Raw genomic sequence first — 112,040 nt, forward strand, 5'->3', positions numbered from 1 at the left:
AGCGAGGTGGTGAAGCTGACCTCGTTGGCCGCCCGGTCCGCGAGCCCTACCGGTGAGACGCTGGTGACCACCGCGCCTCCGGCCGGGGTGAGGTAGGCGGCAGCGACGACCAGGTCGCCCTTGAACGCCTCGTGAGCCGTGTCCGGCCATGGGAGCCGAGTGGGTGTCACGAGCCGTCGCCTCGCAGGACTCGCAGGTCAGCGGCGGCTTGGCTGCGCAGGGCAGGCAGCACCGACTTCACCGGGGACGGCACGTTCACGAGCATCGACTCCACCTCGGCCGGCGTGCCGGTTTCATCGAGGAAACCGATCATCAGATGCCCCGCCACCGGGGGTGTGCCGGCGATAACTCGCTGGGCGAACTCCTCCCACTGCGCGGGCGTGATGCGCTGCAGAGCGGGGAACAACATCGGTTCCTCGTGGGCCAGGTGGTCATGCACGCTGTCGCGCACCGCGACGGCCGCCTCGCGCAGTGCGTGCCGGCTGTCGCTGCTCATGCTCTCGCCGCCAGGGTCTTCCGTGCCGGTCAGGTCGACGGAGGCGAGGCGATCGAGCGCGCTGTCCAGACGGTCGTGTTCTTCGCTGAGTTCGTGGAGTGCGCCCTTCGTGTCGGGCGCCGCTGCCACGATGAGCGGCCACAGCCATGCGTCTTCGGTCTCGTGGTGGTGACGCAGGTTCGCCACGATGAAGTCCCGTAGCTGCGCGAGTGCTTGGCGCGGGACGGTGGATCGGCCGGTGGCGTCGACGAGCAGCCCGGTAGCCAGTCTGTGTGTCTCATGGGCGAGCCGCGTTTCCACGATGGCTTGCGCGTCGGACTCGGTTTGCATGGTCATGTGTGCGGAACCTTCGCGTAGGAGTGCACGGCCTTCCGGGCAGGCCCCAAGACTCTGAACCGCTCCGGCGAGTACGAGGGGAAGAGGCTTCGGTGTGCCCGATCTCCAATTCACGTTACACACTATGCAATGAAGTTATCCACTCTGGCGTCCGGTATGGTGCCGACATGCCCGAACGGACTCGGAGGTATCGGTCAGCACGGCGCGAGCAGAGCGCGGCTCAGACCCGACAGGACATCCTGGAGACCGCGCGTGACCTTTTCACCACGCATGGCTATGCGCAGGTGACGATGGGGCACATCGCTCGCTCGGCCGGTGTCGCGACCAAGACGCTCTATGCGAGCGTGGGCACCAAGACTCAACTCCTGCACGCTCTTCTGGCCGTGGACGTGGCGGACTCGAAGACCACCGGGCTGCACGACGAGGTACTCCGAAGCAAGGACCTCGCCTCCGCGGTCACCTGCCTTACGCACGGAATCCGCAGCAACACCGAACGCTTTGCCGCATCCATAGACCTGCTCCACTCCTCCATGGCCAGCGACGACAAAGCGCGCCAGGTATGGGAGTACGTCGTCGCGCAGTACCGCCAAGCGCTGCGCGAAGTCGCGCAGCACCTGGTCGCCATCGGTGTGGTGGCTCCCCATCTCGACGTGGACGGTACGGCGGACCGCCTGTGGCTCTGCCTCGGGCTGGCGGCATGGCGATCGCTTGTCGTCGACTGCGGCTGGAGCTATGACGACGCGGAGCGCCTGCTAGCCCGCCAGGCCGTGAACATGCTCGAAGACCCCGGCCCGGCCTAGGTTCTGTCGTCAAATGTCACGCCCACATCAGGAGTGACGCGAGGGTGACGGCCGCTTTGCAGGACTCGGCGGTCTTGTCGTACCGGGTCGCGATTCCACGCCACTGCTTCAGGCGGTTGAAGCACCGTTCCACGACGTTGCGGTGTTTGTAGGTCTCGCGGTCAAAGACCGGCGGGTGGCCTCCGCGGCTGCCTCGTCGGGCTCGGTCGCGGACCTGATCGGCCCGCTCGGGAATCGTGTGTGCGATGCCCTTGCGGCGGAGCCAGGTGCGGATCGCCTTCGAGCTGTAGCCCTTGTCGCCCAGGACGTGATCGGGCCGGACCCTGGGCCGCCCCGGTCCGGTCCGAGGCACCCGGATCGCCTCCATCACGGCGGTGAACCGGGTGCAGTCGTTGGTGTTGCCGCCCGTCACGACGAAAGCGAGCGGACGGCCCCGCCCGTCACAGACCAGATGGATTTTGCTGGTCAGACCGCCTCGGGACCGGCCGAGGGCCGGGTCGGGGAGCCCCCTTTTCGAGCCGCGGCCGCATGCTGGTGAGCCCGCACGACGGTGGAGTCGACCGACACCAGCCACTCGATGTCTCCCGCCGCGTCCGCCCTCGCCTGGGCGGCCCGCAGCATCCGGTCGAACGTCCCGTCCGCCGCCCGCCTGCGAAAACGCGTGTGCAGCGTCGCCCACGGACCATATCGGTCGGGCACATCCCGCCAAGCCGTCCCGGTCCGGAACTTCCACACGATCCCGTTCATGACCCTGCGGTCGTCCAGCCGCTTGCGTCCCCGCAACGACTCGGGCAGCAGCGGCCGGACGAACTCCCACTCGGCGTCGGACAGTTCAAGACGACGTATCACCGCACCATGATCCACCACATAGTGATCATTTGACGACAGAGCCTAGGGCACGGGGTCCGGTCGGCGCAGTCCCGCGACGAGGAGGCCGACCAGCAGGCGCGCGTCGTAGTCGGGGTCGCGGTCGGCGCCGATGCAGAGGTTGCCGATGCCGTGCATGAGCTGGAGCGCTTCGATGCCGGGGCGGATCTCGCCGGAGTCGACGGCGGCGTTCAGGAGGTGCGCGCACACCGGTACGAGGCGGTCCAGGAAGTGGGCGTGCAGCGTCTGGAAGCGGGCGTTGTCGGCCTGGAGCGCCGCCGCGAGGCCGTGCTTGGTGACCAGGAAGTCCACGAAGAGGTCGACCCACCGCCCCAGGGCGGCGTGCGGGGTCGGCCCTTCCGCCAGCAGGGCGGGCCCCGCCTCGGCGCAGGCGTCGATCTGGTGGTGGTAGACGGCGATGACCAGGTCGGCCCGGGTGGGGAAGTGCCGGTAGATGGTGCCCATGCCGACCCCGGCCGCGGTGGCGATGTCGCGCACGGGTGCCTCCACGCCCGAGGTGACGAAGACCGTGGCGGCCGCCTCCAGCAGGGTCTGGCGGTTGCGCCGGGCGTCCTTGCGCCGTGCTCCGGGCGCGCCGTCCGCGCCCTGGCCGCTGTCGTTCACCACGAGGTCCTTCCACGAGATTGCAAAGCGGAACAGCGTTCCGTATCGTCGGGAACGGAGCACGGTTCCGTTTTCCCATGATGACAGACCGCCGGGCCCTCCCCTGCCCTGATCAGGCCGGGAGCGCACGGCGGCAGACAGCGGAAGGCACATCCATGACCGACCCGACCACCACCACAACCCCGACCCACGCGCCCGCCGCGGTGATATCCGCGCAGCCCGTCGTCCTCCCCGCCCCCGGCCGGGGAACGGACCTGCGGGTACGGGTGTCGGCCCCCGCCACCGGCGGCGAACTGCCCGTCATCGTCCTCTCGCACGGTCACGGGTCCTCACTGCACGGCTACGGCCCGCTCGCCGACCACTGGGCGGCCCACGGATTCGTCGTCCTCCAGCCCACCCACCTGGACTCCCGCACGCTCGCCCTGCCCGCCGACGATCCCCGCACACCCAGGATCTGGCGCTACCGCGTCGAGGACCTGTTCCGTGTGCTGGACCGGCTCGACGTGCTGGAGGCCGCCGTACCGGGCCTCGCCGGGCGCGTCGACCACGAGCGGATCGCCGTCGCCGGCCACTCCTGGGGCGCCCAGAGCGCGAGCATGCTGCTGGGCGCGCGTGTCCTGGACGCCGACGGCGCGCCGGGCGACGACCTGTCCGATCCCCGGGTCGGCGCGGGTGTGCTGTTCGCGGTGACCGGCCTGGGCGATGACCTGAGCCCCTTCGCGCGGGAGCATCTGCCCTTCATGCGGCCGTCCTTCGCCACCATGACGACACCGGCGCTCGTCGTCGCCGGCGACCGGGATCAGTCCGCGCTCTCCACCCGGGGCCCCGACTGGTTCACCGACGCCCACACCCACAGCCCCGGGACCACGTCCCTGCTCACCCTGTTCGGCGCGGAGCACTCGCTCGGCGGCATCAGCGGGTACGAGGCCGCCGAGACGACGGACGAGAGCCCCGCCCGGGTGGCGCTGGTCCAGCGGCTGAGCACCGCCTTCCTGCACAGCGCCCTGCGTCCCGGTGACACGGGCTGGAAGGCGGCGGCCACCGCGCTGGAGGCGGACCCCGAGCCGCTGGGCGCGCTGCGCACGCCGTGAGCGCACGCCGGTGCGCCGGAACGGGTACCGGGGAAACACACGAGGGTGCCCTCCGCCGTGCGGCGGAGGGCACCCTCGTGCGGTACTACGGAACGGTCAGCTCGCGGCCAGCAGCTCGCGGGCCAGCAGCGCCGTCTCGGACGGGGTCTTGCCGACCTTCACGCCCGCGGCCTCCAGGGCCTCCTTCTTGGCCTGCGCCGTGCCGGAGGAGCCGGAGACGATGGCGCCGGCGTGGCCCATGGTCTTGCCCTCGGGCGCGGTGAAGCCCGCCACGTAGCCGACGACTGGCTTGGTGACGTTGGCCTTGATGAAGTCCGCGGCCCGCTCCTCGGCGTCGCCGCCGATCTCGCCGATCATCACGATCAGGTCGGTGTCGGGGTCGGCCTCGAACGCCGCGAGGGCGTCGATGTGGGTGGTGCCGATGATCGGGTCACCGCCGATGCCGACCGCCGAGCTGAAGCCGATGTCGCGCAGCTCGTACATCATCTGGTAGGTCAGGGTGCCGGACTTCGACACCAGACCGATCCGGCCGGGCTTGGTGATGTCGGCCGGGATGATGCCCGCGTTGGACTGGCCGGGGGTGATCAGGCCGGGGCAGTTGGGACCGATGATGCGGGTCTTGTTGCCCTTCTTGCCGGCGTACGCCCAGAACGCGGCGGTGTCGTGCACCGCGATGCCCTCGGTGATCACGACGGCCAGCGGGATCTCGGCGTCGATCGCCTCGATGACCGCGTCCTTGGTGAACTTCTCCGGCACGAAGATGACGGTCACGTCGGCGCCGGTCGCCTCGATGGCGTCCTTGACGCCACCGAAGACCGGGATCTCGGTGCCGTCGAAGTCAACGGTGGTGCCCGCCTTGCGCGGGTTGACACCGCCGACGATGTTGGTGCCGGCGGCGAGCATCCGCCGGGTGTGCTTCTGGCCCTCGGAGCCGGTCATCCCCTGGACGATGACCTTGCTTTCCTTGGTGAGAAAGATAGCCATGGTGTGTTCGGTGTCCTCGTCCGTCGTTACTTGGCGGCCAGCTCGGCGGCACGGTCGGCCGCGCCGTCCATGGTGTCGACCTGCTCCACCAGCGGGTGGTTGGCGTCGGTCAGGATCTGCCGGCCCAGCTCGGCGTTGTTGCCGTCCAGACGGACGACCAGCGGCTTGGTGACCTCTTCGCCCTTGCCGGCGAGCAGGTCCAGCGCCTGGACGATGCCGTTGGCGACCGCGTCACACGCGGTGATGCCGCCGAAGACGTTCACGAAGACCGACTTGACGTCGGGGTCGCCCAGGATGATCTCCAGACCGTTGGCCATCACCTCGGCCGAGGCGCCGCCACCGATGTCGAGGAAGTTGGCCGGCTTGGCGCCACCGTGGGCCTCGCCCGCGTACGCCACGACGTCCAGGGTGCTCATGACGAGCCCGGCGCCGTTGCCGATGATGCCGACGTTGCCGTCGTCCAGCTTGACGTAGTTCAGGCCCTTGGCCTTGGCCGCCGCCTCCAGCGGATTGGCCGCGGCCTTGTCCTCCAGCTCGGCGTGGCCGGGCTGACGGAACTCGGCGTTCGCGTCCAGGGAGACCTTGCCGTCCAGGGCGATGATCTTGCCGTCGCCGGTCTTCACCAGCGGGTTGACCTCGACCAGCAGGGCGTCTTCCTTGATGAAGACGTCCCACAGCTTCTGGAGGGTGAAGACGACCTGGTCGGCGATGTCGGCCGGGAACTTCGCCGCCTCGACGATCTCGCGCGCCTTGGCCTCGGTCACGCCGTCGATCGGGTCGACCGCGATCTTGGCCAGGGCCTCGGGGTTGGTGGCCGCGACCTCTTCGATCTCGACACCGCCCTCGACGGACGCCATGGCGAGGAAGGTGCGGTTGGTGCGGTCCAGCAGGAAGGAGACGTAGTACTCCTCCGCGATGTCCGCGGTCTGGGCCAGCATCACCTTGTGAACGGTGTGGCCCTTGATGTCCATGCCCAGGATGGCGCCGGCCTTGTCGACCGCGTCCTGCGGGTCGGAAGCCAGCTTCACGCCGCCGGCCTTGCCGCGGCCACCGACCTTGACCTGCGCCTTGACGACCGCACGGCCGCCCAGTCGCTCGGTCACCGCGCGCGCCGCCTCCGGCGTGTCGATGACTTCACCGGCCAGCACCGGTACGTCATGCTTGGCGAAGATGTCCCTCGCCTGATACTCGAACAGGTCCACGCGCGTCCGTCCCTCAATCAGTGGTCTCGCGGTTCGTCGATTCAGCGTGGGCGTGCCGGGTGGCCGCAGCGCATGCGAGCACGCGGCAGGTCCGCAGAGCAGCGTACCGGGGGGCAATTTGCCTATCTGAAATCCAGGTCACACCTGGGTGGTGACAAGGGTCACAAAACCGTACGGCACGGGTCGCCGCGGCTCCCTCAGGCGGCCCTGATGTGGTCGCGGACCCAGGTCACGACATCGCCGGTGGGCGCCCCCGGGGTGAAGATCGCCGAGACCCCGGCGGCTTTCAGCGGCGGAATGTCCGCCTCCGGGATGATCCCTCCCCCGAAGACCTTGATATCGGCGGCGCCCCTCTCCTTCAGAAGTTCGATCACCCGGGCGAAGAGTGTGTTGTGCGCGCCGGAGAGGACGGAAAGGCCGATCGCGTCGGCGTCCTCCTGAATGGCGGTGTCCACGATCTGCTCGGGGGTCTGGTGCAGGCCGGTGTAGATGACCTCCATCCCCGCATCCCGCAGGGCGCGCGCGATGACCTTCGCGCCGCGGTCGTGACCGTCGAGCCCTGGCTTGGCGATCACGACACGGATCGGTCCGGAAACACCCATCAGAAGCCTCCCGAGGAGCTCCGGCACCGATGCCGGAGTGAACGGACATTAACCTCAGCATCCCGCAACGGGCCAGGCTTACGCACGCGCCGCGAGACAGATCACAGGGGAGGAGGAAAAGAGAGGGCACGGGGCACCGGCGGGACCTTTTGCTCGAACAGATATCGAACACATCGTGTGGCACCGATGGTGCCGGTCCCGAATGACGACTGATTGCCCGATTCTTGAACCCGCGAAACCCCGGGAAAGATTGTCGCGGCCCGGAAACGACAGGTACAGTCGCGCTGCCGTACGCAGCCGCCGGGTCCCCACCCCAGCTCCTGTAGTCGAGCCGAAAGGCGTAGTCAGTGAGCGATCGTCACCCGTCGGGAGTCTTCTCTCCGACTGGCCACACTGACGAGATCGGAAACCCCTCCTACGGGACGCTCTCGTACGACGGTTACGCGACGTACGACGGGTACCAGGCACCGGGCCACGCACCGGAGCAGACCTACACGCAGGCCCACGGGCAGCCCCAGACGCACGCACCGGCCCACGGGTACGACGGCTACGAGGCGTACCAGGGCGGCTGGGACAGCGCCTACGGCTGGGAGCAGCAGCAGACCCCCGCAGCCGGCACCGCCACCCTGGCGCCGGAGCACGAGGCCACCGCCACCGCCGACGGGCAGCAGACGTACGCCGGTTACGACGCGTACGAGACCTACGGCTCCCCTGTCGCGGACCCGTACGACACCCCCGTGCACGGAACTCCCCTGTACGAACAGGAGTATCAGCCGGAGTCCGAACAGGAACCGGGCACGGCCCCGGGGATGGGCACGGAGGCGCACGGCGATCCGGACGCCACGACAGCGGCCGGCCCGGACACCGAAGCACCCTACGAGCGGGAGACCGCCGAGGACGCCGACGGTGACCCGTCCACGGCCGACGCCTGGACACCGGAGCCCTGGCAGCCCTCGGAGGGCCCGCAGGACGACCTCCAGGACGAGTGCGCCCCCGAACGCCCGGCGGGCCGCGGCCGGCGCCGCTGCGTCAAGCCCAAGCGCTCCGCCTTCCTCTCGGTCGCCGCACCCTCCCTCGCCGTCCTGGGCATGACCGCCGTGGCCACCGCCGCCACCGTCTCCACCTCCGACAGCGTCGAGGACGAGCCCCCGGTGGCCGCCCCCGACCCCGGCGAGGCCAAGACGGTCGAGGCAAACAAGGAGTTCGACACCCAGCTGGAGAGCCTGTCGGCCGCCGTCGACGACTACGCCGACCGCGCCAACCGCACCCAGGGCCGTATCGACCTGGAGGAACGGCTGGAGCAGGAACGGCTGGACGCCGAGGCCGAGGCCGCGCGGATCGAGGCGGAGCGCCCCAAGTTCGCGCTCCCGGTCGACCAGCGCGGCCTCAGCTCGTACTACGGCCAGGCCGGCATCAACTGGCTGTCGCTGCACACCGGCATCGACTTCCCGGTCAGCTACGGCACCCCGGTGAAGGCCGCCACCGACGGCACCATCCGCACCCAGTGGCACATCAGCTACGGCAACCTGCTGATCCTCACCGCGGCCGACGGCACCGAGACCTGGTACGCGCATCTGAGCAGCACCACCTACCAGTCCGGCTACGTCCAGGCCGGCACGGTCATCGCCTACTCCGGCAACTCCGGCAACTCCACCGGGCCGCACCTGCACTTCGAGGTACGGCCGGCTTCCGGCGGCACCATCGACCCGCTCACCTGGCTGCGCAACAAGGGTCTTGAGCCCAACTGACGCACGGCTGATCACACGCAACGCGGAACGGCCCGCCTCCCTTCGGGGAGGCGGGCCGTTCCGCGTGCGGGCCGGGGGTGCCGGTCAGCTGTTCTGGCTCTGACCCACCCGGTAGGCGACACCGAGGGCGGCCAGCGGGGCCACGAAGACGAAGATCCAGTTGATCGCCTCGGCCGACTCCTTCCAGGAGTCGAAGATGTCCCCGAAGTCACCGAAGAGGTAACCGAAGGCGCTCTTCTGCTCGATCCCGTACATGGCCGCCTCACTGGCGGAGATGCTGTCGGCCTGGTCGGCGATGATCGCCGAGAGCGCGAACAGTTCACCGAGGAACATCGCGACCAGGGCGATCGCCGCGCCCGCCGCGTACAGGCCCCAGTTGCGCGGGACCAGCTTGCCGATCGGCAGCCCGATCAGCGCGCCGATGACCACCGCGGCATACGTGAACTGCGGGTACTCGCCGGACTCCTCGTCGAACATCCCGGCCACGATGTAGCCGTACGCGATGAACAGCACGATGCCGATGCCCAGCGCCGCCAGGATCGCCAGCAGGACCTTGTTGCCGCCGGCGGCGGCCGGCGGCGGCGGGGGCGGCGGGAAGCCGCCCTGCGGCGCGCCACCGTACGGCTGCTGCGGCGGCTGCCCGTAGGCGCCGGGGCCACCGGCCGGGGGCTGCTGCGGGTAGCCGTAACCGGGCTGCGGCGGCTGCTGGGGCTGCTGGGGCTGGCCGTAGCCACCGCCGGGCGGAGGCTGGTTCGGCGGCGGCTGCTGGCCGTACCCGCCCGGCTGTTGCGGCTGCTGCCACGGCTGGCTCATGAAGTCCCCCTGGGTGGAGAGTGATCCGTACTCCGTGGTCGGTGAAGAAGAGGAGTACGTGCGAAACGACGAAGGCAATGACGAAAGCAATGCCGAGTCATCTCATCTCGTCCGGGGTGACTTCACAAGGTTTTTATCCTGTCTGTGACAGGACAGCGACATGCCTCAGAGCTTTTCCACCGGAGCGTAACGCAGCAGCAACCGCTTGGGTTTTTCCCCGCCGAAGTCGATCGTCGCCTCCGCCCGGTCCCCGCTGCCCTGCACCGAGACCACCCGGCCCAGGCCGAACGAGTCGTGGCTGACCCGGTCGCCGGCCGTCAGCGCCACCACCTCCCGCTGCGTACCGCCCCTGGCGGGCGCCCGGTTGGTCGCGAAGCCGCCGGTCGCCGTCCCGGAGGAGGCGGGGCGGCGGCCGATCGGGGCGGGCGGGGGCGGCGCGAGCGGGCCGGTGCGGCGCCACTCCAGGTGCTGTTCGGGGATCTCCTCCAGGAACCTGGAGGGCGGGTTGTGCTGCGGCTGCCCCCAGGCGCTGCGCAGCGCCGCCCGGGTGACGTACAGCCGCTCGCGCGCCCGCGTGATGCCGACGTACGCGAGCCGGCGCTCCTCCTCCAGCTCCTTGGTCTTGCCGAGCGAGCGCATGTGCGGGAAGACGCCGTCCTCCATGCCGCTGAGGAAGACCACCGGGAACTCCAGGCCCTTGGCGGTGTGCAGGGTCATGAGGGTGATCACCCCCTTGTCCTCGCCCTCCGCCTCGTCCGGGATCTGGTCGGAGTCGGCGACCAGCGCGACCCGTTCGAGGAATTCGGCGAGGGTGCCGGAGGTTTCCTCCTCCTCGCCTTCGCGCTCCTGCTCGAATTCCAGGGCGACGGAGGCCAGCTCCTGGAGGTTCTCCACCCGGGTCTCGTCCTGCGGGTCGGTGGAGGACTGCAACTCCGCCAGATAGCCGGTCTGTTCGAGCACCGCCTCCAGTACGGTGGCGGGCCCGGCGCCGGATTCGGCGATCGTGCGCAGCTCCTCCATGAGGACGTTGAAGCGTTTGACGGCGTTCATGGAACGCGCCGCCATGCCGTACGCCTCCTCCACCCGTACGAGCGCCTGCGCGAAGGAGATCTTCTCGCGCTGGGCGAGCGCGTCGATCATCGCCTCGGCGCGGTCGCCGATGCCGCGCTTGGGGACGTTGAGGATGCGGCGCAGCGGCACGGTGTCCTCGGGGTTGGCCAGCACCCGCAGATAGGCGAGGACGTCGCGGACCTCTCGCCGCTCGTAGAAGCGGACGCCGCCGACGACCTTGTAGGGCAGGCCGACCCGGATGAAGACCTCTTCGAAGACCCGGGACTGGGCGTTGGTGCGGTAGAAGACGGCGACATCGCCCGGCTTCGCGTCGCCCGCGTCCGTGAGCCGGTCGATCTCGTCGGCCGCGAACTGGGCCTCGTCGTGCTCGGTGTCCGCGACGTAGCCGATGATGCGGGCGCCGGCGCCGGCCTGGGTCCACAGGTTCTTGGGACGGCGGCTCTCGTTGCGCTCGATGACGGCGTTGGCGGCGGAGAGGATGGTCTGGGTGGAGCGGTAGTTCTGCTCCAGGAGCAGGGTGGTGGCCTGCGGGTAGTCCTCCTCGAACTGGAGGATGTTGCGGATGGTGGCGCCGCGGAAGGCGTAGATGGACTGGTCGGCGTCACCGACCACGCACAGTTCACCCGGCTCCTCGGTGCCCACCAGCTCGCGGATGAGGGTGTACTGGGCGATGTTGGTGTCCTGGTACTCGTCCACCAGGATGTGCCGGAAGCGCCGCCGGTAGTGCTCGGCGATGTCGGGGAACGCCTGGAGCAGGTGGACGGTGGTCATGATGATGTCGTCGAAGTCCAGCGCGTTGGCCTCGCGCAGCCGGGACTGGTAGAGCGCGTACGCCTCGGCGAGGGTCTTCTCAAAACCGTCGGTGGCCTGTCCGGCGAAGGTCTCCTCGTCGATCAGCTCGTTCTTGAGGTTGGAGACCTTGGCGCTGAACGACTTGGGCGGGAACCGCTTGGGGTCCAGGTCCAGGTCGCGGCAGACCAGCGCCATCAGCCGCTTGGAGTCGGCGGCGTCGTAGATGGAGAAACTGGAGGTGAAGCCGAGGTGCTTGCTCTCGCGGCGCAGGATGCGCACGCAGGCGCTGTGGAAGGTCATCACCCACATCGCGGCGGCGCGCGGGCCGACCAGTTCCTCGACGCGCTCCTTCATCTCACCGGCGGCCTTGTTGGTGAAGGTGATGGCGAGGATCTGCCCGGGGTGGGCGCCGCGGGCGGCCAGCAGGTACGCGATGCGGTGGGTGAGGACCCGGGTCTTGCCGGAGCCGGCACCGGCCACGATGAGCAGCGGCGTGTCGCTGTGGGTGACGGCGGCGCGCTGCTGCTCGTTCAGTCCTTCGAGCAGCTGTGCCGGGTCCATGACGGGCTTGGGGGCACCGTTGCGGTACCAGAGGTCGCGTTCGGCCACCTCGGAGGACGCGGCGAAGAGGGCATGCGGGACCTCCTCCTCGCGGTGGTCGTCCTCGGGAGGGGGCGGCGGTGGCTCCGCACCGGGGGGTACGAGATCCGCCAGAACACTGTCGTCAAAGAGGCCGCTCATCGTCTCCCGAGTCTAGGACCCTGCGCCGGGTGGCTGCCCCGCCGTGCGTCCGGCCCGGGCCCGGCCGGGCCGAGGGTCCACGGAACCGCCGTCCGCTCCTACAATCAGGTCTCATGACCGAGCGCCGATCGCAGGACGAACTGCGTGCCTCGCACGCCGACCGGGACATCGTGGTCGAACGGCTGCGCGAGGCAGCCGGGGAGGGCCGGCTCGATCTCGACGAGCTGGAAGAGCGGCTGGAACGGGCGCTGACCGCCAGGACCTACGGCGAGCTGGCGGCGCTGACCACCGACCTGCCCGGCCCCGCCGGGCCCACGCCCGCGACGGCCCCCGCTCCGCTCGCACCCCGGCCCGCGGCGCGCCCCGTCCCGGCCGAACTCACCGTCAAGGGCGGGATGGGCGGCGCGGAGCGGACCGGCCACTGGCGGGCACCGGCCAGGATCATCGCCCGCGGCGGCATGGGCGGCGTCAAGCTCGACTTCACGCAGGCCGAACTGAGCGCCCTGGAGACCGAGGTGGAGATCCACGGCGGCATGTCCGGGGTGACCCTGGTGGTTCCGGCGGGCTGGGCGATCGACGCCACCGACTTCGAGGAAGACCTCGGCGGGCTCAAGAACAAGACCGAGCACGTGGTGCCCGACGAGCGCACGCCCGGGCTGCGGCTGACCGGGAACGGCGGCATGGGCGGCGTCGTCGTCCGCCACCCGAACCTGTGGGAACGGCGCCGGCTGCGGGAAAACCCGTCCTAGGTCACAAATTGATTTCGGTCATATCGCACATCAGCCTTCACAAGAGCCCCTCATGATGGCTACCGTGCGACGGCAGGTGGCTCGCTCCCCCGCCCGCCGGTCCCGGCGGCACGAGCCGCCGACCGCTGACTCCGGGTGCGCCGTGGGGGCCACCATCCCCCGGTAGGCGGCAGAGGAAGTGGACACAGAAGGAGACCTCCGGCCTTGGGTACTCACCGCAAGCCGCGTACCGGAATCCTGGAATCCCCCGCCGGCCGCCGGGGCGCCCTGGGCATGGGCGCCGCCGCGCTCGCCTCGGCCACCCTGCTGTCGTCGCAGACCGCGTACGCCGACGACATCGACGACCAGCGCGAACGCGCCGAGGCCGCGGCCGGCCGCGCCGCCGACGTCAAGGACCGGGTGGACGCGCTCTACCGGGAGGCCGGCACCGCCACCCAGCACTACAACGCGGCACAGGAGGACGTGACCGCGCAGCAGGAGCTGGTCGAACAGCTGCTGGACGAGGCGGCCCAGGCCACCGACCGGGTCAACGAGGCCCGCCGCACGCTCGGCAGTTACGCCGCCGCCCAGTACCGTACGGGCGCCGGCTCCGCGATGCCGTCCACCATCACCTTCATGCTGTCAGCCGATCCGCAGAGCTACTTCGACCAGCGGTACGCGCTGGACCGGCTCGGCGAACAGCAGCAGCAGGCGCTCACCGACTTCACCGCACGGCAGTCGCAGGCCACCGAGCAGCGCGACGCCGCGACGGAGGCGCTGGACGAACTGGTGGTGCGCGAGGACGAACTCCAGGAGCAGAAGGAGACCGTCCAGGGCAAGCTCGCGGAGGCGCGGCAGCTGCTGGAGCAGCTGACCGAGGAGGAGCAGGACGAACTGGCCGAGCTGGAGCGGCTGGAGCGGGAAGAGGCCGAGCGGGTCGCCGAGCAGGAGCGCCTGGAGCGCGAGGCGGCGGAACGGGCCGCGGCCGAGGAGGCCGCCCGCGCGCAGGAGGAGGCGGACGCGGCGGCCGGGCAGGGCTCGGGCGGCTCCGGGTCGGGCTCCGGCTCCGGGTCCGGGTCGGGCTCGGGTGGCTCGGACACGGGCGGCACGTACGCGACGAAGGCGGAGGCCGCGATCGCCTTCGCGGAGGCCCAGATCGGCAAGCCGTACGTGTGGGGCGCCACCGGACCGAACTCGTACGACTGCTCGGGGCTGACCCAGGCCGCCTGGCGCGAGGCCGGGGTGACCATCCCCCGCGTGACCTGGGACCAGGTGAACATCGGCACCAAGATCGCCAAGTCCGACCTGCAACCCGGCGACCTGGTCTTCTTCTACAGCGACATCAGCCACGTGGGCCTGTACATCGGCGGCGGCCAGATGATCCACGCGCCCAAGCCGGGCGATGTGATCAAGGTCGAGTCGATCGACTACATGCCCTGGCACAGCGCCGTCCGCCCGGCCTGACACGGGCCGGCCGCCCAGCCGGTGACGCACCCCGCGCGGTGCCCCGCATCCACCGATCGGTGGATGCGGGGATCAACCGAAGGCCGGGCGTTGTGGTCGATGTGGCGGGGTGGGGTGCGCTCGTAGCGTCGCCGCATGACCGCATTGGACGTGCGACATCTGCACAAACGTTATGGGCGGCACGTTGCCGTGGAGGATGTCTCCTTCACCGTCGAAGAGGGGGAGATCTTCGGCATCATCGGGCCCAACGGCGCCGGCAAGACGACCACCGTCGAGAGCATCGCCGGCCTGCGAACGCCCGACTCGGGCTCGATCTCGGTGCTGGGACTCGACCCGGTCAAGGACCGGGCGGAGGTGCGTGAGCTGCTCGGCGTGCAACTCCAGGAGAGCAGCTTCCCGGACGCGATCAAGGTCGCCGAGGCCCTCGACCTGTACAGCTCCTTCTACCGGAACCCCGCCGACTGGCGCGAGCTCATGGAGCTCCTCGATCTGACCGGGAAACGCGACACGCGGTACAAGGCGCTCTCGGGCGGGCAGAAACAGCGGCTGTCGATCGCGCTCGCGCTCGTCGGCAATCCGAGGATCGCGATTCTGGACGAGCTCACGACGGGCCTGGATCCGCAGGCGAGGCGCGACACCTGGAGCCTCGTCGAGCGGGTTCGCGACACGGGCGTCACGATCCTCCTCGTCACACACTTCATGGATGAGGCGGAGCGCCTGAGCGACCGGATCGCCGTCATCGACGGTGGCCGGGTCGCCGCCGTGGACACGCCCGAGGGGCTGATCGCGCGGTCGAGCCCGGTGCAGCAGGTCCGGTTCCGTGTGAGCCAACCGCTGGACATGGGTGTTCTGACCGATCTTCCCGACGTGAGCCGTGTCGAGATCACCGGGGGACGCTGGCTGGTCACCGGCAAGGGGCAGTTGCTGAGCAGCGTGGCGGGGGCCCTCGCCAGGGCGCAGGTCGTGGCGGAGGATCTCCGCGTCGACCAGCGCAGCCTCGACGACGCGTTCGTGGCCTTCACCGGACGCGCTCCGCAGACGCCGGGATCCTCCGGCACGAGGGTGGACTGATGCCTGCTCTGCTGAAGTTGGTCAAGGTCGAGACGGGACTCTTCCTGCGGGACTCCGCCACCGTCGTCTTCGGTGTGCTGTTCCCGGCGGGGCTCCTGCTCGGGCTGGGTTCCGTCCCGGCGCTCCGGGAGGTGTCGCCGGAGAACGGGGGGCTCCGGTCCATCGACATCTGGGCGCCGACGGCGCTGGTGTTCGGGATGGTGATGATCGCCGTGCAGCACATCCCGGCGGTGGTCGCGACGTATCGGGAGCGCGGCATCCTGCGCAGGCTCTCGACCACCCCGGTGCATCCGCGCAGTGTCCTGCTCGCGCAGATGATGGTCGCGTTCGCCTCGGTGGTCGTCTCCGCGGCACTCATGATCCTCCTCGCGTGGGCGGTGCTGGACATCGCGCCGCCCGAGCGGCCGCTGGCGTTCGTCGTCGCCTCCGTCGTCGGCTACGCGGCGCTGCTGGGGATCGGCATGATCTCCGCGGCCGTGGCCCCCACGAGCGGTGCCGCGAACCAGACCGGCACTCTCCTGTTCGTCGCACTCATGTTCTTCGGCGGGGCCTTCCTGCCGCGTGCCCTCATGCCCGATGTGCTGCGCACGGTCGGCGAGTTCATACCGCCGGGGTTGCAGGCTCTCACCACGGCGTGGTCCGCCGAGGCGGGCGAGGTCACGGCCACCGCCGGTGGCCAGCCGTTCTGGCTGCAAATTGCCATAATGGCGGGCATCGCCGTGACCGCGAGCGCGATCGCCGCGAAGCTCTTCCGGTGGGAGTAGGAGTCGATGATGCGGGATGCCGGGGCCGGTGAGCACCCGGGCTCCGGGACGCACGCATCCGCCATCGCGGAAGAGGTGGAGAGCGCGCACCGCTCCCGGCTGGCCTGGAAGGCGGAGCAACTGCGGGTCTGGGGTCTGCTGCAGCTGGTCACACCGTGGCTGCTGCTGACGATCTCGACGGCGGTCTACTTCTCGTGGACGCTGCCGGCCTCCGGTGAACGCTTCTGGCCCGAGGGCGCGTCCGTCCTCGGGCTGGTCGCGGCCTCGGTGCTGTGGGTGCTCTTCGGGCACACGCTGCCCCTCAGGAGGAGGACGCTGCGGCCCGTGCCGGCGGGCCTGTACTTCGTGGGACTGCTGGCCCTGTCCGTCACCCTCATGACGTACTCCGACATCTTCCTCGTCTTCACCGTCGCGGGCTTCTTCCACGCGTACATGCTCAAGCCGTGGCCGTTGGGGGTGCTCGGAGTCCTGACCACCTCCGTGGCCCTCAACGGCTCGGCGATGAGTGTGTGGGAGGACCCGACCCCGCAGACGCTCGCGGAGCTCATCCTGATCGTCACCGTGCAGACCGCGGCGATCGGGGTGGGCATCGTGCTGACCGCGCGCAGCGAACCGGAGGAACGCAAGCGGGAGGCGCTCGTCGAGCGGCTTGAGGCGGCCCTGCACGAGAACGCCGGACTGCACGCGCAACTGGTGGCCCAGGCCCGTGAAGCCGGGGCGCAGGATGAGCGGCAGCGACTGGCCGGAGAGATCCACGACACGCTGGCCCAGGGCCTCGCCGGCATCATCACGCAGCTCCAGGCGGCGGAGCGTTCGGCGCGGGTGCGGGGCGAGACGGAGGAGCACGTGGGGCGTGCGCTTCGGCTCGCGCGCAGCAGCCTGACCGAGGCCAGGCGGTCCGTACAGGCGCTCGCTCCCCGGGAGCTGGGGCGGGCGCACCTCCCCGACGCGCTGCGCACGCTGACCGAGCGGTGGTCGCGGGAGCAGGGGACCAGCGCGCACATGGAGGTCACCGGCACGCGGGAGCCGCTGAGCCCGGCGATCGAGGTGTCTCTGTTCCGGGTCGCGCAGGAGTCGCTGACCAACGTGGCGAAGCACGCGGACGCCTCACGCGTCGGTGTCACGCTCTCGTACACGGGCACCGAGGTGCTGTTGGACGTGCGCGATGACGGACGCGGGTTCGCGGACGAGGTCGGCACCGGCTTCGGCCTGACGAGCATGCGCCAGCGCATCAGAGGGGTCGGCGGTCACCTGGAGGTGCAGGGCGCGCCGGGTGACGGGGTGTCCGTCAGTGCGCGCGTTCCGGCGATCGCGCCCGGGGGCACGCGAGCGAAGGGGGAGCTCGACCGATGATTCGACTGGTCGTTGTCGACGATCATCCGATCGTGCGGGGTGGTCTTCGCGACACCTTCGCGGACGCCGAGGACATTGTCGTGGTCGGTGAGGCCGGGGACGGCGCCGAGGGTGTCGAACGCGCGCGGTCGCTGGCGGCGGATGTCGTGCTCATGGACCTGCGGATGCCCGTGATGGACGGCGTCGCCGCGACCGCGGCCCTGCGCGATCGGGCCCCGCGTGCCCGCGTGCTGATCCTGACCACCTTCGACAGCGAGAGCGATGTCCTGCCGGCGATCGAGGCGGGTGCGACCGGATATCTCCTGAAGGACGCGCTGCCCGAGGAACTGATGCGCGCCGTCCGCGCCGCCGCGCGGGGAGAGCCGGTACTCGCGCCGTCGGTGATGCAGCACCTGATGGGGCAGGTGCGCAGGCCCGGCGCCGGCACGCTGACCGACCGCGAGAGGGAAGTGCTGCAACTGGTCGCGAACGGCCGGTCGAATCGTGAGGCCGCCGCCGCGCTGTTCATCGGCGAGGCGAGCATCAAGACCCATCTGCAGCACATCTACGACAAGTTCGGCGTGCGCGACCGCGCCTCTGCGGTGGCCGAGGGCTACCGCCGGCGCCTGCTCACGTGATGCCCCGCGACAGGCCGCCCCGCCGCAGGCCGCCCCGGTGCAGGCCGCCTCGCCCCGGCGCCGTTCGGGGCGGGCCGGGGCGAGGCGTACAGCGGGCGAGGCGGTGCGGGGTGCCGGGCTACGCCTTGCGGAGCCGGCCGATGATGCCGTTGATGTCGTCGGCCAGCAGGTCCCGGCGGACGAAGTGCCCGCCCTCCACCTCGTGCCCTTCGTGCCCGATACCGGCCCCGGTCAGCAGCGACCGGAACTCCCGCTGGCCCGCCAGCACATGCACCTCGTTGAGGGTGTCGAACGGGTTGGTCGGATCGGGGCTGGTCCCGGCGACCAGGAAGATCCGCTTGTTGCGGTAACTCTCCAGCCGCTCCACCGGGTTGTCGGCGCTGACCCGGGCCTGGTCCCAGGGCACGCCGTAGACCGTGCCGGTGCCCAGTTCCACGGCGGCGGAGGACACGTTGGCCCAGTGCACCACCGCGCCGTCGTCGCGGCGCAGGCTGGCCGGTCCGGAGTGCGCGCTCACCGAGGCGAAGTGGCCGAAGTACTTGGCGGCGTACTTCAGCGCGCCGAAGCCCCCCATCGAGAAGCCGCCGACCGCGCGGCCGTCGTACTCGGCGTAGGTGCGGAAGTTCGCCTCGACCCACGGGAGGAGCTGGTTGATGTGGAAGTGCTCCCAGTTCCGGGGCCCGGTGAACGAGTTGACGGGGTTGCTGTACCAGCCGGCCGGGCCGCCGTCCGGCATCACGACGATGAGCGGTTTGCCGGCCGTCACGGCGCGGATGTCACGCCCGGGGTCGGTGTCGAAGGTCCTGAAGTCCTCCATGCCGCCGTGGAAGAGATAGAGGACGGGGTACGTGCGCCCGCTGGTGTGATAGTCGTCGGGCAGAAGCACGTTGACGGCCGGGTCCCACTGGATCGCGTCGGTCGCGAACCGGTAGTACTTCATCCGGGCGTTGGCCTCGTTGCGCTCCACGATCCGCAGCCCGAAGCCGTCACCGACCGCGTGCGCCGCCGACGCCGTGGCCAGGACGGCACCGCCGCCCAGCGCCATCGCGGCGGTGATCGAGCCGGCCGCCTTCAGTACCCCGCGCCGGTCCGGACGGTATGCGCTCATGGTGCCCCCTGGCGTTCGCGCGCTCACTGGGCCGCACCGCGCGGCCCTCGACCACGCTAGGAGCGGCCCGACCGGGAGAACCCGTATTTCCACGGCAACCGCGCATTCCGGGTGCCGGACCTCCCCACGGGGGGCGGGGAGGTCCGGCCGCACACCGGCGACGGCTCCGGGATCCGCGTCAGGAGACGGCCTTGGTGATCAGATCCCGGAGGGATGCCTCCGCCGCCTCGCTCAGCTCGTCGGTGATGGCGTAGGACGTCGGCCACAGGCCGCTGGCGTCATCGAGGTTCGCCGTCTCGTTGAAGCCGAAGACGGTGTACCGGACCTTGTCCATCCGCCCGCTGCGGAAGAAGCACACGACCTTGCCGTTCTTGGCGTACGCGGGCTGCCCGTACCAGAGCTTCGGCGCGAGCTCCGGGGCGGCCTCGGTGACCATGGCGTGCAGGCGTTCGCCCAGCGCCCGGTCCCCGTCCGGCATCTCGGCGATCTTGGCCAGGCACTCCTTTTCCTCCGCCGCGGCCTTGGCCGCGCCCCGGCCACGGCGCCCCTCGGCCTTCAGCTCCGCGGCGCGATCCTTCATCGCCGCACGCTCCTGCTCGGAGAACCCCTCCCCCGAGGACGCGGAGGACGTGGTCTTCTTCTTCCGATCGCTGGACTTCGGCGCGCTGCTCATGGGGCGTGCTCCTGTGGTCGCGGGTACACGGTGCCACTCACGGTAGCCGTCCGGAGCGGATCCGGGCTTCTCGAATCCTGATCGGCGCGGGGCGGCGCGCCACCGATGCCGCGCCGACGCCATGCCGAAACAGCATCACACCGCGCGATGGTGTCTTGGACCGCCGCGCGGCACCGGCCGATGCTGAGGCGCATGACCAACCGGACATATAAGAGGAGCGGGCTGATCGCGCTCGCGCTCGTACTCGTCCTCCTCGCGACAGCGGCCGTGATGCTGGTGCTGCGCCGGGACGACGGCGGGAGCCCGGCCGAACGGGCGAACGCCGGAGCCCAGCGGTTCCTGGACGCCTGGGCGGCCGGTGAGCTGGAGCGGGCCGCCGGATACACGGACGACCCGGAGGCGGCGCGGTCGCTGCTGGAGTCGGTGGAGAACAATCTGCGCGCCGAGGACCTGACGCTCGGCGCGCCGGGCGAAGCCGTCGCCGCCGACAGCGAGGAGGACGGCGGGGACGCGTGGGCCGTGCCCTTCACCGTCACCTTCACCCTGCCGGGCCTCGGCGCCTGGGCCTACGACACGCAGGCCGTGCTGCGCCCCGGCGGCGCGGACGACGGCTGGCAGGTGACGTGGGAGTCCGCCCTCGTCCACCCGCAGCTGGCCGAGGGCCAGACGCTGGTGCTCTCCCACGGAGAGGCCGAGCGGGCGCCGGTCCTCGCGGCGGACGGCAGCGAGCTGGCCGGCCCGTCCACCGTGTGGGAGGTGAGTGTCTGGCCGGCCCGGCTGACCGATCCGCCCGCCGCCTGGGCGGCCCTGGACGCGCTCGACGCCGGGATCGACACCGACGCGCTCGCCGACCGGGTCGCGGAGGCCGGTCCGGACGAGGCGGTGCCGGTGGTGACGCTGCGCGACAGCGTCTTCCAGGAACACGCGGAGGACCTGCGGGCCGCGGAAGGTCTCCAGTTCGCCGAGGGCAGCCGCCAACTGGCGCACGCGGCCCGGGCCGTGGTCGGCGGCGTGGACGGCAGCGGGGCCGGGGTGTCCGGACTCCAGGAACGCTACGACGAACAGCTCGCGGGTACGGCGTCGGCCGCCGTGGTCATCGCCGACCGGGAGTCGGGCGCCGCACTGGAGACCCTGTACGAGCGGGAGGGCGGTGAGCCCGGCGAGCCGGTGACCACGACCATCGATCCGGCGGCGCAGCGGGCTGCCGAGGCCGCGCTGGAGGACGCGGGGCGCGAGGGCGCGATCGTCGCCGTCCGGCCCTCGACGGGCGAGGTGCTGGCCGCCGCCGACTGGCCCGTCGACGGCTTCGCGCGTTCGCTGACCGGACAGCTGGCACCGGGCTCCACCTTCAAGGTGGTGACGGCGGCGGCACTGCTGGAGGGCGGCCTGACGCCCGGCGACGTGGTCGGCTGCCCGAAGTACGCGACCGTCGACGGGTTCCGCTACGAGAACCAGAACGAGTTCGAGCTGGGCCCGGACACCACCTTGCACGAGGCGTTCACGGCCTCCTGCAACACCGCGCTCATCGAGAACCGCGACCGGCTCGCGAACGACTCCCTGCACACGACGGCACAGGCGTTCGGCATCGGCACGGAGTGGAACGTGGGCGCGGCCACCTACGACGGCAACGTTCCGGTGGCGGAGAACGACAACGAGCTGGCCGCCTCCCTCATCGGCCAGGCCCGGGTGCAGACCAGCCCGCTGGTGATGGCGTCGGTGGCGGCGACGGTCGCGGACGGGACGTTCCGGCAGCCGGTCCTCGTCCCGGACGCCGTGCGGGAACGGCACGAGGCCACGGCCACGCTCGACCCGCAGACGGTGGAGGGCCTGCGCACGATGATGCGGGCGACGGTCACCGAGGGGTCGGCGTCGGCGCTGCGCGAGGTGCCCGGGGTGCCGCACGGCAAGACGGGGACGGCGGAGTTCGAGAACGCGGACGGCGAACTGTCCACCAACGCCTGGATCATCGGCTACCTCGGCGAGCGGGATCTGGCCTTCGCGGTGGTCCTGGAGGACGGCGGCTCGGGCGGCAGCGACGCCGGCCCGGTGGCGGCGGCCTTCCTCAACGCGCTGAACGGCTGAGCCGCGACACGAATCCCGACGCGCACAGACGCTCGAAGGCCGCCCGTACCTCTGGGGGTACGGGCGGCCCGACGAGGAACCCGAGCTCCGGGTAGGTGATCAGCCGCTGGAGCGTCCCCACCAGCATGTCGATGACCAGCCGTTCGTCACCGAGGGCGGATACGTACCCGTCGTAGTCCACGAGCGCGGAGGCACTGACCACCTCCACCTGGGGCCAGACCTTGCGCGCGGTGGCGTGCGCCCGGCGCTCCTCGTACGGCTTGCTGACCAGCAGCACGGAGGAGACGGAACGGCCGGCGTTGGCGAGGACGGTGCGGGAGAAGGCGATGTTCTCGCCGGTGTTCGACGCCCGGGGCTCCAGCAGGATGGCGTCCTCGGGCACCCCGAGCGCGATCGCCCGCTCCCGGTAGTGCACGGCCTCACCGCGCGGCATCCGCGCCCGGGTCGTCGGACTGTTCCCTCCGGTGAACAGCGCCACCGGCGCCAGCCCCCGCAGGTACAACCCGGCGGCGACATCGGCGACTCCGAGATCATGACTCCCCAGCCCGATCACCACGTCGCAGGGTCGCGCCTCGTGCTCCATGCGGTGGTACGCCCAGACCAGCCGGGCATCCGCCCGGGCCTGCTCGGTGATCAAGAGCTTCTCCGTCGAACTCAGAGCCGCCCGGCCCGCAGGGCCGCGACAAAGGCAGACCACGGGGCGGAAGCGAAGCGGACGACGGGCCCGTCGGGCCACTTGCTGTCCCGGACCGGCAGGACGCCGGGGTGGCCGTCGGCCACCTCGAGGCACTGACCGCCGTCCTGGTTGCTGTGGCTGGACCGCCGCCAATCCCTGACATCGTGTTCATCAATGCGCTGTGGTGTCGACATCCCACCGATTGTGGACCCCAGCAGCGCGGGAAGCCACGACGTCACAACCGACCGGCGCGAATCCGAGCCACGAACGACGCCCATTCGGCGTGACCGAAGCGGAGGATCGGCCCACCAGGATTCTTGCTGTCCCGGACGGGAAGCACACCGGGGCAACCGTCCGCCACCTCGACGCAGTCACCGCCGTCCTGGTTGCTGTAGCTGGACCTGCGCCACACAGCGTTGCTCATGTCGGTTCCGTAGGAACGCATGGAATGTCCTCCATCAGCTGCTCAATGAACGCCACAGATGCCGGTGGCGACAACGCTAGGTCGCGTAGCCGATCGTAAGCCAGCCGCAAGCGCTCAAAAGAGGGCGGATCTTCCGTCAGATCGCCCGAGTAGCCAGTCTCCACGTAGCCGATGGGACGCCCATTGGGCATCCACATCAACATGGTGTCCGTGTTGGTGAGACCGTGGATCCCAACAGAGAAGGTGAGCACCTGGATCGTGACGTTCGGGCGGCGCGCCATCTCCAGCAGATGCCCCAGCTGGGCATGCCAATCCCCCGGACTGCTGAGCTGCCGGTGGAGCACCGCCTCATCAAGAATGGCCCGGAAATCGGTGGGCTCCTTGCCGAAGAGCCGTTCTTGACGACCGAGCCTCGCCGCCACTTGGTCCTCAACGTCTCCACACATGGGCTGAGCGGCCAGAAGCAACTCCCGTGCGTACGCCTCGGTCTGAAGCAGACCGGGTACTACGCTCACCGAGTATTTGTGCATCACTCGAGCCTGACCCGAGAGCTGCATATAGCGCTGGTACTTATCCCGGAATGCACTGTCCCGGGCCAGCTCCCGCAGCTGCGACAGGTGCGGACCCGTGCCGTAGACCTCGTCCAGCGCCCGGATCACCTCCGGGCTGCCGAGTGTCTTGCCCGTCTCCATCTCGTGCAGGTACGTGTGGTCGAACCGCACCTTCTGGCTCAGCTCGCGATAGGACCACCCCCGCTCCGCGCGCAGTCGCGCCTGTTCCTCCGCCAGCATCCTGCTCGCCGACGGTTTGCCCTGATGACCTGAGAACGGCTTCCTCGGTGCCATGGAACTGCACACTCCCTCGTCGTCGATTGCCGACTCCCGACAGCGATTCCCTGGTCACGGTAGGTGTCGCGACGGCACGCTGATAGCCATCCGAACCAACCCCCCACGAAAGGGGCATCGTTCATGGCAGCGGAACCGGTCACCACAGGCACCATGAGCACGGCTGATCTCACAGCGTCACGGCAGGCCGCGCAGCGTGCTGTTGACGATCTCCGCGACGCGCTCAGGGCGCGAGGGGTGGTGCTGCCCTCGCTGGACGTCGACCTGCACACGTTCAGTGGGTCGTCCGTACGGCCCCTGGTGGAACTCGGGCGCTGCACGCCCGAGGTGGCGGGCGCGCTCGCCGCGCTGGTGCGGAAGGGCGGGCGGTGAGCCGCGAGGGGGAGCGGGTGGTGCGGCAGTTGCGGGATCTGCTGGCGTTGCTGGATGTTCCGCCCACCGCCGTGCAGGAGGTGAAGGTCGGGTCCGCGCCGCCGGTCATCAACATCCTGGGGATGCGCGTGCCCGTCGCGCGCCGCGTCGGGTCGCAGTTGCTCGCCGGGGCGCTGCGTCCGGCCGTGCTGCCGGGGATGGCGTTGTGGAGCGACCGGCAGAACCGGGTGGGCGAGGTGATGTTCGCCGCCACGTGCGGGCTGCCGCTGGACCTGCGGGCGCTCGACGATCCCGACGTCCACTGGCGGGCCACCGCCGCCGATCTGCGGCCGGCTCGGTTGCAGGAGATCGACCGAGCACGGGGGGCGTCGTGATCACTGCGCCGTGCCGGCATCAAGCGCTCGTGAAATGCGCGGAGGGCAGGCGGTGCACCGGCTGTGGGCGGCTGGTCTACATAAAGGGCGCGGCCACGCTGTGTTTCTGGCTCGCCGTGCTCGCCGGGGCGTTCGTGCTGCTGCTCGTCCGGACTGCCCGCGTCGAATAGCCGGCGGTCAGGGCCAGGCCGGGTGGTGCGTGTCGATCACGTAGTGATGGGTGTGGCGCCGGCCGCCGCTGGACAGGTGGGGGTGGCCGGGAGGCAGGTCGGGGTGGACGTGGGCGATGCGGGCGGGGTCGCGGGCCGGCCAGGCGGCCGTGGCCGTGAGGGCGGCGGCCAGGGACAGGGCCCCGAGCACCATCGCCGTGACGGGGATACCGGCACCCGCCGCCAGCCATCCGGCGAGCGGGTACGTCAGCAGCCAGCAGGCGTGCGAGAGCGAGAACCGGGTGGCGTACGCGGCCGGCAGGTCCGCCTCGGCGGCGGAGCGCCGCAGCACCCGGCCGCCCGGGGTCAGGACGGCGGCGGACGCCGCCCCGATCAGCGCCCACGCCGCGAGCAGCGCCGCCCAGGTCGGGGTGCCGGGGGCGGCGGCGGTCAGTGCGGCGACGGCGGCGAGGGCCGGGGGCAGGGTGAACGCGGCGGTCAGCATGACCGGGCGGTCGCCCCGGGTGGCCAGGATGCGGGGCAGCGCCAGTGCGACGGCCATGGACCCGGCTCCGTACGCGCCGAGCGCCAGCGACACCGCGCCGGCCGGGTGCTGGAAGTGATCGCGGACGATGACGACCGTGTTGACGTAGACGATCGCCCCGGCCGAGGCCACCGCGAGGTCGAGGGCGAGCAGCGCCCGCAGGCGCGGGGTGCGCCGGAACAGCCGCCCGCCGAATGTCACCGTCCCGCCACTGCGTTCCACCGGGACCGGCTTGGGCAGCACCGTGGACAGGACGAGGGCGGCGGAGGCGAGGAACCCGGCCGTGGTGCCCGCGAACAGCCAGTCGTAGGAGATGACGGTGAGCAGCGCCGCCGCGAGCGCCGGGCTGAGGAGGTTCTCCAGGTCGTAGGCGAGGCGGGAGAGGGACAGCGCCCGGGTGTAGTCCTCCTCGTCGGGCAGCAACTGGGGAATGGTGGCCTGGAAGACGGGGGTGAAGGCGGCGGATGCCGTCTGGAGGAGCGCAACCATGACGTAGACCTGCCAGATCTCGGTCACGAAGGGCAGCGCGAGCGCGACGCCGCCCCGGACGAGGTCCATCGCGGCCAGCAGGGCCCGGGGCCGTATCCGCCCGGCGAGCGCTCCGGCGAGCGGGGCGATCACGACGTACGCGACCATTTTGATCGCGAGCGCGGTGCCGAGTACGGCCGAGGCGTTCCGCCCGGCGAGGTCGTAGGCGAGCAGCGCCAGCGCGACCGTTGCCAGGCCGGTGCCGGCCAGGGCGACCAGCTGGGCGGTGAACAGGCGGCGGTAGGTGCGATGGCGCAGCACACTCAGCACGCGGGCCTCCTCCGGTCGGCGCGGGACGACCGGATCAGCATAGTCAATATGTGCACACGTATGCACGTGATGTTTTACTCGTGCGGCGGAAGCGCCCCGATCTGGTGATCGGCGACGTTCAGCGCCTCGTCCACCAGGCGCCGCAGGTGCCCGTGCCCCAGCCCGTACACCACGCGCCGCCCCTCCTTGCGGGTGACCACCAGACCGGCCAGCCGCAGCTTCGCCAGATGCTGGCTCACCGAGGTACGGGCCGCCCCGGTGGCCTCGGTGAGGGTGGTGACATCGGCCTCGCCCCGGCCGAGCCGTTCCATCAGGCCCAGCCGGGTGCGGTCCGCGAGCAGCGCCAGGACGGACACCGCGATATCCAGCCGCTCGCCGCCACCGGCACCACCGCCGCCGCGCTCCTGCGAACCGTGCGCATCTGCCATGACCTCGCCCCTTCCCTCACCCGGCATTCTAGGAGGACCGGGTGCGCACATGCGCACGCGTGAGCCTCAGGTGCCCGAGCCCGCGTAGTGCCGCAGCTGCCCGCGCCACAGCGCGTACGCCGCCGCGTACAGCAGTGGCCCCGCCAGCGGCGCACCGTAGGCCAGCCAGGCGGTGACGTGCAGGCCGTCCGTCCGGTCCAGCAGCACCCCGGCCGGCAGATAGGCGACGAACGCCACCGGTACGAGGTACGTCAGCGCCAGCCGGGCCGCGTCCGGGAACGCCTTCAGGGGGTAGCCGCCGAACGTGTTCATGAGGTCGTCGAGAAGGCCGCGCAGCGCCAGGTTGGAGAGCATCCGGAAGGAGAAGGAGGCGCAGGCGAGTTGCAGCGCACCCTCCACCATCGCGCCGCCGATCAGGGCCAGGACGAGATAGAGCAGCGCGGAGGGGGTGGGCGTGAAACCCGCCGGTCCGGCCGCCAGCACCAGGACGGTGATACCGGTGGCCAGGTCACCGAGGGTCGGCAGATGAACCTGGCGGCACAGCAGTTGAGTGAGCACGCCGGCCGGGCGCACCAGATAGCGGTCGAACTCTCCCGTACGGATGGCCACATCGAGATGGTGCAGCTGACTGGTGGGAACGACCAGCAGCCCATGGGAGGTGACCCGCATGCCGTACAGAAAGGCGATCTCGGCCATGCTCCAGCCACCGAGATCCCCGAACCGTGAGGTGATGACCCACAGGAAGAGCAGCCCCGTGCCCTGGTACGCGACGCCGCCCGCGAGGGTGAGCAGCAGATTGCTCCGGTACTGGAGCTGCGCCCGGTAGGCGGCCCCGGCGAGCAGCAGATACGTGCGGACGAAGGTCACGGCCCGCTCACCCGCCCTGCACGACGACCCGGCGGTGGGCGCGCGCCCACACCCACCGCAGCAGCAGCCACAGCGCCACCGTCCAGCCCAGTTGCACGGCCAGCGCTCCCAGTACCGGGCCCGTCCCCTCGATCCGGCCCAGATAGAGGGCGATCGGCGTGTAGGTGATGGTCTGGAACGGCAGCACGTGGGCCAGCCCCGCCAGCCAGGGCGGCATCAGCCACAGCGGCACCAGCGCGCCCGCGAAGAACTGTGCCACCACCCGGTGGATCATGAAGATGCCGGTCATCTCCAGCGTCCAGAAGCAGACCATCGAGACGAGCACCGCCAGCAGCAGCGCGTTGAGCAGCGCGGGCACCAGGCTGACCACGGACGCCAGGACGGCCACGGCCGAGGCGGGTGCCTGCGCGCCGCCGACGAGGATGGCGAAGGGCAGGGCGAGCAGCGCGAGGGGCAACAGGGCCGCGGTGACCCCGGCCTGGGCGGAGAGCATCTGGGCCGGGAAGCCGAGGGGCCGCGCCAGATCGAAAACCACGCTGCCCTCGCGCACCCGCTGCGGGATGGCGCTGGGAGCGAGCCCCGGCGGGGTGAACGCCCAGTTCTGCACGGCGGCGTAGGTGACGTACGCGAGCTGGGTCTCCAGGGAGACGGCCTCCCCCTCGGGGTAGATCGCGCGCCAGACGAGGGCGAGCAGGGCCACCTGGATCAGCAGGCCGAGCATGCGCAGCAGGAAGTCCCCGCGGTAGATCAGCTGGCCGCGCAGATGCAGGTGGGCCATGGCGCGGCAGGCGGCGAACTTCTGCCGCCGCGTCAGCACGGGTCGGCCTCGCGGGCTGCGTATATCCGGTGGACGACGCCCTCCAGGCCGGGCGCCGGAAGGGAGAGGTCGGTGACCTCGTGCCGGGCGAGTACCGCCGCGATGACCTCGGCGGCCGGGGTACGGGCGGGGTCGAAGCGCAGCGTGACGCGCCCGGGTTCGGCCTCCGTTCCGCCGCCCCCGCCAGCCTCGCCGTCCTCGCCGTCCTCGCCGTCCTCCCGGAGGACCCCGGGCAGCGTGACGCCGTGCCACCGTGTTCCCTCGCCCAACTGCACGACCAGCCGCCGTCCCACGGCGTACCGCCGGGTGAGCCGCGCGACATCGCCGTCGTACAGCACCCGGCCCCCGTCGATGAGGACGATGCGCCGGCACAGCCGTTCCACGTCGTCCAGGTCGTGGGTGGTGAGGACGATGGTCGTGCCGTCCTCGCGGTTGCGGGTGGCGAGGAAGGCGCGGATGCGTTCCCTGGCCACCACGTCCAGGCCGATGGTGGGTTCGTCGAGGAAGAGCACGCGCGGCTCGGGCAGCATGGCTGCGGCCAGATCGCCGCGCATGCGCTGGCCGAGGGAGAGCTGCCGGACCGGGGTGTCCAGGAACGGGCCGAGGCCCAGCAGTTCGGTGAACCGGGCGAGCACGGCACGGTGCCGGGCCCGGTCCACCCCGTACAGCCGGCCGATGAGATCGAGCGAGTCGCGCAGCGGCAGGTCCCACCACAGCTGGGTGCGCTGACCGAAGACGACGCCGATGGTGCGGGCGTGCCGTTCCCGGTCCTGCCAGGGGACGGTGCCGCCCACCCGCACCGTTCCGGCGGTGGGCCGCAGGATGCCCGTCATCATCTTGATCGTGGTGGACTTGCCCGCCCCATTGGGCCCGAGGTAGCCGACGAACTCGCCCTCGGCCAGGGCGAAGGAGACGCCGTCCACGGCGCGGGTGGTGACGTACTGCCGGGTGAGCAGCGTCCGCAGACCGCCCAGTGGCCCCTCTACGCGCCGTGGACGGCGGAACTCCTTGACCAGTCCTTCGACTTCGATCACGTCCGCCAGGTGTAGTGGCTCACCCGGCCCGGCCGCGAGCGAATTACGGCGGGCCCGCCGGATCAGGCCACCCACGCGTACTTCGCGCTGGGATGGCTGGGGCGCGGTTGCTCGCCGGGACGTTCATGCTGCTCGTCCGCACGGCGCGGGCCGGACAGGTCAGCGGCGACGGCCGGGTTGCGCCTCAAGCGGCTTGAGGTACGACAGTGGCGACGTGAACGAACACGAGCTGTATCTCATCGGCGATGCCGCGCGCCGCAGCGGCCTGAGCGTGAGCGCCGTCCGGTTCTACGCCGACACCGGCCTCGTCGAGCCCACCCATCTGAACGGCGCCGGCCAGCGGATGTACGACATCGACGCCATCGCCCGGCTGGAACTCGTGCGCACGCTGCGCGAACTGGACACCGAACTCCACGAGATCCGCCGCCTGCTCGACGGCGGCACGACCCTGCACGAGCTGCTCACCACCCACCTGGAGATCGTCGAGGGCCAGGCACGCACCCTGAGCGCCAGACGGGCGGTGCTGCGGGCCCTGATCACCCAGGGCGCCACCACCGCCCAGGCCGACCTGATGCGCAGGCTCGTCTCGATGACCGACGAGGAACGCGAGGAGGTCATCGACGACTTCTGGAACGACGTCGGCCGGGATCTGGACGTCCCCGAGAGCTTCGTGGACCGGCTGCGGGCGATGCGCCCCGTGCTGCCCGCCGATCCCACGCCCGCCCAGCTGGAGGCCTGGATCGAGCTCGCCGACCTGGTGCGGAAACCGGAGTTCCGCGCAGCGGTCCGCGCCTACCTCGAAGACACCTACAGCGCGCCGGAGACCCGCGCCATCACGACCGAGCCGTTCCAGGACTTCATGCACGGGGGCGGAGCCGCGGTCATGGAGGAGATCCTCGCCGCACACCGCGCCGGTCAGTCTCCCCGCTCACCGTGGGTCCAGGAGGCGGTCACCCGCTTCCTGGAGGCGGCCACCGCGCTCTCGGACACGCCGCTCACCCCCGAGGTACGGGACCGGCTGGCGAGCGCGTACGAGCGGGTGCCCGACATCCTGCGCCAGGTCGCCGACGAGGATGCCGCTTCCACGGGCCCCGTCTACGACACCACGCACGGCCGGTACGTGGCCCTGGTGGCCGCGATCAACGGGACCACCGCCGAGGAGGACCACGACTCCTTCCCCTACGCCTGGATCGCCGACGCCGTGCGCTCCGGGGAGACGCTCCGCCCCTGACGTCCGCGATGTCCCGGAGGTCGCCCGGCCCGGCGTCCCCGGTGTCCGCACTGCCGTCAGCGGGCCATGACGGCGGGACACGAGGGCCTCCCGGTGGACGGCGGTGGACGGCGCGATGCCCACCGAACCCGCAAGGCCCTCACCCGCTCACCCCACCCGGCTACGCGTACTGCGCGCTGGGGTAGCTGATGAACGCGGTGTCGTCCTGGTAGAAGGTCATGTGCTCGGGGGTGGGGGCCAGCGGGGCGCCGGTGCGGAAGCGTTCGACCAGGTCGGGGTTGGCCAGGTACTTGCGCCCGTAACTGATCAGATCGGCGCCCTTGGCCAGCCACTCCTCGCCGCCCTCCCGGGTGGCCTCGACCGGCCCGATCTGCTCGGAGGGGTTGACGAGGAAGGTGCCGGGCCACGCCTTGCGCAGCCCGATGAGGGTGTCGTCGTCGGTGGTGACCAGGGTGTGCAGGTAGGCGAGCCCGAGCGGCGCGAGCGCCTCGGTCAGCGCTCCGTACAGCTGCGGGATGTCCTCCTCCACGGTGTCCCAGGCGGTGCCGCCGGGCGAGATCCGCAGCCCGACCCGGTCGGCGCCGATGGCGTCGGCCGCCGCCTCCACCGCCTCGACGGCGAACCGGATCCGGCCGGTGATCGAGCCGCCGTACACGTCGGTACGGTGGTTCGCGCCGGAGGACAGGAACTGCTGGATGAGGTAGCCGTTGGCGCCGTGCAGCTCCACGCCGTCGAAACCGGCCTCCACGGCGCGCCGGGCGGCCTCCCCGTAGACCCGGGCCTCGGCTGCGGCCTCCCGGGTGGACAGGGCGTACGGCACCGGCGCCGGCTGGAAGCCGAGCGCGCTGCCCGCGTACACCTGGCCGTCCAGGGCGATGGCGGAGGGCCCGACCGGCTGGTGGCCCTGGACCGCCTCGTGGCCGACCCGCCCGCCGTGCATGATCTGGGCGAAGATCCGGCCGCCGTTGGTGTGCACGGCGTCGGTGACCGGGCGCCAGGCGGCGACCTGCTCGTCGGTGTACAGGCCGGGCGCCTTGACGTTGGACTGGCCGCGTTCGTTGGGGGCGACGCCTTCACTGACGATCAGCCCGGCGGTGGCGCGCTGCGCGTAGTAGGTGGCGATGGCGGGCGTCGTCAGACCGTCCGCGGTGGCGCGCGCCCGGGTCATCGGGGCCATCACGATGCGGTTGGGAAGCCGGAGGCCACCGAGCTGGTAGCTGTCGAACATGCTGGTCACAAGCTTGTCCTTGGCGTAGAGAAGGGTTTGGCTGACTGCTCCGCTACGCTAAAACCTGACGTTGACGTCAGAGGCAAGTTCTGTGACCGGGGTCACCCGGGCGGGCTGGGAGAGGCGGGCGAGAGCCGTGCGGATCGGCGAACTGGCGAAGCGGACCGGGGTGAGCGTCCGGGCGCTGCGCTACTACGAGGAGCAGCACCTGCTGTCCTCCGAGCGCAGCACCAGCGGGCAGCGTCACTACCTGGAGAGCGCGGTGGACCGGGTGGTCCTGATCCAGCAGCTGTACGCGGCCGGGCTGTCGAGCCGGGCCGTACTGGACCTGCTGCCGTGCGTGGTGGAGGGCAGGGCGAACCCGGGGACGCTGGACCGGCTGGCGGCCGAACGCGAGCGCATCGACGCGCAGATCACCTCCCTCCTGCGCACCCGGCAGCGGATGGATGAGGTCATCGGCTACGCCACCACCTCGGCCATGACCGGCCACGCGTGCCCGCGTCCGGCGAACCCGCGGATCCCGGTGGAGCGTTGATCCGGTCGGCGTCGAACGCGAGGGAGTCGTCCGGTCCGATGGCCGCCACCTCCAGGCCCGGCGCGCGCAGCAGCTCGCCGATCAGCGCCGTACTGCCCGCCACCAGGGTCGAGTCGAAGTCGATCTCGGAGGCCGCACACCAGGCCCTGTCCTGGGGCCAGCAGAGGTTGGGCGACTGCCCGTTGAACCAGTGCGGCCACGCCGCCTCCAGCGCGCCGCCGAGCAGCAGGTAGGCGCGGCCCGGCAGTTCGACGAGTGGCAGGGCCGCTGCCGCGGGCGGGATGTCCACGCCGCCGTAGCCCTCCCACAGCCCGAACCAGCACGCGTCCGCGGTGCCGGTGTGCCGGGCGAGTACGGTGCGCAGCCGCGCGAACGTGTCCGGTTCCAGCAGCCCCGGCTCCGGCCGGTCTCCGTCCCACAACGGGTCGCGCGAGGAGTACGGATCCGGCAGACCGACGAGGGCGTGCCACTGCATGAGGGGGTGCGCCCGCCGCCCGGTGGCGGCGGCGACCTCGGCCCAGGTGTGGTCACCGGCGGGGTGGAAGATCCGCGCGTAGGCGGCGAAACCGCCGGGCACCGTACGCCTGGCCGCCCCGAACTCCCCGCCCAGCCGGGGGCCGATCCAGCCTGCGGCCTCGGTGCGTGCGCTCGGGCGCAACTCCTCGCTCATGTCGGCCAGCCTGGCACGATGGAGTGCATGGCGATGATCCTGCGCGGGGAACAGGTGACCCTGCGACCGGTGACGGACGCGGACATCCCGGCGCTGGCCGCGATCCGGGACACCCCGGAGGTCTACGCGCGGTGGCGCGGCGGACAGGACCTGGTGGCGGCGGTGCACGAGGACCTGGCCGAGCCGGGCACCACCGTGCTGGTCATCGAGTACGCGGGGGCGGTGGCCGGGGCGGTCCAGTGGCACGAGGAGTCGGAGCCGGACTACCGGCACGCGGGCATCGACATCTATGTCGATCCGGCGGTGCACGGGCGCGGGGTGGGCACCGACGCGGTCCGCACCCTCGCCCGGCACCTCGTCACGGACCTCGGCCACCACCGGCTGGTGATCGACCCGGCGGCGGACAACGCGGCGGCCATCGCCTGTTACCGCAAGGTCGGGTTCCGGCCGGTGGGCATCATGCGGCAGTACGAGCGCGGCCCGGAGGGCGAGTGGCACGACGGGCTGCTGATGGATCTGCTGGCGGCGGAACTCAGCTAGCGGGGCCGCTTTCCTCCTCCTCACCCCACCGGCGGTACTGCCGGTGGGCGGGGCGCTGCATCAGGACGTGCCGCACGACGTGGATCGCGTCGACGACATCGGGGGCGTCGGAGGGGTGGATCCGCGGCAGCGCGAAGAACGCCGCGTCGCACGAGGCGTCGTTGGACATGTCAACCGGCACGCCGCCAGGCGCGTCACCCGGCGCGGCGCACCTTCCAGATCTCCTCGGTCGGCCACTGCCGCGCCCACTCGGGCTCCACCGTGCTGTCATCGCTGAACCACCGCGTCCCCGGGTCTCCCTCGGGCGCCGCCAGCTCCAGCAGCTCCTCCACCTCGAAGCCGGTCTTCCGCAGCAGCCCGATCAACTCCCCGTGCGGCAGGTTGAACTCGGTGGCACCCCGCTGCCACTCCAGCCGCCGCAGCCCGAACAGCGGGCGCAGCAACTCCGGCCCCACCTCGCCCCGTTCCGGCAGACACATCGCGAACAGCGGTGACGGCCGCACGAACACCAGCCGCCCGCCGGGCGCCAGCAGCCGCGCCGCCTCCGGGATCCAGTGCTGGGGGTCGCACCACAGGGAGGCCCCGTACTCGCTGATCGCGAAGTCGAACACGCCGTCCCGGCAGGGCACCCGCCCCGCGTCCGCCTGCACCAGCGCGAAGCCGAGGCCGAACTCGTCCCGCAGCGCCCGCGCCGTCTCCAGCTGCCGCGCCGAGACGTCGACCCCCACCACCCGGGCCCCGGCCCGCGCCAGCCAGGCCGAGACATAGCCCGTACCGCAGCCCAGCTCGATGGCGCGCTGCCCGGCGATGTCCGCCGGGATCACCCCCGCCCGCGCCTCCGGCGTCCCCCACAGGCCCCAGCTGGGCTCAGCGGCCTCCCAGTGCGCCCGCGCCACCGGTCCGTGCGCGTCGGCGCCGATCCCGTCCCAGTACCGCCGATTCCGGGTGACGTCCGCACTCTTGGCCATGGCACCGATCACACCGCCCGGGGCCCGCCCCGGGCAACCGGTTTGCGGCCGGGCGCCGGCTCACCACAGCGTGGCGATGAAGATGTTCGCCGTGGTCAGCAGGCCGATGGTGCCGAAGACGGGGGCGGAGAGCCTCTCCTCGTCGCGGTTGATGTAGGCCAGCACGCTCAGGACCAGCAGCAGGGCCAGCTTCACGGCGATCTTGGTGTTGTTGACCTCGTTGTCGTCGGCCTGGTTCAGGCCGACCAGCACCAGGCCCGTCACCAGCATCGTCGCCGCGCCGTGCAGCATGCCGGGAACGATCCGGGCCTCGCCCTTGCCCATCGCCTTCATCTGGGTGAGGAAACCACCCAGCAGGGCCGCGATACCGATGATGTGCAGGGCGACGAAAATGTGGATGAGTACGTCCATGCCGCGCAGCGTACGCACCCCCTTTTCCCGGAAAAACAGGCCCCCGCATTACGCTCGGCAGGAAGCGTGTGCACACTCTCCCCCAGCCTCAGAAGGTCCTGCGATGCCCTCGTCCCGGCCGTCCAAGCCCGCCCGGCGCCCCGCCGCCCAGCAGCAGCGCCCGTACGCGGTGCGCAAGCGCCCGCTGACCTTCGCGGTGCTGGCGGGGGTGCTCATCCTGGTGCTGGTCTTCGGGGCGATGGCCGCGCTGTTCAGCAGCGGCAACAGCACCGCCGACAACCAGCGGAACCCGATCCCCGAGGAGGGCACCGTCCTGCCGCTCCCCGAGGGGCACCCGGCCCTCGCCCTGGCCCGCCGCGACGCGGAGGACCCGCTCGCGATGGGCGACGCGGACGCGCCGGTGGTCATGATCGAGTACAGCGACTTCCAGTCGGCGTTCAGCGGCACCCACGCCCGCGGTGTGCACCACGAGCTGATCGCGGAGTACGTGGACGCCGGGGCGCTGCGCATCGAGTTCCGCAACTTCCCGGTCTACGGTCCCGAGTCGGACGCCGCCTCGCGCGCCGCCTGGGCGGCCGGGCAGCAGGGGCGGTTCTGGGAGTTCTACGACGCGGCGTTCGCGGACGAGTTCCACCGGGACACCGGCCGGTTCTCCGAGGAGGGCCTGCGGGAGCTGGCGGAGGCGGCGGGGGTGCCGGACGTGGAGCGGATGCTCACCGACATGGAGTCCCCGGAGGCGGACGAGGCGGTGGCCACGGACGCCGAGGAGGGGGTCGAGCTCGGCGCCACCACCACGCCGGCCTTTCTCGTCAACGGTCATCCGATCGTGGGGGCGCAGTCCATGGACACGTTCCGCGACACCATCGACCAGCTTCTCGACGCCGCGTGACGACCATCACACCCATCGTCAAGAGCGAACCGACCCGGCCAGATCACCCGGAGTGAAGCGGTCACCATCGATCACCGATCGAGCGTTTGCCGCCAATCCCGTTCTAGTGGCTCCGTAGCGGTACCCGGCCCGCCTAGCGTCCTCAGCCATGGCCCAGCATCGCAAGCCCGGCTCCCCCAGCTACCCGTGGCGCAGATCCCCCGTCACCGCCACCACCCCGGCCGCCGGCGCCGGGACCGGCACCCCGGCCGGCCACCGCAGGCCCCGCTCCGGCGGCGCCGTGCGCACCACCGCCACCCTCACGCTGGCCGGCGCGGCCTCGGCGGCGGTGGCCGGCGGCGGTACGGCGCTGGCCGACCCCGCCGCTCAGGGGCCGGGCACCGCGGAGGTACGCGAGCAGGTCGACACCCTGCACCACGAGGCCGAGCAGGCCACCGAGCGCCACCACGCCGCGAATGAGGCCGCCGAGCAGGCCGAACGCGACCTCGAACGGATCAGCCTGGCCGCCGACAGCAGCACCGACCGGCTCAACGGCTACCGCCGGGCCCTGGGCTCGCACGCCGCCGCCCAGTACCGGGCCGGCGGGCTGCCGCCCGAGGTCCAGCTGGCGCTCTCCTCCGACCCCGACGAGTACCTGGCCCGCGCCGCCACCATGGACCGCAGCGGCGACCGGCAGGCCGACGCCCTGTCCGGCGCCCGGCAGCAGCTGCTCGACCTCGAACGGCTGCGGGCCGAGGCCGCCGACGTACGGGACGAGCTGACCGGCGCCCGCGAGGAGGCCGAGGCCGAACGGGACACCGTGGAGGCCAAGCTCGCCGAGGCCGAGGACCTGCTGGCGACCCTCACCGAGCGGGAACAGCGGGAGCTGCTCGCCCGGGAGTCCCACGGCACCGGCGCACCGGGCGCCGCTACGGACGCGCGTACGACCGCCACCCCCGCCGGCACCACCCCGGCCCCGGCCGCCGGCCCCCGCGCACAGGCCGCCACGGCCTACGCCCTCGCCCAGCTCGGCAAGCCGTACGGCTGGGGCGCCACCGGACCCGACGCGTACGACTGCTCGGGGCTCACCCAGGCCGCCTGGTCCGCCGCCGGTGTCTCCCTCCCGCGCACCAGCCAGAGCCAGTCCGGCGCCGGCACCAAGGTCAGCCGCGACCAACTCGCCCCCGGTGATCTGGTGTTCTATTACTCCGGTCTCACCCATGTCGGCATGTACATCGGCAACGGCCAGATCGTGCACGCCTCACGCCCCGGAACCCCCGTCCGCACCGCCCCGGTGGACTCCATGCCCTTCGTCACCGCGACCCGGCCCGCGTGATGTGAACCGCCCCGGATAGGGCAGAATTTCCCTCCCACAGTGCAGGCGGGGGAGGGAACCCATCGTGTCCGTGCAGCCGGCTCCAGAAGGCGACTGCCCGCTGGCGGCCCGCGCCGACCACCGGCGCGCCGAGCGGGCGTTCCGCGCCGAGCGCGAACGCCTGGCCGCCGGCCACGGCATACCCGAAGCCCTCGCCTACTCCCCCGAGGCCACCCGGCAGTGGGTCTCCGACGAACTCACCGCCGCCGCCCACACCGTCGCCGACCGGGCCCGCGCCGCGGGCCCCGCCTGGCTGCGGCTGCGCGCCCGGCGCACCACCCTCGTGCTGTGGTCCGCGGTCCTCGCCCTCCTCCTGGGCCAGGCACTCACCGCGATGGGCTCCGGCTGGACCCTGCCGCGCACCGCCGCGCTGCTCGCCGCCGTGCTCCTCGCCGCGCCGCTCACCGCCGTGGCCTGGCTGCACCGCGACCGCGGCGGCGTGCTCGCGCCGCTGATCGGCCCGGACAACCGCGTCTCCACCTCCCGTACGGTCGCGGCCGGCTGGCTGCTGCTCGCCGCGTACGCCGTGCTCACGCTCGCCCTCACCCTCGCCGGCACCGACGACCCCGCACGCCGCGCCGAACTGCGCGCCGGACTCGACCTGCCGCACGGCGGCGGGCTGCTCACCGTGGTCGCGCTGGGCTGCGCCGTCGCCCTGTGGACCGGGCACGCCGTGGCGCACCGGGTACGGCACTTCCGCGCCCAGAAGGTGCGCGCCCTGCGCCCGCGCGCCCTGGACCCGCTCACCGACGACTCGGGCGGCATCAGCTTCACCGCGGCCCAGTACGTCCTGGTCAACACCGCCGCCCTCGTCTTCGCCGCCGTCCAGCTGACCCGCGACCCCTACCAACTGCCCAGCCCGCCCTGGGCACTCGCCGCCCTGGTGGCGATCTCCGCGCTCGGCTACGCCGCCGCCAAGCTCACCGAGGGCGGCCGTCCGGTCATCCAGTCGGTGGTCCGGGTCCGCGAGCCGGGCGCGCCGCACTCCCCCATCCGGTACGGCGACGAACTGGAGATCCGCGGCTCCGGCTTCGTGCCCCCCGGCGCCGAAGCCGCCGACCTGCTGGCCGGGACGACCGTACGCATCGGCGACGTGCTGGTCCCGGTGCCGCTCGTCCCGGTGCCCGGCGGCGGCTTCGCCAACCCCAGCGACACGGTGCTGCGGCTGCCGGTCCCCGCCGAACTCGACCCGGGCCCCGTCGACATCCAGGTCATCACCGCGGCGGGCACGGAGTCTGGCCGGTACCCGATCACGGTGGCAGACTGAACCACTCCGACCCACCGGAGGGGGCGCCCGCCATGGCACTGACACCCGACCCGCGCCCCGGCGGCCCGACCGCCGCCCGCTACGCCCTGCTGCCGCTGCGCCTGTTCCTGGGCGTGACGTTCCTCTACGCGGGCCTGGACAAGTACCTGAACGCGGGCCCGTTCTCCGCCTTCTCCCGGGAACACTCCCTCGCCCTGCTGGAGTTCTCCCGCGAGAGCACCCCCGTACCGTGGCTGGTGGATCTCGCCGCGGACCACCCCGCGCTCATCGGCCACGGCGCGGCGATCACCGAGATCCTCGTCGGACTCTGCGTGCTGACGGGCCTGTTGACCCGGGGCGCCGCCGTACTGGGCGCGCTCCTCACGTTCCTGATGTGGCTGACCGTCTCCTGGAGCACGTCCCCGTACTACTTCGGCGCCGACCTGCCCTACCTCTTCGGCTTCATCACGCTGGCGCTGACCGGCAGCGGCCCGTACGCGCTGGACGCCCACCTCGCCCACCGCGAACACCGCCGCGGCAGCCTCATCTTCGGCTGACGGCCACCCGGCCGACGGCGGACGGCGGACGGCGGACGGCGCTCAGGACAGCCGGTCCCCGTCCGGCCGGTCCCGCTCGCCGCGCTCCTCGCCCTTCTCCTTGCGCGAGCGCCGCACCGACTGCGTGACGATCGACACCACCCCGGCCAGCAGCAGCGAACCCGCCACCAGCGCCAGCAGCACCCCCACCGGCAGCCGCCCCTCGTGGTCACGCGCCTGAACGTAGGCCAGGACGCCGATGGCCAGCAGCGCCAGCCCCAGCACCAGCCGGGCCGGCTCGAACCGGTGCCGGTCGATCCCTCGGTACTGGCTCATGACGCCATCTCCGATTCCGCATCGAGTGCCGCGAGCGTGTCGAAGCGGACCACTTCCACATGCCCGATCCCCATGTCCAGGGTCAGCTCCACGGTGCCGACCGCGTCCACGTCGCCCGGCGGCGCGTACCGGTCCGTCTGGTCGCTGTTGATCCCGCCCCACACATGGTCGGGGCCGCCGGTGGAAGCGTAATCGGGCACCTCGTTGTAGGTGTACGCGCCGGCGGAGATCCTCGTGTGCACGACCACCTCGGCGTTCAGCGGCACGATCACCTTGATCTGCCCGGCGCCTGCCTCCACCGTGGTGCGGACGGTCTCGCCGTCCGCCAGGACCAGCCCGCCCAGATCCAGCGAGCCCCGCCCCGTCCCCAGCTCGTACCGGTCCGCCACCTGGTCGGCCGCCACCGCCTCCCAGGACGTGTCCGTCCAGCTCGTGGTGATGTTCTTCGGCAGCACCGACGCCCCGGCCAGCAGCACCGTGGTCAGCACGACCACCACCACGCTGCCCGCCCCGAGCCGCCCGAAGAACGCGCTGAGCAGCCAGCCGCCCCCGTACACCACCAGGACCGTGGCGAAGGTGCACACCAGCACCGTGCCCAGCGGATAGCGGAACCAGGTGGCCGCCATCGCCACCAGGCCCGCCACCACGGCGGTCAGGAAGACCAGCCCGCCCAGCCACGCGCCGCGGCGCGGCGGCGGCATCGGCGCCCGCCGCATCAGCGGGGTGCCCGGCGGCGGCGCCGCCCACGGCCCGCCCGGGCCCCCCGGATGCGCCGTGCCGGTGGGCGGCGGCCCGCCGTACGGCGCGTACTGCCCCGTCGCCGCGTCCGCCGGCCCCCACAGATAGTTCCCCTGCTGCCCGTGCACCGCCATCGTCCTTCCCCCGTTTCCCCCGGGCCCGCCCGCTTCCCGCCACCACGAGGCGACCGCCCTGGCCGGCGGCGCCTGCGCCTCCGGCGGCGCGGTCGCCACCGCCTCCGCGGCACCCGTGTGCCGCTCCCGCTCGTCCTCCCCCGCCAGCGCCCGGCGCCGCGACCAGTAGGCCGCCCCGCCGACCGAGGCCACCAGCATCGCGGAGAACCACATCGCCGGATGGCGTGTGCTCACCGACGCCACGTACAGCCCGCAGCCCACCAGCGTGCACAGCAGCGCGGTCAGCCCCGGGCCCTCCACCCGGCCCGACAGCAGCCGCCGGCCCTCGTTCTCCTCCTCGCCCTCGAACGGGATCAGCAGCCAGGCGACCCCGTACGCGATCAGGCCGAGGCCGCCGATGACCGACAGCACGGCCAGCGGCACCCGGAACAGCACCGGATCGAGATGGAAATACCGGCCCAGGCCACCGCACACCCCGCCGGCCACCTTGTGCCGGCGGCTGCGGGTCAGCCGCGCCGTCACCGGTGCGGCCGGTGACGCCGCCGCTGCCGGGGGTGCGGAGGGGCCCGCCTCGTCCACGCTCATGCCCTCCATGGTGCGGCCTGCCGCCGACAGCCGGGATCCGGGACCGCCCCCGAGGAATCCCTGAGATCCGCGGGGCGGTGTTCCGGGGGATTTCCCCACCTCCCCTGGGGGCACCCCTGATGTGCGCGAGGGGCCGGCCGTGTGACGATCGGAGCATGACCACCGCCACCACGCCCGCGGGCGGCACGCTGCCCTCGGCCGCGCCACCGCCCGAGGAGGTGCCCCCGCGCAAGCTGTACCGCAGCGCCGAGGGCCGCTGGCTGGGTGGCGTGGCACAGGGCCTGGCCGGGCATGTGGGCGTGCCGGTCTCCTGGGTACGGCTCGTGCTGGCCGTCCTGGTGATGGCCAACGGTCTGGGCTTGCTGGTGTACGGCGCGTTCTGGTTCGTGGTCCCGCTGGGCACACCGGGGCAGAAGGCCGCCGCCGCTGCCGCCGCCGCACAGCGCCCGCCGCGCCGGCGGCGACCCGCCAAGGGGCAACTGGTGGCGCTCGCGGTGCTGGCCGCCGCCCTGGGCGTCCTCGCCGCCAACCTCCAGTTCTCGGTCCGCGACGTCTACCTGTGGCCGATGCTGATCATCGCGGTCGGCGCCGCGATGGTGTGGCGGCAGGCCGACAACGCCCGCCGCGAACACTGGGCCGAGGTCACCCGCCGCACCCGCTGGCTGCCGCTGCTGCGCTCCGCGGCCGGCGCCGTACTCGTCACCCTCGGCGTCACCAGCTTCGTGTGGCTGCGCTCGGCGACCGAACCGGGCGAGACACTGAGCACCGCGCTCCAGGCGTCCGTGGCCGTACTGGTCGGGATCGCGCTGCTGGCCGGCCCGTACCTGGTGCGCATCATGCAGGACCTGTCCGAGGAGCGCACGATGCGCATCCGCGCCCAGGAACGCGCCGAGGTCGCCGCCCACGTCCACGACTCGGTGCTGCACACCCTGACCCTGATCCAGCGCAACGCCGAGAACCCGCGCGAGGTGGCCCGGCTCGCCCGCGCCCAGGAACGGGACCTGCGGACCTGGCTGTACAAGTCGGCGGAGAACCCCGGAGGGGCGGAGGCCGAGGACGACGCCGCACCGCAGACCTTCGCCGAGGGCGTACGGGCCACCGCCGCCGAGGTGGAGGACCACCACGGCGTGCAGATCGAGGTGGTGTGCGTCGGCGACTGCCCGGTGGAGGAGGCGCTGAACGCGCAGCTCCAGGCGGCCCGCGAGGCGATGGTCAACGCCGCCAAGTACGGTGGCGAGAGCGGTCCGGTACGGGTCTTCGCGGAGGTCGAAGGGCGTACGGTCTTCGTATCGGTCCGCGACCGCGGCCCCGGCTTCGACCCGGAGACGGTACCGGCCGACCGGATGGGCGTGCGCGAGTCCATCATCGGCCGGATGGGGCGGCACGGCGGCACGGCGCGGGTGAAGTCCACGGCGGGCGAGGGGACAGAAGTGGAACTGACGATGGAGCGATCGGCATGACGGCGGGAGCGGCGGCGGAGCGGCGGGCGCGGGTGGTCCTGGTGGACGACCACCGGATGTTCCGGGCCGGGGTACGGGCGGAGATCGGCCGCACCGAGGAGACGGGCGTCGAGGTCGTCGGCGAGGCGGGCGACGTCGACCAGGCGGTCACGGTCATCAAGGCGACCCGCCCCGACGTGGTGCTGCTGGACGTCCACCTCCCGGGCGGCGGCGGCGTGGAGGTGCTGCGCCGCAGCGCGGGCCTGCTGTCCTCGGTGCGCTTCCTGGCGCTGTCCGTCTCGGACGCGGCGGAGGACGTCATCGGCGTGATCCGCGGCGGGGCACGCGGCTACGTCACCAAGAACATCACCGGAACCGACCTGGTGGACGCGATCTTCCGCGTCTCGGACGGCGACGCGGTGTTCTCCCCGCGGCTGGCCGGCTTCGTCCTGGACGCCTTCGCCTCCTCGGACACCACCCCGGTCGACGAGGACCTGGACCGGCTGACCCAGCGCGAACGCGAGGTGCTGCGGCTGATCGCGCGCGGCTACGCGTACAAGGAGGTCGGCAAGGAGCTCTTCATCTCGGTCAAGACGGTCGAGAGCCACGTCTCGGCGGTGCTGCGCAAGCTCCAGCTCTCCAACCGCCACGAACTGACCCGCTGGGCCACGGCCCGCCGCCTGGTCTGAGTCGGTCTACCGGCGGGAGGCGGCGGAGAGGTCGATGTCGATGACGAACGGAACGGTCACCTTGAGCCGGTGGTGGTGGATACCGGTCAGGCCGTAGGCGCCCGTCGCCTTGTCGAGTGCGTAGGCGAACACCACGGGCAGGCCGTCGTCCCCGCGCTCCACCCGCCAGAAGTGCGGAATGCCGGCCCGGGCGTACTTGATCGGCTTGGTCTCACGGTCCCGGCCCTCGGACTCGGGTGACACGACCTCGATCACGAGCACCGCGTCCGCCGCGTGCACAGCGGTCTGCAGGTCGCCGGTGTCCGCGTCGGCGCGGGCCACCATCACATCCGGTTCCGGACGCTGCTGCTTTCCCAGGATGACGTTGAACTCGCGCAGCACCTCGAGATGATCCGGAACGGTGCGCAGCAGGCCCTGCTCGAACAGTCGCAGCACGCGCAGGTGGAATTTCGTCTGCGGGCTCATGAAGACCAGGCTCCCGTCGATCAGCTCCGTGTGCGGAGGCAGTCCAGGGAGTGTGTCGAGATCTTCTGCGGTGTAGCCGCCGGCCGGGGGGTGGGCCCAGTCGGGTGCGCTGTCAGGCGCGGCGCTCGTCATCGTTGCGGCTCCCATACGACGGGACAGTAGACCGTCTCATCAGCCTATCGACCGCAGAAAGGGTTCGCCCTCACCCACACGTGTGGGTGAGGGCGAACCCTTTGACGGTGCGGTGTGGGGTCACTCCCACTCGATGGTGCCCGGGGGCTTGCTCGTGATGTCGAGGGTGACCCGGTTGACGTCCGGGACCTCGTTCGTGATGCGGTTGGAGATCTTCGCCAGCAGGTCGTACGGAAGGCGCGACCAGTCCGCCGTCATCGCGTCCTCCGAGGAGACCGGACGCAGCACGATCGGGTGGCCGTAGGTGCGGCCGTCGCCCTGCACGCCGACGCTGCGGACGTCCGCCAGCAGCACGACCGGGCACTGCCAGATCTCCCGGTCCAGGCCGGCCGCCGTCAGTTCCTCGCGGACGATCGCGTCGGCCGCCCGCAGGACGGTCAGCCGCTCGCGGGTCACCTCGCCGACGATCCGGATGCCCAGGCCGGGGCCCGGGAACGGCTGCCGGTGCACGATCGAGTCCGGCAGGCCCAGCTCGGCGCCGACCATCCGGACCTCGTCCTTGAACAGCATCCGCAGCGGCTCGACCAGCTCGAACTCGATGTCCTCCGGCAGCCCGCCCACGTTGTGGTGGGACTTGATGTTCGCGGTGCCGGTGCCGCCGCCCGACTCCACCACGTCCGGGTAGAGCGTGCCCTGCACCAGGAACGCCACGTCCTCGCCGGCCGCGCCCGCCTCGGCGATCAGTTCGGCCTGGGCCTGCTCGAAGACCCGGATGAACTCCCGGCCGATGATCTTCCGCTTCTGCTCCGGGTCGCTGACCCCGGCCAGCGCGTCCAGGAACCGCTCGGAGGCGTCCACCACGCGCAGCTGGGCGCCGGTGGAGGCCACGAACTCCTTCTCGACCTGCTCGCTCTCGCCCTGCCGCATGAGTCCGTGGTCCACGTACACACAGGTGAGCTGGTCCCCGATGGCCTTGACCACCAGGGCGGCGGCCACCGCCGAGTCCACCCCGCCGGAGAGCGCGCAGATCGCCCGCTTCCCGCCGACCTGGGCCTTGATCGCGGCGACCTGCTCCTCCACGATGCTGCCGGTGGTCCAGCTGGGGTCGAGCCCGGCGCCCCGGTACAGGAAGTGCTCCAGCAGCTGCTGGCCGTGCGTGGAGTGCAGTACCTCGGGGTGGTGCTGGACGCCGTACAGCCGCCGCTCGTCGTTCTCGAACGCCGCCACCGTGACCGTGTCGGTCGAGGCGCTCACGGTGAAGCCTTCGGGGGCGGCGGAGCAGGCGTCGCCGTGCGACATCCACACCTGCTGGCGCTCGGGGGTGCCGGAGAAGAGCGTGGAGTCGATCCGCTCCACGGCCAGCTCGGTACGGCCGTACTCGCGCGAGCCGGTGTTGTCGACGGTGCCGCCCAGCTCGCGGGCCATCAGCTGGAAGCCGTAGCACAGGCCGAGCACCGGCACCCCGGCCTCGAAGAGCGCGCGGTCGATGCCGGGAGCGCCCTCCGCGTACACGGACGAGGGTCCGCCGGAGAGGATGATCGCCTTGGGACGCTTGGCCAGCATCTCGGCCACCGGCATGGTGGACGGCACGATCTCGCTGTACACCCGTGCCTCACGCACCCTGCGGGCGATGAGCTGGGCGTACTGGGCGCCGAAGTCGACGACGAGAACGGTGTCGGGCGCGGACACAGGCGCGGGAGGAGGCGCAGAAGCCACGGGGCGGCCTTTCGGCGGTGGAGCGGGGTTCTTGGCACCGAGTCTACCGAGAGCGCGGGGGCGCCCCGGCTGGCCGGTGGCCGGGGTGCGCTGGCATACTCGGGCGCATGCTTCGTCACGCGCGTCTGTTTACCTATGGCACCGGCCCGGCCGGCTGCCACACGGCGCGCTGCGTTCAGCACTGACGCGGCATACGCGACCACCAGGCGCCCCGGGCTCACGGCCCGGGGCGCTTTCGCGTGGTGCGCCGGGGCCGTGACCGGCCGGGGCTCCGTCCGCACCGAGGAGACCTGCGACACATGACCACCACCCAGAGCAGCCGTACGAGCCCGACCGCCGCCGCGACCGCCGCCGCGACCGCCGCCCCCGACACGGCGACCGCGCGCATCGCCGGTGCCCGCCAGCGGATCGACGATCTCGACGCCCGCATCGTGGCGCTGATCAAGGAACGGATGAGCGCCTCGGACGAGATCCAGCAGATCCGCATCACCGACGGCGGGCGGCGGGTCGATCTCGCCCGCGAGATGGACATCCTGCGGCACTACGGTGACGCGCTGGGCCGCGAGCGCGGCACGCGGCTGGCGATGACGCTGCTGGAGCTGTGCCGGGGCACCGGCGGCCGTTGACCGTCGCGCGCACGCGCGGCCCGTCACCCGTACGGCGCGTGACCAGGGCGGCCCGCGCCTCGTTGAAGGAAGTGTCCCCGGAGCGATGAGACGCCTGGGCGTCGTGGGACCTCGCTCCGGTGCGCGTGGCCGGGCAGCAGGGGACAGCCGGCCGGTCACCACCCTGACGGCCGGTCCTCGGGACGCCGAGGACCGGCCGACTGGCGTGCGCCAGGGGGATGGGAAGGGCAGCTCAGGGCGGGAATCGAGGGGGAGGCGGACGGCGGACGCGGCCGATCCGGGCTCTTCCGCGTATTCCCGCGCCAGGGCCTTGCCCGGAACGCCCCCCATCCCCCACCATGTCCGATACCGCGAACGCGTCATCCGACCCGGTCGGCCGGTGGCCTCCCCTCGCCATTGGTCCGACCTGCGGCAGCGGCGCCTCCCCCGGGCGCCGCCGCACCCAGCACCGGCGGTACCGCCCTGCCGCCCGTGCTGATCGCAGAGGCCCTGGCCGCCGCTTCCCCAAGCCGGCGGCCGGGGCCTCTCTTTGTGCCCAGCCGGTGAGCGCCTCATTCTTCCCATGGGCATCTCGTGTCCATTCCGTAACCACTATGGGCACAACCGATCGATTCCATGAGCTGTCCAACCCGGCGTCATCATCGTTTTACCGAGAGGCACTTGATGAAGCTTCGTCGCGCCGCCGCAGCCGCTGCCGTGACCGCTGTCATGGCCCCGGCGGCTCTGCTCGCCGCCTCCCCGGCGTTCGCCGCCGACGGGGACCCGTCCGCGACCCCTGAGGTCGTCCAGGACGCGCCCACCCCCGAACCGCAGGACGGGGACGACGCGGACGAGACCGCGCAGGACGACACCGGGGCCGATGAGACCGGCTCGGCCGGCGAGGGCATCACCGACGGCGCTACCGGCGGGGAGACCGACCCGGACCCCGAGGACGACAACAGCGACAACGACGAGGGTGAGGACGAGGGCGACACCGGCGACGGGTCGGACGACGGCTCCGAGGACGGGAGCGACGAGGACGAGGACGAGGAGAGCGGTGGCGACGACGGTGGCGCCCCGGTCCTGCCGGACCCCGAGGACGAGTGCGTCGACTGGGAGTTCGACGCCCCCATCAACGCCGAGCTGATCGGCCTGCCCAGCCAGGTCGTCGCGGGGCAGTGGACGGAGTTCACCTACCGCATCAGCAACGAGTTCGACAAGCCCGTCGAGACGCTCTACGCCTACGCCGAGGTCTTCGGCTGGGACAACGAGGACTTCAACGACATCGCCATCGAACTCCAGTGGTTCTACGACGGTGCGTGGGAGAACATCGAGGACCAGTACGGCTACTTCGGTGAGACCGATGTCCTCGCCCCCGGCGAGTACGTCGAGGCCCAGCTGCGGCTGAAGGTCGCCGACGACGCCCCGGCCGGCTCCGGTTACGCGCTCAGCACCGGCGTCTACGTCTCCGCAGAGGGCGGCCTGTGCCAGGAAGGCGAGTGGAACATCTACGACTTCGAGATCGTTCCCGCCGGCACCACCCCGGACGACAAGCCCTCGACCGGCACCAAGGGTCAGGGCAACAAGCCCGCCCCGCAGGGTGAGTTCGAGCAGCTCCCGGTGACCGGCGAGCTGGCGGCCACCGGTTCGTCCTCGGCACTGCCGATGTTCGCCCTCGCGGGTGCCACCGCGGTGGGCCTCGGCGCCGGCGCGATGTTCCTCGTCCGCCGCCGTACGGGCGCCGGCATCGCCTGAGCCTGACGGCCGCACAGACCGAAGGGATCCGCCCCTATTCCCCCGGAGGGCGGGTCCCTTCGCCGTGCGCGCACCCGTTCGACGCGGGTGCCCGGGCCGGGTGTTCAGCGCACGCGCAGGGCCTTCAGCACCCGCAGCACCCGCGACACGACCGCCGCGTACCGCCGGTCGTCCATCCCGAACGCCGGCCCCATCGGCACCAGGCGCTGCTGCGCCACCGTCTGCGCCTCGGTGTACTTGGTGATGCCCTCCGCGCCGTGCCGCCGCCCGAGGCCCGAGTCGCCCCAGCCGCCCATCGAGGCGCCCACGCTCCCGTACGCCGCCGCGAACCCCTCGTTGATGTTCACCGTCCCGGCGCGCAGTTGTGCCGCGATCCGGCGTGCGCGCCGTGCGTTCCCCGACCACACCGAGGCGTTGAGCCCGTACGGTGTGGCGTTCGCCCGCGTCACCGCGTCCGCCTCCTGCGTGAACCGGTACACCGAGACCACGGGGCCGAACGTCTCCTCCCCGCACACCAGCATCGGCGGCCGCACCCCCTCCAGGATGGTCGGCTCGTAGAAGTACGGGCCCAGGTCGGGGCGTGCCCGGCCCCCGGTCACCACCACCGCCCCGCGCTCCACCGCGTCCGTGACATGGCGGGTGACGGCGTCCAGTTGTGCCCGCGAGCTGAGGGAGCCCATGTCCGTGCCGTAGTCCAGCGGGGCGCCCAGGCGCAGCGCCCGCGTGTGCTCCGCGAACCGCCGCACGAAGGCGTCCGCGACCGACGCGTGCACGTACAGCCGCTCGATGGAGATGCACAGCTGCCCGGCGGAGGAGAAGCAGGCCCGTACGGCGCCGGCCGCCGCCCGCTCGATGTCGGCGTCGGCGAGCACCAGCATGGCGTTCTTGCCGCCCAGTTCCAGGCTGGCGCCGATCAGCCGTTGCGCCGCGCCGCGCGCCACCTCGCGGCCGGTGCGCGTGGAGCCGGTGAACGTCACGTAGTCGGCCTCCCGCACCACCTGCGGCCCCAGCACCGGACCGGGGCCGAGCACGATCTGCCACACGTCCCGCGGCAGCCCGGCCTCGATCAGCAGCCGGCGCGCCCACAGCGCGGTGAGCGCCGTCTCGGTGTCCGGCTTCATGACCACCGCGTTCCCGGCCACCAGCGCGGGCAGGGCGTCACCCACGGTCAGTTCCAGGGGGTAGTTCCACGGGGCGATGTGGCCGACGACGCCACGCGGGTGGCGCAGTTCGCGCACCCGGGTCAGCAGTGGGAACGCGCCGGTGTGCCGCCGGGGGCGCAGATACCCGGGGGCCCTGCGCCCGTAGTGGCGGGCGGCGCTCGCCACGGCCTGCAACTCCTCGTGGGCGTGCAGCCGCGCCTTGCCCGTCTCCAGCTGGATGAGGTCAAGGACCTCGTCCTGCCGGGCGAGGAGCAGGTCGTGGAAGCGCAGCAGCACGGCGGCCCGGCGGCGTACCGGCCACCGCGCCCAGGGGCCCTGGGCGATCCTGGCCCGCCCGAACGCCGCGGTCACCTCGGTCTCGGTGGCCTCGGGCAGCTCGGCCAGCGGCCGTCCGGTCAGGGCGCTGTGGCAGGCGGTACGGCCGCTGCCGGGCACTCCCTCGGTGAGCCGCGCGACCACTTCGGCGGGCAGTTCGGCGGGCAGCTCCGCGGACAGCTCGTCGGACGGCGTTGTCGTCATAGCGGGAGGGTACGGCGGGGGCGGCCCCCTGCCCACCCGTCAGTACCGGTAGCTGTCCGCCACCACGTCGAAGACCTCGGCGACCTGGTCGTCGGCGGCGACCGGGCCCCGCACCAGCACCACGTGATAGCTGTCCGCCAGCTGCATCACCTGGTTGAGCGCGACCCACTGCGTGCCGTCCGCCCGCCAGCGGAAGTCGCCCTGGGCCATCACGGAGGCGCCGACCCGGGTCTCGCGCAGCCCGCTGGAGGTGCCGTACGTGTCGGCGCGGAAACCGGACAGCTCCTGCTGGTGCTCCATCTGGTAGTTCATCGGCCCCTGGGCGAACTGGGCGGTGCCGTCCCGGCCGGGCACGACCACGATCTCGACATCGCCGTCCGAGAACACCACGGACCCGTCCGCGGTGGTGGACCGCTGCCAGCCGTCCGGGAGCGTCATGGAGAACCCGGCCGGGTCCTCCTGCGGCGCGTACCCCTGCGGTATGCCGCCGCTGCCCTGACCGTCCGGGCTCGGCTCCGTCTCGGGGTCCGGCGACGAGGGTGTGGGAGAGGGCTCCGGGGTGGGTTCGGGGGAGATGGGCGCGGTGGCCTCGGGGGACGGCGGCTGGCCGGCCCGGTCCTGCGGGTCCTCGGCGAGGAACAGCATGATGTAGCCGATCGAACCGGCCAGGCCGAGCAGGGTGAGTGTCAGCAGCACCTTGCCCAGGCGGCGCGGATGGTTCCCGTTCCCGCGTCCACCGCGGCGGCGCGGGCCGACCAGATCGCCGCGGCGGCGCACGATCGGCAGCCGGCGCGGGTCCGAGGGCCGGCCCGGCTCCAGCGCCGGCAGCGGCGTGGTGACGGTACGCCTGCCGACCTCGGGCTCCGGGGCGCTGCGCAGCAACGACCGCAGCCAGCCGCGCAGTTCCTCGGCGCTGGGGCGCTCGGTGGGGTCCTGCCGCAGCAGCGACTCCACGATGGGGCGCAGCGCGCCGCACTCCTCGGCGAAGGCGGGCGGCTCGGCGCAGACGGCCTGCACCAGCTCGGCGGGGTTCTCCTCGGGGTACGGGGGGTGGCCCTGGACCGCCCGGAAAAGCAGGGCGCCCAGCGCCCAGAAGTCGGCCGGGGGGCCCACGGGCGGGGCGAGCTGCCAGTGGTCGTGCACCGGACCGGCCTGCTCGGGCGCCCAGCGCTCGGTGACGGCGCCCACTGTGGTGATGCGCGCCTGGCGCGCACGCTCGGCGGCCAGGGCGGTGTCCGGGCCTCGGTACCGGGGCGTCGCGGAGGTCTCTATGGCCGCGCGCGGCGGCGGTACGGGGTCCCAGCCGGTGCGTACGGCGCGGCTCTCGCGGCCGGGCGCGGGCAGTTCGGCCGGCCCTCCGGAGCCGCCCGCCGTTCCTGCGGCGTGCGCCCCGGCCCTGGTGCCCGCCCGGTACGCGGCGATGGCCCCGCTGCGCGCGGCCCGTTCCTCGGCGGACAGCCGGGCGCCGGCGCCGCCCTCGAAGTCCCAGGCGGCGGGAAATCCCTGCGCGGTGGGCGGCTCGCCGCCGCCCCAGCGCCGGTAGCGATCGGAGGTGCCGGTCTCGGCGTCGGCGTCCCAGCGGTCCTGGGTGGCGCCGAGCGGGCCGTGGCCCCCGGCGGCGGGAGGCGGGCCCTGGGTGCCGCTGTGCGCGCCGGGCGCGTCCCCCGGTTGCGCCGGCCGGATCTGGCCGGTGTCCGACGGTTCGTGTCCCTGCGGGGCCGGATGCGGTGGTGCGTGGCCGTCCCGGGCTTCGGTGCCGTGCTGCCCGGGTGCGGCGCCGTTGATCTCGGGTGTGTGGTCCGGCCCGCCGTACGCGTACCCGTAATTGCCATCGGCCGGGCCTTCGCCCGCGTGCGTCCCGGGCAGTTCCTGGGTATCCCAGGCGCCCCGTCCCCCGGGGCCGCCGGTCGCCGCCGCGCCCGGGCCGCCGTCCTGCGGACCGTGCCAGTTCTGCGCACCGGTCGGGGCGGCGCCCTGCGGCGGGTAGTCACCCGTGCCCTGCGCATCGCCGGACCAACCGCCCTGCGGTCCGGACGGGTGGCCGCCGTGCGGCCCGTGGCCCGCGGGGCCCTGTGCCCCGTCCCCGGTACCGTGCCAGCCCTCCGCGCCGACGGGGGCGCCCGGGCCGGACGGGTGGCCGCCGTGGGCCTCCTGGGCGCCGGGGTGGGCGTGCGCGCCGTTCACCGTTTCCCGGTCGGTCGGGGGAGCGGTCTCCGCCGTGGCTCCCGGGCTGCCGTTCCACGGCCCGTCACCCGCTCCGGGGTGCCCGTCCGGGGCGCCGGTCCAGCCCGCCGGGCCGTGACCGCCCTGGCCGCCCTGCCCGCCCTGGCCGTCACCACCGTGCGGGGTGTGCCAGTTCTCCGCGCCCTGCGGACCCTGCCCGCCCGGCGGGAACTGCCGGCCGTCGCCGTCAGCCGCCGCCCCCCAGCGCTGGTAGCGGTCCGCCACCGCCGCGCCGCTGTCGCTGTCGCTGTTCCACGGCGCTCCGGCGGCCGGTGCGGCCGGCGCCGCGCCCTGCCCCGGTACGCCCCAGGGCGCGATGTCCTGCCCGCCCCGGCCCGCCCCCTCCACCACACCGGCAGCGGCGGCGGCACCACCGCCGGCCACACTCGCCGCCGGAAGCGACTGCCTGCCCTGCGCCGGAGGCGCCGGGAGCGGGTCGTACCCGCACAGCACTTCCTCCGCCGCCCCCGAGGCCAGCCCGGTCAGCAGCGCCCGGCCGTCGTCGCAGATCAGCACCGTACGCGTGGTCAGGTTCCGGTGGGTCCAGCCGTGCGCGTGCACGATCCGCAGGGCGGCCAGCAGATCCGCGGCGACCTCCGCCGCCCGGTAGGGGCCGAGCCTGGCCTCCGCCAGCACCGCCGCCAGCGGCCTGGCCGGCACCAGCTCGCTCACGATCCACAGACCGTCGCCCTGGACGAACACGTCGAAGACCTGGTCGAGCCGGGGATGATCGGGCAACTGGCCCGCCGCGGCGGCCGCTTCCAGCGCACGCCGTACCACCGGGTCCTCCGGCGACCGTGTCGCCCGGTCGCCGACCCCCCGGCGCGTCCCGCCCGAACCGGACCTGTTGCCGTCCTCGTCGAGGACCTCCGCGTCCACGACCTCCGGCAACGGCACCTGCCGTACGAGCACTTCCTGCCCGCTCGCCGTGTCGAACGCCCGCGACTCCACCAGTTCGAACGCCTCAGACGGCGTCCTGGGAAGCCGATAGCGATCGGCCAGCAGCCGCCCCGCGTACGTATCCACGCCGCCTCCCCACCGCTTCCGTGACTCGGTCACTCACGATACTGGGCGTAGACATACCACACCCACGATCCGTCAACTCCTGGCCAAGTCACTTGTATCGGGACCGAGTCAGGGCAGCGGCGAAAACGTGAGAAACGCGGTCTCGCGAAGAGTGCGGCACTCCTCCTCGTCCCAGGCGTCCGCGGCGCACGTGATCATGATCGCGTAGCCACGGCCCGGGTCGACCTGGAAGCCCCGGTTCAGGATCCGTACCCGCTTGCCGCCCTCCGTACGCTCGAACTCCCAGTCCGCGACGGTCGGGTAGCCGCGCCAGCCGACCTGCTGGATGTCGATGCGCCGGTAGTCGGTGCTGTTGTTCCGGACGGCCGGTTCCAGACTGCGCCAGGCGCCGGCCGCGTCATCCCCCGGGGTGGCGTTGAAGTCGACCTGAACCTTCGGCGGTCCCCCGTCGGGGGCGCTGAAGATGCCGCCGGAGTTCTGCCCGGCTATCCCGGTACGACGCCAGCCCTCGGGCAGCGACATCCGGAAGCGGAAGTCGTCGTCCGTCAACTCGGCGTAGCCCTGCGGGTTCTCGGGCAGCGTGCCGTCACCGTCGTTCTCCGGCCGGGCGCCGGGCGGCCCCGAGGTCCCGCCGGCGTCCGGATCGCCGTCCTGCTCACCGCCCGGCGGCTGCTCCGCGTCCGGGCCCGGTTCCTGGCCGGAATCCTGGCCTTCCGCGCCGCCGTCCGAGGCATCCGGGCCGTCCCCGGGGCCGGCGTCACCGCCCGCGCCGTCCTGGCCCTCGTCGTCCGGAGTGCCCTCGTCGCCCGGCGCCCCGTCGTCCGGCTGCCCCTGGTCCTGCCCCGAACCCTGGCCGTCCGCGTCGCCGCCGCTCCGCGCCAGGATCAAGGTGGTGCCGATCACCGCCAGCACCGCGATCAGCGCCGCAGCGACGATCAGCGCGCGCCGGCGCCCGTTCGCCGCGCCGGAGCCGACCACGGGCGCGCCGTACGGCGGTGTTCCCTGCGGGGCGGGCGGCGGCGGCCCGGCGGGCGCGGCACCGGCGGTGCGCAGCCCGACAACCATGGTCCGGTCGTCCGAAGCGGCCGGATCGGCGGTCAGGGCGGCGGTCAGCAGTTCCCGGGTACGCGGCTCGTCCAGCCGGTCCCTGGGCGCCTTCGCCAGCAGCCCGGTGATCACCTCGACGAGCGGACCGGCCTGACGCGGGGGCCGCAGCGGGGAGTTCATGACGGCGGACAAGGTGGCGATGGCGCCGCCCTCGTCGTAGGGCGGGCGGCCCTCCACACAGCAGTACAGCAGCGCGCCGAGCGACCACAGGTCGGCGGCCGGGCCGAGCGTCTCGCCGCGCGCCCGCTCCGGCGAGATGTACGAGGGGGCGCCGACCAGCATGCCGGTGGAGGTGATGGACGGGTCGCCCTCGACCTTGGCGATGCCGAAGTCGGTGAGCACGATGCGGCCGTCCTCGTCCGCGATGAGGACGTTGGACGGCTTCACGTCGCGGTGCAGGATGCCCTTGTCGTGGGCGGCGCGCAGCACGTCGAGGATGGCGAGGCCGATCTCGGCCGCGCGGGTGGGCGACATGGGCCCGTCCTCGCGGATGAGGTCGGCCAGCGAACGGCCCTCGATCAGCTCCATCACGATCCACGGGCGGGAACCCTCGTCCACCACGTCGTAGATGGTGACCACGCCACGGCTGCGGATGGTGGCGATGGCCTTCGCCTCGCGCAGGGTGCGGGTGATGAGGCGCTTGCGTTCGCCGTCGTCGATGCCGTTGGTGAGGCGGAGTTCCTTGACCGCGACCTGGCGGCCGAGGATCTCGTCGGTGGCCTCCCACACGGTGCCCATGCCGCCGCGGCCGACGATGGAGATGAGGCGGTAACGGCCGCTCAGCAGGCGTCCGGGGGGCGGGGTGGTCAGGCCCGCGATCTCGCCGGCCCGCTTACGGGCGGCGGCCTCGGCGGCGTCCACGGGGGCGCGACGTCCGGCGGGCCGGTCGGCGGCCTCGGCGGGCGTTGCGGCGGACGGTGCCTCGGGCTTCGTGCCCGAGGTCGTCGCGGGCCGCACCGCGGGCTCCGGTTCCGCTTCCGGTTCGGCGTCGGGTTCCGCTTCCGCCTGCTTCTCCGGTTCCGCTTCCGCCGCGGAGGCGTCGGCTTCGGAGGCTGCCGCGGGCTTGGGCCCGGCGTCAGCGGGGGCCGACTTCTCCTCGTTGTCCACCGGTACGGCCTCGGGCTCGGGCTCGGGCTCCACGGCGCCCTGCGTCGCCCGCTTCCGCTCCGCCGTGCCGGCCGGCACGGCATCCGCCGGTTCCGCCGCCCCGGCGCGCTCGGCCTTCACGAGACTCGGCGCGTCCCGTTCCGTTTCCCGTTCCGTTTCCCTCTTCGGGTCGACTTCCGGTTCCACGGCCAACTCCTCGTGGTCTCGCACAGCGGACTCCCCAGCTCGCTCCGGCGTGCCCACGACCGGGCCTTCGACAGCAGCCGGTTCACCGTCACCGGCCTCCCGGCCCGGCGCGGCGTGCTCCGGCGCGCCGGGTTCCGCCGGTGGTGCCGCCGCCACCGCCCCAGTGTCCGCCGCCCTCGTCGGCCGGCCGGCCGGCTCGCCGGCCCGCTCACCGGTGCGCGTTCCGGTGTCCCCGCTGTCCTGGCCCATGCGTCGTGTCCCCTCCGGCTTCCCGGGCCATTGTCACCCATGCGGGGGCCGCTCCGACCACGGACCTTCAGCTCGGCGCCACCGGCGGAGGCTGCGTGCGGGGACCCGACTGGTAGGCGGCGACGGTCCTTTGCACCGGTGCGCGGCGTGCGGCTCGGTCATGGTCCGCCGCACACGGGTCCGTACGATCCCCCGGCCGGCCTCCCGGCCCCGGCGGTCCCGCCGGTCGAATGCCCCCGTGCCCCCGCGCCGCGCCGCCCACCGTCGCGGCGTCGGCCCACCCTCCGCCACCGCATGCCCCGCGCCCCGGACTTCGCAGGTCACGGCGCCCGGCAAAGCGGTGACTGCCCGTCAGGTCATACGTCCCATCCCGGGCTCGAAACGATCCCCCGACACCGAGTTCACCGAAGCCGACGACGGCCGGGGCCGCTCGGCGGGACACGGATCACCCCCGTGGCCGGCGATACGCCCGACGGCCGTACGCCCGCAGCCCTACAGCGGTACGGTGTCGGGCGCCCCCAGGCGGGCCGCGTCCGCCGTCTGGTCATCGGGCTGGAGCTGCGACTCGCGCTCCGCCTCCACGCGCTTCTCGTAGTGCTCGACCTCGCGCTCGATCTGCTGCCGGTCCCAGCCCAGGACGCCGGCCATCAGCTCGGCGCACTCGCGCGCGCTGCGCGTCCCCCGGTCGAACGTCTCGATCGAGATCCGGGTGCGCCGGGTGAGCACGTCCTCCAGGTGCCGGGCCTGCTCGTGCGAACAGGCGTAGACGATCTCGGCCTTGAGATAGTCGTCGGCGGCCGGCAGCGGCTCGCCCAGCGAGGGGTCGGCGTCGATCAGCTCCAGGATCTCCTCGGTCATGGAGCCGTAGCGGTTGAGCAGGTGCTCCACCCGGGTGTGGTGCAGCCCGGTGCGCGCCGCGATCCTGGCCCGGGAGTTCCACAGCGCGTGGTAGCCCTCGGCGCCGGTGAGCTGGACCTGCTCCGTGCAGCAGGCGGCGACCCGCTGGTCGAGACCGTGCACGGCCGCGTCCACGGCGTCCTTGGCCATCACCCGGTACGTCGTGTACTTGCCGCCCGCCACGACCACCAGGCCCGGTACGGGGTGGGCCACGGTGTGTTCGCGCGAGAGCTGGCTGGTGGCGTCCGACTCGCCCGCCAGCAGGGGACGGAGCCCGGCGTACACGCCCTGGACGTCGTCCCTCGTCAGCGGTACCGCCAGCACCGAGTTGACGTGTTCGAGCACGTAGTCGATGTCGGCGCTGGAGGCCGCCGGATGTGCCTTGTCCAGGTCCCAGGGGGTGTCCGTAGTGCCCACGATCCAGTGGCGTCCCCACGGGATGACGAACAGCACGCTCTTCTCGGTGCGCAGGATCAGCCCCGTGGAGGACTGGATGCGGTCCTTGGGCACCACCAGATGGACGCCCTTGGAGGCGGTGACGTGGAACTGTCCGCGTTCGGCGATCATCCCCTGGGTGTCGTCGGTCCACACCCCGGTGGCGTTGACGACCTGTTTGGCGCGGACCTCGTACGCCTCGTCGCCCTCCAGGTCGAGCACCTTCACGCCGACCACGCGTTCGCCCTCGCGCAGGAACTCGGTCACCCGCGTCCGGTTGGCGGCCAGCGCCCCGTACGAGGCGGCGGTACGGACCAGGGTGGCGACGTACCGCGCGTCGTCCATCTGGGCGTCGTAGTACTGGAGGGCGCCGACGAGGGCGTCCTTCCTGAGGCAGGGCGCCACCCGCAGCGCGTGCCGCCGGGTGAGGTGCCGGTGGTGGGGCAGGCCGCGGGCGGCGCCCGAGGACAGGGCCATGGTGTCGTACAGGGCGACGCCGGTGCCGGCGTACAGCCGCTCCCAGCCGCGGTGCTGCAGCGGGTACAGGAACGGCACCGGCTTCACCAGGTGCGGGGCGATCCGGCCGAGCAGCAGCCCGCGTTCCTTGAGCGCCTCGCGCACCAGCGCGAAGTCCAGCATCTCCAGGTAGCGCAGGCCGCCGTGGATGAGCTTGCTGGAGCGGGAGGAGGTGCCGGACGCCCAGTCCCTGGCCTCGACGATGCCGGTGGCGAGCCCGCGGGTCACCGCGTCCAGGGCGGTGCCGGCGCCGACCACGCCGCCACCCACCACCAGGACGTCCAGTTCACGTTCCGCCATCCGGGCGAGTGCCTCGGCCCGCTGGCCGGGCCCCAGGGTCGCTGTCTTCACCGTGCCGCCTCCTAGGTCGTCCGTTTCTCGTCCGCCGTCCGCCCCCGCCGCCCGGGCGTTCGCCGTGCTTTGTCAGCGGCCCCCTCCCCCGGCCGCCGCGACCGGTGATCCGTCCCGTTTGTCGATGCTCTCCCATTTCCGCCGCCCCCGCGCGGCACGAACCACGCCAGACTGACAATCCGCTATATATGTCATATATGTGCGCTCGTACGCACAGGGGAGAAGGGAACCCGCCGCACATGCCCGCAGACCTCGCCGTCCTGGGACTGGGCCATCTGGGTCTGCCCGCCGCCCAGGCCGCCTCCGCCATCGGCGTCGGCACCGTCGGCTACACCGATGACCAGCACACCACCACCGAACTCAACGCGGGCCGCCCACCGGCCGACAGCACCCTCGCCGCCGCCGACCTGCGCCGCATGCTCGCCGCCGGGTTCCAGGCCACCAGCGACCCCACCGTCCTCGCCCGGGTCCGCACCGCGCTGATCTGCGCCCCCACCCCACCCGCCGCCGACCGCCGCAGCCTCGACCTCACCGGCGTCCTCGACGCCGCCCGCACCCTCGCCCCCCGGCTGCGCCCGCGCACCCTCGTCGTCCTGGAATCCACCGTGCCGCCCGGCACCACCGAGGACGTCCTCGCCCCCGCGCTCGAAGCGGGATCAGGACTGCGCGCCGGCCGCGACTTCCACCTCGCCCACGCCCCCGGGCGCCTGGATCCCGGCAACCGCAGCCACGACTACTCCGGCACCCCCCGCGTCATCGGCGGCCTCACCCCCGCCTGCACCGAGGCCGCCGCCGCCTTCTACGGGCGGCTCGCCGACAAGGTGGTCCGCGCCAAGGGCGTCAAGGAAGCCGAAACCGTCAAGGTCCTGGAAACCAACTACCGGCACGTCAACATCGCCCTGGTCAACGAGATGGCCGTGCTCTGCCACGAACTCGGCGTCGACCTGTGGGACGTCGTGCGCTGCGCCGAGACCAAACCCTTCGGCTTCCGCTCCTTCCGCCCCGGCCCCGGCGTCGGCGGCCACACCCCACCCATCGACGTCGCCCCGGGACGGCTGCGGATGGTCGAACTCGCGCAAGAGGTCAACGCCCGCATGCCGGGCTACGTCACCCAGCGCGCCGCCACCCTCCTCAACGAGTACGGCAAGTCCGTACGCGGCGCCCGCCTGCTGCTCCTGGGCGTCACCTACAAGCCCGACCTCCCCGACCAGCAGGGCGCCCCCGCCCGCGAGATCGCCCGGAACCTCACCGAACTCGGCGGCCGGCTCAGCTTCCACGACCCGTACGTCACCCAGTGGCGGGTCGGCGGACAGCCCGTCCCGCGCGCCGACTCCCTCTACGAGGCCGCCGCCGGCGCCGATCTGACGCTGCTGCTCCAGCACCACTCCGTCTACGACCTCCAGGGCCTGGCCGCCAAGGCCCAGCTGCTGCTCGACACCCGCGGCGCCACCCCGGCGGGAGCGGCGTACCGGCTGTGACCCGGTGCGCCCGCCGACCGGCCGGCCGTGACCGACGCCGGACGGCCCCGTACCGTTCAACGGCCGTTCGCCCCGCGCCGCCATCGTGAGGTCATGCCCCTCAGCCGCAGAGACTTCGTCCAGCACTCCGCCGTCACCGGCGCCGGCGTCGCCCTCGCCGGCAGCGTCGGCGTCCTGACCACCGCGCCCGGCGCGATCGCCGCCCCCGGCCGCCAGGGCCTGGGCTACGGCCCGCTGCTCCCCGACTCGGACGGCATCCTCGCCCTCCCCGAGGGCTTCTCCTACCGGATCATCACCCACGCCGGCCGCACCACCCTGGACTCCGGCGAACCCACCCCCTCGAACCACGACGCCACCGGCGCCTTCGAGGGCCCGCGCCGCAGCGACCTGCTCGTCGTCAACCACGAACTCAAGGGCCCGCGCGCCGACTGGGAACACCCCGTACCGCTCACCGAGGGCCTGGTGTACGACCCGGCCGCCGCCGGCGGCTGCACGGTCGTCGAGATCAGCCACGGCGGCGAGTACGTCGCCGAATGGGTCGCCATCGCCGGTACCTCCACCAACTGCGCCGGCGGCACCACCCCCTGGGGAACCTGGCTGACCTGCGAGGAGAACTCCGACCGCGCCGGCGAGAACGGCATGACCCGGGACCACGGCTACGTCTTCGAGGTCGACCCGTACGACCGCACCGCCTGCCGCGACCCGCGCCCCGTCAAGGCCCTGGGCCGCTTCGACCACGAGGCCGTCGTCGTCGACCCCAAACAGGGCTACTTCTACCTCACCGAGGACGACAAGAACCCCAACGGCCTGTTCTACCGCTGGGTCCCGCCGCACGGCTTCCGGCCCGGCCGCGGCACCCTGCGCACCCTGGGCGAGGAGGCCGGCACGCTCCAGGCCGCCCGCTGCTTCGACTCGGGCGGCCGGTACGTGGACGACCTGTCCCGCGCGACCGTGACCGGCACCGTGTACGGCGTCGACTGGGCGACGGTCCCCGACCGCGACGCCCGCGAGACCCCCCTCCGCGAGCAGTTCCGGGCGGGGACGGTCACCCGGGGCCAGAAGCTCGAAGGCATGTGGTGGGGCGACGGCGGCGCCTACTTCGTGTGCTCCTACGCCCGCGACGGCCAGAGCCCCGGCGCCCCGCACGACGGCCAGGTGTGGTTCTACAACCCCCGGCGCCGCACCATGACCCTCAAGGTGATCCTGGGCGCCGAGAACACCTTCGACGGCCCGGACAACATCACCGTCTCCCCCTACGGCGGCCTGATCATCGCCGAGGACGGCGACGGCCTCCAGCACCTCTTCGGCGCCACCGACGGCGGCCGCACCTACGAACTGGCCCGCAACGAACTCAACATCGGCACGGCCGAGGCGCCCGAGTACAGCGAGTTCACCGGCCCGGTCTTCTCCACGGACGGCCGGACGCTGTACGCCAGCATCCAGGAGCCCGGCATCCTGCTGGCCATCACCGGCCCCTGGCGCCACCAGCCCCGCGCATGACACGGGGGCCCGGTCCGCACCCGGGCCGGGCCCTACCCGGCGAGAAAGACCGAGGTGTCCAGTGCCGGATAGGGCTCGGGCAGCGGGAGCGAACGCCCCAGATCCACCTCGACCTTGGTGGCGTAACGCGCCTTGGCCGATGCGTCCCCCGGCTTCGGGTCCGAGTAGGCGAACGCCTTCTTCTCGTCCCGGTGAATCAGCACATAAACGGGGACTCCCGCAGCGGCGTACGTGCGGTACTTGGGGCCGGTGTCGGTCTCATGGTTGCTGGACGTGACCTCCCCGACCAGATCCAGCAGATCGACCGAGTACCAGCCCTCGTGGGCCCGGCAATCCGCCTCGTCGATCTCGGAGGGCCGACGCCGCCGCACATAGAAATCCGGGGTCAGGAGACCCTGCGTCCGTTCGCCCTTGACCCCCGAACGGAAACCGTTGCCCATACCCGCCAACTGAAATCCGGCGGAACGCAGTTGGAAATACAGCTCGCTCGCACCGTCATTGTGTGCGTCTTCGGGCCGTGGTGGCACGATCGCCATCCCCTCGATGAACTCGGGCCGAAGCGGCATATCCACTGCCTCTTCGAGCGCGATCAGCAGATCGATGGGGTCCATTCGTGGCTTCTTCACGGGCTCGGTCACAGAATCATCGGCAGAATCGATGGCGCGTTCGGCGACCATCGTCACTTTCCGCCCCTTCCCTCTCTGGTGACACGCTACGCCCGCATGGGTGCCCCGGCACCATCATGCGGGCGTCCGCGCGCCATACCGCCAGTTGAGGGAAATGATCACCCCATCGCGTCAACGCGAGTCGGCGACCGTGACCTCCACGCGCTGGAACTCCTTGAGCTCGGAGTACCCGGTCGTCGCCATCGCCCGCCGCAGCGCGCCGAAGAAGTTCATCGAGCCGTCGGGGATGTGGGACGGGCCGGTGAGGATCTCGGCGGTGCTGCCCACCGTGCCCAGCCGCACCTTCTTGCCGCGCGGCACGTCCTCGTGCACCGCCTCCATGCCCCAGTGGTTCCCGCGCCCCGGCGCGTCGGTGGCCCGCGCCAGCGGGGAGCCCATCATCACCGCGTCGGCGCCGCACGCGATCGCCTTCGGCAGGTCGCCGGACCAGCCGACGCCGCCGTCCGCGATCACATGCACGTACCGGCCGCCCGACTCGTCCATGTAGTCGCGCCGCGCCGCCGCCACATCGGCCACGGCCGTCGCCATCGGCACCTGGATACCCAGCACGTTGCGCGTGGTGTGCGCCGCGCCGCCGCCGAAGCCGACCAGCACGCCGGCGGCCCCCGTCCGCATCAGGTGCAGCGCCGCCGTGTAGGTGGCGCAGCCGCCGACGATCACCGGCACGTCCAGCTCGTAGATGAACTGCTTGAGGTTCAGCGGCTCCGCCGCCCCCGACACATGCTCGGCCGAGACCGTCGTACCGCGGATCACGAACAGGTCCACGCCCGCGTCCACGACCGCCTTGGAGAACTGCGCGGTGCGCTGCGGCGAGAGCGCGGCGGCCGTGACGACCCCCGCGTCCCGGACCTCCTTGATGCGCTGCCCGATCAGCTCCTCGCGGATCGGCGCCTCGTAGATCTCCTGAAGCCGCTTGTTGGCGCCGTCCTCGGAGAGCTCGGCGATCTCCGCGAGCAGCGGCTCGGGGTCCTCGTAACGGGTCCACAGACCTTCGAGGTTGAGCACCCCGAGGCCGCCCATCTCACCGATGCGGATGGCGGTGGCCGGCGAGACGACGGAGTCCATCGGCGCGGCCAGGAAGGGCAGTTCGAAGCGGTAGGCATCGATCTGCCAGGCGATCGAGACCTCCTTGGGGTCCCGGGTACGCCGGCTGGGCACCACCGCGATGTCGTCGAACGCGTACGCCCGCCGCCCGCGCTTGCCGCGCCCGATCTCGATCTCCGTCACCTGATGAGCCTTTCCCTGTGCTTTCGCCGGCAGACGTCCCAGTATTCCCCGGGCTCAGCGCCGCGAGTAGTTCGGGGCCTCGGTCGTCATCTGGATGTCGTGCGGGTGGCTCTCCTTGAGCCCGGCCGCGGTGATGCGGACGAACCGGCCGCGCTCCTTGATGTCCGGGACGGTACGGCCGCCCAGGTAGTACATCGACTGGTGCAGCCCGCCCACCAGCTGGTGCACCACGGAGGCCAGCGGACCGCGGTAGGGCACCTGGCCCTCGATGCCCTCGGGGATCAGCTTGTCGTCGTCGCCGACCGACTCCTGGAAGTACCGGTCCTTGGAGTACGAGCGCTTCTCACCGCGCGTCTGCATCGCGCCCAGCGAGCCCATGCCCCGGTACGACTTGAACTGCTTGCCGTTGATGAACTGGAGCTCGCCCGGCGACTCCTCGCAGCCCGCCAGCAGGCTGCCGAGCATCACCGTGTCCGCGCCGGCCACCAGCGCCTTGGCGATGTCGCCGCTGTACTGGAGGCCACCGTCGCCGATCACCGGGATGCCGGCCTCGCGCGCCGCCAGCGCGGCCTCGTAGATCGCCGTCACCTGCGGCACGCCGATGCCGGCCACCACGCGGGTGGTGCAGATCGAGCCGGGTCCGACGCCGACCTTGATGCCGTCGACCCCGGCGTCCACGAGCGCCTGCGCGCCGTCCCGGGTGGCCACGTTGCCGGCCACCACGTCGACCCGGTCGTAGTTCGACTTGATCTTGGCGGCCATCTCCGGGACCAGCCGGGAGTGCCCGTGCGCCGTGTCCACGACCACGAAGTCCACGCCGGCCTCGATCAGCGCCTGGGCCCGCTCGTACGCGTCGCCGGCGACTCCGACCGCCGCGCCGACGATGAGGCGGCCCTCGGCGTCCTTGGCGGCGTTCGGGTACTTCTCGGCCTTCACGAAGTCCTTGACGGTGATCAGCCCGCCGAGGCGGCCGTCCGTGTCCACCAGCGGCAGCTTCTCGATCTTGTGCCGGCGCAGCAGTTCCATGGCCTGCTCGCCGGAGATCCCGACCTGGCCAGTGACCAGCGGCATCGGCGTCATGACCTCGCGCACCTGCCGGCTGCGGTCCGACTCGAACGCCATGTCGCGGTTGGTGACGATGCCCAGCAGCTTCCCGGCGCCGTCCGTGACCGGCACACCGCTGATCCGGAACCGGCCGCACAGCTCGTCGGCCTCGCGCAGCGACGCGTCGGGGCGGATGGTGATCGGGTCGGTGACCATGCCCGACTCGGAGCGCTTCACCCGGTCCACCTGGGCGGCCTGCTCCTCGATGGACAGGTTGCGGTGCAGCACGCCGGCCCCGCCCTGCCGCGCCATGGCGATGGCCATCCGCGCCTCGGTGACCTTGTCCATGGCCGCCGACAGCAGCGGGACGTTCACCCGTACGTTGCGCGAGATCAGCGACGAGGTGTCGATGTCGCCGGGGGCCATGTCGGCGGCGCCCGGCAGCAGCAGCACATCGTCGAAGGTCAGGCCGAGCGCGGCGAACTTGTCCGGGATTCCCTCGGTGTGATCACTCATGTCTGCCCTCTCCACGCTCGCGGCTCACGCGCTGCTCGATCACGCACGCATCCATCCGGCCTACGCACCCTTGCCCAGCCTGGCTGTCCATGCTAAGCGGAACCGGCGGTGTCCTCTTACCGCCCGCTTATCCCCCGGACGTGATCCTGGTGACGTCCGGGGATCCGGACGGGACGGCCGGCGGAGTGCGGGCCGGCGCGCTCACCGCCCCGCGAGCGCCCGCAGCCGGCTGAGCGCACGGTGCTGTGCCACCCGTACGGCGCCGGGCGACATGCCCAGCTTCTGCCCGGTCTCCTCGGCGGTCAGTCCGATCGCGACCCGCAGCAGCACCAGCTCGCGCAGATGATCGGGGAGGTTCGCCAGCAGCTTTCTGGCCCACTCGGCGTCGCTGCTCAGCAGCGCCCGCTCCTCGGGCCCCAGCGAGTCGTCCGCCCGTTCGGGCATCTCGTCGGAGGGCAGGACGGTGGATCCGGGCCCGCGCATCGCCGCCCGCTGGAGGTCGGCGACCTTGTGCTGGGCGATGGCCACCACGAAGGCGTCGAAGGGCCGTCCGGTGTCGCGGTAGCGGGGCAGCGCGTAGAGCACCGCCAGGCACACTTCCTGCGCCAGATCGTCGACGAAGTGTCTGGCCTCGCCGGGCAGCCGGGCCAGCCGGGTGCGGCAGTAGCGCACCGCGAGTGGGTGCACATGGGCCAGCAGGTCATGAGTCGCCTGGGCATCGCCCTCGGCGGCCCGATGGACGAGGGCGCCGATCGCCGTGGTCTCGTCATCGCGCATCGGTCCATGGTGCACCGTCGCACCACGGTCCGGTGCACCGTGTGCGGAGTTGTGCACCGAAGCGTTATGTGAAGTGCGCGGAGCTGTCTTCGGAGCGTTCGAAGTGTTCGGAGCGGGAGTGCCGCTGCCCGTCATGTCCCGGGCCCTCCCCTCGCGCGTGGCCGGCTCGTCCCCAAGGAGCGTCATGCCTCAAGCATGCGGCACCGGGAAAAGTTTCAGGCCCGCTCCGTGCCGGACGGGGCGACAGACTCGGGCCGCCCCTCCCCGTCCGGTTCTCGTGGCCCGGCCGGCTCAGCGGACCAGGCCCCAGCGGAAACCCAAGGCCACAGCATGTGCGCGGTCGGAAGCGCCGAGCTTTTTGAACAGTCGGCGGGCGTGGGTTTTGACCGTGTCCTCGGAGAGAAAAAGCTCACGCCCGATCTCGGCGTTGGACCGTCCGTGGCTCATTCCCTCCAGCACCTGGATCTCCCGGGCGGTGAGGGTGGGGGCGGCTCCCATGTCGGAGGAGCGCAGCCGGCGCGGGGCCAGCCGCCAGGTCGGGTCGGCCAGCGCCTGGGTGACGGTGGCCCGCAGTTCGGCGCGCGAGGCGTCCTTGTGGAGATAACCGCGGGCTCCGGCGGCGACGGCGAGGGCCACGCCGTCGAGGTCCTCGGCCACGGTGAGCATGATGATGCGGGCGCCCGGGTCGGCCGACAGCAGCCGCCGTACGGTCTCCACGCCCCCGAGTCCGGGCATCCGGACGTCCATCAGGATGAGATCGGAGCGGTCGGCACCCCAGCGGCGGAGGACTTCCTCGCCGTTGGCCGCCGTGGTGACCCGCTCCACGCCGGGCACGGTGGCGACCGCGCGGCGCAGGGCTTCCCGGGCGAGCGGGGAGTCGTCGCAGACAAGAACGGACGTCATGGCCGGCCTCCGCAGCTGATGCGCATCACGTTGAGCCTCCAGGCTGTTGTGTGTCGTCACCTGTGCGATTGACAGCCCCGGACCCTGGTCCGGGCGGTGGTCTCTTCCGTCAACCGCCTCCGCCCTCTCAACGACGGTCACCCGAAAGAGTTACGGCTTCCGCACTTCACCTTCGATCGTCGTTGGGCTATCAACCCCACAGCCTTCAGCACTCTACGTGACGCTTCCGTCACGCGACAGGTGCTTCCATCCAACACGCCGAACATTCGTTTTTGCCCTATTTAGACGCGCTTGTTCATTTTGAGAGGTTTCCGGATATATTCGGCTGGTAGTCATATTTACATCTGCCCGACGGCGGCGGATGTGGACTGACCGAGCCAGGCCAGCACGACAGCTCGTATCCGATGGGACACTCTCATGGCAGATTTCTCCCGCCTTCCGGGCCCGAACGCCGACCTGTGGGACTGGCAGCTGCTCGCCGCCTGCCGGGGCGTGGACAGTTCCCTCTTCTTCCACCCCGAGGGCGAGCGCGGTGCCGCCCGCAGCGCCCGTGAGACGCAGGCCAAGGAGGTGTGCATGCGCTGCCCGGTGCGCTCGGAGTGCGCCGCGCACGCGCTGGCCGTCCGCGAGCCGTACGGCGTGTGGGGCGGACTGACCGAGGACGAGCGCGAGGAGTTGATGGGGCGGGCCCGCCGGGGCCTCGTCGACGCGAGCACGCCAACCCGCCGGGACTGAGCGGAGGCGACCGACTACCGTCTCCGCTTATGACAACTGCATTGGTGACGGGAGCCACCGCCGGGATCGGGGCCGCCTTCGCACGGCGGCTGGCGCGCGACGGCCACAATCTGGTGCTGGTGGCACGGGACGCGCAGCGGCTGCGGAGCACGGCGGCGGAGCTGCACGATCTGCACGGGATCGAGGCGGCCGTGCTGGTCGCCGACCTGGCCGAGGACGAGGGGATCGAGGCGGTCGAGGAACGGCTGGGCGACCGCCGCCACCCTGTGGACCTGCTGGTCAACAACGCCGGCTTCGGCCTCAAGGGGGTCTATCCGGAGGTCCCCATGGCGGACGAGCTGCGGATGCTGAAGGTGCACTGCGAGGCGGTGCTGCGGCTGACGACGGCGGCGGTCACCACCATGCGGCTGCGGCGGCGCGGCGGGGTGGTGAACGTGGCGTCGGTGGCGGCGTTCGTGCCGCGCGGCACGTACGGGGCGTCCAAGGCGTGGGTCGTCCAGTTCACCCAGGGCGCGGCCCGGGACATGGCGGGCAGCGGGGTGCGGCTGATGGCGCTGTGCCCGGGGTTCGTGCGCACCGAGTTCCACCAGCGGGCGCGGATGGGCACGACGGCCATTCCGGAGTGGATGTGGCTGGACGCCGACAAGGTGGTGGACGCGGGGCTGCGGGACCTGGCCCGGGGCCGCACGGTCTCGATCCCCGATCCCCGCTACAAGGCCCTGATGGGCGCGGCCAAGCTGGTGCCGCGCGGGGCGCTGGGCGGGATCACGGGCCGGGCGGGGCGGAAGTACGGGCCGCGGCGGGAGGGCCCGGATACCCCCGGGGCGTAGGAGGAAATGACCATCCTCCCGGTTTTACGCTGGCAGTGTGAAGTGAATGCACTCTCCCGAGGGAATCCACCCATGACATTCGTGCAGGTAATTGATCTCAAAACCACACGGGTCGGTGAGATGAACCGCCTGATGGATCGCTGGACCGAGGCGACCCGCGGGAAGCGAACGGCCACTCACTCGATCGTCGGCAAGGACCGGTCGGATTCCACTCACGTCGTGGAGATCGTGGAGTTTCCCTCGTACGAGGAGGCGATGAGGAATTCGAAGCTCCCGGAGACCGACCGGATATTCAAGGAGATGATGGAACTGTGCGACGACGTCCCGCGCTTCACCGACCTGGACGTCGTCCGCGACGAGCAGCTCAACAAGCGAGCGGTACGCGCCTTCTTCGAGACCGTGATCAATGACCGGAGACTGGAGGCGGCGGACGGGTTCATGAGCCCGGACTACGCCGACCACGACCCGGGCAATCCGGCCGATCCCCACGGGCTGCGGGAGTTCAAGGAGCAGGTGGGCATGTACATGAGCGCCTTCGAGCCGGTGATCGTCATCGAGAACCAGATCGCGGAAGGGGATCTGGTGACGACCCGGTGGACGGTGACAGGCACCCACTCCGGTGAGTACCTGGGGCTCGAACCCACGGGCCGGGCGCTGACCATCACCGGCCACACCACTTTCCGTTTCGCGGACGGGAAGATCGCCGAGGGCTGGTGGAACTGGGACCAGCTCGGTGTGATGAGCCAGCTCGGCCTGGTCGAGACCTAGCCGGTCGGGACCTGGCCGGTCGCGACCTGGCGAGCCGTATCGGGCGCGCCGCCGCTGTCACGGGAGAAGGCCCCCACCCCGCCCGGAAACGGGCGAGCCGGGGGCCTTCCGTACGCACTGGTACCGGTGCCGGTGTCAGTGGCTGTGGCCGTGACCGCCGCCGGCGGCCTCGGGCTCCTCTTCCTTCTTCTCCACCACGAGGGTCTCGGTGGTGAGCAGCAGGGAGGCGATGGAGGCGGCGTTCTCCAGCGCGGAGCGGGTGACCTTGACCGGGTCGATGACGCCGGCCTTCACCAGGTCGCCGTACTCGCCGGTGGCGGCGTTGAAGCCCTCACCCTTGTCCAGGTCTGCGACCTTGGAGGTGATGACGTAGCCCTCCAGGCCGGCGTTCTCGGCGATCCAGCGCAGCGGCTCGACGACGGCGCGGCGGACGACGGCGACACCGGTGGCCTCGTCGCCCTCCTTGCCCAGGCCGCCTTCCAGCACCTTGGCGGCGTGCACCAGCGAGGCGCCACCACCGGGGACGATGCCCTCCTCGACCGCGGCGCGGGTCGCGGAGATGGCGTCCTCCAGACGGTGCTTCTTCTCCTTGAGCTCCACCTCGGTGGCGGCACCGACGCGGATCACGCACACGCCGCCGGCGAGCTTGGCGAGGCGCTCCTGGAGCTTCTCGCGGTCCCAGTCGGAGTCGGTGGACTCGATCTCGGCCTTGATCTGGTTGACGCGGCCGGTGACGTCGGCGGTGTCGCCGGCGCCGTCCACGACGGTGGTGTCGTCCTTGGTGATGGTGACCCGGCGGGCGGTGCCGAGCACGTCGAGCCCGGCCTGCTCCAGCTTGAGGCCGACCTCCTCGGAGATCACGGTCGCGTTGGTGAGGGTGGCGATGTCACCGAGCATGGCCTTGCGGCGGTCACCGAAGCCGGGCGCCTTGACGGCGACCGCGTTGAAGGTGCCGCGGATCTTGTTGACGACGAGGGTGGAGAGCGCCTCGCCCTCCACGTCCTCGGCGATGATCAGCAGCGGCTTGGAGGCCCCGCCGGCCTGCATGATCTTCTCCAGCAGCGGGAGCAGGTCCTGGATGGAGGAGATCTTGCCCTGGTGGATCAGGATGTACGGGTCGTCGAGGACGGCCTCCATACGCTCCTGGTCGGTGACGAAGTACGGGGAGAGGTAGCCCTTGTCGAAGGCCATGCCCTCGGTGAAGTCCAGCTCCAGGCCGAAGGTCTGGGACTCCTCGACGGTGATGACACCGTCCTTGCCGACCTTGTCCATCGCCTGCGCGATGAGCTCGCCGACCTGCTTGTCCTGGGCGGACAGCGCGGCGACGGCGGCGATGTCCTCCTTGGAGTCGATCGGGCGCGCGGTGGCCAGCAGGTCGTCCGAGATGGCGCGGACCGCGGCGTCGATGCCCTTCTTCAGGGCGGCCGGGGAGGCACCCGCGGCGACGTTGCGCAGACCCTCGCGGACCAGCGCCTGGGCCAGGACGGTGGCGGTGGTGGTGCCGTCACCCGCGATGTCGTTGGTCTTGGTCGCCACCTCCTTCACCAGCTGGGCGCCGAGGTTCTCGTAGGGGTCCTCGATCTCCACCTCACGGGCGATGGTGACGCCGTCGTTGGTGATGGTCGGGGCGCCGAACTTCTTGTCGATGACCACGTTGCGGCCCTTGGGGCCGATGGTCACCTTCACCGCGTCGGCGAGCTGGTTGACACCGCGCTCGAGGGCGCGCCGGGCGTCCTCGTCGAACTTCAGGATCTTCGCCATGACGTGCGTATCCCTCGTAAAAGTGTGTGGAAGCTGGAAAGCCGGAGCGAGCTGGCTGGCTCAGCTCGGACGAAAAGGCAGCCGCGCCCCTCACTTCCCGGCTTGTCGATGACGGGGAGCCGGGGCGCGGCCGGGTGAAGCGAAGCGCTGGGGCTTACTTCTCGATGATGGCGAGCACATCGCGGGCGGAGAGCACCAGGTACTCCTCGCCGTTGTACTTCACCTCGGTGCCGCCGTACTTGCTGTACAGCACGATGTCGCCGACCTTGACGTCGAGCGGCAGGCGGTCGCCGTTCTCGAAGCGGCCCGGGCCCACGGCGAGGACGGTGCCCTCCTGGGGCTTCTCCTTCGCGGTGTCCGGGATGACCAGGCCGGAGGCCGTGGTCTGCTCGGCATCGAGCGGCTGGACGACGATGCGGTCCTCGAGCGGCTTGATGGCAACCTTGGAACTGGTGGTGGCGGTCACGTCCGACCTCCCCCTTCGGAGAGCTCTTGAGGGTCTGCTGTCTTGTGATAGCGCCCTGGAGGACCCGTCGTCGCGGGTGCCGGATCCGCCCGTCGCGCATGCTGGCACTCGCCGGTGGAGAGTGCCAGTCTTGAGAGTAGGCGGCGATTAGCACTCAGTCAACCAGAGTGCCAACACGCGCCCCCGCCGCGTCCCGTGGACGTCCCCCGTGACCGGCTCAGAGATAGTCCTCCAGGCGGGCGACGGCGAAACCCTGGGAGGTGGCGGTGTCCAGGACGCGGCGGATCATGTCGGGCATCGTGCCCGACCATTCCGAGCTGCCGCGGAAGTGGGTGAGGATGATGTCCCCGGGGTGGAACTCCCGGTCGGGGCGGCCCCATTCGATGCGGTCGGGGAAGGCTTCCTCGGCCCACAGCGGGACCACCTCCACGCCGCAGGAGGCCGCCGCGCGCAGCGTCTCGCGGTCGTAGGCACCGTAGGGCGGGCGGAACATCGTGGGGCGGGTGCCCATCTCTTCTTCCAGGGTGTCCTGCTGGTCGCAGATCTCCTCGCGCTGGCCGGCCGCCGAGAGCTTGGGCAGTTCGCGGTGGTTGACGGTGTGGTTGTGGATGCCCCAGCCGTCGTCCCGCGCCTCGCGGAAGTAGTCGTAGTCGTCCCGGGCCACGTAGTCGGAGAGGAAGGCGCTGACGGGGACGCCGAGCTCGCGGAGCATCTCCAGCAGGCCGGGGTCCTTGTGGGCGCCGTCGTCGATGGTGAGGAAGACGACCTTGTCGTCAGTGGGCACCCGGGTGATGACGGCGGGCAGGCCCTCGCCGGTGATGTGTCCCGGCTCCGTGACGGGTTCGGTCTTCTTCGCGGGCGGGGCCGGCGGGCGCAGCGGCGCCTTGCGCAGGCCCCAGCCCTTGGCGGCGGCGAGCCGCTCGGTCTCGGCCTTCAGCAGGCCCTCGGCGTAGGCGGCGAGCGCGTCGGCGGCGGTGCGGGCCTGGGCGCGCTGCGGCGTGCCCAGGGCGGCGACCGGAGCGGCGGCGTCCGTGCCGGAGGAGGCGGCGGTGGTGGCGGTGCCACAGGACAGGAGGGTGAGTCCGAGTATGGCCAGGCCGGTTCCGGTGGCCCCGGTCCAGAAAAAAGACTTTTGTCTTACTTGTCTGATAATCCTCATGGAGCGGATGCTGGCACCGGCCGCCAGGGACACGCGGCACGACCTTCCGGCCCGCCAGGGAGAATGACCCACGTGGCCGCACCCGATTCCTCCGCCCGATCGACCTTCGACGCCCTGCTGAGCAGCGAGGGCCGGCAGTTGCTGGCCGAACTGCGGGACTTCGACCCGGCGGACGAGCTGACCCTCGCCACCCGGCTGCGCCGCGACCACCCCGCCGGGCTGGTGTCCGCCGCGCTCGGCCAGGCCCGGCTGCGGCAGCGCGCGGTGGCGAAGTTCGGGGCCGCCGACGCGGCCCGCATGTACTTCACGCCCAACGGCGTGGAACAGGCCACCCGGACCACCGTCGCGGCCTGGCGGGCCCGGCGCATGGCGGGCCTGGGCATCCGCCGGGTGGCCGATCTGTGCTGCGGCATCGGCGGCGACGCGATCGCGCTGGCCCGGGAGGGCATCGCGGTCCTCGCCGTCGACCGCGACCCGCTGACCTGCGCCGTGGCCCAGGCCAACGCCGAGGCGCTGGGCCTGGAGGGACTCATCGAGGTGCGCCGCGGCGATGTCACCGAGGTGGACACCAGCGGGTACGACGCGGTGTTCCTCGACCCGGCCCGGCGCGGCGGCCGCGGCCGGATCTTCGACCCCGAGGCGTACTCACCGCCGCTGTCCTGGGCGATCGCGGCGGCCGGCGCCGCCCCGTACGCCGCGGTGAAGATCGCCCCCGGCATCCCGCACGAGGCGATCCCGGAGCAGGCCGAGGCGGAGTGGGTCTCGGACCGCGGAGAGGTCAAGGAGGCGGTGCTGTGGTTCGGCACCGGCGGGGCCGGCGTACGCCGCGCCACCCTGCTGCCGGCCGGGGACACCCTCACCGGCGACACCGGCCAGGCCCCGGCGGGGGCGCCGGGGCGCTATCTGTACGAGCCGGACGGGGCGGTGATCCGCGCCCATCTGGTGGCGGAGGCGGCCCGGCGGCTCGGCGGCAGGCTCCTGGACCCCACCATCGCGTACATCACGACGGACGAGCCGGCCAAGGGCGCCGGGCCGGACGCGGCGGGCTCCCCGTACGCGAGCGGGTACGAGATCGACGAGGTGCTGCCGTTCCACGTGAAGCGGCTGCGGGCGCTGCTGCGCGAGCGCGGGGTGGGGACGGTCACCATCAAGAAGCGTGGCTCCGCGATCGACCCGGACGAGCTGCGCAAGCGCCTCAAGCCCAGCGGCCCGGGTCAGGCCACGGTCGTCGTCACCCGGCTGGCCGGCGCCCCGGTCATGCTGCTGGTCCGTCCGCTGCCGCGTCCTCCAGCGTGAGCAGGGCGCCCAGCAGGGCCGTGCAGCCCTCGGGGCCCAGCGGTGCCACCAGATGGCGGCGGAGCGCGCCGGCCAGGGCCCGGGCGGCGGCGGTGGCGGTGGCGGCGCCCTCCTCGGTGAGCACGGCGTAGACCACCCGGCGGTCGGTGCGGGAGGGGCGGCGGTCCACCAGTCCCTGCTGGGCGAGCCGGTCCACGACCTTGGTGGTGCCGGCGGTGGAGAAGCCCAGGGTCTCGGTCAGTTCGCGCATCGGGGCCGAACGGCCGGGAGCGGTCAGCAGATGCCACAGCACCTGGAACGAGGAGGGGGCGACGCCCGTACCGGCGGCGACCTCGGCCAGCAGCCGGTCGTTCAGGCGGCGGAAGCCGCTCTGCATGGCGTGCCAGTGCTGGAGGAGTTCACGCTCCTCGGCCCCGGGGCAGTCCTCCTGGGGTCGGTCCGCCGGGGGATCCACCGGGGGGCCTTCGCCCTGTTCCGTCCGCATGCCGAACTCCGTCCTCTTGCGGAAGGATAACCGGCATCGTTAATATCTCGCTAGTTACCTAATAACCAGCAAGAGGATTGTCATGTCAGATGATCTTTCGTCCGGGCTGCTGACCGGCCGCTGGACACTGGACGCCGCCCACTCCACCGTCCGCTTCGCCCGCAAAGGACTGTGGGGGCTGATCACCGTCACGGGCACCTTCGGCGAGATCGCCGGTCACGCCGACGTCCTGGCGGACGGCACCGCGCGCGGCACCCTCACCGTCGGCGCCGGATCGCTCGACACCGGCAACGCGCGGCGCGACCGGCATCTGCGGTCCGACGACTTCTTCGGCGTCGCGGTCCACCCGAAGATCCTCTTCGCCGCCGAGCGGATCGCGCCCGAGGGCGACGCGGGGCAGGTCCGCGTCAGCGGGGAACTGACCGTGACCGGCGTCACCCGGCCGCTCACCTTCACCGCCCGCGCCACCGAAACCGCCCCCGACGGCGTCACGCTCACCGCGGAACCGGAGATCGACCCGGCGGCGCACGGCATGACCTGGAACCTCGCCCGGATGATGCGGGGGCCCGCCCGGCTCGCCCTCACCCTGCGCTTCGTGCACACACCGGCGGCGGCGTCCGAGACATCCGGCGCGGCCGACACCACGAAGGCGCCGGACGCCGCGGCGGCGTCCGAGACATCCGGCGCGGCCGACACCACGAAGGCGCCGGACGCATAATCCGCCCGCGTCCGGGGCACCCGCCCGTCCGTACCCCATCCGCATCCGGGACCACGGAAACGAACACCAACCCGGAACACGGAACACGGACAAGCCGAAAGGATGTGACCGACGTGCGCGTCGCCTTCCTCATGGCGCCAGAAGGCGTGGAGCAGATCGAACTCACCGACCCCTGGGACGCACTGCTCGCCGCCGGCGGTGAACCCCGCCTGATCTCCACCCAAGGGGGCCGGATCCAGGCCTACAACCACCTGGACGCCGCCGACACCTTCGCCGTCGACGAGACCGTCGACGACGCCTCGGTGGACGCCTACGACGGCCTGGTCCTGCCCGGCGGCGTGGCCAATCCGGACGCGCTGCGGCTCAGCAGCCGCGCCCTGGCGTTCATCAATGGCTTCTTCGCCACCGGCCGCCCCGTCGCCGCCATCTGCCACGCCCCGTGGACGCTGGTGGAGGCCGACGCCGTGCGGGGCCGGACCCTCACCTCCTGGCCCAGCCTGAAGACCGACATCCGCAACGCGGGCGGCAGTTGGGTGGACGAACAGGTCGTCATCGACAACAACGGCCCCAACACCCTCATCACCAGCCGCAAGCCCGGTGACCTGCCGGCCTTCGACGAGGCGTTCCTCGCGCAGTTCGCCGCCGCCACCAGCTGAGGTGAACGCCCGCCCGCGCGCCGGTGGCTGACATCCTCACCACCGTGTTGACGTTCCGTGCCGGCTCATAAGATCGTCGTCGATTGATCGACACAACGATCAGCACGGAACTCAACGGATACATGGGGTGGGCGCATGCGCGGCCGGAGCCGGAAACACACAGTCGCGGTCGCGGTCGCCGCAGCGCTCAGCGGAACGCTGGCGCTCGGCGGCTGCACCGCCGAGGACTTCACCGACGCGGCGGACGGCGACCCGGCCCCGTCCGCGCCCCCGGCCGACGGCGCCCCGCCGGCCACCGACTTCATCGTCACGGCGCTCCCCGGCCTGCCCACCCCCGAGGACGCCAGGACCCAGCTCGGCGAGCTCACCGTGGCCGAACAGCGGCCCATGACCGGCTACGACCGGGACAAGTTCCCGCACTGGGCCTCCCAGGACGGCTGCACGGCCCGCCAGCAGACGCTGCTGCGCGACGGCGAGGACGTGGTCACGGACGACAAGTGCCAGCCCACCTCGGGCAGCTGGTACAGCGCCTACGACGGGGAGACCCTGAACGAGGCCAAGGACGTGGACATCGACCACATGGTGCCGCTCGCCAACGCCTGGCGCTCGGGGGCGGACAGCTGGGACACCGACCGGCGGGCGGCCTTCGCCAACGACCTGACCCACCCGCAGCTGCTGGGCGTCAGCGCCTCCTCCAACCGCTCCAAGGGTGACCAGGGCCCCGAGGACTGGCAGCCGCCGCTGGAGGAGTTCTGGTGCGAGTACGGGCTGGCCTGGACCCGGGTCAAGCACGAGTACGACCTGACGGTCACCCAGGACGAGCACGACGAGCTGAACGCCATGCTGAACACCTGCCCGGCCTGAGGCCGGGGACCGGCGGCGCGGGGGGCCGGCTCACCGGCCGGAGCGGTAGTTCTCGGCCTTGTCGAGGATGGCGGTGAAGCGCTGCCACTGCTCGGCGCCCTCCGCCGTGGGGCCCACGGTGAAGTCCTCCGGGTCGAGGAAGTCCATCCTCGCCCGGGTGGCCGGGTCCAGGTCCCGCCACGCCGCCTCGTCCTGTGGTGATCGCGCCACTGGGCGATGCTATCCCCTGGAACGGCCACCGGCCCCGTACCGCGCGGTACGGGGCCGGTCCGGTTCCGGGGGCCGTTTGCGGAGGCCGTTCGCGGGGCGCGGGTCGGCGGGGCGGATCAGCCCAGCCGGCCGAGCCTGGCCGTGAAGCCGGGCTCCGTCAGATCGTGCCGCAGCGCCACCGGGACGGTGGTCTCGCTGCCCCCGGTGCCGTCTCCGACGGTGAGCGTGCCGACCTCGGTACCGGCGGAGGCGGTGTGCGGCAGGGCCTCGTCGCCCTCGCCGCCGTTCAGCTCCAGCGTGAGCTTCAGGCCCGGCCAGCCCGCCGCCCGCACGTCCTCGGTGACGGTGACCGGAGTACGTCCGCCGAGCCCGTCGTCCACGTACCCGACGACATCGCCGGCCTTGAGCACCGTCTCCTCGATCAGTTCCTCCTGGGCGAAGGAGATCAGTTCCCTTCCCGCGTTGAGCGCCCCGGTGAGGATGGACAGGTCGACGGGGTCCGGCGGCTGGCGCAGCACCGCGCCGATGATCAGGCGGGTCTCCTCGCCCACGGTCTGCTCGGCGGCGAAGAGGAGGTTGCCCAGGGCGGTGGTCGTGGTGCCGGTCTTGATGCCGACCGTGCCGTTCATGGGCACGAGGTGGTTCCAGTTGCCCTGCCGCTCACCACTGCTGTCGAAGTACTCGGGCAGCCGCACGACCTGCCGGAAGACCGGGTCCGCCATGGCCGCCCTGCCCAGGATGACCTGGTCCTCGGCCGTGCTGACCGTGTCGGGGCTGAGGCCGGACGGGTCGGTGTAGGTGGTGTTCTTCATGCCGAGTTCGGCGGCGGTCTCGTTCATCTTGGCGACGAAGTCGGCCTCCGAACCGGCGTCCCAGCGGGCGATGAGACGGGCCACGTTGTTGGCGGAGGCGATCATGATCGCCTGCAGGGCCTCGCGCTGGGTGAGGACGTCGCCGCTGGTGACGGAGACGACGGACTCGTCGTCCGAGTCGCCCAGGGCCACCTCGTCCTCGGCCTTCTGGTCGACCGGGATCTCGGCGCCGGTGGACTCGGGATCGGAGTCCATGGGGTGGTCCCGCATGAGGATGTAGGCCGTCATGACCTTGGCGACCGAGGCGATCGGCACCGGTTCCTGATCGCCCGAGGTGCCGAACGTACCGATGCCGTCCACGTCGAGCGCCGCCTGGCCGGAGGCCGGCCAGGGCGCGGCGGGCACCTCGCCGTCGAAGGTGAAGGACTCGGCGGCGGTGAGCCGGAGGGTGGGTTCCGGCAGCGGGCGCAGGGACTGCGCCACGGAGAAGATCACCAGGAGCAGGACGACCAGGGGCGTCCAGATCTTGACCCGCCGCACGAAGGTGCGCAGCGGCGTGGGCGGCGGCGGGGGCGTGTTGGTGAGCGCGGCGAGCAGTTCGAGGGGCTCCCGCTCGGCGTCCGCCACGGGCGGCGGCCCGGCGGGCGGCGGCGGAGCCGTGACGGGGGCGGCGGGGGCGGCCGACGCGGCGGGCTGGGCCTCGGGCTTCGCGGGTGGGTCAGCGGGCTTCGCCGGGGCGCCGGTGGGCTTGGCGGGGGTCGCGGGCCGTGCGTCGGGCCTGTCCGGTGTCTCGGTCCGGGCGGTGGGGGACTTCCGCAGATCGGCCCCACCGCGGCCCGGCCCGTCGCCACCGGAGGCGGGGGCGGGTTCGCCCGGGGTGTCCGGGCCGGAGTCGTCCTTCGGGGGCACGGCGCCGGAGGCGGAACGGGGGTCCTCCTTCGGAGCCTTGCCACCGGCGGCGGGCGCCGTGGCGGGCTTCGGCGGGACCTGGCCGGCACCGTCCGCCGAGTCCGGGGAGTCCTTCCCGGCGGCACCGGCCGGCTCCGCCAGTATGGAGCGCACGGCGTCCTTGTCCGGCGTGTCCTTGTCCGCACCGGCGGGGGACTCGTTCGTGCCGGGAGCGGAACGGGGCTTCGGCGGCCGGGAATCCCCACCGTCCACGGACCCGGCCGCCGCAGGCGCGGCGCTCGGCTTCGCCGGGGCGGGCTCCGAGCCGTCCGCGGCCTTCGCCGGGACGTCGCGACCGTCCGCGGTCGCGGCCCCGGCCGAGAACACCATCGTCGCGTCCGAACGAGCGGGCGCGTCCTGCTTCGGCGCCTCGGGGGCGGTGTCCGGCTTAGGCGGGACCGGGCCCGCGCCGTCCGCCTCGGCGGAGGCACCGGACGCGGCGTCCGAGGCGCTCGGCTTCGCCGGCCCGGCGTTCTCCTTCGACGGGGCCGGGCCCGCGCCGTCGGCGGGCTCGGGCGCGGCATCGCCGTCCTCGGCAGCCGCTCCGGGTGAGAAGTGCAGCGTCGCGTCCGAGCGGTCGGTGCCCGCTTCGCCGGCGTCGCCGCCGGACTTCTTCGCCTCCTCCGAACCCGGCACGTCCGGCTTCGGCTTCGGCTGCTTCGGCGGGACCGGGCCCGCACTGTCAGCCGTGGCCGTCCCCGCGTCCCCGGCCTCGTCCGCCGGGGATGGCTCCCGCTCCGGGTCGGACGTCGGCGAGAAGCTCAGGGTCGCGTCCGGCGGAGTCGTCGCGCGGGGGTCCTCCGGGGTGGGAACTGTTTCCGGGGGGCCGGACGTCTTTCCCCCTGACTCCTGCTGATCCTGCTCCCGCTCCGCGATGTCCGGGGACTCGCCCGCCACCGTGCCTCCCTAGCAACCTGATCTTCATGTCGTTCACCGCTGGCCCTAACAGTCTGCCGGGTGCTGTGCACCATGGCTGACCACTCCCGGGGTGGCGGAAAAACGCTCTCCCTCCCCTTTGACGGCGCCGACATATCTACGGGTTCCATCACAAATCAACCACGCACTCTCGACAGCAGCATGTGAGAGGCGTCACCCTGTCTTTCATCCACGCGGGGAGGCATGGATGAGCAGGAGTCGTAGGACCATTCCGGAGGAGCTGCTGCTGCTCGCTCTGGACCCGGCCACGGGTACCACCGCACAGCCGCAGTCACTCGACCTCGGCCTGGCCGGGGCCCAGCTTGTAGAGCTGGCTCTGGCAGGACGGATAGCCCCAGACGGGGACCGCATTGCCGTGGTACTGCCACGGCCGACTGGAGATCCCACTTTGGACTCCGCCCTGGAGCTGCTGCGCCGCCGTGGCAGCCCCGTGCGGGCGGTCAACTGGATCGGCGGGCCCCGCCTGGGGCTGCGCCAGACGTACCTATCGCATCTCGAACGCTGCGGCATGGTGCACGCGATCGAGAACCAGATGTGCGGCGTACTGCCGACGACCCGGTATCAGGCGACGGACACTGCCGTCAGCCGGCAGATCCGGGCGCGGCTGGACACCGCCATCCGCACCGGTACGCCGCCGGATGCCCGGACCGCCGCGCTCGCGGCGCTCGCGCATGCGGTGGGCCTCGGCAAGCATCTGTATCCCGGGAACGAGGGGCGGTCATCCCGCTCCCGGTTGCGGGATCTGATCCGGCACGACCCGATGGGCGGGCTGGTGGCTCACGCGGTGATGGATGTGCAGAACGGGGTGGCGGGCCAGGCCGCCGCCCGGCGCCAGGCACAGCAGCAGCAACAGCAGGTGACGGAGCGGACTCCCGCCACCGTCGGCCCTGCGCCGGCTGCCGCGGGCGCGGGCAAGGGCGTGGCGGCCCACGGCGGCGGCGTCCGCGTCCGGTCCCGTTCGCTCTCCCACTAGACCTACCGGGAGCCGCATTCGGCATGGGGTGCGACAGGGTGCAGACCGCACCCCGTCGTACCCCATGCCGGTGTTTCCCAGCGGGCGCACCTCCGTAGATGGCAGGCTGCTGAGCACCGGTCATATTGATCCACGTGATCGACGTGATCCACGCGATCTACGCAACGGAGGTGCACCGTCAGTGGCGGGCAATGTCAATCCCACTGTCCGGCGACGCAGACTCGGGCAGGAACTGCGGCGGCTTCGCGAGGACAAAGGCATGACGGCCGAGGAAGTCGCCGACCGTCTGCTGGTGTCGCAGTCCAAGATCAGCCGGCTGGAGAACGGCCGCCGGAGCATAAGCCAGCGCGATGTGCGCGATCTGTGCGGCGTGTACGAGGTCGATGACAAGAAGCTCATCGAGTCCCTCATGCAGATGGCCCGCGAGTCGCGGCTCCAGGGCTGGTGGCACGCGTTCGCCGAACTGTCGCCCACCTACAGCGTGTACATCGGTCTGGAGATGGACGCGTCCTCGTTGCGCGTGTACGAGCCGCAGGTCGTTCCCGGGCTGCTCCAGACGCACGACTACGCGGCGGCCGTGATCGCCGGCGCGCTGCCGGAGGTGGCGGTGGAGGAGGTGGGCAGCCGGGTGCAGGTGCGGCTGCGGCGCCAGCACCGGATTCACGAGGACCGGGTCCCGTTGCGGCTGTGGGCGGTGGTGGACGAGGGCGCGCTCCGGCGCGCGGTGGGTGGCGCGGAAACGATGCGCGGTCAGGTCGAGCATCTGCTCGACTGTTCGCGGCTGCCGCATGTGACGCTTCAGGTGATGCCGTTCTCGGCGGGCGCTCATCCGGGGGTGAACGGGCAGTACACGATCATGGAGTTCCCGGAGAACTCGGATTCCACGGTGGTGTATCTGGAGGGGGTCACCAATGATCTTTATCTGGAGAAGCCCCATGACGTGCAGCATTACAGCGTGATGTACGAGCATCTGCGGGCGCAGGCGCTCAGTCCCGAGCAGACCAGGGACTTTCTGGAGGGTCTGCTCGCGGAGTTCGTCAAGCAGGCATCGTAGCGCACCGCGATCGAGCGGGCGCATATTGTAGTGTCAAAACCCTTTTCAGTAAAGGGAATTACGCGCTCATCATTCGGTCGGGTGAAGGTCTCCGTCAGGTGTCCGGCCGGACGAGTACGGTCGCTCCGATGCGCCGCCGCATGATCACCCGGCGGCGCTCCCACCCCCACCGGGAGAGAGAGCCGGAGCAGCCATGGCAGTGAAGCAGGGCACCACCCCCACCTGGACAAAATCCTCGTACTCCGGCGGTAGCGGCGCCTGTCTCGAGGTGAGGTCCGACGCCCCCGCACTGCTGAGCGTCCGGGACTCCAAAGTGCCGTACGGGCCACGGCTCGGGTTCGGTGCCGGACCCTGGACCGTGTTCGTCGGCGCGGTGACACGGACCACCGGGTTCCCGCCGCGCTGAGCCGCACCACCGTGCCGGCACGGCACACCAGCGGTACGGGCGCCCTCCCGTTCTCTCCCACCACGCCGGGAGGGCGCCCCCGGCCGGTCAGCCGCGCGGGTAGCGCTCCAGCCACGCCGCGGACGACTCCCCCGGGCCGTGCAGCGCCGGCCCCTGCGTCATCTCCAGGGCGAAGTCGTCCGCCAGTTCGGCGATCGCCGCCCTGCCCTCCAACTCCACCAGCCAGCCGGGCGGCAGCGCGGTCTCCCCGTGCAGCGCGCCCAGCAGATTGCCGCACACCGAGCCCGTGGAGTCCGAGTCACCGCCGTGGTTGACCGCCAGCAGCAGCCCGTGCTCCATGTCCTCGGCCACGAGCGCGCAGTACACGCCGATCGCCAGCGCCTCCTCGGCCACCCAGCCCTCGCCCAGCGACGCCACCCGTTCCGGGGACGGCAGCCCCTGCCGTACCGCGCCCAGCGCCCGCTTGAGGGCGTCCGTGGTCTCCTCGTGGTCCGGCCAGCTGCCGAGCTGCACCAGCGCCTTCTGCACCGCCGCGTCCAGGCCGTCGCCGCGCACCAGCGCGTGCGTGATCGCCGCGAACGCCCCGGCCGCCAGCCGCCCCGTGGGATGCCCGTGCGTCTGCGCGGCGCACTCCACCCCCAGCTGGAACACCAACTGCGGCTCCCAGCCCACCAGCAGCCCGAACGGCGCCGAACGCATCACCGTGCCGCAGCCCTTGGAGTCGGGGTTCTTGGGCTTCTCCACCGTGCCCATCGCCTCGTCCGCCAGCCCGCTCAGACACGCGTTGCCCGGCGCCCGGCGCGCGTACAGCCACTCCTCGCGCGCCAGCCAGCCGTCCCCCTCCCGCCGCTCGTCGGGCCCCCATTCGTGCTGGGTGCGGTACCAGCGGCGGTACGCGGCGTGCACGTCGGTGGGCGGGTGCCAGGCGCCGGTGTCCCGCCGCACATGGGCGCGGATCAGGCCGTCCACCGTGAACAGCGTCATCTGCGTGTCGTCGGTGACCGCCCCGCGCCGCCCGTACGCCTGGACGTAGTCGCCCACTCCCTGCGGGCCGTGCGTCGCGCGGATCGCCTCCAGCGAGTCGAACTCCACGCCCGCGCCGAGCGCGTCGCCGATCGCACCGCCCAGCAGACAGCCGCGCACGCGGGAGCGGAACTCCTGCTGCTCCGCGCGCCCCCATATGGCCCCGGCGACCGGCGCCGTCACCGGCCACCGCCGGTGCCCGTGCCCAGGACCGGCAGCAGCTCCGGCAACTGCCCGTCGCCCGCCCGGGCGGCCTCCGTACGCTCGGCGCCGACCGGCCCGTACAGCGTGGTCCGCAGCCGTGAGGGCCGCCCGGCCGCCTCCGCGATCGCCCGCAGGTCCTTCACCGAGCGATAGGAGCCGTAAGCCGACCCGGCCATACGGGAGATGGTCTCCTCCATGAGTGTGCCTCCCAGGTCATTGGCGCCCGATCGCAGCATCTCGGCGGCGCCCTCGGCCCCAAGTTTCACCCAGCTGGTCTGGATATTGGTGATGTAGGGGTGAAGGAGCAGCCGGGCCATCGCGGTGACCGCGCGGTTGTCGCGCGCGGTGGGCCCCGGGCGGGCGATGCCGGCCAGGTAGACGGGGGCGTTGGTGTGGATGAAGGGGAGGGTCACGAACTCCGTGAAACCCGCCACCCCCTTCTCCTCGTTGGCCCGCTGGATGCCGGCCAGGGTGCGGAAGTGGCCCAGCCAGTGCCGGGGGCTGTCCACGTGCCCGTACATCATCGTGGAGGACGAGCGCAGCCCCACCTCGTGCGCGGTGGAGATCACCTCCACCCAGGTGTCGGCCGGCAGCTTGCCCTTGGTGAGGATCCAGCGCACCTCGTCGTCGAGGATCTCCGCCGCCGTGCCCGGGATCGAGTCGAGTCCCGCCTCCTTGGCGGCGATCAGCCACTCGCGGATGGACAGGCCCGTACGGGACGCCCCGTTGATGACCTCCATCGGGGAGAAGGCGTGCACATGGATGCCCGGCACCCGCTGCTTCACCGCGCGCACGATGTCGAAGTAGGCGTCGCCCGGCAGATCGGGGTGGATGCCGCCCTGCATGCACACCTCCACGGCGCCCACCTCCCAGGCCTGGGCGGCGCGTTCGGCGACCTGGTCCAGGGAGAGGGTGTACGCGTCGGCGTCGGTGCGGCGCTGCGCGAAGGCGCAGAACCGGCAGCCGGTGTAGCAGACATTGGTGAAGTTGATGTTGCGGGTGACGATGTACGTCACGTCGTCCCCCACCACCTCGCGCCGCAGGTCGTCGGCGGTACGGCACAGCGCGTCCAGCGCCGGGCCCTCGGCGTGCAGCAGCGCCAGCGCCTGGGCGTCGGTCAGCCGGGTGGGATCGTCGGCGGCCACCGACAGGGCCTCCCGTACGTCCGCGTCGATCCTCTCCGGCACCATGCCCGGGGCCGCCGCCTCGCGCAGCGCGGACCAGTCCCCGTACACCTCGTCGAAGTCGGTACGGCGGTCCCCGGTCCGTCCCGCCGTGTCGATCTCCTGGTGCAGCGCGGTGCGGCCGGAGGCGGTCAGCGGCTCGTCCGGCTCCTGCCACGGTAGCCCGGCCGGCAGCGCGTCCGCGCGGGCCAGGCCGGTGTCCGGGTCGGCCAGCGCGCGGACGTGCGGCAGCAGCCGCGGGTCCAGCCACGGCTCCCCGCGCCGGATGAACTCCGGGTAGATCGTGAGCCGTTCACGCAGCTCGAAACCGGCCGCCTCGGTCCGGGCGGCGAGTGCGTCGATCACCGGCCAGGGGCGCTCGGGGTTGACGTGGTCGGGGGTGAGCGGGGAGACGCCGCCCCAGTCGTCGATGCCGGCCCGGACGATGAGCGCGTACTGCTCGTCGACGAGGTTGGGCGGCGCCTGGATGCGGGCGGCCGGGCCCAGCAGCAGCCGGGCGGTGGCGATGGTGGCGGCCAGCTCCGCCACCTCGGCGTCCGGGGTGCCGCGCATCGCCGTGTCCGGCTTGGCGCGGAAGTTCTGCACGATGACTTCCTGGATGCCGCCGTACGCGCGGGCGGTGCGGCGCAGCGCGAACAGCGCGTCCGCGCGCTCGGCGTACGTCTCGCCGATGCCGATGAGAATCCCGGTGGTGAAGGGGACGTTGGAGCGCCCGGCGTCCTCCAGGACGCGCAGCCGCACGGCCGGCTCCTTGTCGGGCGAGCCGTGGTGCGGGCCGCCCGGCTCGGACCACAGGCGGGTGGCGGTGGTCTCCAGCATCATGCCCATGGACGGGGCGACCGGCTTCAGCCGCTGGAAGTCGGTCCAGGTCAGCACGCCGGGGTTGAGGTGCGGCAGCAGCCCGGTCTCTTCCAGGACCCGGATCGCCATCGCCCGGACATAGGCGAGGGTGTCGTCGTAGCCCTCGGCCTCCAGCCACTCGCGCGCCTCGGGCCAGCGGTCCTCGGGGCGGTCCCCGAGCGTGAACAGCGCCTCCTTGCAGCCGAGGGCGGCGCCCCGGCGGGCGATGTCCAGCACCTCGTCCGGGGACAGGAACATGCCGTGGCCCTCGCGGCGCAGCTTGCCGGGCACCGTGACGAAGGTGCAGTAGTGACAGCGGTCCCGGCACAACCGGGTCAGCGGAATGAAAACCTTCTTGGAATAGGTGATGACCCCGGGGCGGCCGGCGGCTTCGAGCCCCGCGTCCCGCACCCGGCCCGCGGCGGCCGCCAGCCGTTCGAGGTCCTCGCCACGGGCCTGGAGCAGCACCTCGGCCTCGGCGGCGTCCAGGGCCACCCCGTCGTCCGCCCGGCGCAGCGCGCGCCGCATCGCGTTCACTGTCGGTCCCTGCCCGGGTCCCTGCGCGCTTGTCGTCATTCCTCGAGCATACGAGCGTGAGCTGGACGAATCGCTGGGAAACCCCTTGCGCCCCCAGCGGATGTCTAACCCACTCTTTATCGGGGAGAGTTCAGACCGATAGACTCCAACGTTCGCCCGAGCAGCGGTTCACGAGCGGTTGAGAAGCAGAGGACACCATGGCCGAAGGCAAGGGGATCCCGGTGCGCACGCCCGCCTTGCGGTTCGCCGTGCTGGGCCCGGTACGGGCCAGGAACGGGGAGACCGAACTGCCCACCGGAAGCCCTCAGCAACGCGCCCTGCTGGCCGCGCTGCTGCTGCGCGGCGGGAGTACGGCCACCGCGCAGCAACTGGTGGACGCGATCTGGGGAGAACAGGCACCGCAGCAGGCGGTGGCCGCCCTGCGCACCTACGCCTCGCGGATGCGCAAGTCGCTGGGCGACCGGGTGGACGTCCTCATCAGCGAGTTCGGCGGGTACGCGCTGCGGCTGGGGCCGCACGACGAGCTGGACCTCGACCACATGCGGCAGCTCGTCTCCCGGGCGGACGCCGCCGCGTCCGCGGGAGACCTGGACAAGGCGCTGGAACTGTACGGGACGGCCCTGGAGTTGTGGGACGGCGAGCCGCTGGCCGGGGTGCCGGGCCCGGACGCCGAGTTGCACCGGGCACGGCTGGCCGAGGAACAGGCGGTGCTGCGGGAGAACCGCCTCGACCTGGCGCTCCAGGCCGGGCTGCACGCCGAGTCCGTCTCCGAGCTGACGGCGCTGACCACCGTGCACCCGCTGCGGGAGCGACTGCGCGAGCTGCTGATGCTGGCGCTGTACCGCAGCGGCCGGCAGGCGGAGGCACTGGCCGTGTACGCGGACGCGCGCCGCATCCTCATCGACCAGCTGGGCGTCGAGCCGCGCGCCGAACTGTCCGACCTCCAGCAGCGGATCCTGAACGCCGACGCCTCGCTCGCGCAGCCCGCGGAGCCGGGATCGAGCGGCCCGCCGCTGGTGCGCCCCGCACAGCTCCCGGCCGCCGTACCGGACTTCACCGGCCGGGCCTCGTTCGTGTCCGAGCTGGGGCGGCAACTGGGAACGTCGGGCGGGCGGGTGATGGCGGTCTCGGCGGTGGCCGGGATCGGCGGGGTCGGCAAGACCACACTGGCGGTGCAGGTCGCGCACGAGGCGCGCGAACAGTTCCCGGACGGGCAGCTGTACGTCGACCTCCAGGGCTCGGGGTCCTCCCCCAGCGATCCGGAGGCGGTGCTCGGGGCGTTCCTGCGGGCCCTGGGGGTGGCCGACTCGGCCATTCCCAACGGGGTCGCCGAGCGGTCCGGGCTCTTCCGTTCCCTGCTGGACGGGCGGCGGGTGCTGACCCTGCTGGACAACGCGCGCGACGCGGCCCAGGTGCGCCCGCTGCTGCCGGGCACCCCGGGCTGTGCGGCCCTGGTGACCAGCCGGATCCGGATGGTGGACCTGGCGGGCGCGCATCTGGTGGACCTGGATGTGATGAGCCCCGAGGAGGCGCTGACGCTGTTCACCCGCATCGTGGGGCGCGAGCGGGTCGGCGCGGAGCGGGACGCGGCGATGGATGTGGTGGCGGCGTGCGGCTTCCTGCCCCTGGCCATCAGGATCGCGGCGGCCCGGCTGGCGAGCCGGCGCACCTGGACGGTGTCGGTACTGGCCCGCAAGCTGAGTGACGAACGGCGCCGGCTCGACGAACTCCAGGCGGGCGACCAAGCGGTGGCGGCCACCTTCGAGCTGGGGTACGGGCAGTTGGAGGCGGAGCAGGCCCGGGCCTTCCGGCTGCTGGGTCTGGCCGAGGGCCCGGACATCTCCGTGGCGGCCGCGGCCGCTCTGCTGAACCGGGAGGCGCACACCACCGAGGATCTGCTGGAGTCCCTGGTGGACACCTCCCTGCTGGAATCGGCGGCCCCCGGCCGCTACCGCTTCCACGACCTGGTGCGGCTGTTCGCGCGTGCCTGCGCGGAGCGCGACGAACATTCCTCGGGCGAACGGGAGTCCGCGCCGACGCGGCTGCTGGACTTCTACCTGGCGACGACGGCGAAGGTGTTCGCCATGGAACGGCCGGGCGACCGCATGGTGGAGCATCTGGAGACCACGTACCAGCGGCCGGTCGCGTTCGCCGGCAACCAGCAGGCACTGGACTGGCTGTTCGCGGAGGCGGACTGCCTGCTGAGCGCGGCCCGCCAGGTGACGCGCATGGGCCGGGTGCGCTCGGGTGCCGATCTGCTGCTGATGGCGCGGGATCTGGCGGAGTCGGGGACGTACGCGCGTCAGTTCCTGCTCAGTTGCGAGGCCGTCCTGGCCGCGGCGCAGAAGTCGGAGGACGCCCTGGCGCAGGGGCGCGCACACGTGTCGCTCGCCAGCGCGTACAGCCTCTCCGGGCGCTTCCGGGAGGGGGACGAGCACGCCCAGCACGCGATGCTGCTCGGTGTCGTGGCCGAGGACCCGGTGGCGGCTGCCCACGGGCCGCAGGAGCGCGGCATCATCGCTCACTACCACGGCCGTGCCCGGGACGCCGAGGAGTTCTTCCACCAGTCCCTCGGGGCGTTCCAGGAGGACGGCAATCAGGCGGGTGAGGCGAGCGCTCTGAGCAATCTGTCCCGGGTGCAGTCCCGGGGCAGGCAGAGCGCCGATGCCGTGGAACTGGCCGGCCGGGCGCTGTCGATCTATCAGCGGCTCAATTCGATTCTGCGGCTGGCCAACGGGCATTACGCCCTGGGCGTGGCCCTGACCGAGGACGGCAGGCCCTCCGACGGCATGCGGGAGCTGTCCGCGGCACTGGCCATCTTCCGGGAGAACCGGCAGCCGTTGTGGGAGGGGATGACCCTGCTGCGGCAGGCCGAGGCGCTGCTGGCGCTGGAGCAGCCGGCGGAGTCCGCGGCGAAGGCCGAGGACGCGCTGGCGCAGTTGCGGGACATAGGCGGGCCGTGGCGGCGGGCCAAGGTGCTGACCGTTCTGGGGCGCGGGCTGCACATCATCGGGCACTCCGACCGGGCCCGGGCCTGTTGGGAAGCGGCGCTGGAGGCGTTCGAGGAGAACGGGAGTCCGGAGGCCCAGGAGGTCAGGAACCTTCTGAGCCGGGTCGACGTCTGACACCGCGAAAAAAATCGGCCGGTTCATTCATCAAACGTTTATCGTGCTCTGGAATGTTCCGACCTGGCAGCCGCTGAAGGGGGACTGCCGGGTGGTCGGCCGCGGGGAACTGGGGAAACGCGGCCCGGCTCGTCCGACGACCACCGCTTTTCTCAAACGGGAGGGTTCCACCATGACCGACGTCAAGCCGCTGGGCGACACCCACATCACCTCAGAGCCGGCCCCGGCCGAGGACACCCACATCACCGGCGAGCCCACGAAGACCAAGGCCAAGGGGAAGGGTGTGGTCAAGCCGCTGGGCGACACCCACATCACCTCGGAGCCGGCCCCGGCGGGGGACACCCACATCACCGGCGAGCCCGTCAAGTAAGGGGATCCGCGGGCCCGGACCTTCACGAGTGGAACCGGCTGCGCTGCCGCGAGACGCGACAGGCGGCCGGTTCTTGCTGTGCGGGACTGGGCATCTTTCACCCACAGCGGGCGCCGGCACCGTCCGTGTGCCGGTGCCTTTCAGGTCCCCGCACCAGCGGGGATCTCCTTCGTCATTGGAGGCACACATGACCCTGTCCAGGAGACTTCTGCCGGCGCTGGCGCTCGCCGCCGTGGTGGTCGGAGGGGCCGCGGCACCGGCGATCGCGGGTGGCGGTCAGCCGGCCGACGCGCCGCTCGGCGACGGCCACATAACCGATGTGACCCCGCTGGGCGACACCCACATCAGCTCGGAGCGACCGCTGGGCGACACCCACATCAGCTCCGTGCGCCCGCTGGGGGACACCCACATCAGCTCCGTGCGCCCGCTGGGGGACACCCACATCAGCGACAGCTCCATCACCGGCACCCCGACCGCCGGGGACGCCCACATCACCGGCGCGGAATGACGGCCGGTACGGAGGTGAGGCCGGTCCGTTGACCGGCTGAGACGTCCGTACCGGCGGCAGGGGGACGGGCCCTTCGGGGCCCGTCCTTCCGCGTTTAGCAGTCGTTTATGGCGGGCTGTCATGCTCATCAGTGTCCGGCCGCACAGGGGTGCGCGGCCGGTCTCCAAGGGGGGATCTGTTCGGCGGACGCGGGGGAGTTGCTGAACAGATCCGGTGCTGATCGGCCCGGGTGGCGTGGAGGGGGCGCCATCCGGGCCGTTCTTCTTGTCCGGGCCGATCGACCGGGCCGACCGGGCCCGTTGGCCGGGCCGGAGCCTAGGGGACGTAGACCGTGGCGGCCGGGGGGCTGGTGTCCGCCGGGCCGAGCTCCAGCAGCTCGCGCGCGAAGATCCGGGACTTCCCCGCCGGGTGGAAGCCGGAACCCTCGGGCGAGGACACCCCGGCCGGCGGCAGCGCCAGCACCTCGGGTTCCTCCCGCAGCAGCGCGCCGAGCCCCGTACCGGCACCGACCCTCGACGGCTCGCCGTCGGTCAGGGTCACCGTCAGCACGGCGTACGAGGGCCCCGCGGCGGTTTCGCTCACCGGCAGGCTCGTGAGGACCAGGGTGCCCGTCTGCCGGTCCCCCTCGTCCGCCGCCCACACCGCCTCGGCCGACAGCCGCTTGTCCAGCCACGCCGGAAGGTCGAGGCCGCCCGAGGCGACGGTGCCGCGCGGCACGCCGTGCAGGACGACCACGTGCGCGCCCGACTCCTGGATGCCGGTCAGCACCTCGCTGGGCGAGGCACCGGCCACGTCCCAGTTGAGAACGCGGTACATGCCGCCCGCCGTGTCCACCGGCAGCGGGTCGGCCGCCGGGCGGGCCGCCCCGGCCAGCGGCGGCACCGCCAGCAGCACGCTGGCCGCCACCACCGGGCCGAACGGCCGCAGCAGCCGGGCCGGACGGGCCGCCTCCCCCGCCGCCCAGCCCAGCCCGATCGCCCCGGCCACCACCGGCCACGGGCTGGGCAGCAGCACCAGCACACAGCCCACCCCGCACCCCGCCCCGGCCAGCGCCAGGTCGGCCAGCGCGCCGTGCCCGGTGGCCGCCGTGCGCTCCCAGGCGGTCAGCGCCCGGCGCACCACGTACGGCAGGACGGCCAGCGCCAGCAGCACGGCGGGGGCGGCGAGCGGCGAGGGCAGCAGGGCGAAGGCGACGGCCAGCGGCAGCACGATCACCACGCCGCGCGGCAGCGGTACGGACAGCGCCGCGACGCCGATCGCCGTGCCCATCGTGATCCACACCCCGGCCAGCGTGACCGGGATACCGGCCCACACGGCGAGGAACGCCGGGGAGCCGAGCAGCGTGTACAGGCCGAGCGCCGGGCCGAGCAGCGCCACCTGGATGCCGCCGCCGGCGGCGGGCGGCGGGGTGCCGAGGGTGGCCACCCGGGCGCCGGCGGCGAGCAGGGCGGTCAGCGCCAGGGAGAGCAGGACGGCGAGCGCCCCGCCGCGCCACAGCGGGTCCCACAGATCGCCGAACAGACGCAGCGTCACATCGGCGGCCACCGCGAGCGCCAGCGCCCGCGCCAGCCGTCCCGCACCGTCCTCGGCGACGGCCGACAGCCGCCGTACGACCAGGACGAGCGTGGCCAGCGCGACGGCGAGCACCAGGCCGACGACGGGCGTGACGCGTACCGGTTCGGCCAGCAGCAGCGTCCACAGCACGGCGAGCGTGCCGAGGGCGGCGGGCAGCGCGTGGCGCGGGCCCAGCCACCACACCAGCGGCCCGGCGACGGCGGCGCAGGCGGCGGCCGGCAGCAGGGCGGGCAGATCGGCTATGGAGGTCCCGATCACGGTCCCGGCCAGCCGCAGCAGGTGCAGGGTGACCAGGGAGACCACGGCGGCGACGAGCGTGAGCGCGGTGGGTGTGGAGCGTACGGCTACGGCCGGAAGGGGCACCATGGCCGCTGACCCTAGCCGGTGCCCCCGGGTGCGGATCAGCCGAGGTCGGGCAGTGGCGGGGGCGGTGCGGCGCCGCGCGCGGGAAGCGGTGTCCGGCGGGGCGTTGCCGGTCCCGGCGGGCGGGGTGGAGATGCGGTGTCACTCGAACCGGCTTACGGTCGAAGCATGGTACGTAACGCATTCGGGGCCGTGCTCGCCGTCCTCGGGGCGGCGGCGGCCCTGCTCGGAGTCTTCGCGGACTGGTACGGGTCCCGCACCGGCCGCTCCTTCCGGATCACCCAGTTGTTCACGTCGACCGGGATCACCGGGGACAAGGCGGCACTGTTCAACGGCCTGTTCCTGGTGATGCTCGTGGCCGCGGTCATCGCGGCGCTGGCGATCGTCCTGCGCTCGGGGTGGCTTTCCCTGCTCTCCTCGGTGCTCGTGCTGGGCTTCACCATCCTGTGGATGGTCCGCCAGTACCAGGTCGCCGACAGCCTCCTCTTCGGCCGGGGCGGTCTGGGATGGGGCTGGGCGAGCACCATGATCGGCGGCTTTCTGCTGCTGCTCTCGGCGGCGGCCATGGCCGGCCGGTCCGGACAGGGGCGGCACGCCCGGCCACGGCACGAGCGGTACCCGGAGGAGCCGTCGCACGGCGAGGTGGTCGAGGGCCCCTGGGCGGCGGGCGACGCGCCGGGCACCGGCGCCGCTCCCCCGCCGCCCCAGGACCGCAGACCCCGGTGGCGGCCGGGTGACGAGGGTGAGGACGAGGGCGGCCGGGGGCGGGACGCCGCTTAGGCGGTCCCGTCCGGGTCCTCCCGGACCCGGCCGTTCGCCCGGCACGCCGCCGCGCCGCCCCCATGGGCGGCGCGGCGCTCTCCCGGGGCCCGCGCCCAACGGACAGCGCCGGAGCGCCCGGTGGGGCGGCCTGGCGGCGGGTCCGGTTCCGTGCTCCGGTCAGCCGACGCGGATCATGCTGTCGATCATGCCGCCCCAGGCCTGGCCCTCCCAGCCGATGAACAGGCGGTTGCCCTCCTCGTTCAGCTCCAGGGTGCCGCGTACCCGGTTGAGGTTCTCGACGTCGCAGGCCAGCTCGATGACCGGCTCCGGGTCCGCCGCGCCCGTCACCGTGCCGGGACAGCTCAGCGGTCCGGTGGTCTCCACCGTGTCACCGGTGATGGTGAGGGTCTCGATGTCGTTGTCGTCGACGATGGACTCCCACACACCGTCCAGTCCCTCGCCCGTGATCGAGCGGGCCTCGTCCTCCGCGATCCGGTCGCGCGACTCCTGATCGCGCGCCTCGTCGTCCGAGGCGGAGCCCTCCTCGGCCCCGTCGTCCCCGTCGTCCCCGTCCTGCGTGTCCTGCTGCTCTGCCTGCTCCTGCTGCTTCGGCTCCTCGCCGGCCCCGTCGTCGCCGCCGCAGCCGCTCAGCACCAGCACTGCCGCCACCGCCGCCGCTGCCGCCGTCCGTGCCGATCCCCGTGTACGCATGGTCATGCCGTCCGTGCCCCGTTCCCTCGATTCCCTGATGACCGTGTCCGGGCCCCCTCTTCGGCGGACCGGCACGTCCGGCAGAGCGGATCAGCCCTGCCGGGTCCCCCGCGCGGCGTCCAGCGCGTACACGCAGTGGTCCTTGCTGCACGCGAACACGACGCCGCCCGAGACCGCCGGGCTGCCCGTGATGGCGCCGCCGGTCTCCAGCTTCCAGGTGAGCCGGCCGCTGCTCGCGTCCAGCGTGTACAGACAGTGGTCCTCGGACCCGAAGTGCACCCGGCCCTCGCTCACCACCGGGCTGCCCACGATCGAGTCGCCCGCCGCGAAGCGCCAGCGCGGGGTGCCGCTCACCGCGTCCAGCGTGTACATGGCCGTCCCGCTGCCCAGATGCACCAGGCCGTCGGCCACCACCACCGCCTCCGTGGACTGCCGCGCCTCGGTCGCGATCCGCCAGCGGTCGTCACCGGTGGCCAGGTCCAGCGCGTAGACGGTGCCCAGGTAATCCGTGAAGTAGATCCCGGCCGCCCGCGAGGAGGGCGGTTCGTAGGCGGGCGGCGCGAGGATGGCCGCCGGGGTGTCGAAGCGCCAGCGCTCCGCGCCGGTCGCCGTGTCCAGGGCGAGTACGCGCGAGCCGGCCGTCACGTACACCGCCCCGTCGTCGGTGGGGCATATCCGCACCGGGACGCCGCCGGTGGCCGTGGCGTCGCCCACCGGGTACCGCCACAGCTCGCTGCCGGTGCGCGCCTCCAGGACGTACAGCTGGCCCTCTCCCCACGCGTAGACCGCGCCGCCGTGGATGAGGGGCGCGGTCTCACGCGTCTCGAAGTCGGTGTGCGCCCCGGACAGCTCCCACAGCTGCTCGCCGGTGCCGGCCTCCCACACCTGCACGCCGCCGCCCCGGGTCGCGGTCAGCACCGTGCCGCGTTCGGCGCGCAGGCCGTAGATCCAGCCGTCGGTGGGCACCCGCCAGCGGTCGGAGCCGTCGGTGGCGTCCAGCGCGTACAGGCTCGGGCCGTCCGAGGCCAGCACCCGCCCGCCGGTGACCGCCATCGACCAGGCGACCTCACGGGTCTTGAACTGTCTGCGTCCGCTGGCCACATCGAGGGCGTGCACCTCGAAGGAGGTGACGTACAGCAGCCCGTCGCGGACCAGCGGGGTGCCCCACAGATCGTTCGTCATGCGGAAACGCCAGGGGCGCCAGTCCGGCGGCACCGTGACGGGGGCCGGAGCCGGCGTGGGGGCGGGCGCGGGGACGGCGGCCGGGCGCGGGCCCGGGCCGATGGGCAGCTGGGAGCCGGCCAGCCGGACGGTGGCCTGTTCCTTGATCTGCACCTGCACCTGCGGCTCCTCGGCCCGCGGCACGGGCGGCGGCGGAGTCGGAGGAAGGGGCGGCGGCGGGGTGGGCGGTGCCTGCGGCTCATCACGGCGCGGCGGCGGGGGCGGCGTCCCGCCCGGTGCCGGCGTACCGCGCCCGCGGTTCCGCCGCTCCTCGATCAGCGCGACGGCCCCGGCGGGCAGCCACGCGGACGCCGAGCCGCTGTCGTCGCCCGAGGAGGCGAACAGGTGCGGCGCCAGCCGCGCCTGGAGGTCGGCCGGGGTGGGCCGCTCCTCGGGCTTCTGGGTCATGAGGGAGTCGATCAGCGGGCGCAGTTCGTCGGGCAGCCCTTCCAGATCGGGGCCCTCGCGCAGCAGCATGAACACCGTCTCCACCGGGTTCGCGCCGTGGTACGGGGCGTGCCCGGTGGCCGCGAACACCAGCGTGGAGGCGAGCGAGAACACATCGGAGGCGCCCGTCACTCCGCGTGAGTCCCGGGCCTGCTCCGGCGACATGTACGCGGGGGTCCCGACCGCGACGTTGGTGAGGGTCAGCCGGGTGTTGGAGACCCCGGAGGCGATGCCGAAGTCGATGACCCGGGGCCCGTCCTCCACGACCAGCACGTTGGACGGCTTCAGATCGCGGTGCACCAGGCCGGCCCCGTGGATGGACTGGAGCGCCTCGGCGATCCCGGCCGCCAGCCAGCGCACGGCCTGCGGGGGCAGCGGCCCGCACTCGCTGACGATCTCCTCCAGCGAGGGGGCGGGCACGTAGGCGGTGGCCAGCCACGGCACGGCGGCCCGCGGGTCGGCGTCCACGACGGCGGCGGTGTAGAAGCCGGAGACCGCGCGGGCCGCCTCGACCTCGCGCGTGAAGCGCACCCGGAACAGCTGGTCCTCGGCCAGCTCCGTGCGCACCGTCTTGATCGCCACCCGGCGCCCGGACGCCGAGCGGGCCAGATAGACCAGCCCCATGCCGCCGGACCCGAGCCGCCCCAGCACCTCGAACGGCCCGATCCGCCGCGGATCGTGCTGCGTCAGCTGCTGCACCATCGTGCTGGACACCTCCCCGTCAGGACGCTCGTTCGTTCATGCCGCCCCCCGAGCAGCATCTCATTGCTCACGGCACCGGCGGACCGTCGAACCGATTCTTCCCTCCGCCACTGACAGTGGCGAATCCGGGGCCGGGTATGCCCCACTACCACCCCGCTACCCGTTCGGACGCGGCCGGATCGCGCCGTTCGGTTACGTCGATAAGCTGACGGCATGACAGGACATGTAACGACTGTGGACGGCCGGGTCGCGGGCCGCCGCGGGCAGGCCACTCGGCAGAAACTGCTGGACTGCCTGGGCAAGATGCTCGCCGGCTCCCCGTACCGCGACGTCAAGGTGATCGACGTGGCCCGCAAGGCGGGCACCTCACCGGCGACCTTCTACCAGTACTTTCCGGACGTCGAGGCGGCCGTGCTGGAGATCGCGGAGGTGACGCTCCGCGAGTCCGCGGCACTCTCCGAACTGGTCGCGGGCCGCTCGTGGACCGGCAAGGCGGGCCGGCGCACGGCGGAGGAACTGGTCGACGGCTTCCTCGCCTTCTGGCGCCGGCACGACGCGATCCTGCGCGTCATCGACCTGGGGGCGGCGGAGGGCGACCGCCGTTTCGTCCGCATCAGGACCCGGATCCAGGGGGCGATCGTGAAGCCGCTGACCGAGTCCATCGACACGCTCCAGGCCAAGGGCCGGGGCGGCACCGCCGTCTCCTCGGCCGCGCTGGCCGGTTCGCTGGTCACCATGCTCGCGGCGGTCTCGGCGCAGCCCAAGAGCCTGCAGTCGCTGGGCGCCAAGCAGACCGATCTCAAGCCCGCGCTGACGCAGTTGGTGCACCTGGGCGTCACCGGCAAGAAGCCGGCCGCCTGACCGGGCGCCAGGGCGACTTCTCCACGGCGCGGGGGCGCCGGCGAGCCGGTTCCTGTCTCCGTCGGACCCGGTGTCCCCGCGAGCCGTTCTGCGTATCCTCAACGCCATGTCCACGTCCGAGTCCGCATCAGCCGTGTCCCTCCCCCCGGTCCATGTCATCGGCGCGGGTCCCGGCGGGCTCGCCGCCGCCGCGGCGCTCACACAGCGCGGCATACGCGCCGTCGTGGTCGACAAGGCCGGTGATGTCGGCGCCTCCTGGCGCGGGCACTACGACCGGCTCCATCTGCACACCACCCGGCGCTGGTCCTCCCTGCCGGGGCTGCCCATCCCGCGTTCCGCCGGGCGCTGGGTCTCCCGCGACGACTTCGTGCGCTACCTGGAGCGGTACGCCATCCACCACCAACTGGACCTGGCGGCGGGCGTCGAGGTCTCCCGGGTGGAGAACGGCGAGGACTCCCCCGGCGAGTGGGTGCTGCACGCCAACGGCGGGCGCAAGCTGCGCGCCTCGGCCGTCGTCGTGGCCACCGGCTTCAACCACACCCCGTGGATACCGCCCTGGCCGGGCCGTGAGGAGTTCGGCGGGGAACTGCTGCACGCCCACCGTTACCGCAACCCGGGCCCGTACACCGGCAAGGACGTCCTGGTGGTGGGCATCGGCAACACCGGCGCCGAGATAGCCGCCGAACTGTCCGGCAAGGGCGGCGCCTCGCGGGTGCGGCTCGCGGTGCGCACCCCGCCGCACATCCTGCGCCGCTCCACGCTGGGCTGGCCGGCCCAGGCCAGCGGGGTGCTGTTCCGGCGGCTGCCGGTGGGGATCGTGGACCGTGCGGCGCGCCCGGTGGCGCGGCTGCTGCCCGATCTGGCGCCGTACGGGCTGCCCCGCCCGTCCACCGGCCTGTACACGCGGGCCAGGGCGGGGGCCATCCCGGTGCAGGACGTGGGGCTGATCCGGGCGGTGAAGAAGCGCAGGGTCGAGATCACCGGTGCCGTCGAAGGCTTCGAGGGGGACCGGGTCCTGCTGGCGGACGGCACCGCGATCACCCCGGAGGTGGTGATCGCGGCGACCGGCTACCGGCGCGGGCTGGAACCGCTGGTGGCCCATCTGGGGCTGCTGGACGGGGCCGGGCGGCCCCTGGTGCACGGCAGGGAGACCCATCCCACGGCGCCGGGGCTGTACTTCACCGGCTTCACCAATCCCATCAGCGGCATGATCCGTGAACTGGCCAGGGACGCCCCGCGGATAGCCGCCGCGATAGCGCGCGGCCGGCGTTCCTGAGCCGTCCTCGCGACGGGGGCGCGGGCCCGCACGGGCAACCGCGCCCGGCCGGCTCCGGCCACCGCGCCGCGTCCGGAGCTGGCCGGATTCGTTCGGCGGCGCGGCGGGGACCGTACGGTGCGTGGCCGCGGGGCCGTGCGGTGGAGGGCCGGACGGCCGGCGGTCACAGCCCGCTCGGGCAGTCCACCTCGCACCACACCCGCTTGCCGGCCGGCTCCTGCTGCCAGCCCCAGCGGTCGGCCAGCAGGTCCACCAGCTCCAGACCGCGCCCGCAGGTGTCCTCCTGGGCGGCGCTGCGCGGCCGGGGCGCCAGGGCGCTGCGGTCGGCCACCTCAAGACGTACCGGATGACAGCAGTGGCCCTCGCGCACCACCAGCCGCAGCACGGCCGGGCGGCCCGTGTGCACCACGGCGTTGGTCACCAGCTCGGAGACCAGCAGCGTGAGCGTGTCGATCTGCTCCCCGGCCATGCCGGAGCGGGCCAGCCGCTCCCGCAGCCACTGCCGCGCGCGCCGCACCTCCGACGGCTGGGGGCCGACCTCCAGCTGGGTCCGTAGCACCTGCTCCTGTACCTGCACCGTTCACACCATTCCCACCGGCGGACAAACTCGGTGCAGCACAGCATGGTTGAGGGCGAGTCGGGCAACAAGCACTTCCCGCTTATTCCGACGCAAAGGAGTACGGGGTACTGCTTCTGTACGAGATCCGGGCGTTTTTATCGCACACCGGTCCGCACATGGCCGCACACAACAGAGCGGAACGGACCGGAACAGCGCGCAATCCCCGCTCAGGCGGGCAGCGGCTCGGCGGTCGCCGAGTCCAGGTCGGGGTAGCAGTCGAACAACCGCCGCACCCCGAGCGCGGCCAGCACCCGGTTGACGTGCGAGCCGTCCTCCGCGCCCCGGTGCGGCAGGATCAGCCGCAGTTGCCCGGCGCACGAGCGCATCAGCCGCCGCGAGGCGACCAGCACCCCCACCCCCGAGGAGTCGCAGAACAGCACCTGCGACAGATCGAGCACCACACTGCGGCGCCCGTCGGCGACCGCGTCGTGGACGTGCTGGCGCACCACGGGTGAGGTCACCAGGTCGAGTTCGCCCGCCACCCGCAGCACGGCCCACTCGCCCCGCGACTCCGCATCCACCGTCAACGTCACGCCTGCGGCCTCTTCCCTCGGTTTCTCGGTTCTTCGGTCTTCCCTCGATCTTCCCTTGACACCCACATCGGCGTCTCCCCAGCGCCCCTGCCCACTTTCCGGCGTCTCAAGCGTCCCGGTGCTGCGTCGCCCGTCCGCCCCCGGTCATCCGGCCATCCGACCCGGACCGGATCCGGCGCGAACGCCCTTCTCCTGGAAAGAGCGGGCGCATACTGCCGTTCGGGGGCGCGCGGGAACAGTTCCTCGCACTACATTTGACGTACGCACGGGGTCGGAGGTTGTGCCGAGTGTGAGAACGCTTGGGGGCAGGGATGGCACATGAGACACCGCCGGAGTGGGATCGCGCGATGCGCCGGCGGCTGGAGCGCGGCGAGGCCGCGGCCCTGGCCGAACTGTATGACCGCTTCGCCTCCCTGGCGTACGGCATCGCCCAGCGCGTGCTGAGCGACGAGGACGCCACGGCCCGGGTGACCCGCGAGGTCTTCGGCCGGATCTGGGCGACCCCCGACAGCTTCGACCCCGAGCAGGGGCCGATGCGCTCCTGGATCGCCGACGAGGCGCACCGGCTGGCGGTGGCGCGGCTGCGCCGCCGGGAGGGCGCGGGCGCCGGTTCGGCCGAGCGGATCCGTACCGCCTCCACCCTCGCCCGGGCCGACTACATCGTGACGGCCATGCCCGCGCCGCTGCGCGAGGCGCTGGAACTGGCCAGGGGCGGGCGCACCGACTACCGCGAGGTGGCCAGGGAGCTGGGCATCTCCGACGCCGAGGCGCGGCGCAGGCTGCGACTGGGGTTGCAGTTGCTGTCCTCGGCCGCTACCTATCCGGATGGCGGCGCCGACGACGTACGACGGGAGCACCGCGGATGACGGCGGCACGGCCCGGTGGCCGGGAGCCCGGTGATCAGGAGCCGGCCGGCGGCGGCGCCGGGTCCACCGGGGCGCCCCGGGTGCCCACGCCGCGCGGCGGGCCCGGCGCGGGCGGCGGCAGTGGCGGCAGTGGCGGCCCCGGAGTGGGCCCCGCCCCGGTGAGCCCGGCACGGCGGAGCACCGCACCGCGGCAGCGCACCGGGCCGCGCACCCCCAACCCCGTAGCAGCACCGGGTCCGGAAGGAGACGGGCGGCTGACGCATCAGGAGCTGATGTCGCTGCTGGGGGTGTGGGCGCTGGACGCCTGCTCCCCGGCGGAGACGGCATGTGTGGAGGCGCATCTCAACGAGTGCGCCCGGTGCGCCGAGGAGGCGCTGCGGCTGCGGGACGCGGTGACGCTGCTGGAGCCGCCGCGCAGTCTCGATCTGGATCCGCAGCTGCGGCCCCGGGTGCTGGAGAGCGCGCTGGCGCGCCGCCCGCCGGTGCTGCCGGTGCCGGGGTGGGCTGCCCCGTACGACGCCGAGGCGGCGCGACTGGACGCCCTGCTGCACGACATCAACGCGAATGAATGGGACATTCCGGTGCGGGTGCACTGGTTCGCGGGGGATGAACGGGCGCGCCGGTCGCTGACGATCGCGCAGGTGCTCGATCACCTGGTGGCCATGGACGGGCTGCTGGCCCGGGCCGTGGGGCTGCCCGATCCGCTGGGCGAGGGCGCGCCGGGCGATCCGCTGGAGCGGACCGAGGCGACGTGGCGGCTGGTGGCCGCCACCGCCGGCGGGGCGGCGGCGGAGCCGGAGCGGGTCGCGGCGGCCCGGGCCTGGGCGCGGTGGCGGGAGCAGAGCCGTGAGCTGGTACGGAGGCCGCGCGGCAGGGCGGGCGCACCGGGGAGCGGATGCTGCCGGCGACGGCGTGCGATCCGGGTCTCTTCCCGGGGCTCGGGGCGGCCACCGAGCCGCAGATCCCGCTGTCGGACGCGTATCTGAACCGGGCGTTCGCGTGCTGGACGCACGCCGGTGACATCGCGCGGGCGGTGGACTACCCGTACGAGCCGCCGCTGGGGTCGCATCTGCGGCTGCTGGTGGATCTCACGGCGCGGCGGCTTCCGGGGTCGATCGCCGGGCGGCGCCGGGCCGGGCTCGCCACCACGCGGGCGCGGCTGACGACGGCGGGGAGTCCGGGCCGTACCGTCCATCTGGAGATCGAGGGCGCGGGCGGCGGCGACTACTGGATTCCGCTGGACTCGCCGACCGCCGCCGTGACGCGGGTGGCGGCGCGGGACGCGGTGGCGCAGGTCGCGCTGGAGGATGTGGAGTTCTGCCAGCTGGCGGCGGGGCGGCTGTCGCCGGCCGAGGCCGCGGCGGGCGGGGAGGGCGATCAGGCGGCGATCACGGATGTGCTGAACGCGCTGACCGCCCTCTCGCGGTTGTAGGCCGGGGCCGGTCCCTGGCCCTGGCCCCGGCCCCGGTGGTCAGTCGAAGACGACGGTGCGGGTGCCGTTGAGCAGGACGCGGCGCTCGCTGTGCCACTGGACGGCGCGGGCCAGGGCCTGGCACTCCACGTCGCGGCCGATGGCCACCAGCTGCTGCGGGGTGACGCCGTGGCCCACCCGGGCGACCTCCTGCTCGATGATGGGGCCCTCGTCCAGTTCGGCGGTGACGTAGTGGGCGGTGGCGCCGATGAGCTTCACGCCCCGGGCGTGCGCCTGGTGGTAGGGCTTGGCGCCCTTGAAGCTCGGCAGGAAGGAGTGGTGGATGTTGATGATCCGCCCCTCCAGCTTCTTGCACAGGTCGTCCGAGATGACCTGCATGTAGCGGGCGAGGACGACCAGCTCGACGCCCTCCTCCTCGACGATCCGCAGCACCCGCGCCTCGGCCTCGGCCTTGGTGTCGGCGGTGACCGGGATGTGGTGGAAGGGGACGCCGTAGGAGGCGGCGAGTTCGGCGAAGTCGGTGTGGTTGGAGATCACGGCGGCGATCTCGACCGGCAGGGCGCCGATGCGGGTGCGGAAGAGAAGGTCGTTGAGGCAGTGGCCGAACTTGCTGACCATCAGGACGATGCGCGTCCGCTGGTCGGCGCGGTGCAGCTGCCAGTCCATCTGGAACGAGTCGCCGATGGCGGCGAAGGAGGCGCGCAGCTTCTCCGGGGTGGAGGCGGCGCTCTCGGCGGTGAAGTGCACCCGCATGAAGAACAGGCCGGTGTCGCGGTCGCCGAACTGCTGGCTGTCCTCGATGTTGCAGCCGGTCATGAAGAGGTAGCTGGACACGGCGTGCACGATGCCCGGTTTGTCCGGGCAGGAGAGCGTCAGCACATACTCATCGGGGGCGGCGGCGGCAGCTGCGGCATTCATACTGCCCAAGCGTGGCACATTCCGGGGCGGCGGCCCGACCGTGTCCGGACGGCGGTCGGGCCGGGCCGGCGCGGGCCACTGCGGCCTCCGGGTCAGACGGCGGCCACCGTCGCCGTCAGCTCGTCCAGGGAGGTCGGCCGCACGTCCGGGTTGTCGCCGTCCGCCGTGGCCAGCCGCACGTGCGCCTCGCGGGCCGCCCGTACCGCCTCCGGCCAGCCGTGGTGCTGGAGGTACGCCGCCACCGGGGCGTCGGCGCCGACCTGGTGCATGATGCGCAGCACGCGCAGCACCGCCACATCCACCAGCGCGGCCTCCTGGGTGTCCCGGAAGACGGTGCCGATGTACTTCTCCGCCGACCAGTTGTCCAGCCAGGTGTCCTCGACCAGCCGGTAGACGGCGTCGGTGACGTCGCCGTAGCCGGGGAGGCCGGGCAGCCAGCACTCCTGGTGGAAGACGGGGTCCGAGAGCATATGCAGCGCCGAGCGCACATTGGCGCGCCAACGCCACCAGGGCATGTCGTTGAGCGGCATGCCGCCCATGGTGGGGGAACGACGGGGGCGACGGGAAGGGGTTTCCGAATCTGACACAGGAGAGATCGTATGTTTGTGGGCTCGGCGTGCGGTCCGCGCCCGCTCCCGCCGACCGTGTCAGAGCTGGCTCGCGTCCCGGGTGGGCAGCCCGTACTGGCCGGCCACGGGGTTCCACAGCGTGGCCGCCCGCTCCTTGGCGGAGGTCGCCTGGCCGCTGGACTGCTCGGCCTGGGAGGCGTTGTCGGTGTGCCGCGGCGACCCGCCCCGGCACGCCTTGCGGTTGTCCTTCAGCTCCTCGGCCCACGCGGCGTACGAGTAGTCGGCGGCGGCGGACGCCTGCCACGCCTCGCGCAGCGCGTCCGAGAGCGACTGGTGGTCGGGCAGCCGGTCGAGCGCCAGTTCGTCGAGCCGGGTGACCAGGCCGTTGCGCTCCTCACCCGCGGCCCGCAGGTCCTCGGCCGCCTCGCCGAGCCGGTCGCACGTCTTGATGTGGTCCACGGCGGCGATGACCGACTCGCGGCTTCCGCTGCTGTCCTCCAGGAGATCGGACAGCGCCTGCGCCTGGGCCTGGGCCAGCGCGTGCTCGTCCTCGGGCGCCCCGGCGCCGTCCTCCCGGGTGCCCTCGGCCTCGGGGCCGCCGTTGAGGATGCCGTCCGGCTCCGTGCTGCCGGGGCCGTCGTCCCCGGAGCCCCCGCCGCTGAGCAGCGCGCCGGCGGCCAGGCCGACGATCGCGCAGCCGATGACGACGGCCGCGATCAGCAGGGCGGGAGAGTTGCGCGCCGAGGGCGCCGGTCCTGCGGCCCGCCGCGCGGCGGCCCGGCCTCCGTACGGAGGCCCCGCCGGTCCCGCGGGCGCCGCCCTTCTGCCGTGCGGGGCCGGCGGGGGGCCCGCGTCGGTGATCGGCGGCATCATCTGGGTGGCCTCGATGCCGGAGGAGTTCGCCGGTCCGGCCGGCGGGGCCGCGTGGCCGGCCGGGCGGCCGTGCCGCCCGCCCCCGCCCGCGGGTCTGGTCACCGCGCGCAGCTGGGTCGTGGACTCCACGTCCTTGATCGGCGGGATGAGCTGGGTGGCGCCCTCCGGGTCCGCCGCGCCGCCCGGCGCGGGCAGCTGACGCAGCTTGGCCGTCGAGGTGTCGGCCACCACCGGGGGTATGAGCTGGGTGGCGGCGCCGTGCGGGTCCGCGTCGGTGATCGGCTGGATGAGCTGGGTGGCCGCCTCGTGGTGCTGCGGGGGCGGCGGGGTGTCCCCGGTGATCTGGGGCACGAGCTGGGTGGCCGGGTGGTAGTCCCCCCCAGCCTCCGGCCGGGAGATGCCCCCGGTGATCGGCGGGATCATCTGGGTGGCCGCCTCGTCCGGGGCGGCCGGCGGGGTGCTGGGCATCGGCGGCGTGGCCTGCTGCGGCAGCGCGTGCCGCCCGGCCCCCGGCTGCTGCTGGTGCGGCGACTGGGACGGGTAAGGCTGATGCTGATGCCCGGGCTGCTGGTGGTGCTCCTGGTGGCCGGGCTGCGGCTGGTACGGGGGCTGCTCCGGCTGGTGGGCGGGCTGCGCCGTCACCGGGTTGCGCTGGTCGGGGCCCCACGGCTGTCCCCAGGGCTGCCCCACGGTCGGCGCCGTCACGGTCTCCGCACCCGGGTCGTCCCACGGCCCGCGATGCGAGGGCAGCACCACGCCCTCGCGGGCTTCATCGTCCCGACCGTTGCGGCTGGTCACCAAGGAACTCCTGTTCGCTGAACGCCGATCGCCCGGTCACGCTACCGGTTCCGCGGCGCCCCTCACCACGATCCCGCCCCCGCACCGCTCGGATTGAGAAACCCGGGGGGTGATGTACCCCACGGAACCGCGCGGCGCCGGGGCGGGACGGGGCTGTTCGGGGTCAGGAGCGGTACGGCTCCGGCTCGCCCGGCCGCGCGCCGGTACCGGCCGTGAGGACCGGGCGGTGCGGTCGGTCCGCTCGCCGACCCGGCCGGAGTCGCCGCCGAGGTCGTCGACGATCAGGCGGGAGGCGGGAGGCGGAGGCCGGGAAGGGACGGTCGCGGAAGCCGGCCGGACCGGCTCCGGCGGCCGTGCGGGCGCGCCGGGTCACCGCTCCCCTTCCTCCCCCCGGCGAACGGGCCGTTCCGCGAGCCGCACCGGGAACGCGCGGCTACCCGGCCAGATCCCAGCGCAGGGTGAAGTCACGGACCTTCGGATCGTGCTGATGGGGATCCAGTCGGGTGCGGAAGTCCTCGAAGTACGTCGCGCCCCGGCCCGAACGCAGCGAGGACAGCGTCGTCACCGCCTGGTCCGCCGTCGCGCAGGCCGCCTCCAGCTCGCCCTCCTGAAGGTGCCCCGTCGCCAGCAGCACCAGCCCGATCGCCCGTCGCCGCGCCCGGCTCTCCGGGTGGGCCGCCAGCGCCTGCGTGGCCCGCTCCCGCAACCGGCCGCCCTGCCCCAGATCCCGGTGGCAGTGGGCCAGTTCGTCCGCCAGATAGGCCTCGTCGAAGTGCCGGATCCACTCGGGGTCCGCGCCGCCCGAGGACCCGGCCCGCTCCAGCGCCCCCTCCGCGAGACCGGCCGCCCGGTGACAGCTCGCCGCGTCGCCCAACTGCGCGTGCCCGCGCGCCTCCGCCGCCAGGAACATCGCCTCCGCCCGCGGCCCGCACCGCCCCCTGGTGCCTTCCTGCGCCGCCCGCGCCAGCTGGATCACCTCACGCGGATTGCCCAGTTCGGCCGCCAGATGACTCATCCCGGCCGCCAGGACGTACCCGCCGAAGCCCCGGTCCCCGGCCGCCTGCGACAGCCGCAGCGCCTGGATGTAGTACCGCTGGGCCAGGCCCGGCAGCCCGCTGTCCACCGCCATGTACCCGGCCAGCTCCGTCAGCCGGGCCGCCGCAGCGAACAACTGGCGCCCCACCGACTCCCGGTAGGAACCGGCCAGCAGCCCGGACACCACGCTGTTCAGGTAGTGCACCACCACGGGGCGCACATGCCCGGCCCCCCAGCGGCGGTCCAGGTCCACGAGCGCCGCCGTCGTCGCCGTCACCGCCGCCACGTCCGAGGAACCCACGCGCGGGCCGCTGGCCCGCGCCACCTCCGGGTCCGCCGGGGTGATCAGCCAGTCCCGGCTGGGCTCCACCAGCGCGGCGGGCGCCACATGCGCGCTGCCCGCACCGTACGCGCCGCCCGGGCCCCCGGCGCCCACGCTCTCCCGGCGCGCCACGTCCGAACGCCACAACTCCGCGGCCTGCTCCACGCCTTCGGCGAGCCCGGTCGCGAAGTGCAGCCCGACGGCGGACGCCAGCTGGCGCGCGGTGCCCATGCCGATCTCGTCGACCGTCACCGTCCGCCCCAGCTTGCGGCCGATCGCCTCCGCGATGATGTCGGGGGCCCGGCCGCGCGGCTGCTGGCCTCTGATCCAGCGCGCCACCGAGGTCTTGTCGTAGCGGAAATCGAGGCCGCGCTCGGCGGCACACACATTCACCCGCCGTGCCAACCCCGCGTTCGAGCAGCCCGCTTCGCGGATCAGCGACAGCAGACGCTCGTTCGGCTGCCGTGAATGGGGCAACCCTGGGGTCAGTCCGGGGGACACTGTTCTGGCAGTCATGACGTGGCTCCCTCGCTGGCCTGCACCCTGCACCAGGGAAGATCAATGCCCGGCCCCCGCCGGGTCCATCCCGTACGCCCCCACTGATGCTCCGATGCGCCCCACATGCCCGGGTCCCCCCGGGCGGACTCCGGGCGGGCATCGTCATCACCCAGGGTCGCTACCCGGACACGGGGAGCCCGTTACCCCCCGTGGAGAAGGTAGTTGTGATCAACGTGGAAGAAAAGATCAGCGTTACTTCAGCACCTGGCGTTCCGCAGCCGCGCGACGGCGGAATGGTCGACCATGCCGTCCGGTACGCGGACGAGCGGCACTGGGACGTGCTGCCGGGCACCTGGCTCGAATACGCGGACGGTGTGACGCGCTGCTCGTGCGCCCTCCCCGCCTGTGATGCGCCGGGTGCCCACGCCACCCGGACCAACTGGGTGGGCCACGCCACCGGCAGCGCCACCTCCGCCCGCCGCATGTGGGCGAAGGAGCCGCGCGCCTGCGTCCTGCTGCCCACCGGCCGCACCTTCGACATCGTCGAGGTGTCCGAGACGGCCGGCTGCCTGGCGCTGGCCCGCATGGAGCGGATGGGCACCAGCCTGGGCCCGGTCGCCAGTACGCCGCTGGGCCGGATGTACTTCTTCGTGCTCGCCGGCAACGCCGCCAAGGTGCCGGCCCTGGTGCGGCAGCACGGCTGGTCGCCCGAGGCGATCGACCTGATCGCGCGCGGCGAGGGCGAGTACGTGCCGGCGCCGCCGACCCGCATCGGTGTGCGCGGCTCGGTGCAGTGGGTACGCCGGCCCACCGACGCCAACCGCTGGCTGCCGGACGCGGACGAACTCATGCCGCAGCTCGCGTACGCCTGCGGGCAGGAGAGCCGGTTCCGCCGCTGATCCACGGCACCCGGGGGCACCACCCGGACGCGGTCCGGGCCGGGGGGCGGGTTCTTTCCCGCCCCTTAGGGTGGGTTCATGACAGATACGGGGAATGCGGCGGCCGCTCCGGCCGCCGCGGTACGGGTACGGGGGCTGTGGAAGACCTTCGGGGAACAGGTCGCGGTCTCGGGGATAGATCTCGACCTGCCCGCGGGGCGCTTCATCGGCCTGGTCGGGCCGAACGGAGCGGGCAAGACCACCACCTTGTCCATGATCACCGGCCTGCTGCGGCCCGACGCGGGCACCGTGGAGATCGTCGGGCGTGATGTGTGGCGGGACCCGGTGGACGTGAAGTCCAGGATCGGCGTCCTGCCCGAGGGGCTGCGGCTCTTCGAGCGGCTGACCGGGCGCGAACTGCTCAGCTACCTGGGCCGGCTGCGGGGGATCCCGGCCGCCGAGGTGGAGCGGCGCGCCGACCAGCTGCTGGACGTCCTGGACCTGGCCGGCGCGCAGAACAAGCTGATCGTCGACTACTCCACCGGCATGCGGAAGAAGATCGGGCTCGCGGCGGCGCTGCTGCACAACCCCGAGGTGCTCTTCCTGGACGAGCCGTTCGAGGGCGTGGACCCGGTGTCGGCGCAGATCATCCGCGGGGTGCTGGAGCGCTACACCGCCTCGGGCGCCACCGTCGTCTTCTCCAGCCATGTGATGGAGCTGGTGGAGTCGCTGTGCGACTGGGTCGCGGTCCTGGCCACCGGAAGGATCCGGGCGCACGGCCCGCTGGCCGAGGTACGGGGTGAGGCGGACTCGCTGCAGAGCGCGTTCCTGGAGCTGGTGGGGGCCCGGGCCGGGGGCGGCGCGGACGACCGGCTCGACTGGCTGGGCGGGGACCGGGCGCGATGAGCACTCTCACCGAACCGGGGCCGGCACCGGCGAACGGGAACGGCGCCGGCGGCACGAGCGACCCGGTGACCGGAGGCCCCGCCGGGGCGGTAGCACCGCGCGGCACGTACGCCGACACCGCCGTCATCACCGCCACCTTCGTCCGGCTCAAGCTCTCCCTGATCCGCAACGGCCTGCGGCAGACCACCGGGCGCAAGGCCGGATTCATCTCCACCGCCATCACCGCCGCCCTGTTCGGCGGGCTCGGCATGCTCGGACTGCTGGCGCTGAGCGGCAACGCCCACATCGCGGCCCTGAGCACCGTCGTCGTCGCCCTCACCGCGCTGACCTGGGCGTTCATGCCGCTGTTCCTGGGCGCGAGCGACGAGACCCTGGACCCGGGCCGGCTGGTCATGCTGCCGCTGAGCCCGCGTTCCCTGATGACGGCGCAGCTGGCCGCCTCGGTGGTGGGGGTCGGCCCGGTCTTCACCGTCATGCTGGTGGCGGGCGCCGCGCTCGGCACGGCGCGGGGCGCGGGCGGCTACACGCTGGCGGTGGTCGCGATCGCCCTGATCCTGCTCACCTGCACCGTCGCCTCGCGCGCCATCGCCACCGCCAACGCCCGCCTGCTGACCAGCCGCAAGGGCCGCGACCTGGCGATCCTGTCCGGTGTCGTGATCGCGCTGGGCGTCCAGGGCATCAACCTGCTGGTGCAGAAGGTCGCCGGGGACGGCGGCTCGGGGCCGCTGCACACCATGGCCGACATCCTGCGCTGGCTGCCCCCGGCCACCGCGATCGAGGCGGTACGGGCGGCCTCGGCCGGCTCGTACGGCGTGGCGGTGGCCGCGCTGGCCGGCACCGTGGCGGCGCTGTCGCTGCTGGTGTGGTGGTGGCAGCGGACGCTGACCCGGCTGATGACCTCGCCGGACGGCTCCACGATCATGGCCCCCGAGACGGGCGGCAAGGAACGGCGCGGGCGCGCGGCCGGGGAAGGCGGCGGCCTGCTGACCCGGCTGCTGCCCGCCGGCCGCGACGGCGTCGTGATGGAGCGTGCGCTGCGCTACGCCTGGCGCGACCCGAAGGCCAAGATGAGCTGGGCGGTCGCGGTCGGCATGGGCGTGACGCTCCCGTTCATCTGGGCGGCCCAGGGCTCCGCCACCATCTACCACGCCTGCTGGGGCGCGGCGCTGCTCGGCCTGCAGATGTACAACCAGTTCGGGATGGACTACGGCGCCTTCTGGCTGATCACGCAGACCATCCACACGAAGCGGGACGCCTACCTGGAGCTGCGCGGGCGGCTGCTGGCGATCGCGCTGATCGGCGTGCCGTTCACGTGCGTGGTGGTGCTGGTGTCGGCGGCGGTGCTGGACGAGTGGGTGCGGCTGCCGGACGCCATGGGGCTGGCGCTGGCGCTGCTGGGCGTGCTGCTGGGCGGCGGGGCGGTCGCCTCGGTGCGCTTCCCGTATTCGATCCCGCAGGACAACGCGATGCGCAATGTGGCGGCGGGTCAGGTCTCGATGGTCTGGTACGGGGTGATCGGCGGGATGGTGGCGGGCGCGCTGCTGTGCGGTCCGCTGATCGGGCTGACCATCTGGCTGAACGTTTCGGCGGCCGGGTGGGCCTGGATCGTGCTGCCGCTGGGCGCCGGTTACGGCCTGGCGATGGCCTGGGCGGGACTGCGCTGGGCGGCCCCGCGGGCCGCGGACCGGCTGCCGGAGATCCTGGCGGCGGTCAGCAAGCCGTGACGACGTACGGGGTGGGCCCGGCCGGTCGCCGTACCGGCCGGGCCCACCCCGCCGGCAGCGGCCGTGGCCGGCTGCGGGTGGTGCGGGTGGTGCGGGTGTGCGTGGCGGGCTCAGAACCCGCCGGGGGCACCGCCGTTGGCCAGTTCCTCCAGGTCGAGGACGAGATGGGCGGCCGGCTCGTCGAAGTCCACCGGGACATCGAAGTCGCTCATCGAGATGGCGTTGGTGGTGCCGCGCTCGGTCTGCTCCATGTGCATGAGGTAGGGCTCGCCCTCGGTGGCGATCAGCAGGGTGCTCTCCCGGGAGCTGCCGGGCTTGGGCACCTCGTGCAGGGCGATCACCGGAACGTTCAGGTGCGTGCTCTCCTCGCCCACGGAGACCTCGTCGGACGTCATGCCACTTACGTCACCGAAGTTGCCGAGGAACCCCTCCAGGTCGCACATCTCCGCCATGGCCTCGGCGTCCGGGTTGTCGGTGGTCCCGTAGAGATACATGCCCGACAGCTCGGTCATGTCCGACCCGGTGACGGCCTGCCAGAACTCCGTGTCCGGCTGGTACCAGAGCTCGTTGCCGCGCTTGAGCAGTTCGAAGGAGCCCTCGCCCGCGACCGCGACGGTGCCGGCGCAGTCCCCCCGGACATCCATCAGCATGTCGATCTCCATCAGCTGACCGGGGCTCTCCTCAATGGTTCCGGACAGCCGCAGAGAGTCCGCTCCGGTCACCGCGTCCATCGCGCTGCTGACCATCTCCGTCGGCGGCAGGTCGGTGACCCCGTTGCCCCCGCCGGCCGGTGTGTCCTCGTCACCGTCCCCGCCGGTGCCCTCCTCGTCCTGCTCCCCACCGTCCGTGGGGATCCCCTCGCCGATGAAGGAGGGCCGTTCGCGGTCGGATCCGCACCCCGTGAGCGCCACCGTTCCGGCCAGCGCCGCCGCCACGAGGGCTGTCGTGCGCGTACCGCGTCCCATGTGCAACTCCCCCGTCTTTTCCCCGTTTGCTTGCGTGCGGGAAGACGCGACGGTCAGACGTACAGTTCCCCGAAGAAGTCGAAGAGCAGATCATCGGGCCCGTAGACGAGTTCCGGCGACGGCGCCTCGATCTCCACGGGGACCCCGAAGTCGCTCATCCACATCTCGACGACACCGTCCACCCCGCCGTCCATCACGAGATGGCGCATATAGGGGTCCCCCTCGGTGGCCACCAGGGCTCGCACCGATATCCCCTCCTCTTCCCCCTCGATGGGGATGACCTCGACTCCCTCGTGGGTGGTCAGCTCGCCCTTCTCCGCCCACGGCGCGACGTCACCGGGACCCCCATCGACATCGGTCAGGTCCATCAGGTCCAGGAACTCGTCGGACTGGCAGAAAGTCAGCACCTCCTCGGCACCCGGCTCGTCCGCCGTAATGTGCCGGTAGCGCCCCTCGATCTGCCGGATGAAATCCTCCCACTCGGGATCCTCGGCGACGAGGCTGTCCACGAACGCGCTGTCGAGCCGCATCCATGCCTCGTCCTCGACGATGATGAACTCCATCCCGCCGTAACCCGACTCGGTCATGGTGACAACGCATCGACCGGAGCGGTCGTAGTGCATCTCCACGTCCATCGCGGCCTCGTCCCCGTCCGACGTCATGACGATACGCAGCGACTCCGCCGCGAAGGCCGTTTCCATCCCGACGAAGAAGATCTCCTCGGCCGGCCGGTCGAGCAGCGGGATCTCCTGCGGCGTCTCCGGTTCGCCGTCCCGCTCCGCCGCCGTCTCGGAGAGCACCACGGTGCTGTCGTCGGGACGGCTCTCGCGCGCCTGGTCCTTGAAGAGGGTGGTCTGCGCGCATCCCGTCAGCAGCATCCCCGTCATCGAAGCGGCCAGCGCGGCATGCCATCGAACCGGCTTCATGTGCCCCCCACATGTCTCACACGATCGAAAAGAGATTCGTCAAGTCTAGTGTTCGACCTGAAGATCCATCGGTCGAGTGACATGCGGGCAGGCGTGATCCGGCCTCAGCACGGGGAGACATGGGGCAGGAGGAACGACCCTGGGAGCTCGGGGCTCCGGGTCGTCCCGCGGGGGGTGGGCGGTGGGCCGCTCGCCGGGGCGGGCGGCCCACTGTCCCCTGCCCATCGACGCGCCGCGCGCCCCCACGGTGGAGTACGGCGGAGCCGGTGATCGGCCGTGCGCTCAGACCCGCCCGGCCGGAGCGACGAACACGTGCATGGCCACGTCGGCCGACAGCTCGGCGGCCTCGCCACCACTGCCGACCTGGACGCCGCCGCCCGCACCCGGGGTGACGCTGACCGACGCCCCCGGCTGCACTCCGGCCCGGCGCAGCGTGTGCATGACGGAGGTGTCCGTCTGAATCGGCTCCCCGATCCGGCGGACGATCACCGTCTTGCCGCCGCTGGTCTCCATGTCGGTCAGCGCGACCAGACCGCTCCCGAGGAAGGCGTCCGGCTCGCTCACCTTCTCCCCCAGCTCGGCAAGGCCCGGGATCGGGTTGCCGTACGGCGACTCCGTCGGGTGGTTGAGCAGCTCCAGCACGCGGCGCTCGACCGCGTCGCTCATCACGTGCTCCCAGCGGCACGCCTCCGCGTGCACCTGCTCCCACTCCAGGCCGATCACGTCGACCAGGAGACACTCGGCGATGCGGTGCTTGCGCATGACCCGCTCGGCGAGCAGGCGCCCCTCCTCGGTGAGCTCCAGGTGCCGGTCGCTGGCCACCGACAGCAGGCCGTCCCGTTCCATCCGGGCCACGGTCTGGCTGACGGTCGGGCCGCTCTGCTCCAGTCGCTCGGCGATACGGGCACGCATCGGGACCACGTTCTCTTCCTCAAGCTCCAGAATGGTGCGGAGGTACATCTCAGTGGTGTCGATGAGTCCGGACATAAGTGCCCCTCGATAGCTCGTGCGGTGGCCCTGAACCAATTCTGACGTATGGCGCCGACAATCGAGCCCACTGCGCGTTACCGCAGCCCTACAAGACCGCTGCCGCCGTATTGACACGGGCGTGCCCATGACCTCACCGTGACGCGTGACCGGCACCCACCCGGAAATGTACATCGTACGCGTACGGGGCGACGGCCTCGTACGGGCGCGACGGGCACACCGTCGCGCGCCGTACGCGGAGTACCGCACCGCAGGGCACCGCACATCACCGCACCGCACCGCACCCACGAGGGGACAGCGCAGATGAGCCCGCAGGCAGAGCAGCAGGACGCGCAGGACGGGATAGGCACCGGCGCCGACGGCCGGACCACTCTCGGTGACCAGTTCTTCGACGCCGCCGTGCGCCTGCTGCGCCGCGTCCAGGAAGAGGAACGCGCCGCCATCGGGCAGGCCGGGGACCTGATCGCCGACACCATCACCTCGGGCGGGAAACTGTTCGTCTACGGCGCCGGACACTCCGCGCTGCCCGCCCAGGACATCGTCTACCGGGCCGGCGGCCTGGCCCTGGTCAATCTGCTCGCCGTCCCCGGCACCACCGGCGTCGACGTCAGCCCCGCCCTGCTGGGCAGCGCCCTGGAACGGGTCAGCGGCCTCGCCCAGGCCACCCTCGACTCCAGCCCGGCACACGCCGGCGACCTGCTGATCGTCATCTCCCTCTCCGGCCGCAACAGCCTGCCGGTGGAGATGGCCGCGCACGCCAGGACCCGCGGACTGCGCGTCATCGGCGTGACCTCCCTCGTGTACACCGAGGGAACCGAGCCCAGGAGCGCGTCCGGCACATTCCTCAAGGACCACTGCGACCTGGTCCTGGACAACAAGATCCCGATCGGCGACGCCGAGCTGACCACCCGCCGCATCGGCGCCCCGTTCGCACCCGCG

General features: G+C 72.3%; 103 protein-coding genes and 2 pseudogenes (2 of these 105 cut by a window edge). 47 read left to right on the top strand and 58 right to left on the bottom strand.

Going from position 1 to position 112,040, the window contains the following annotated elements; translation table 11 throughout:
* Together H7827_RS11115 and H7827_RS11120 are read right to left on the bottom strand one after the other, a co-directional pair.
* On the bottom strand, positions 1-71 hold the 5' end (the start) of the coding sequence (locus H7827_RS11115) for a hypothetical protein (RefSeq protein WP_386540648.1). 835 nt of this gene lie to the left of the window's left edge; 71 of the gene's 906 nt are visible here — the first part of the coding sequence; it begins with the start codon at positions 69-71; its stop codon lies beyond the left edge, outside the window.
* Between the two features lie 95 nt (positions 72-166).
* Complete coding sequence (locus H7827_RS11120) at positions 167-832, bottom strand: hemerythrin domain-containing protein (RefSeq protein WP_432744592.1); 666 nt, start codon at positions 830-832, stop codon at positions 167-169.
* Positions 833-999: 167 nt separating this feature from the next.
* On the opposite strand from H7827_RS11120, the gene H7827_RS11125 reads away from it, so the two are divergent.
* Positions 1,000-1,632 (top strand): TetR/AcrR family transcriptional regulator, encoded by a 633-nt coding sequence (locus H7827_RS11125; RefSeq protein WP_386540644.1) that lies wholly within the window; start codon positions 1,000-1,002, stop codon positions 1,630-1,632.
* A gap of 16 nt (positions 1,633-1,648) precedes the next feature.
* Here H7827_RS11125 and H7827_RS11130 read toward each other — a convergent pair.
* Both H7827_RS11130 and H7827_RS11135 read right to left on the bottom strand, forming a co-directional pair.
* A pseudogene (locus H7827_RS11130) lies at positions 1,649-2,478 on the bottom strand (IS5 family transposase).
* Positions 2,479-2,523: 45 nt separating this feature from the next.
* Positions 2,524-3,123, bottom strand: a complete 600-nt coding sequence (locus H7827_RS11135; protein ID WP_432744594.1) for a TetR/AcrR family transcriptional regulator — start codon at positions 3,121-3,123, stop codon at positions 2,524-2,526.
* Positions 3,124-3,278: 155 nt separating this feature from the next.
* On the opposite strand from H7827_RS11135, the gene H7827_RS11140 reads away from it, so the two are divergent.
* Entirely contained in the window at positions 3,279-4,214 is a 936-nt protein-coding gene (locus H7827_RS11140) for an alpha/beta hydrolase family protein (RefSeq protein ID WP_432744596.1), read from the top strand.
* A 96-nt stretch (positions 4,215-4,310) separates the two neighbouring features.
* Here the strand turns inward: H7827_RS11140 and sucD are convergent, their stop codons facing one another.
* The 3 genes from sucD to H7827_RS11155 all read right to left on the bottom strand — a co-directional run bounded on the left by sucD (position 4,311) and on the right by H7827_RS11155 (position 7,002).
* Positions 4,311-5,198, bottom strand: coding sequence for a succinate--CoA ligase subunit alpha (gene sucD / locus H7827_RS11145; protein WP_030728988.1), 888 nt, complete (start codon positions 5,196-5,198; stop codon positions 4,311-4,313).
* Positions 5,199-5,224: 26 nt separating this feature from the next.
* A complete protein-coding gene (gene sucC / locus H7827_RS11150) occupies positions 5,225-6,400 on the bottom strand; it encodes an ADP-forming succinate--CoA ligase subunit beta (protein WP_030728990.1) in 1,176 nt (391 codons plus the stop codon).
* Positions 6,401-6,597: 197 nt separating this feature from the next.
* Positions 6,598-7,002: a cobalamin B12-binding domain-containing protein gene (locus tag H7827_RS11155; RefSeq protein ID WP_432747974.1), complete on the bottom strand. Its 405-nt coding sequence runs from the start codon at positions 7,000-7,002 to the stop codon at positions 6,598-6,600.
* A 347-nt stretch (positions 7,003-7,349) separates the two neighbouring features.
* On the opposite strand from H7827_RS11155, the gene H7827_RS11160 reads away from it, so the two are divergent.
* Positions 7,350-8,750: a peptidoglycan DD-metalloendopeptidase family protein gene (locus H7827_RS11160; RefSeq protein WP_432744599.1), complete on the top strand. Its 1,401-nt coding sequence runs from the start codon at positions 7,350-7,352 to the stop codon at positions 8,748-8,750.
* A gap of 84 nt (positions 8,751-8,834) precedes the next feature.
* On the opposite strand, the gene H7827_RS11165 is transcribed toward H7827_RS11160, so the two are convergent.
* Entirely contained in the window at positions 8,835-9,563 is a 729-nt protein-coding gene (locus tag H7827_RS11165) for a hypothetical protein (protein WP_432744601.1), read from the bottom strand.
* A gap of 165 nt (positions 9,564-9,728) precedes the next feature.
* Positions 9,729-12,167 (bottom strand): DNA helicase PcrA, encoded by a 2,439-nt coding sequence (pcrA, locus tag H7827_RS11170; RefSeq protein ID WP_432744603.1) that lies wholly within the window; start codon positions 12,165-12,167, stop codon positions 9,729-9,731.
* A 113-nt stretch (positions 12,168-12,280) separates the two neighbouring features.
* Here pcrA and H7827_RS11175 point away from each other — a divergent pair, with 113 nt between their 5' ends.
* The 6 genes from H7827_RS11175 to H7827_RS11200 all read left to right on the top strand — a co-directional run bounded on the left by H7827_RS11175 (position 12,281) and on the right by H7827_RS11200 (position 18,164).
* Complete coding sequence (locus H7827_RS11175; RefSeq protein WP_364239531.1) at positions 12,281-12,916, top strand: DUF1707 SHOCT-like domain-containing protein; 636 nt, start codon at positions 12,281-12,283, stop codon at positions 12,914-12,916.
* A gap of 204 nt (positions 12,917-13,120) precedes the next feature.
* Positions 13,121-14,359 (top strand): NlpC/P60 family protein, encoded by a 1,239-nt coding sequence (locus H7827_RS11180; protein WP_400010264.1) that lies wholly within the window; start codon positions 13,121-13,123, stop codon positions 14,357-14,359.
* A 135-nt stretch (positions 14,360-14,494) separates the two neighbouring features.
* A complete protein-coding gene (locus H7827_RS11185) occupies positions 14,495-15,430 on the top strand; it encodes an ABC transporter ATP-binding protein (RefSeq protein ID WP_432744606.1) in 936 nt (311 codons plus the stop codon).
* On the top strand, positions 15,430-16,194 hold the full coding sequence (locus H7827_RS11190; protein WP_432744608.1) for an ABC transporter permease: 765 nt from the start codon (positions 15,430-15,432) through the stop codon (positions 16,192-16,194). The genes H7827_RS11185 and H7827_RS11190 overlap by 1 nt, the downstream gene beginning before the upstream one ends.
* 9 nt (positions 16,195-16,203) lie before the next feature.
* Complete coding sequence (locus H7827_RS11195; protein WP_432744610.1) at positions 16,204-17,547, top strand: sensor histidine kinase; 1,344 nt, start codon at positions 16,204-16,206, stop codon at positions 17,545-17,547.
* Entirely contained in the window at positions 17,544-18,164 is a 621-nt protein-coding gene (locus H7827_RS11200) for a response regulator (RefSeq protein WP_386534423.1), read from the top strand. Before H7827_RS11195 ends, H7827_RS11200 begins: the two co-directional genes overlap by 4 nt.
* 118 nt (positions 18,165-18,282) lie before the next feature.
* Here H7827_RS11200 and H7827_RS11205 read toward each other — a convergent pair whose 3' ends face one another.
* Both H7827_RS11205 and H7827_RS11210 read right to left on the bottom strand, forming a co-directional pair.
* The gene (locus tag H7827_RS11205) at positions 18,283-19,272 is read right to left on the bottom strand and encodes an alpha/beta hydrolase (RefSeq protein ID WP_386534420.1); all 990 of its coding nucleotides are present in this window, start codon (positions 19,270-19,272) and stop codon (positions 18,283-18,285) included.
* Between the two features lie 178 nt (positions 19,273-19,450).
* Positions 19,451-19,945 carry a DUF1801 domain-containing protein gene (locus tag H7827_RS11210; RefSeq protein ID WP_432744612.1) on the bottom strand — a complete coding sequence of 165 codons (495 nt, stop codon included), beginning with the start codon at positions 19,943-19,945 and terminating at the stop codon, positions 19,451-19,453.
* A gap of 192 nt (positions 19,946-20,137) precedes the next feature.
* Here H7827_RS11210 and H7827_RS11215 point away from each other — a divergent pair, with 192 nt between their 5' ends.
* Entirely contained in the window at positions 20,138-22,027 is a 1,890-nt protein-coding gene (locus tag H7827_RS11215; protein ID WP_432744614.1) for a penicillin-binding transpeptidase domain-containing protein, read from the top strand.
* Here H7827_RS11215 and H7827_RS11220 read toward each other — a convergent pair.
* The 4 genes from H7827_RS11220 to H7827_RS11235 are packed head-to-tail and all read right to left on the bottom strand — an operon-like array spanning position 22,008 to position 23,972.
* Positions 22,008-22,664: a YdcF family protein gene (locus H7827_RS11220; RefSeq protein ID WP_432744616.1), complete on the bottom strand. Its 657-nt coding sequence runs from the start codon at positions 22,662-22,664 to the stop codon at positions 22,008-22,010. The two genes, H7827_RS11215 and H7827_RS11220, sit on opposite strands and share 20 nt — an antisense overlap.
* A 17-nt stretch (positions 22,665-22,681) precedes the next feature.
* Positions 22,682-22,897 (bottom strand): DUF397 domain-containing protein, encoded by a 216-nt coding sequence (locus H7827_RS11225; RefSeq protein ID WP_432744618.1) that lies wholly within the window; start codon positions 22,895-22,897, stop codon positions 22,682-22,684.
* Positions 22,898-22,938: 41 nt separating this feature from the next.
* Positions 22,939-23,148: a DUF397 domain-containing protein gene (locus H7827_RS11230; RefSeq protein ID WP_432744620.1), complete on the bottom strand. Its 210-nt coding sequence runs from the start codon at positions 23,146-23,148 to the stop codon at positions 22,939-22,941.
* Positions 23,124-23,972: a helix-turn-helix domain-containing protein gene (locus H7827_RS11235; RefSeq protein WP_432744622.1), complete on the bottom strand. Its 849-nt coding sequence runs from the start codon at positions 23,970-23,972 to the stop codon at positions 23,124-23,126. Before H7827_RS11235 ends, H7827_RS11230 begins: the two co-directional genes overlap by 25 nt.
* 123 nt (positions 23,973-24,095) lie before the next feature.
* Here H7827_RS11235 and H7827_RS11240 point away from each other — a divergent pair, with 123 nt between their 5' ends.
* Both H7827_RS11240 and H7827_RS11245 read left to right on the top strand, forming a co-directional pair.
* The gene (locus H7827_RS11240) at positions 24,096-24,344 is read left to right on the top strand and encodes a hypothetical protein (protein WP_432744624.1); all 249 of its coding nucleotides are present in this window, start codon (positions 24,096-24,098) and stop codon (positions 24,342-24,344) included.
* The gene (locus H7827_RS11245; protein WP_432744626.1) at positions 24,341-24,718 is read left to right on the top strand and encodes a hypothetical protein; all 378 of its coding nucleotides are present in this window, start codon (positions 24,341-24,343) and stop codon (positions 24,716-24,718) included. Before H7827_RS11240 ends, H7827_RS11245 begins: the two co-directional genes overlap by 4 nt.
* A 177-nt stretch (positions 24,719-24,895) precedes the next feature.
* Here the strand turns inward: H7827_RS11245 and H7827_RS11250 are convergent, their stop codons facing one another.
* The 5 genes from H7827_RS11250 to H7827_RS11270 all read right to left on the bottom strand — a co-directional run bounded on the left by H7827_RS11250 (position 24,896) and on the right by H7827_RS11270 (position 29,364).
* The gene (locus H7827_RS11250; protein WP_432744628.1) at positions 24,896-26,209 is read right to left on the bottom strand and encodes an MFS transporter; all 1,314 of its coding nucleotides are present in this window, start codon (positions 26,207-26,209) and stop codon (positions 24,896-24,898) included.
* Between the two features lie 74 nt (positions 26,210-26,283).
* The gene (locus H7827_RS11255; protein ID WP_432744631.1) at positions 26,284-26,637 is read right to left on the bottom strand and encodes an ArsR/SmtB family transcription factor; all 354 of its coding nucleotides are present in this window, start codon (positions 26,635-26,637) and stop codon (positions 26,284-26,286) included.
* A 66-nt stretch (positions 26,638-26,703) separates the two neighbouring features.
* The gene (locus tag H7827_RS11260) at positions 26,704-27,504 is read right to left on the bottom strand and encodes an ABC transporter permease (RefSeq protein ID WP_432744633.1); all 801 of its coding nucleotides are present in this window, start codon (positions 27,502-27,504) and stop codon (positions 26,704-26,706) included.
* A 7-nt stretch (positions 27,505-27,511) separates the two neighbouring features.
* Complete coding sequence (locus H7827_RS11265; RefSeq protein ID WP_432744635.1) at positions 27,512-28,321, bottom strand: ABC transporter permease; 810 nt, start codon at positions 28,319-28,321, stop codon at positions 27,512-27,514.
* Entirely contained in the window at positions 28,315-29,364 is a 1,050-nt protein-coding gene (locus H7827_RS11270) for an ABC transporter ATP-binding protein (protein ID WP_432747975.1), read from the bottom strand. Before H7827_RS11270 ends, H7827_RS11265 begins: the two co-directional genes overlap by 7 nt.
* Positions 29,365-29,569: 205 nt before the next feature.
* On the opposite strand from H7827_RS11270, the gene H7827_RS11275 reads away from it, so the two are divergent.
* On the top strand, positions 29,570-30,586 hold the full coding sequence (locus H7827_RS11275; RefSeq protein WP_432744637.1) for a MerR family transcriptional regulator: 1,017 nt from the start codon (positions 29,570-29,572) through the stop codon (positions 30,584-30,586).
* Positions 30,587-30,746: 160 nt separating this feature from the next.
* Here the strand turns inward: H7827_RS11275 and H7827_RS11280 are convergent, their stop codons facing one another.
* Positions 30,747-31,823: an alkene reductase gene (locus tag H7827_RS11280; RefSeq protein ID WP_432744640.1), complete on the bottom strand. Its 1,077-nt coding sequence runs from the start codon at positions 31,821-31,823 to the stop codon at positions 30,747-30,749.
* 127 nt (positions 31,824-31,950) lie between these two features.
* Between H7827_RS11280 and H7827_RS11285 the strand changes: the two genes are divergently transcribed.
* Positions 31,951-32,349 (top strand): MerR family transcriptional regulator, encoded by a 399-nt coding sequence (locus H7827_RS11285; RefSeq protein ID WP_432747976.1) that lies wholly within the window; start codon positions 31,951-31,953, stop codon positions 32,347-32,349.
* On the opposite strand, the gene H7827_RS11290 is transcribed toward H7827_RS11285, so the two are convergent.
* Positions 32,267-33,019 carry a hypothetical protein gene (locus H7827_RS11290; RefSeq protein WP_432744642.1) on the bottom strand — a complete coding sequence of 251 codons (753 nt, stop codon included), beginning with the start codon at positions 33,017-33,019 and terminating at the stop codon, positions 32,267-32,269. The genes H7827_RS11285 and H7827_RS11290 overlap by 83 nt on opposite strands.
* 33 nt (positions 33,020-33,052) lie before the next feature.
* Here H7827_RS11290 and H7827_RS11295 point away from each other — a divergent pair, with 33 nt between their 5' ends.
* On the top strand, positions 33,053-33,559 hold the full coding sequence (locus H7827_RS11295; protein WP_200368597.1) for a GNAT family N-acetyltransferase: 507 nt from the start codon (positions 33,053-33,055) through the stop codon (positions 33,557-33,559).
* On the opposite strand, the gene H7827_RS11300 is transcribed toward H7827_RS11295, so the two are convergent.
* The 3 genes from H7827_RS11300 to H7827_RS11310 are packed head-to-tail and all read right to left on the bottom strand — an operon-like array spanning position 33,552 to position 34,938.
* Positions 33,552-33,728, bottom strand: coding sequence for a hypothetical protein (locus H7827_RS11300; RefSeq protein ID WP_432744644.1), 177 nt, complete (start codon positions 33,726-33,728; stop codon positions 33,552-33,554). The genes H7827_RS11295 and H7827_RS11300 overlap by 8 nt on opposite strands.
* Positions 33,729-33,753: 25 nt before the next feature.
* A complete protein-coding gene (locus tag H7827_RS11305) occupies positions 33,754-34,527 on the bottom strand; it encodes a class I SAM-dependent methyltransferase (protein ID WP_386534379.1) in 774 nt (257 codons plus the stop codon).
* Positions 34,528-34,587: 60 nt separating this feature from the next.
* The gene (locus H7827_RS11310; RefSeq protein WP_046725717.1) at positions 34,588-34,938 is read right to left on the bottom strand and encodes a hypothetical protein; all 351 of its coding nucleotides are present in this window, start codon (positions 34,936-34,938) and stop codon (positions 34,588-34,590) included.
* Between the two features lie 103 nt (positions 34,939-35,041).
* Between H7827_RS11310 and H7827_RS11315 the strand changes: the two genes are divergently transcribed.
* The 4 genes from H7827_RS11315 (at position 35,042) to H7827_RS11330 (ending at position 38,984) form a co-directional block, all read left to right on the top strand.
* A complete protein-coding gene (locus tag H7827_RS11315) occupies positions 35,042-35,827 on the top strand; it encodes a DsbA family protein (RefSeq protein ID WP_432744646.1) in 786 nt (261 codons plus the stop codon).
* Positions 35,828-35,975: 148 nt separating this feature from the next.
* Entirely contained in the window at positions 35,976-37,142 is a 1,167-nt protein-coding gene (locus tag H7827_RS11320; protein WP_432744648.1) for an NlpC/P60 family protein, read from the top strand.
* A gap of 64 nt (positions 37,143-37,206) precedes the next feature.
* Positions 37,207-38,448, top strand: coding sequence for a hypothetical protein (locus H7827_RS11325; RefSeq protein ID WP_200365189.1), 1,242 nt, complete (start codon positions 37,207-37,209; stop codon positions 38,446-38,448).
* 32 nt (positions 38,449-38,480) lie between these two features.
* A complete protein-coding gene (locus H7827_RS11330; RefSeq protein WP_386534370.1) occupies positions 38,481-38,984 on the top strand; it encodes a DoxX family protein in 504 nt (167 codons plus the stop codon).
* 42 nt (positions 38,985-39,026) lie between these two features.
* On the opposite strand, the gene H7827_RS11335 is transcribed toward H7827_RS11330, so the two are convergent.
* Both H7827_RS11335 and H7827_RS11340 read right to left on the bottom strand, forming a co-directional pair.
* Positions 39,027-39,299: a hypothetical protein gene (locus tag H7827_RS11335; protein WP_432744651.1), complete on the bottom strand. Its 273-nt coding sequence runs from the start codon at positions 39,297-39,299 to the stop codon at positions 39,027-39,029.
* Entirely contained in the window at positions 39,296-40,756 is a 1,461-nt protein-coding gene (locus H7827_RS11340; protein WP_432744653.1) for a PspC domain-containing protein, read from the bottom strand. The genes H7827_RS11335 and H7827_RS11340 overlap by 4 nt, the downstream gene beginning before the upstream one ends.
* A gap of 155 nt (positions 40,757-40,911) precedes the next feature.
* On the opposite strand from H7827_RS11340, the gene H7827_RS11345 reads away from it, so the two are divergent.
* Together H7827_RS11345 and H7827_RS11350 are read left to right on the top strand one after the other, a co-directional pair.
* Positions 40,912-42,216: a PspC domain-containing protein gene (locus H7827_RS11345; RefSeq protein WP_432744656.1), complete on the top strand. Its 1,305-nt coding sequence runs from the start codon at positions 40,912-40,914 to the stop codon at positions 42,214-42,216.
* Positions 42,213-42,884, top strand: a complete 672-nt coding sequence (locus H7827_RS11350) for a LuxR C-terminal-related transcriptional regulator (RefSeq protein ID WP_046724540.1) — start codon at positions 42,213-42,215, stop codon at positions 42,882-42,884. The genes H7827_RS11345 and H7827_RS11350 overlap by 4 nt, the downstream gene beginning before the upstream one ends.
* A 6-nt stretch (positions 42,885-42,890) precedes the next feature.
* On the opposite strand, the gene H7827_RS11355 is transcribed toward H7827_RS11350, so the two are convergent.
* Together H7827_RS11355 and guaA are read right to left on the bottom strand one after the other, a co-directional pair.
* Entirely contained in the window at positions 42,891-43,481 is a 591-nt protein-coding gene (locus H7827_RS11355; protein ID WP_364239579.1) for a Uma2 family endonuclease, read from the bottom strand.
* A 120-nt stretch (positions 43,482-43,601) separates the two neighbouring features.
* Complete coding sequence (gene guaA / locus H7827_RS11360) at positions 43,602-45,170, bottom strand: glutamine-hydrolyzing GMP synthase (RefSeq protein ID WP_386534359.1); 1,569 nt, start codon at positions 45,168-45,170, stop codon at positions 43,602-43,604.
* 326 nt (positions 45,171-45,496) lie between these two features.
* Here guaA and H7827_RS11365 point away from each other — a divergent pair, with 326 nt between their 5' ends.
* A complete protein-coding gene (locus tag H7827_RS11365) occupies positions 45,497-45,823 on the top strand; it encodes a chorismate mutase (protein WP_432744660.1) in 327 nt (108 codons plus the stop codon).
* Positions 45,824-46,519: 696 nt separating this feature from the next.
* Positions 46,520-47,557 carry an LAETG motif-containing sortase-dependent surface protein gene (locus H7827_RS11370; RefSeq protein WP_432744662.1) on the top strand — a complete coding sequence of 346 codons (1,038 nt, stop codon included), beginning with the start codon at positions 46,520-46,522 and terminating at the stop codon, positions 47,555-47,557.
* Positions 47,558-47,661: 104 nt separating this feature from the next.
* Here H7827_RS11370 and H7827_RS11375 read toward each other — a convergent pair whose 3' ends face one another.
* From H7827_RS11375 to H7827_RS11390, 4 genes are all read right to left on the bottom strand, one after another.
* Positions 47,662-49,239 (bottom strand): succinic semialdehyde dehydrogenase, encoded by a 1,578-nt coding sequence (locus H7827_RS11375; protein ID WP_432744665.1) that lies wholly within the window; start codon positions 49,237-49,239, stop codon positions 47,662-47,664.
* Positions 49,240-49,278: 39 nt separating this feature from the next.
* Positions 49,279-52,488 (bottom strand): protein kinase, encoded by a 3,210-nt coding sequence (locus H7827_RS11380; RefSeq protein ID WP_432744667.1) that lies wholly within the window; start codon positions 52,486-52,488, stop codon positions 49,279-49,281.
* Positions 52,489-52,596: 108 nt separating this feature from the next.
* The gene (locus tag H7827_RS11385; RefSeq protein ID WP_432744670.1) at positions 52,597-54,888 is read right to left on the bottom strand and encodes a serine/threonine-protein kinase; all 2,292 of its coding nucleotides are present in this window, start codon (positions 54,886-54,888) and stop codon (positions 52,597-52,599) included.
* 741 nt (positions 54,889-55,629) lie between these two features.
* Complete coding sequence (locus tag H7827_RS11390; protein WP_386534344.1) at positions 55,630-57,336, bottom strand: glycerol-3-phosphate dehydrogenase/oxidase; 1,707 nt, start codon at positions 57,334-57,336, stop codon at positions 55,630-55,632.
* Positions 57,337-57,575: 239 nt separating this feature from the next.
* On the opposite strand from H7827_RS11390, the gene H7827_RS11395 reads away from it, so the two are divergent.
* Positions 57,576-58,814 carry a nucleotide sugar dehydrogenase gene (locus H7827_RS11395; RefSeq protein WP_386534342.1) on the top strand — a complete coding sequence of 413 codons (1,239 nt, stop codon included), beginning with the start codon at positions 57,576-57,578 and terminating at the stop codon, positions 58,812-58,814.
* A 93-nt stretch (positions 58,815-58,907) separates the two neighbouring features.
* Positions 58,908-60,314, top strand: coding sequence for an alkaline phosphatase PhoX (locus H7827_RS11400; RefSeq protein WP_432744673.1), 1,407 nt, complete (start codon positions 58,908-58,910; stop codon positions 60,312-60,314).
* A 32-nt stretch (positions 60,315-60,346) separates the two neighbouring features.
* On the opposite strand, the gene H7827_RS11405 is transcribed toward H7827_RS11400, so the two are convergent.
* The 5 genes from H7827_RS11405 to H7827_RS11425 all read right to left on the bottom strand — a co-directional run bounded on the left by H7827_RS11405 (position 60,347) and on the right by H7827_RS11425 (position 65,467).
* Complete coding sequence (locus H7827_RS11405; RefSeq protein ID WP_432747977.1) at positions 60,347-60,991, bottom strand: Uma2 family endonuclease; 645 nt, start codon at positions 60,989-60,991, stop codon at positions 60,347-60,349.
* A 120-nt stretch (positions 60,992-61,111) separates the two neighbouring features.
* Positions 61,112-62,227, bottom strand: coding sequence for a GuaB3 family IMP dehydrogenase-related protein (locus H7827_RS11410; protein WP_030729134.1), 1,116 nt, complete (start codon positions 62,225-62,227; stop codon positions 61,112-61,114).
* Between the two features lie 54 nt (positions 62,228-62,281).
* The gene (gene guaB / locus H7827_RS11415) at positions 62,282-63,787 is read right to left on the bottom strand and encodes an IMP dehydrogenase (protein WP_386534336.1); all 1,506 of its coding nucleotides are present in this window, start codon (positions 63,785-63,787) and stop codon (positions 62,282-62,284) included.
* Positions 63,788-63,988: 201 nt separating this feature from the next.
* Positions 63,989-64,564, bottom strand: coding sequence for an RNA polymerase sigma factor ShbA (gene shbA, locus H7827_RS11420; protein ID WP_019431594.1), 576 nt, complete (start codon positions 64,562-64,564; stop codon positions 63,989-63,991).
* 291 nt (positions 64,565-64,855) lie between these two features.
* Entirely contained in the window at positions 64,856-65,467 is a 612-nt protein-coding gene (locus H7827_RS11425) for a response regulator transcription factor (protein WP_019431595.1), read from the bottom strand.
* A gap of 417 nt (positions 65,468-65,884) precedes the next feature.
* Between H7827_RS11425 and H7827_RS11430 the strand changes: the two genes are divergently transcribed.
* From H7827_RS11430 to H7827_RS11440, 3 genes are all read left to right on the top strand, one after another.
* Positions 65,885-66,202, top strand: a complete 318-nt coding sequence (locus tag H7827_RS11430) for a WhiB family transcriptional regulator (RefSeq protein ID WP_030729142.1) — start codon at positions 65,885-65,887, stop codon at positions 66,200-66,202.
* Positions 66,203-66,231: 29 nt separating this feature from the next.
* Positions 66,232-67,032, top strand: coding sequence for an SDR family NAD(P)-dependent oxidoreductase (locus tag H7827_RS11435; RefSeq protein ID WP_386534332.1), 801 nt, complete (start codon positions 66,232-66,234; stop codon positions 67,030-67,032).
* Between the two features lie 72 nt (positions 67,033-67,104).
* A complete protein-coding gene (locus H7827_RS11440) occupies positions 67,105-67,800 on the top strand; it encodes an ester cyclase (RefSeq protein ID WP_386534329.1) in 696 nt (231 codons plus the stop codon).
* Positions 67,801-67,935: 135 nt separating this feature from the next.
* Here the strand turns inward: H7827_RS11440 and groL are convergent, their stop codons facing one another.
* From groL to H7827_RS11455, 3 genes are all read right to left on the bottom strand, one after another.
* The gene (groL, locus tag H7827_RS11445; RefSeq protein ID WP_386534326.1) at positions 67,936-69,561 is read right to left on the bottom strand and encodes a chaperonin GroEL; all 1,626 of its coding nucleotides are present in this window, start codon (positions 69,559-69,561) and stop codon (positions 67,936-67,938) included.
* Between the two features lie 154 nt (positions 69,562-69,715).
* Positions 69,716-70,027 carry a co-chaperone GroES gene (gene groES / locus H7827_RS11450; RefSeq protein ID WP_019431600.1) on the bottom strand — a complete coding sequence of 104 codons (312 nt, stop codon included), beginning with the start codon at positions 70,025-70,027 and terminating at the stop codon, positions 69,716-69,718.
* A gap of 217 nt (positions 70,028-70,244) precedes the next feature.
* Positions 70,245-71,186 carry a polysaccharide deacetylase family protein gene (locus tag H7827_RS11455; protein ID WP_432744679.1) on the bottom strand — a complete coding sequence of 314 codons (942 nt, stop codon included), beginning with the start codon at positions 71,184-71,186 and terminating at the stop codon, positions 70,245-70,247.
* Positions 71,187-71,249: 63 nt separating this feature from the next.
* Here H7827_RS11455 and H7827_RS11460 point away from each other — a divergent pair, with 63 nt between their 5' ends.
* On the top strand, positions 71,250-72,482 hold the full coding sequence (locus H7827_RS11460; protein ID WP_432744681.1) for a THUMP-like domain-containing protein: 1,233 nt from the start codon (positions 71,250-71,252) through the stop codon (positions 72,480-72,482).
* Here H7827_RS11460 and H7827_RS11465 read toward each other — a convergent pair.
* Positions 72,442-72,966, bottom strand: coding sequence for a MarR family winged helix-turn-helix transcriptional regulator (locus H7827_RS11465; protein WP_432744683.1), 525 nt, complete (start codon positions 72,964-72,966; stop codon positions 72,442-72,444). The two genes, H7827_RS11460 and H7827_RS11465, sit on opposite strands and share 41 nt — an antisense overlap.
* 82 nt (positions 72,967-73,048) lie before the next feature.
* On the opposite strand from H7827_RS11465, the gene H7827_RS11470 reads away from it, so the two are divergent.
* The 3 genes from H7827_RS11470 to H7827_RS11480 all read left to right on the top strand — a co-directional run bounded on the left by H7827_RS11470 (position 73,049) and on the right by H7827_RS11480 (position 75,204).
* Entirely contained in the window at positions 73,049-73,684 is a 636-nt protein-coding gene (locus tag H7827_RS11470; RefSeq protein WP_432744685.1) for a YceI family protein, read from the top strand.
* A 113-nt stretch (positions 73,685-73,797) separates the two neighbouring features.
* Complete coding sequence (locus H7827_RS11475) at positions 73,798-74,340, top strand: type 1 glutamine amidotransferase domain-containing protein (protein WP_200368600.1); 543 nt, start codon at positions 73,798-73,800, stop codon at positions 74,338-74,340.
* 135 nt (positions 74,341-74,475) lie between these two features.
* Entirely contained in the window at positions 74,476-75,204 is a 729-nt protein-coding gene (locus H7827_RS11480) for an HNH endonuclease family protein (RefSeq protein ID WP_432744687.1), read from the top strand.
* A gap of 30 nt (positions 75,205-75,234) precedes the next feature.
* On the opposite strand, the gene H7827_RS11485 is transcribed toward H7827_RS11480, so the two are convergent.
* Positions 75,235-75,414 carry a hypothetical protein gene (locus tag H7827_RS11485; protein ID WP_200365233.1) on the bottom strand — a complete coding sequence of 60 codons (180 nt, stop codon included), beginning with the start codon at positions 75,412-75,414 and terminating at the stop codon, positions 75,235-75,237.
* A gap of 116 nt (positions 75,415-75,530) precedes the next feature.
* Positions 75,531-78,071: a D-alanyl-D-alanine carboxypeptidase gene (locus H7827_RS11490; RefSeq protein ID WP_432744689.1), complete on the bottom strand. Its 2,541-nt coding sequence runs from the start codon at positions 78,069-78,071 to the stop codon at positions 75,531-75,533.
* A gap of 226 nt (positions 78,072-78,297) precedes the next feature.
* Between H7827_RS11490 and H7827_RS11495 the strand changes: the two genes are divergently transcribed.
* From H7827_RS11495 to H7827_RS11505, 3 genes are all read left to right on the top strand, one after another.
* Positions 78,298-79,083, top strand: a complete 786-nt coding sequence (locus H7827_RS11495) for a GOLPH3/VPS74 family protein (RefSeq protein ID WP_432744691.1) — start codon at positions 78,298-78,300, stop codon at positions 79,081-79,083.
* A gap of 181 nt (positions 79,084-79,264) precedes the next feature.
* Positions 79,265-80,137 (top strand): helix-turn-helix domain-containing protein, encoded by an 873-nt coding sequence (locus H7827_RS11500; protein WP_386534303.1) that lies wholly within the window; start codon positions 79,265-79,267, stop codon positions 80,135-80,137.
* Positions 80,138-80,330: 193 nt separating this feature from the next.
* On the top strand, positions 80,331-80,543 hold the full coding sequence (locus H7827_RS11505; protein WP_364239607.1) for a DUF397 domain-containing protein: 213 nt from the start codon (positions 80,331-80,333) through the stop codon (positions 80,541-80,543).
* A gap of 87 nt (positions 80,544-80,630) precedes the next feature.
* On the opposite strand, the gene H7827_RS11510 is transcribed toward H7827_RS11505, so the two are convergent.
* Both H7827_RS11510 and H7827_RS11515 read right to left on the bottom strand, forming a co-directional pair.
* Positions 80,631-81,749: an ADP-ribosylglycohydrolase family protein gene (locus H7827_RS11510; protein ID WP_386534300.1), complete on the bottom strand. Its 1,119-nt coding sequence runs from the start codon at positions 81,747-81,749 to the stop codon at positions 80,631-80,633.
* Positions 81,746-84,370: a bifunctional FO biosynthesis protein CofGH gene (locus H7827_RS11515; RefSeq protein ID WP_432744694.1), complete on the bottom strand. Its 2,625-nt coding sequence runs from the start codon at positions 84,368-84,370 to the stop codon at positions 81,746-81,748. Before H7827_RS11515 ends, H7827_RS11510 begins: the two co-directional genes overlap by 4 nt.
* Positions 84,371-84,528: 158 nt before the next feature.
* On the opposite strand from H7827_RS11515, the gene H7827_RS11520 reads away from it, so the two are divergent.
* From H7827_RS11520 to H7827_RS11530, 3 genes are all read left to right on the top strand, one after another.
* On the top strand, positions 84,529-87,456 hold the full coding sequence (locus H7827_RS11520; protein ID WP_432744696.1) for a BTAD domain-containing putative transcriptional regulator: 2,928 nt from the start codon (positions 84,529-84,531) through the stop codon (positions 87,454-87,456).
* Between the two features lie 172 nt (positions 87,457-87,628).
* A complete protein-coding gene (locus H7827_RS11525; protein WP_432744698.1) occupies positions 87,629-87,826 on the top strand; it encodes a hypothetical protein in 198 nt (65 codons plus the stop codon).
* Between the two features lie 187 nt (positions 87,827-88,013).
* Entirely contained in the window at positions 88,014-88,334 is a 321-nt protein-coding gene (locus H7827_RS11530; RefSeq protein ID WP_200365247.1) for a hypothetical protein, read from the top strand.
* A gap of 315 nt (positions 88,335-88,649) precedes the next feature.
* Here H7827_RS11530 and H7827_RS11535 read toward each other — a convergent pair whose 3' ends face one another.
* Positions 88,650-90,275 carry a hypothetical protein gene (locus H7827_RS11535; protein WP_432744700.1) on the bottom strand — a complete coding sequence of 542 codons (1,626 nt, stop codon included), beginning with the start codon at positions 90,273-90,275 and terminating at the stop codon, positions 88,650-88,652.
* Positions 90,276-90,440: 165 nt separating this feature from the next.
* Between H7827_RS11535 and H7827_RS11540 the strand changes: the two genes are divergently transcribed.
* Positions 90,441-91,052 carry a hypothetical protein gene (locus tag H7827_RS11540; RefSeq protein ID WP_386534282.1) on the top strand — a complete coding sequence of 204 codons (612 nt, stop codon included), beginning with the start codon at positions 90,441-90,443 and terminating at the stop codon, positions 91,050-91,052.
* A 159-nt stretch (positions 91,053-91,211) separates the two neighbouring features.
* Here H7827_RS11540 and H7827_RS11545 read toward each other — a convergent pair whose 3' ends face one another.
* Both H7827_RS11545 and H7827_RS11550 read right to left on the bottom strand, forming a co-directional pair.
* On the bottom strand, positions 91,212-91,745 hold the full coding sequence (locus tag H7827_RS11545; RefSeq protein ID WP_432744702.1) for a hypothetical protein: 534 nt from the start codon (positions 91,743-91,745) through the stop codon (positions 91,212-91,214).
* A gap of 90 nt (positions 91,746-91,835) precedes the next feature.
* Positions 91,836-94,115 (bottom strand): serine/threonine-protein kinase, encoded by a 2,280-nt coding sequence (locus tag H7827_RS11550; RefSeq protein ID WP_432744705.1) that lies wholly within the window; start codon positions 94,113-94,115, stop codon positions 91,836-91,838.
* Positions 94,116-94,328: 213 nt separating this feature from the next.
* On the opposite strand from H7827_RS11550, the gene H7827_RS11555 reads away from it, so the two are divergent.
* Entirely contained in the window at positions 94,329-94,976 is a 648-nt protein-coding gene (locus H7827_RS11555; protein ID WP_386538175.1) for a TetR family transcriptional regulator, read from the top strand.
* A 106-nt stretch (positions 94,977-95,082) separates the two neighbouring features.
* Entirely contained in the window at positions 95,083-96,252 is a 1,170-nt protein-coding gene (locus tag H7827_RS11560; protein WP_386538177.1) for a flavin-containing monooxygenase, read from the top strand.
* 163 nt (positions 96,253-96,415) lie between these two features.
* Here the strand turns inward: H7827_RS11560 and H7827_RS11565 are convergent, their stop codons facing one another.
* Both H7827_RS11565 and H7827_RS11570 read right to left on the bottom strand, forming a co-directional pair.
* A complete protein-coding gene (locus H7827_RS11565; RefSeq protein ID WP_386538179.1) occupies positions 96,416-96,829 on the bottom strand; it encodes an ATP-binding protein in 414 nt (137 codons plus the stop codon).
* 209 nt (positions 96,830-97,038) lie between these two features.
* Positions 97,039-97,404 (bottom strand): STAS domain-containing protein, encoded by a 366-nt coding sequence (locus H7827_RS11570; RefSeq protein WP_386538181.1) that lies wholly within the window; start codon positions 97,402-97,404, stop codon positions 97,039-97,041.
* A gap of 311 nt (positions 97,405-97,715) precedes the next feature.
* Between H7827_RS11570 and H7827_RS11575 the strand changes: the two genes are divergently transcribed.
* Both H7827_RS11575 and H7827_RS11580 read left to right on the top strand, forming a co-directional pair.
* Entirely contained in the window at positions 97,716-98,270 is a 555-nt protein-coding gene (locus H7827_RS11575; RefSeq protein WP_386538183.1) for an RNA polymerase sigma factor, read from the top strand.
* Positions 98,267-99,702, top strand: a pseudogene (locus H7827_RS11580) (MDMPI N domain containing protein). The gene H7827_RS11575 and the pseudogene H7827_RS11580 overlap by 4 nt, the downstream one beginning before the upstream one ends.
* A gap of 39 nt (positions 99,703-99,741) precedes the next feature.
* On the opposite strand, the gene purU reads toward H7827_RS11580, so the two are convergent.
* The 4 genes from purU to H7827_RS11600 form a co-directional block, all read right to left on the bottom strand.
* Positions 99,742-100,620 (bottom strand): formyltetrahydrofolate deformylase, encoded by an 879-nt coding sequence (gene purU / locus H7827_RS11585; RefSeq protein WP_030729220.1) that lies wholly within the window; start codon positions 100,618-100,620, stop codon positions 99,742-99,744.
* A 92-nt stretch (positions 100,621-100,712) separates the two neighbouring features.
* Positions 100,713-101,159, bottom strand: a complete 447-nt coding sequence (locus H7827_RS11590; RefSeq protein ID WP_200368601.1) for an SCO4402 family protein — start codon at positions 101,157-101,159, stop codon at positions 100,713-100,715.
* Positions 101,160-101,267: 108 nt separating this feature from the next.
* Positions 101,268-102,860, bottom strand: a complete 1,593-nt coding sequence (locus H7827_RS11595; RefSeq protein ID WP_432744710.1) for a hypothetical protein — start codon at positions 102,858-102,860, stop codon at positions 101,268-101,270.
* Positions 102,861-103,293: 433 nt separating this feature from the next.
* A complete protein-coding gene (locus H7827_RS11600; protein WP_386538189.1) occupies positions 103,294-104,733 on the bottom strand; it encodes a transcriptional regulator in 1,440 nt (479 codons plus the stop codon).
* Between the two features lie 206 nt (positions 104,734-104,939).
* Between H7827_RS11600 and H7827_RS11605 the strand changes: the two genes are divergently transcribed.
* The 3 genes from H7827_RS11605 (at position 104,940) to H7827_RS11615 (ending at position 108,223) form a co-directional block, all read left to right on the top strand.
* Positions 104,940-105,614 (top strand): bifunctional DNA primase/polymerase, encoded by a 675-nt coding sequence (locus H7827_RS11605; RefSeq protein ID WP_386538243.1) that lies wholly within the window; start codon positions 104,940-104,942, stop codon positions 105,612-105,614.
* A 78-nt stretch (positions 105,615-105,692) separates the two neighbouring features.
* A complete protein-coding gene (locus H7827_RS11610) occupies positions 105,693-106,499 on the top strand; it encodes an ABC transporter ATP-binding protein (RefSeq protein ID WP_030729235.1) in 807 nt (268 codons plus the stop codon).
* Complete coding sequence (locus H7827_RS11615) at positions 106,496-108,223, top strand: transporter (RefSeq protein WP_432744714.1); 1,728 nt, start codon at positions 106,496-106,498, stop codon at positions 108,221-108,223. The genes H7827_RS11610 and H7827_RS11615 overlap by 4 nt, the downstream gene beginning before the upstream one ends.
* Positions 108,224-108,333: 110 nt before the next feature.
* On the opposite strand, the gene H7827_RS11620 is transcribed toward H7827_RS11615, so the two are convergent.
* The 3 genes from H7827_RS11620 to H7827_RS11630 form a co-directional block, all read right to left on the bottom strand.
* Positions 108,334-109,188: a hypothetical protein gene (locus H7827_RS11620; protein ID WP_432744717.1), complete on the bottom strand. Its 855-nt coding sequence runs from the start codon at positions 109,186-109,188 to the stop codon at positions 108,334-108,336.
* A gap of 53 nt (positions 109,189-109,241) precedes the next feature.
* Positions 109,242-110,066, bottom strand: coding sequence for a hypothetical protein (locus H7827_RS11625; protein WP_432744720.1), 825 nt, complete (start codon positions 110,064-110,066; stop codon positions 109,242-109,244).
* Between the two features lie 330 nt (positions 110,067-110,396).
* Positions 110,397-111,101, bottom strand: a complete 705-nt coding sequence (locus tag H7827_RS11630; RefSeq protein ID WP_386538199.1) for a metal-dependent transcriptional regulator — start codon at positions 111,099-111,101, stop codon at positions 110,397-110,399.
* A gap of 303 nt (positions 111,102-111,404) precedes the next feature.
* On the opposite strand from H7827_RS11630, the gene H7827_RS11635 reads away from it, so the two are divergent.
* Positions 111,405-112,040, top strand: partial view of an SIS domain-containing protein gene (locus tag H7827_RS11635; RefSeq protein WP_432744723.1) — the 5' portion only. It continues 174 nt past the right edge of the window; only the first 636 of its 810 coding nucleotides appear in the window; its start codon is at positions 111,405-111,407; its stop codon lies off the right edge, out of view.

The organism is Streptomyces sp. JH002 (assembly GCF_050916115.1).
Classification (GTDB): Bacteria; Actinomycetota; Actinomycetes; order Streptomycetales; family Streptomycetaceae; genus Streptomyces; species Streptomyces xiamenensis.

Bases quoted from the DNA above. Each gene is read 5' to 3' on its own strand.
- H7827_RS11120 (WP_432744592.1), bottom strand. From the start codon at position 832: ATGACCATGCAAACCGAGTCCGACGCGCAAGCCATCGTGGAAACGCGG.
- H7827_RS11125 (WP_386540644.1), top strand. From the start codon at position 1,000: ATGCCCGAACGGACTCGGAGGTATCGGTCAGCACGGCGCGAGCAGAGC.
- H7827_RS11140 (WP_432744596.1), top strand. From the start codon at position 3,279: ATGACCGACCCGACCACCACCACAACCCCGACCCACGCGCCCGCCGCG.
- sucD (WP_030728988.1), bottom strand. From the start codon at position 5,198: ATGGCTATCTTTCTCACCAAGGAAAGCAAGGTCATCGTCCAGGGGATG.
- H7827_RS11155 (WP_432747974.1), bottom strand. From the start codon at position 7,002: ATGGGTGTTTCCGGACCGATCCGTGTCGTGATCGCCAAGCCAGGGCTC.
- H7827_RS11165 (WP_432744601.1), bottom strand. From the start codon at position 9,563: ATGAGCCAGCCGTGGCAGCAGCCGCAACAGCCGGGCGGGTACGGCCAG.
- pcrA (WP_432744603.1), bottom strand. From the start codon at position 12,167: ATGAGCGGCCTCTTTGACGACAGTGTTCTGGCGGATCTCGTACCCCCC.
- H7827_RS11175 (WP_364239531.1), top strand. From the start codon at position 12,281: ATGACCGAGCGCCGATCGCAGGACGAACTGCGTGCCTCGCACGCCGAC.
- H7827_RS11185 (WP_432744606.1), top strand. From the start codon at position 14,495: ATGACCGCATTGGACGTGCGACATCTGCACAAACGTTATGGGCGGCAC.
- H7827_RS11190 (WP_432744608.1), top strand. From the start codon at position 15,430: ATGCCTGCTCTGCTGAAGTTGGTCAAGGTCGAGACGGGACTCTTCCTG.
- H7827_RS11195 (WP_432744610.1), top strand. From the start codon at position 16,204: ATGCGGGATGCCGGGGCCGGTGAGCACCCGGGCTCCGGGACGCACGCA.
- H7827_RS11200 (WP_386534423.1), top strand. From the start codon at position 17,544: ATGATTCGACTGGTCGTTGTCGACGATCATCCGATCGTGCGGGGTGGT.
- H7827_RS11205 (WP_386534420.1), bottom strand. From the start codon at position 19,272: ATGAGCGCATACCGTCCGGACCGGCGCGGGGTACTGAAGGCGGCCGGC.
- H7827_RS11210 (WP_432744612.1), bottom strand. From the start codon at position 19,945: ATGAGCAGCGCGCCGAAGTCCAGCGATCGGAAGAAGAAGACCACGTCC.
- H7827_RS11215 (WP_432744614.1), top strand. From the start codon at position 20,138: ATGACCAACCGGACATATAAGAGGAGCGGGCTGATCGCGCTCGCGCTC.
- H7827_RS11225 (WP_432744618.1), bottom strand. From the start codon at position 22,897: ATGTCGACACCACAGCGCATTGATGAACACGATGTCAGGGATTGGCGG.
- H7827_RS11230 (WP_432744620.1), bottom strand. From the start codon at position 23,148: ATGCGTTCCTACGGAACCGACATGAGCAACGCTGTGTGGCGCAGGTCC.
- H7827_RS11235 (WP_432744622.1), bottom strand. From the start codon at position 23,972: ATGGCACCGAGGAAGCCGTTCTCAGGTCATCAGGGCAAACCGTCGGCG.
- H7827_RS11240 (WP_432744624.1), top strand. From the start codon at position 24,096: ATGGCAGCGGAACCGGTCACCACAGGCACCATGAGCACGGCTGATCTC.
- H7827_RS11255 (WP_432744631.1), bottom strand. From the start codon at position 26,637: ATGGCAGATGCGCACGGTTCGCAGGAGCGCGGCGGCGGTGGTGCCGGT.
- H7827_RS11290 (WP_432744642.1), bottom strand. From the start codon at position 33,019: ATGAGCGAGGAGTTGCGCCCGAGCGCACGCACCGAGGCCGCAGGCTGG.
- H7827_RS11295 (WP_200368597.1), top strand. From the start codon at position 33,053: ATGATCCTGCGCGGGGAACAGGTGACCCTGCGACCGGTGACGGACGCG.
- H7827_RS11300 (WP_432744644.1), bottom strand. From the start codon at position 33,728: ATGTCCAACGACGCCTCGTGCGACGCGGCGTTCTTCGCGCTGCCGCGG.
- H7827_RS11305 (WP_386534379.1), bottom strand. From the start codon at position 34,527: ATGGCCAAGAGTGCGGACGTCACCCGGAATCGGCGGTACTGGGACGGG.
- H7827_RS11310 (WP_046725717.1), bottom strand. From the start codon at position 34,938: ATGGACGTACTCATCCACATTTTCGTCGCCCTGCACATCATCGGTATC.
- H7827_RS11315 (WP_432744646.1), top strand. From the start codon at position 35,042: ATGCCCTCGTCCCGGCCGTCCAAGCCCGCCCGGCGCCCCGCCGCCCAG.
- H7827_RS11320 (WP_432744648.1), top strand. From the start codon at position 35,976: ATGGCCCAGCATCGCAAGCCCGGCTCCCCCAGCTACCCGTGGCGCAGA.
- H7827_RS11330 (WP_386534370.1), top strand. From the start codon at position 38,481: ATGGCACTGACACCCGACCCGCGCCCCGGCGGCCCGACCGCCGCCCGC.
- H7827_RS11335 (WP_432744651.1), bottom strand. From the start codon at position 39,299: ATGAGCCAGTACCGAGGGATCGACCGGCACCGGTTCGAGCCGGCCCGG.
- H7827_RS11340 (WP_432744653.1), bottom strand. From the start codon at position 40,756: ATGAGCGTGGACGAGGCGGGCCCCTCCGCACCCCCGGCAGCGGCGGCG.
- H7827_RS11345 (WP_432744656.1), top strand. From the start codon at position 40,912: ATGACCACCGCCACCACGCCCGCGGGCGGCACGCTGCCCTCGGCCGCG.
- H7827_RS11350 (WP_046724540.1), top strand. From the start codon at position 42,213: ATGACGGCGGGAGCGGCGGCGGAGCGGCGGGCGCGGGTGGTCCTGGTG.
- H7827_RS11355 (WP_364239579.1), bottom strand. From the start codon at position 43,481: ATGACGAGCGCCGCGCCTGACAGCGCACCCGACTGGGCCCACCCCCCG.
- H7827_RS11365 (WP_432744660.1), top strand. From the start codon at position 45,497: ATGACCACCACCCAGAGCAGCCGTACGAGCCCGACCGCCGCCGCGACC.
- H7827_RS11375 (WP_432744665.1), bottom strand. From the start codon at position 49,239: ATGACGACAACGCCGTCCGACGAGCTGTCCGCGGAGCTGCCCGCCGAA.
- H7827_RS11395 (WP_386534342.1), top strand. From the start codon at position 57,576: ATGCCCGCAGACCTCGCCGTCCTGGGACTGGGCCATCTGGGTCTGCCC.
- H7827_RS11400 (WP_432744673.1), top strand. From the start codon at position 58,908: ATGCCCCTCAGCCGCAGAGACTTCGTCCAGCACTCCGCCGTCACCGGC.
- H7827_RS11405 (WP_432747977.1), bottom strand. From the start codon at position 60,991: ATGGTCGCCGAACGCGCCATCGATTCTGCCGATGATTCTGTGACCGAG.
- guaB (WP_386534336.1), bottom strand. From the start codon at position 63,787: ATGAGTGATCACACCGAGGGAATCCCGGACAAGTTCGCCGCGCTCGGC.
- shbA (WP_019431594.1), bottom strand. From the start codon at position 64,564: ATGCGCGATGACGAGACCACGGCGATCGGCGCCCTCGTCCATCGGGCC.
- H7827_RS11425 (WP_019431595.1), bottom strand. From the start codon at position 65,467: ATGACGTCCGTTCTTGTCTGCGACGACTCCCCGCTCGCCCGGGAAGCC.
- H7827_RS11430 (WP_030729142.1), top strand. From the start codon at position 65,885: ATGGCAGATTTCTCCCGCCTTCCGGGCCCGAACGCCGACCTGTGGGAC.
- H7827_RS11435 (WP_386534332.1), top strand. From the start codon at position 66,232: ATGACAACTGCATTGGTGACGGGAGCCACCGCCGGGATCGGGGCCGCC.
- H7827_RS11440 (WP_386534329.1), top strand. From the start codon at position 67,105: ATGACATTCGTGCAGGTAATTGATCTCAAAACCACACGGGTCGGTGAG.
- groL (WP_386534326.1), bottom strand. From the start codon at position 69,561: ATGGCGAAGATCCTGAAGTTCGACGAGGACGCCCGGCGCGCCCTCGAG.
- H7827_RS11455 (WP_432744679.1), bottom strand. From the start codon at position 71,186: ATGAGGATTATCAGACAAGTAAGACAAAAGTCTTTTTTCTGGACCGGG.
- H7827_RS11460 (WP_432744681.1), top strand. From the start codon at position 71,250: ATGACCCACGTGGCCGCACCCGATTCCTCCGCCCGATCGACCTTCGAC.
- H7827_RS11465 (WP_432744683.1), bottom strand. From the start codon at position 72,966: ATGCGGACGGAACAGGGCGAAGGCCCCCCGGTGGATCCCCCGGCGGAC.
- H7827_RS11470 (WP_432744685.1), top strand. From the start codon at position 73,049: ATGTCAGATGATCTTTCGTCCGGGCTGCTGACCGGCCGCTGGACACTG.
- H7827_RS11480 (WP_432744687.1), top strand. From the start codon at position 74,476: ATGCGCGGCCGGAGCCGGAAACACACAGTCGCGGTCGCGGTCGCCGCA.
- H7827_RS11495 (WP_432744691.1), top strand. From the start codon at position 78,298: ATGAGCAGGAGTCGTAGGACCATTCCGGAGGAGCTGCTGCTGCTCGCT.
- H7827_RS11505 (WP_364239607.1), top strand. From the start codon at position 80,331: ATGGCAGTGAAGCAGGGCACCACCCCCACCTGGACAAAATCCTCGTAC.
- H7827_RS11515 (WP_432744694.1), bottom strand. From the start codon at position 84,370: ATGACGACAAGCGCGCAGGGACCCGGGCAGGGACCGACAGTGAACGCG.
- H7827_RS11520 (WP_432744696.1), top strand. From the start codon at position 84,529: ATGGCCGAAGGCAAGGGGATCCCGGTGCGCACGCCCGCCTTGCGGTTC.
- H7827_RS11525 (WP_432744698.1), top strand. From the start codon at position 87,629: ATGACCGACGTCAAGCCGCTGGGCGACACCCACATCACCTCAGAGCCG.
- H7827_RS11530 (WP_200365247.1), top strand. From the start codon at position 88,014: ATGACCCTGTCCAGGAGACTTCTGCCGGCGCTGGCGCTCGCCGCCGTG.
- H7827_RS11535 (WP_432744700.1), bottom strand. From the start codon at position 90,275: ATGGTGCCCCTTCCGGCCGTAGCCGTACGCTCCACACCCACCGCGCTC.
- H7827_RS11540 (WP_386534282.1), top strand. From the start codon at position 90,441: ATGGTACGTAACGCATTCGGGGCCGTGCTCGCCGTCCTCGGGGCGGCG.
- H7827_RS11545 (WP_432744702.1), bottom strand. From the start codon at position 91,745: ATGCGTACACGGGGATCGGCACGGACGGCGGCAGCGGCGGCGGTGGCG.
- H7827_RS11550 (WP_432744705.1), bottom strand. From the start codon at position 94,115: ATGGTGCAGCAGCTGACGCAGCACGATCCGCGGCGGATCGGGCCGTTC.
- H7827_RS11555 (WP_386538175.1), top strand. From the start codon at position 94,329: ATGACAGGACATGTAACGACTGTGGACGGCCGGGTCGCGGGCCGCCGC.
- H7827_RS11560 (WP_386538177.1), top strand. From the start codon at position 95,083: ATGTCCACGTCCGAGTCCGCATCAGCCGTGTCCCTCCCCCCGGTCCAT.
- H7827_RS11575 (WP_386538183.1), top strand. From the start codon at position 97,716: ATGGCACATGAGACACCGCCGGAGTGGGATCGCGCGATGCGCCGGCGG.
- purU (WP_030729220.1), bottom strand. From the start codon at position 100,620: ATGAATGCCGCAGCTGCCGCCGCCGCCCCCGATGAGTATGTGCTGACG.
- H7827_RS11590 (WP_200368601.1), bottom strand. From the start codon at position 101,159: ATGGGCGGCATGCCGCTCAACGACATGCCCTGGTGGCGTTGGCGCGCC.
- H7827_RS11600 (WP_386538189.1), bottom strand. From the start codon at position 104,733: ATGACTGCCAGAACAGTGTCCCCCGGACTGACCCCAGGGTTGCCCCAT.
- H7827_RS11610 (WP_030729235.1), top strand. From the start codon at position 105,693: ATGACAGATACGGGGAATGCGGCGGCCGCTCCGGCCGCCGCGGTACGG.
- H7827_RS11615 (WP_432744714.1), top strand. From the start codon at position 106,496: ATGAGCACTCTCACCGAACCGGGGCCGGCACCGGCGAACGGGAACGGC.
- H7827_RS11620 (WP_432744717.1), bottom strand. From the start codon at position 109,188: ATGGGACGCGGTACGCGCACGACAGCCCTCGTGGCGGCGGCGCTGGCC.
- H7827_RS11625 (WP_432744720.1), bottom strand. From the start codon at position 110,066: ATGCTGCTGACGGGATGCGCGCAGACCACCCTCTTCAAGGACCAGGCG.
- H7827_RS11630 (WP_386538199.1), bottom strand. From the start codon at position 111,101: ATGTCCGGACTCATCGACACCACTGAGATGTACCTCCGCACCATTCTG.